This is a genomic window from Streptodolium elevatio (assembly GCF_053592165.1).
In genome coordinates this window covers 1-113,785 of the sequence record NZ_JBSFVE010000027.1, presented here as the reverse complement: position 1 = coordinate 113,785, position 113,785 = coordinate 1, and the positions used below count along the sequence as shown (strand labels likewise).

General features: G+C 72.1%; 82 protein-coding genes and 2 pseudogenes. 29 read left to right on the top strand and 55 right to left on the bottom strand.

The features are described from left to right. The first annotated feature begins 1,776 nt into the window (after nt 1-1,776). Nucleotides 1,777-2,004 (top strand): hypothetical protein, encoded by a 228-nt coding sequence (locus tag ACWD12_RS35175; protein WP_450102998.1) that lies wholly within the window; start codon nt 1,777-1,779, stop codon nt 2,002-2,004. 53 nt (nt 2,005-2,057) lie between these two features. Here ACWD12_RS35175 and ACWD12_RS35170 read toward each other — a convergent pair whose 3' ends face one another. The 4 genes from ACWD12_RS35170 to ACWD12_RS35155 form a co-directional block, all read right to left on the bottom strand. Further along, nucleotides 2,058-4,496, bottom strand: coding sequence for an HAD-IC family P-type ATPase (locus tag ACWD12_RS35170; RefSeq protein ID WP_450102997.1), 2,439 nt, complete (start codon nt 4,494-4,496; stop codon nt 2,058-2,060). 167 nt (nt 4,497-4,663) lie between these two features. Beyond that, on the bottom strand, nt 4,664-6,025 hold the full coding sequence (locus ACWD12_RS35165; protein ID WP_450102996.1) for a M16 family metallopeptidase: 1,362 nt from the start codon (nt 6,023-6,025) through the stop codon (nt 4,664-4,666). Then, a complete protein-coding gene (locus tag ACWD12_RS35160) occupies nt 6,025-7,365 on the bottom strand; it encodes a M16 family metallopeptidase (protein WP_450102995.1) in 1,341 nt (446 codons plus the stop codon). The genes ACWD12_RS35165 and ACWD12_RS35160 overlap by 1 nt, the downstream gene beginning before the upstream one ends. 167 nt (nt 7,366-7,532) lie before the next feature. After that, the gene (locus ACWD12_RS35155) at nt 7,533-7,778 is read right to left on the bottom strand and encodes a DUF2630 family protein (protein ID WP_358354162.1); all 246 of its coding nucleotides are present in this window, start codon (nt 7,776-7,778) and stop codon (nt 7,533-7,535) included. A 200-nt stretch (nt 7,779-7,978) separates the two neighbouring features. On the opposite strand from ACWD12_RS35155, the gene ACWD12_RS35150 reads away from it, so the two are divergent. Further along, nucleotides 7,979-10,444, top strand: a complete 2,466-nt coding sequence (locus ACWD12_RS35150; RefSeq protein WP_450102994.1) for a DNA gyrase/topoisomerase IV subunit A — start codon at nt 7,979-7,981, stop codon at nt 10,442-10,444. A gap of 108 nt (nt 10,445-10,552) precedes the next feature. Here the strand turns inward: ACWD12_RS35150 and ACWD12_RS35145 are convergent, their stop codons facing one another. Then, complete coding sequence (locus tag ACWD12_RS35145; RefSeq protein ID WP_450102993.1) at nt 10,553-11,032, bottom strand: HD domain-containing protein; 480 nt, start codon at nt 11,030-11,032, stop codon at nt 10,553-10,555. Between the two features lie 173 nt (nt 11,033-11,205). On the opposite strand from ACWD12_RS35145, the gene ACWD12_RS35140 reads away from it, so the two are divergent. Next, nucleotides 11,206-12,111, top strand: coding sequence for a sucrase ferredoxin (locus tag ACWD12_RS35140; RefSeq protein ID WP_450102992.1), 906 nt, complete (start codon nt 11,206-11,208; stop codon nt 12,109-12,111). A gap of 88 nt (nt 12,112-12,199) precedes the next feature. Here the strand turns inward: ACWD12_RS35140 and ACWD12_RS35135 are convergent, their stop codons facing one another. The 3 genes from ACWD12_RS35135 to ACWD12_RS35125 all read right to left on the bottom strand — a co-directional run bounded on the left by ACWD12_RS35135 (nt 12,200) and on the right by ACWD12_RS35125 (nt 16,648). Next, on the bottom strand, nt 12,200-13,774 hold the full coding sequence (locus ACWD12_RS35135; protein ID WP_450103001.1) for a solute symporter family protein: 1,575 nt from the start codon (nt 13,772-13,774) through the stop codon (nt 12,200-12,202). Between the two features lie 44 nt (nt 13,775-13,818). Then, nucleotides 13,819-14,232, bottom strand: a complete 414-nt coding sequence (locus ACWD12_RS35130) for a DUF485 domain-containing protein (RefSeq protein WP_358354154.1) — start codon at nt 14,230-14,232, stop codon at nt 13,819-13,821. 304 nt (nt 14,233-14,536) lie between these two features. Beyond that, entirely contained in the window at nt 14,537-16,648 is a 2,112-nt protein-coding gene (locus ACWD12_RS35125) for a DNA gyrase/topoisomerase IV subunit B (RefSeq protein WP_450102991.1), read from the bottom strand. Nucleotides 16,649-17,081: 433 nt separating this feature from the next. On the opposite strand from ACWD12_RS35125, the gene ACWD12_RS35120 reads away from it, so the two are divergent. Further along, nucleotides 17,082-17,312, top strand: coding sequence for a DUF7455 domain-containing protein (locus ACWD12_RS35120; protein ID WP_358354152.1), 231 nt, complete (start codon nt 17,082-17,084; stop codon nt 17,310-17,312). Nucleotides 17,313-17,593: 281 nt separating this feature from the next. Here ACWD12_RS35120 and ACWD12_RS35115 read toward each other — a convergent pair whose 3' ends face one another. The 7 genes from ACWD12_RS35115 to ACWD12_RS35085 form a co-directional block, all read right to left on the bottom strand. Continuing rightward, entirely contained in the window at nt 17,594-18,544 is a 951-nt protein-coding gene (locus tag ACWD12_RS35115; protein WP_450102990.1) for a S1 family peptidase, read from the bottom strand. A gap of 404 nt (nt 18,545-18,948) precedes the next feature. Further along, a complete protein-coding gene (locus ACWD12_RS35110; protein ID WP_358364170.1) occupies nt 18,949-20,514 on the bottom strand; it encodes an RNA polymerase sigma factor in 1,566 nt (521 codons plus the stop codon). Nucleotides 20,515-20,757: 243 nt separating this feature from the next. Next, on the bottom strand, nt 20,758-22,584 hold the full coding sequence (locus tag ACWD12_RS35105; RefSeq protein WP_450102989.1) for a SpoIIE family protein phosphatase: 1,827 nt from the start codon (nt 22,582-22,584) through the stop codon (nt 20,758-20,760). A gap of 305 nt (nt 22,585-22,889) precedes the next feature. Then, nucleotides 22,890-23,759 carry an FCD domain-containing protein gene (locus ACWD12_RS35100; protein WP_435839217.1) on the bottom strand — a complete coding sequence of 290 codons (870 nt, stop codon included), beginning with the start codon at nt 23,757-23,759 and terminating at the stop codon, nt 22,890-22,892. Nucleotides 23,760-24,101: 342 nt separating this feature from the next. Beyond that, the gene (locus ACWD12_RS35095; protein WP_358364166.1) at nt 24,102-24,869 is read right to left on the bottom strand and encodes a hypothetical protein; all 768 of its coding nucleotides are present in this window, start codon (nt 24,867-24,869) and stop codon (nt 24,102-24,104) included. Further along, complete coding sequence (locus ACWD12_RS35090) at nt 24,866-25,051, bottom strand: hypothetical protein (RefSeq protein WP_450102988.1); 186 nt, start codon at nt 25,049-25,051, stop codon at nt 24,866-24,868. Before ACWD12_RS35090 ends, ACWD12_RS35095 begins: the two co-directional genes overlap by 4 nt. Beyond that, nucleotides 25,048-26,457: an ATP-binding cassette domain-containing protein gene (locus tag ACWD12_RS35085; protein WP_450102987.1), complete on the bottom strand. Its 1,410-nt coding sequence runs from the start codon at nt 26,455-26,457 to the stop codon at nt 25,048-25,050. The genes ACWD12_RS35090 and ACWD12_RS35085 overlap by 4 nt, the downstream gene beginning before the upstream one ends. 235 nt (nt 26,458-26,692) lie before the next feature. Here ACWD12_RS35085 and ACWD12_RS35080 point away from each other — a divergent pair, with 235 nt between their 5' ends. Continuing rightward, on the top strand, nt 26,693-27,148 hold the full coding sequence (locus tag ACWD12_RS35080; RefSeq protein WP_450102986.1) for a hemerythrin domain-containing protein: 456 nt from the start codon (nt 26,693-26,695) through the stop codon (nt 27,146-27,148). Between the two features lie 174 nt (nt 27,149-27,322). Here ACWD12_RS35080 and ACWD12_RS35075 read toward each other — a convergent pair whose 3' ends face one another. Then, nucleotides 27,323-28,027: an NUDIX hydrolase gene (locus ACWD12_RS35075; RefSeq protein ID WP_450102985.1), complete on the bottom strand. Its 705-nt coding sequence runs from the start codon at nt 28,025-28,027 to the stop codon at nt 27,323-27,325. Between the two features lie 282 nt (nt 28,028-28,309). Further along, nucleotides 28,310-30,298 carry an amylo-alpha-1,6-glucosidase gene (locus ACWD12_RS35070; RefSeq protein ID WP_450102984.1) on the bottom strand — a complete coding sequence of 663 codons (1,989 nt, stop codon included), beginning with the start codon at nt 30,296-30,298 and terminating at the stop codon, nt 28,310-28,312. Nucleotides 30,299-30,641: 343 nt separating this feature from the next. Here ACWD12_RS35070 and ACWD12_RS35065 point away from each other — a divergent pair, with 343 nt between their 5' ends. Then, nucleotides 30,642-30,920, top strand: a complete 279-nt coding sequence (locus ACWD12_RS35065) for a hypothetical protein (RefSeq protein WP_450102983.1) — start codon at nt 30,642-30,644, stop codon at nt 30,918-30,920. 75 nt (nt 30,921-30,995) lie between these two features. On the opposite strand, the gene ACWD12_RS35060 is transcribed toward ACWD12_RS35065, so the two are convergent. Both ACWD12_RS35060 and ACWD12_RS35055 read right to left on the bottom strand, forming a co-directional pair. Next, nucleotides 30,996-32,114, bottom strand: coding sequence for a DUF4192 domain-containing protein (locus ACWD12_RS35060; RefSeq protein WP_450102982.1), 1,119 nt, complete (start codon nt 32,112-32,114; stop codon nt 30,996-30,998). A gap of 87 nt (nt 32,115-32,201) precedes the next feature. Next, on the bottom strand, nt 32,202-33,173 hold the full coding sequence (locus tag ACWD12_RS35055) for an aldo/keto reductase (protein ID WP_358363301.1): 972 nt from the start codon (nt 33,171-33,173) through the stop codon (nt 32,202-32,204). A gap of 229 nt (nt 33,174-33,402) precedes the next feature. Between ACWD12_RS35055 and ACWD12_RS35050 the strand changes: the two genes are divergently transcribed. Continuing rightward, entirely contained in the window at nt 33,403-35,568 is a 2,166-nt protein-coding gene (locus ACWD12_RS35050) for a RecQ family ATP-dependent DNA helicase (protein WP_450102981.1), read from the top strand. A gap of 585 nt (nt 35,569-36,153) precedes the next feature. Then, a pseudogene (locus tag ACWD12_RS35045) lies at nt 36,154-36,669 on the top strand (hypothetical protein); the annotation flags it as partial. A 1,151-nt stretch (nt 36,670-37,820) separates the two neighbouring features. Here the strand turns inward: ACWD12_RS35045 and ACWD12_RS35040 are convergent. From ACWD12_RS35040 to ACWD12_RS35010, 7 genes are all read right to left on the bottom strand, one after another. Then, on the bottom strand, nt 37,821-38,192 hold the full coding sequence (locus tag ACWD12_RS35040; RefSeq protein WP_358363295.1) for a hypothetical protein: 372 nt from the start codon (nt 38,190-38,192) through the stop codon (nt 37,821-37,823). Nucleotides 38,193-38,837: 645 nt separating this feature from the next. Beyond that, nucleotides 38,838-39,338 (bottom strand): hypothetical protein, encoded by a 501-nt coding sequence (locus ACWD12_RS35035; protein WP_358363293.1) that lies wholly within the window; start codon nt 39,336-39,338, stop codon nt 38,838-38,840. A 560-nt stretch (nt 39,339-39,898) separates the two neighbouring features. Beyond that, complete coding sequence (locus ACWD12_RS35030) at nt 39,899-42,724, bottom strand: TerD family protein (RefSeq protein WP_450102980.1); 2,826 nt, start codon at nt 42,722-42,724, stop codon at nt 39,899-39,901. A 214-nt stretch (nt 42,725-42,938) separates the two neighbouring features. Continuing rightward, a complete protein-coding gene (locus ACWD12_RS35025; protein WP_450102979.1) occupies nt 42,939-43,949 on the bottom strand; it encodes a DUF2510 domain-containing protein in 1,011 nt (336 codons plus the stop codon). A gap of 99 nt (nt 43,950-44,048) precedes the next feature. Next, a complete protein-coding gene (locus ACWD12_RS35020; protein ID WP_358363307.1) occupies nt 44,049-44,705 on the bottom strand; it encodes a ribonuclease HII in 657 nt (218 codons plus the stop codon). Nucleotides 44,706-45,188: 483 nt separating this feature from the next. Then, nucleotides 45,189-46,748 (bottom strand): hypothetical protein, encoded by a 1,560-nt coding sequence (locus ACWD12_RS35015; protein WP_450102978.1) that lies wholly within the window; start codon nt 46,746-46,748, stop codon nt 45,189-45,191. 169 nt (nt 46,749-46,917) lie between these two features. Then, a complete protein-coding gene (locus ACWD12_RS35010) occupies nt 46,918-47,466 on the bottom strand; it encodes a winged helix-turn-helix transcriptional regulator (RefSeq protein WP_450102977.1) in 549 nt (182 codons plus the stop codon). Nucleotides 47,467-47,848: 382 nt separating this feature from the next. On the opposite strand from ACWD12_RS35010, the gene ACWD12_RS35005 reads away from it, so the two are divergent. Then, nucleotides 47,849-49,192, top strand: a complete 1,344-nt coding sequence (locus ACWD12_RS35005; protein ID WP_450102976.1) for an MFS transporter — start codon at nt 47,849-47,851, stop codon at nt 49,190-49,192. A gap of 271 nt (nt 49,193-49,463) precedes the next feature. Then, nucleotides 49,464-51,062, top strand: coding sequence for a hypothetical protein (locus ACWD12_RS35000; protein WP_358358941.1), 1,599 nt, complete (start codon nt 49,464-49,466; stop codon nt 51,060-51,062). Between the two features lie 99 nt (nt 51,063-51,161). Here ACWD12_RS35000 and ACWD12_RS34995 read toward each other — a convergent pair whose 3' ends face one another. Further along, entirely contained in the window at nt 51,162-51,758 is a 597-nt protein-coding gene (locus ACWD12_RS34995; protein ID WP_450102975.1) for an LOG family protein, read from the bottom strand. A gap of 202 nt (nt 51,759-51,960) precedes the next feature. Between ACWD12_RS34995 and ACWD12_RS34990 the strand changes: the two genes are divergently transcribed. The 4 genes from ACWD12_RS34990 (at nt 51,961) to ACWD12_RS34975 (ending at nt 56,242) form a co-directional block, all read left to right on the top strand. Then, complete coding sequence (locus ACWD12_RS34990; protein ID WP_358358946.1) at nt 51,961-52,524, top strand: hypothetical protein; 564 nt, start codon at nt 51,961-51,963, stop codon at nt 52,522-52,524. Between the two features lie 155 nt (nt 52,525-52,679). Continuing rightward, on the top strand, nt 52,680-54,278 hold the full coding sequence (locus ACWD12_RS34985; protein WP_450102974.1) for a hypothetical protein: 1,599 nt from the start codon (nt 52,680-52,682) through the stop codon (nt 54,276-54,278). A gap of 244 nt (nt 54,279-54,522) precedes the next feature. Continuing rightward, a complete protein-coding gene (def, locus tag ACWD12_RS34980; RefSeq protein ID WP_450102973.1) occupies nt 54,523-55,185 on the top strand; it encodes a peptide deformylase in 663 nt (220 codons plus the stop codon). Between the two features lie 187 nt (nt 55,186-55,372). After that, nucleotides 55,373-56,242: an LLM class flavin-dependent oxidoreductase gene (locus tag ACWD12_RS34975; protein ID WP_358358954.1), complete on the top strand. Its 870-nt coding sequence runs from the start codon at nt 55,373-55,375 to the stop codon at nt 56,240-56,242. A gap of 77 nt (nt 56,243-56,319) precedes the next feature. Here ACWD12_RS34975 and ACWD12_RS34970 read toward each other — a convergent pair whose 3' ends face one another. The 3 genes from ACWD12_RS34970 to nrdR all read right to left on the bottom strand — a co-directional run bounded on the left by ACWD12_RS34970 (nt 56,320) and on the right by nrdR (nt 61,369). Next, nucleotides 56,320-57,600 (bottom strand): LAGLIDADG family homing endonuclease, encoded by a 1,281-nt coding sequence (locus ACWD12_RS34970; protein ID WP_450102972.1) that lies wholly within the window; start codon nt 57,598-57,600, stop codon nt 56,320-56,322. A gap of 193 nt (nt 57,601-57,793) precedes the next feature. Beyond that, nucleotides 57,794-60,637: a vitamin B12-dependent ribonucleotide reductase gene (locus tag ACWD12_RS34965; RefSeq protein ID WP_450102971.1), complete on the bottom strand. Its 2,844-nt coding sequence runs from the start codon at nt 60,635-60,637 to the stop codon at nt 57,794-57,796. A gap of 132 nt (nt 60,638-60,769) precedes the next feature. Beyond that, complete coding sequence (gene nrdR / locus ACWD12_RS34960; protein ID WP_435839125.1) at nt 60,770-61,369, bottom strand: transcriptional regulator NrdR; 600 nt, start codon at nt 61,367-61,369, stop codon at nt 60,770-60,772. 678 nt (nt 61,370-62,047) lie between these two features. Here nrdR and lexA point away from each other — a divergent pair. After that, a complete protein-coding gene (lexA, locus tag ACWD12_RS34955; RefSeq protein ID WP_450102970.1) occupies nt 62,048-62,845 on the top strand; it encodes a transcriptional repressor LexA in 798 nt (265 codons plus the stop codon). Nucleotides 62,846-62,955: 110 nt separating this feature from the next. On the opposite strand, the gene ACWD12_RS34950 is transcribed toward lexA, so the two are convergent. Together ACWD12_RS34950 and ACWD12_RS34945 are read right to left on the bottom strand one after the other, a co-directional pair. Next, the gene (locus ACWD12_RS34950) at nt 62,956-64,692 is read right to left on the bottom strand and encodes an outer membrane protein assembly factor BamB family protein (RefSeq protein ID WP_450102969.1); all 1,737 of its coding nucleotides are present in this window, start codon (nt 64,690-64,692) and stop codon (nt 62,956-62,958) included. 136 nt (nt 64,693-64,828) lie between these two features. Further along, nucleotides 64,829-65,473, bottom strand: a complete 645-nt coding sequence (locus tag ACWD12_RS34945; protein WP_450102968.1) for a TetR/AcrR family transcriptional regulator — start codon at nt 65,471-65,473, stop codon at nt 64,829-64,831. A gap of 158 nt (nt 65,474-65,631) precedes the next feature. Here ACWD12_RS34945 and ACWD12_RS34940 point away from each other — a divergent pair, with 158 nt between their 5' ends. The 3 genes from ACWD12_RS34940 to ACWD12_RS34930 all read left to right on the top strand — a co-directional run bounded on the left by ACWD12_RS34940 (nt 65,632) and on the right by ACWD12_RS34930 (nt 70,106). After that, entirely contained in the window at nt 65,632-67,113 is a 1,482-nt protein-coding gene (locus ACWD12_RS34940) for a purine-cytosine permease family protein (RefSeq protein WP_450102967.1), read from the top strand. A gap of 90 nt (nt 67,114-67,203) precedes the next feature. Next, nucleotides 67,204-68,952: an amidohydrolase gene (locus ACWD12_RS34935; protein WP_450102966.1), complete on the top strand. Its 1,749-nt coding sequence runs from the start codon at nt 67,204-67,206 to the stop codon at nt 68,950-68,952. Continuing rightward, a complete protein-coding gene (locus ACWD12_RS34930) occupies nt 68,949-70,106 on the top strand; it encodes a C45 family autoproteolytic acyltransferase/hydolase (RefSeq protein ID WP_450102965.1) in 1,158 nt (385 codons plus the stop codon). The genes ACWD12_RS34935 and ACWD12_RS34930 overlap by 4 nt, the downstream gene beginning before the upstream one ends. A gap of 16 nt (nt 70,107-70,122) precedes the next feature. Here ACWD12_RS34930 and ACWD12_RS34925 read toward each other — a convergent pair whose 3' ends face one another. The 17 genes and pseudogenes from ACWD12_RS34925 to miaA form a co-directional block, all read right to left on the bottom strand. Beyond that, on the bottom strand, nt 70,123-72,273 hold the full coding sequence (locus tag ACWD12_RS34925) for an ATP-dependent DNA helicase (protein ID WP_450102964.1): 2,151 nt from the start codon (nt 72,271-72,273) through the stop codon (nt 70,123-70,125). A gap of 169 nt (nt 72,274-72,442) precedes the next feature. Continuing rightward, on the bottom strand, nt 72,443-73,456 hold the full coding sequence (locus ACWD12_RS34920; protein WP_450102963.1) for an SGNH/GDSL hydrolase family protein: 1,014 nt from the start codon (nt 73,454-73,456) through the stop codon (nt 72,443-72,445). A gap of 139 nt (nt 73,457-73,595) precedes the next feature. Beyond that, nucleotides 73,596-74,429 (bottom strand): carbon-nitrogen hydrolase family protein, encoded by an 834-nt coding sequence (locus ACWD12_RS34915; protein ID WP_450102962.1) that lies wholly within the window; start codon nt 74,427-74,429, stop codon nt 73,596-73,598. A gap of 157 nt (nt 74,430-74,586) precedes the next feature. Further along, entirely contained in the window at nt 74,587-76,317 is a 1,731-nt protein-coding gene (locus ACWD12_RS34910) for an IucA/IucC family protein (protein WP_450103000.1), read from the bottom strand. A gap of 181 nt (nt 76,318-76,498) precedes the next feature. Then, nucleotides 76,499-77,935: a lysine N(6)-hydroxylase/L-ornithine N(5)-oxygenase family protein gene (locus tag ACWD12_RS34905; RefSeq protein ID WP_450102961.1), complete on the bottom strand. Its 1,437-nt coding sequence runs from the start codon at nt 77,933-77,935 to the stop codon at nt 76,499-76,501. Then, nucleotides 77,932-78,759 (bottom strand): GNAT family N-acetyltransferase, encoded by an 828-nt coding sequence (locus tag ACWD12_RS34900; RefSeq protein WP_450102960.1) that lies wholly within the window; start codon nt 78,757-78,759, stop codon nt 77,932-77,934. Before ACWD12_RS34900 ends, ACWD12_RS34905 begins: the two co-directional genes overlap by 4 nt. Continuing rightward, a complete protein-coding gene (locus ACWD12_RS34895) occupies nt 78,756-80,588 on the bottom strand; it encodes an IucA/IucC family protein (RefSeq protein ID WP_450102959.1) in 1,833 nt (610 codons plus the stop codon). Before ACWD12_RS34895 ends, ACWD12_RS34900 begins: the two co-directional genes overlap by 4 nt. 193 nt (nt 80,589-80,781) lie before the next feature. Next, nucleotides 80,782-82,323 carry a pyridoxal phosphate-dependent decarboxylase family protein gene (locus ACWD12_RS34890; RefSeq protein ID WP_450102958.1) on the bottom strand — a complete coding sequence of 514 codons (1,542 nt, stop codon included), beginning with the start codon at nt 82,321-82,323 and terminating at the stop codon, nt 80,782-80,784. Nucleotides 82,324-82,511: 188 nt separating this feature from the next. Beyond that, entirely contained in the window at nt 82,512-83,954 is a 1,443-nt protein-coding gene (locus ACWD12_RS34885) for a diaminobutyrate--2-oxoglutarate transaminase (protein ID WP_450102999.1), read from the bottom strand. Nucleotides 83,955-84,390: 436 nt separating this feature from the next. Then, entirely contained in the window at nt 84,391-85,917 is a 1,527-nt protein-coding gene (gene hflX / locus ACWD12_RS34880; protein WP_450102957.1) for a GTPase HflX, read from the bottom strand. Nucleotides 85,918-86,149: 232 nt separating this feature from the next. Further along, a complete protein-coding gene (locus tag ACWD12_RS34875; RefSeq protein WP_450102956.1) occupies nt 86,150-86,869 on the bottom strand; it encodes a DUF4097 family beta strand repeat-containing protein in 720 nt (239 codons plus the stop codon). A 229-nt stretch (nt 86,870-87,098) separates the two neighbouring features. Next, complete coding sequence (locus ACWD12_RS34870; RefSeq protein ID WP_450102955.1) at nt 87,099-87,851, bottom strand: SCO6745 family protein; 753 nt, start codon at nt 87,849-87,851, stop codon at nt 87,099-87,101. A 165-nt stretch (nt 87,852-88,016) separates the two neighbouring features. After that, nucleotides 88,017-88,874, bottom strand: coding sequence for a diaminopimelate epimerase (gene dapF / locus ACWD12_RS34865; protein ID WP_450102954.1), 858 nt, complete (start codon nt 88,872-88,874; stop codon nt 88,017-88,019). Next, nucleotides 88,871-89,161: a hypothetical protein gene (locus ACWD12_RS34860; RefSeq protein ID WP_450102953.1), complete on the bottom strand. Its 291-nt coding sequence runs from the start codon at nt 89,159-89,161 to the stop codon at nt 88,871-88,873. Before ACWD12_RS34860 ends, dapF begins: the two co-directional genes overlap by 4 nt. A gap of 275 nt (nt 89,162-89,436) precedes the next feature. Beyond that, nucleotides 89,437-89,652, bottom strand: a complete 216-nt coding sequence (locus tag ACWD12_RS34855; protein WP_450102952.1) for a hypothetical protein — start codon at nt 89,650-89,652, stop codon at nt 89,437-89,439. A gap of 371 nt (nt 89,653-90,023) precedes the next feature. Further along, nucleotides 90,024-91,889 carry a gamma-glutamyltransferase gene (gene ggt / locus ACWD12_RS34850; RefSeq protein WP_450102951.1) on the bottom strand — a complete coding sequence of 622 codons (1,866 nt, stop codon included), beginning with the start codon at nt 91,887-91,889 and terminating at the stop codon, nt 90,024-90,026. Nucleotides 91,890-92,393: 504 nt separating this feature from the next. Next, nucleotides 92,394-93,344, bottom strand: a pseudogene (gene miaA, locus ACWD12_RS34845) (tRNA (adenosine(37)-N6)-dimethylallyltransferase MiaA); the annotation flags it as partial. A gap of 149 nt (nt 93,345-93,493) precedes the next feature. On the opposite strand from miaA, the gene ACWD12_RS34840 reads away from it, so the two are divergent. Beyond that, the gene (locus ACWD12_RS34840) at nt 93,494-94,024 is read left to right on the top strand and encodes an antitoxin (RefSeq protein ID WP_450102950.1); all 531 of its coding nucleotides are present in this window, start codon (nt 93,494-93,496) and stop codon (nt 94,022-94,024) included. Nucleotides 94,025-94,204: 180 nt separating this feature from the next. On the opposite strand, the gene ACWD12_RS34835 is transcribed toward ACWD12_RS34840, so the two are convergent. Continuing rightward, complete coding sequence (locus ACWD12_RS34835; RefSeq protein WP_450102949.1) at nt 94,205-94,912, bottom strand: hypothetical protein; 708 nt, start codon at nt 94,910-94,912, stop codon at nt 94,205-94,207. Between the two features lie 34 nt (nt 94,913-94,946). On the opposite strand from ACWD12_RS34835, the gene ACWD12_RS34830 reads away from it, so the two are divergent. After that, a complete protein-coding gene (locus ACWD12_RS34830) occupies nt 94,947-95,537 on the top strand; it encodes a histidine phosphatase family protein (RefSeq protein WP_450102948.1) in 591 nt (196 codons plus the stop codon). Between the two features lie 36 nt (nt 95,538-95,573). Here ACWD12_RS34830 and miaB read toward each other — a convergent pair whose 3' ends face one another. Further along, nucleotides 95,574-97,055 (bottom strand): tRNA (N6-isopentenyl adenosine(37)-C2)-methylthiotransferase MiaB, encoded by a 1,482-nt coding sequence (miaB, locus tag ACWD12_RS34825; protein WP_450102947.1) that lies wholly within the window; start codon nt 97,053-97,055, stop codon nt 95,574-95,576. 197 nt (nt 97,056-97,252) lie between these two features. Here miaB and ACWD12_RS34820 point away from each other — a divergent pair, with 197 nt between their 5' ends. Together ACWD12_RS34820 and ACWD12_RS34815 are read left to right on the top strand one after the other, a co-directional pair. After that, complete coding sequence (locus ACWD12_RS34820; protein ID WP_450102946.1) at nt 97,253-98,278, top strand: TAXI family TRAP transporter solute-binding subunit; 1,026 nt, start codon at nt 97,253-97,255, stop codon at nt 98,276-98,278. 130 nt (nt 98,279-98,408) lie between these two features. After that, entirely contained in the window at nt 98,409-100,724 is a 2,316-nt protein-coding gene (locus ACWD12_RS34815) for a protein kinase domain-containing protein (protein ID WP_450102945.1), read from the top strand. A 45-nt stretch (nt 100,725-100,769) separates the two neighbouring features. Here the strand turns inward: ACWD12_RS34815 and ACWD12_RS34810 are convergent, their stop codons facing one another. Next, nucleotides 100,770-102,173 carry an ATP-binding protein gene (locus ACWD12_RS34810; protein WP_450102944.1) on the bottom strand — a complete coding sequence of 468 codons (1,404 nt, stop codon included), beginning with the start codon at nt 102,171-102,173 and terminating at the stop codon, nt 100,770-100,772. Nucleotides 102,174-102,200: 27 nt separating this feature from the next. Continuing rightward, nucleotides 102,201-102,911, bottom strand: a complete 711-nt coding sequence (locus ACWD12_RS34805; RefSeq protein ID WP_450102943.1) for a response regulator transcription factor — start codon at nt 102,909-102,911, stop codon at nt 102,201-102,203. A gap of 282 nt (nt 102,912-103,193) precedes the next feature. Between ACWD12_RS34805 and ACWD12_RS34800 the strand changes: the two genes are divergently transcribed. From ACWD12_RS34800 to ACWD12_RS34775, 6 genes are all read left to right on the top strand, one after another. After that, a complete protein-coding gene (locus ACWD12_RS34800) occupies nt 103,194-103,940 on the top strand; it encodes an amino acid ABC transporter ATP-binding protein (RefSeq protein WP_358362195.1) in 747 nt (248 codons plus the stop codon). Between the two features lie 83 nt (nt 103,941-104,023). Then, entirely contained in the window at nt 104,024-104,914 is an 891-nt protein-coding gene (locus tag ACWD12_RS34795) for a glutamate ABC transporter substrate-binding protein (protein WP_358362179.1), read from the top strand. 220 nt (nt 104,915-105,134) lie between these two features. Then, the gene (locus tag ACWD12_RS34790; protein WP_358362181.1) at nt 105,135-105,779 is read left to right on the top strand and encodes an amino acid ABC transporter permease; all 645 of its coding nucleotides are present in this window, start codon (nt 105,135-105,137) and stop codon (nt 105,777-105,779) included. Continuing rightward, nucleotides 105,776-106,696, top strand: a complete 921-nt coding sequence (locus tag ACWD12_RS34785; protein WP_450102942.1) for an amino acid ABC transporter permease — start codon at nt 105,776-105,778, stop codon at nt 106,694-106,696. Before ACWD12_RS34790 ends, ACWD12_RS34785 begins: the two co-directional genes overlap by 4 nt. A gap of 300 nt (nt 106,697-106,996) precedes the next feature. Then, nucleotides 106,997-107,914, top strand: a complete 918-nt coding sequence (locus tag ACWD12_RS34780) for a glutamate ABC transporter substrate-binding protein (protein WP_450102941.1) — start codon at nt 106,997-106,999, stop codon at nt 107,912-107,914. Nucleotides 107,915-108,144: 230 nt separating this feature from the next. Beyond that, nucleotides 108,145-109,854 (top strand): FAD-dependent monooxygenase, encoded by a 1,710-nt coding sequence (locus tag ACWD12_RS34775; protein WP_450102940.1) that lies wholly within the window; start codon nt 108,145-108,147, stop codon nt 109,852-109,854. A gap of 566 nt (nt 109,855-110,420) precedes the next feature. Here ACWD12_RS34775 and ACWD12_RS34770 read toward each other — a convergent pair. Then, nucleotides 110,421-111,530 carry an LLM class flavin-dependent oxidoreductase gene (locus ACWD12_RS34770; RefSeq protein WP_358362187.1) on the bottom strand — a complete coding sequence of 370 codons (1,110 nt, stop codon included), beginning with the start codon at nt 111,528-111,530 and terminating at the stop codon, nt 110,421-110,423. 53 nt (nt 111,531-111,583) lie between these two features. Beyond that, nucleotides 111,584-112,195, bottom strand: a complete 612-nt coding sequence (locus ACWD12_RS34765; RefSeq protein WP_358362189.1) for a TetR/AcrR family transcriptional regulator — start codon at nt 112,193-112,195, stop codon at nt 111,584-111,586. A gap of 316 nt (nt 112,196-112,511) precedes the next feature. Between ACWD12_RS34765 and ACWD12_RS34760 the strand changes: the two genes are divergently transcribed. Beyond that, complete coding sequence (locus ACWD12_RS34760; RefSeq protein ID WP_358362190.1) at nt 112,512-113,474, top strand: alpha/beta hydrolase; 963 nt, start codon at nt 112,512-112,514, stop codon at nt 113,472-113,474. Nucleotides 113,475-113,785 lie beyond the last annotated feature (311 nt).

Here is a 113,785-nt window from a genome sequence, read left to right as displayed (position 1 = left end):
GGGGGCCCGGGGCCACCCCCCGGCGGGGGCCCCCCCCCCCCGGGCCCGGCGCCCCCCCCCCCCGCCCCTCGCCCCCCAGGCGCCCCCCCCGGCCCCCCCCCCCGCGGCTGGCCACATCGCCTCCTCCGAGGTGGTGTGGCCTCACCGTTTTGACCAGGCCCGCATGATCCGGCCGGGCCGGAGCCCGGTGTCTGAGAGACCGGCGCGCGTTCAGCCGTCACCGCGCCACCCCCGCTATCGCCACCCAAGACCGACCATCGCGACAAAGGGCAGATTCATCGCCTGTCGATCGCGACATTTTGGCGATTCTCCGTCCAACGGTTCATGCCGTCACGGATAACGATCACATTGCCTTGGGAATTCCACCGGGACACGCCTAATTCGCGGCCCCTCGGGACCGATCATGCGATCACGCTTGATCAACAGGGAAAATCCCGGGCGAGGCGTTGCCTTCCAGCCCCAGATATCCGCTCGGTGGCTCCCACGCGAGTAATCTCTAGCCGTAGTCCCCCGGGATCAGGGCTACCAATCCATTCTCCCGGGGGCTACCCGACCAGCCGGTGTGTCCGAATTCCCACAAACAGAACCCGAGGTCCCAATTGACCAGTCCACCGACCGTTCCGATGTGCTCGGGCCTGCCCGAGCACACCAGGCACAACGCGCCGAGCGTAGATAGGTCACGCCCCACGGCGCCACAGGTCACTGCTATCGCAGGCCCGGACGCACCGGCCGGAAAACGCCGTCGGGCGCGGGCTCCCCGCGTGCCCGTAGCCGGCGTTGTCGACATCGCGTCAGCCCCGCGCTCCGAAGCACGTGGCCCACGCGCCGCCACGAATGGGACCGTGTCCTGCACAGTCGTGGCGGCAACGCGCGGGGCCCGTGGCCTGTCGACATATTCCTGTGCCGGGCGGGACGCGACGCGCGTGGCATTGTCACGAAATTCGAATACGACCATATCGCGACACGATATTCCGGGGAGCCGCCCTCCGCGAGGCGGTGACCGACGAAACACCGGCAGAAATTGCAACGTGTTGCCATTGCGGCACGGAAATCCGAGGTCGCGCCGTTTCGCGCGGGCGCCCGCGGCGGTATTGCGGCGGCGGGTGCCGGAGCGCGGCGTACCGGAAGTCGAGGTCAGCGGAAAGCGACCCGGGGCAGCCCCCCCCGCGGACGAGTTCACCAGGTGGTTCGGGCCGCAGACATTCCGCATGGTCGCGCACCTCCGGTTCCGGCTCCGCCACGCGACGGGCCCGGATCCGGCGCTGCTGCGCGAAGCGGCCGAGCTCACGGCGCATGCGGAGCGCCTGGTGGAGGCCTGCGTCGTCCGCGCCCGACGCGAGGGCCTGCCCTGGACCGTGGTCGCCAACTCGCTCTCGCTGACTCCCGCCGTGGCCCGCAAGCGCTATGCGGGCGCCGAACGACGGCTGGGGACCGTCCGCGACCTCCAGGAGACGGCCGCGGCCCAGGATGCGACCTGGCCCGGCCCGCCCGTCGTCCGTGCGTTCGCCCTCCTCTTGGCGGACATGGTCACGTCGTCCGGGACCGCGCCCCGGGAACTCGCCGCCCGATCCGAGATCTCGCACTCGTACCTCAAGCGGGTGCTCGCCGAGCGCGGCGTCCCCTCGTGGCCCGTCACGCGGCAACTTGCCCTGTCCTGCGGCGCCGATCCGTGGCTGCTGCACCAGACGTGGCTGCGCGCCCGCGCCGAATGGAACAAGCCGAAACGCGCGATCCGGCCTCCCGGGCGACGGGTCCCGCAGCCGCGGGTCCGGCCCGGTGGAGCGGTTCTTCGGCGCCATGGCCGAACTGCACGCCGCGGCCGGGGAACCCCCGGCGGCGATCGTCGCCCGGCGGGCCGCGGGCGGCATGAGCACCGAGACCGTGCTGCGCGTCCTGCGTGGACCACGGCTTCCCCGCCTCCCGCAGACCGAGCTGGTCGTGGCGACCCTCGGCGGGAACATCGACGAATTCACGAACCGGTGGGCGGCCGCGCGCTCAACCTGAGCGGTGCCGTCGTCCGCCTGTTCAGCGCCTAGGCGAGCGCCGCGAGGGACCGCTTATGCCGCGGGGAGACCGGCCGTCGCCTTGGGGGCGGCCGCGTCCTCCACGGCGGGCCAGCGCCTGCCGATCCAGCGCCAGACGATCTCGATGAGCAGGGCCGCGACCACGGCGATGCCGACGGCGGTCCAGGGCATCTCGGTGCCGACCAGCTTGAGGTCGAAGAACTTCTGGAAGGCCGGGACGCTGATCACCAGGGCGAAGCCCAGGGCCATGGTCAGGACGAGCGCGATGCGCCACAGGGTGTAGGGCCGGGCGATGATCGCGAGGACCCACAAGGCGACCAGGAACAGCGTGAGGGTCGCGATGGACGTCTCGGCGCTGCGGGTGGCCTCGGTACCGCCGTAGTAGTCGCGGGCGATGAGGTACGACGTGAAGCACGCCGTACCGGCGATGAACCCGGCCGGCCCCGCCGTGCGCAGCACCCGGTTCACGAAGCCCGGCCTCGCCCGCTCCTTGTTGGGGGCCAGGGCCAGGAAGAACGCGGGCGTGCCGATCGTGAACCAGGCCAGCAGCGTAAGGTGGCGCGGCAGGAACGGGTACGGCACGTTGACGATCACGACGAGGATCGCCAGCAGTACCGCGTACGACGTCTTGGTCAGGAACAGGTTCGAGACGCGCTCGATGTTGCCGATGACGCGGCGGCCCTCGCCCACCACCGACGGCAGCGCCGAGAAGCTGTTGTTGAGCAGCACGATCTGCGCGACACCGCGCGCTGCCTCGCTGCCGGAGCCCATCGCGACGCCGATGTCGGCGTCCTTGAGAGCCAGCACGTCGTTGACGCCGTCGCCGGTCATCGCCACGGTGTGGCCACGCGACTGGAGCGCGCCGACCATGTCGCGCTTCTGCTGCGGGGTCACGCGGCCGAAGACGGTGTTCTTCTCCAGGATGTCGGCCATCGCGTCGCGGTCCTCGGGCAGCGTGCGCGCGTCCACCGGGTGCTCGGCACCGGGGATGCCGAGCTTGGCCGCGACCGCGCCCACCGAGACGGCGTTGTCGCCGGAGATGACCTTGGTGGCCACCCCCTGGGCGGCGAAGTACGCGAGGGTGTCGGCCGCGTCGTGGCGCAGCCGCTGCTCCAGCACGACCAGCGCCGCGGGGTGCCCGTGCAGCGGGTTGTAGGGCGCGGTCAGGTCCTCGACCGGCTCGTCGGTGCGGACCAGCAGCAGGACGCGCAGTCCGTGCGAGCCCAGGTCCTCCGCCTCGGCGAGGATCGGGTCGCCGGGTCGGGCCAGCACCTCGGGCGCGCCCAGCAGCCACGACTGACGCGCGCCGTCGACCACGAACGTCGCACCGGAGTACTTGCGGGCCGAGGAGAACGGGATCGTGGCGTCCTCGGTCCACGTCGAGGGCGCGTCGCACTCCTCGATGATCGCCTGGAGGCTCGCGTTGGGGCGCGGGTCGGTGGTGCCCAGCGCGCCGAGCGCCTCGCGTACCGGCAGCGACGGGTCCAGCGCGCGGACCTCGGTGACGTTCATGCCGCCCTCGGTCAGTGTGCCGGTCTTGTCCAGGCACACGACGTCGACGCGGGCCAGGCCCTCGATCGCGGGCAGCTCCTGCACGAGGCACTGGCGGCGGCCGAGGCGGATGACGCCGACCGCGAAGGCGAGCGAGGTCAGCAGCACCAGACCCTCGGGGACCATCGGCACCACGCCCGCGACCATGCGGCGGATCGCCTCGGGAACGTCGTCGTCGTTGATCCGGTACTGGCTGATGACCAGCGCGATCGCGGCCGGGATCAGGACCCAGGTGACGTACTTGAGGATCGTGCTGATGCCGCCGCGCAGTTCGGACGCGACGAGCGTGAAGCGCGACGCCTCCTCCATGAGCTGGGCGGCGTACGCGTCCTTGCCGACCCGGGTGGCCCGGAACGCACCGGACCCGGCCACCACGAACGACCCGGACATGACCGGGTCGCCGGGCTGCTTGAGCACCGGGTCGGCCTCGCCGGTGAGCAGCGACTCGTCGATCTCCAGGCCCGCCGCCTCGGTGACGATGCCGTCGACCACCGCTTTGTCGCCGGACCCCAGTTCGATGACGTCGTCGAGGACGATCTCGTGCGAGGAGACGCCGACCGCCACGCCGTCGCGGCGCACCCTCGGCTTGGCCTCGCCGATCACCGCCAGCCGGTCCAGGGTCCGCTTGGCGCGCATCTCCTGGATGATGCCGATGCCGGTGTTGGCGATGATGACGAAGCCGAACAGGCCGTCCTGGATCGGTCCGACGACCAGGATGATGACGAAGAGCACGCCGATGATCGCGTTGAACCGGGTGAAGACGTTGGAGCGGACGATCTCGCCGGTCGACCGGCTGGAGCGTACGGGTACGTCGTTCACCGCACCGCGCGCGACGCGTTCGGCGACATCGGCGGCGGACAGTCCGCGCCTGTCGTCGAGCACGCGGCCGGCCACGTCGTCGGTTGTCGTCTCCTGCGTCATGGACCTCACCGTATGCGGCTGGAAAGGGCGGCGTACAAGCCGGGGTTGACGTTCATGCCCGGGTAGCAGAGCGCCTCCGCCGTACGGGCGACGGCGGAGGCGCACCCAAGTCATCCTTGGGGACTACTTTGCCAGGAGTTTGTCCGGAGTGGTCGAGCGGGCCGTGCCTACTCGATCACGGTGACCGGCCCGAGGCCGAGTGCCTCGACCGGCTCACGGATCTGCGACGCGTCGCCGACCAGCACGATCACCAGGCGCTCCGGGTCGAAGCCGGCCACCGCGGCGTCCGAGGCGTCCGCGGTCGCGACCGCACCGAGCCGCGCGTACAGCCCCGGCAGGTAGTCGTCCGGGAGCCGCTGCGCGACGACGTCGGCGAGCGAGTCGGCGACCGAGCGGGACGTCTGGTACTTGAGCGGGGCGACACCGACGAGGTTCTGCACCGCGGCGTCGCGCTCGTCGTCGGTCAGCCCCTCGGCGGCCAGCGTCTTGAGCACCGCCACCATGTCGGCCAGCGCGGGCCCGGTCACATCCGTCTCGACCGAGCCGGTGATCGCCAGCAGCGCGCCGGAGCGCAGCGACTGGTTGAGCGCGCGGATGCCGTACGTGTAGCCCTTCTCCTCGCGCAGCACCCGGTCCAGCCGCGACGTCAGCGTGCCGCCCAGGCAGTACGTCCCGATGCTGAGCGACGGCCACACCGCGTCGTGCCGGTCCGGGCCGAGACGCCCGGCGAGCACCTGGGTCTGCACGCTGCCGGCGCGGTGCACGATCACCACGCGCGCCGCGTCGTCGGCCCGTGCGGCCGCGACCTCGGTCGGCGGGGCGTCGCTGCCGGTCCACCGGCCGAGCGTGCGGTCGAGGATGCCGTCGAGGTCGACGCCGTCCAGGTCGCCGACCACGACGACGGTCGCCGTGGCGGGGCGCACGTGAGCGGCGAAGAAGTCCGCGACCGCCGCACGGTCGACCCGCGCGACGCTCTCGGCGGTGCCGGCTCGCGGCCGCGAGATACGCGCGCCCGCGTCGAACAACTCGCCGTACAGCGCGATCGCGGCCCGGCGGGCGGGGCTGGCCAGTTCGTGCACGATCTCGTCGAGGCGTTGGCGCACCAGCCGGTCGACCTCGTCGGCCGGGAACGCGGGCGCGCGCACCGCGTCGGCCATCAGGCCGAGCGCGCGCTCCAGGCGGGACGCCGGGACGTCCAGCGCGACCTGCACGCCCGCATGGTCCGCGCCGGCGTCCATCGTGGCGCCGCAGCGCTCCAATTCGGCGGCGAACGTCTCGGCGTCCATCGTGTCGGTGCCCTCGCTCAGCGCGCGGGCCATGATCGTGGCGACGCCGTCGATGCCCTCCGGCTCCGCGTCGAGCGGTGCGTCGAGCAGCAGCTCGACGGCGACGACACGCTGCCCGGGGCGGTGCACGCGCAGTACCGACAGCCCGTTGGCCAGGCGCGTGCGGTCGGGCGCGGGGAAGGTCCAGGGCTTCTCCGGACCGGCGCCGGGGCGGGGGTGGAACACCATCGTGGTCTGGGTCATCAGGCGGCCTGCCCCTCGGCGTCGTCGGTGTCGGTGGTGTCGCTGCCGTCGTCGGAGTCCTCGGCAGGCAGCTCGTAGACCAGCACCGCGCGGTTCTCCGGCAGGAGGCGCTCGGCGGCGACCGCGCGGACCTCCTCGCCGGTGATGTCCAGGACCCGGTCCAATGCGCTGAACGCGAGCGACGCGTCGCCGAACAGCGTGGCGTACCGGCACAGTTCGTCGGCGCGGCCGCCGACCGTCGCCATTCGGTCGAGCCAGCCGCGCTCGATCTGCGCCTGTGCCCGCTCCAGTTCGGCCGGCGTCGGGCCCTCGGCGGCGAAGCGCGCCAACTCCTCGTTGACCGCGGCGTCCACCGCCTCGACCTCCGCGTCACCGGACGCCTTCACGTCCAGCAGCGCGACCGACGGCGCGCCGACGAGCCGCATGATGCCGAACCCGGCGTACACCGCCAGTTCGTCGCGGCGCACCAGGCGCGTGTTGAGCCGCGAGCTCTCGCCCTCGCCCAGCACGGTCAGCGCCAGGTCGGCGGCGTCGGCCTCGCGGGCGCCGTCGACGGGCAGCCGGTACGCGGCCATCAGCGAACGCGACGGCACGTCCTCGTACACCGTCTCGCGAACCTCGCTGCCGATCACCGGCGGCAGCGTGCCGTCGGCCGGGACCGGCTTGCCGTCGTGCGCGGGGATCGTGCCGAAGTACTTCTCGACCCAGGCGAGCGTCTGTGCGGGGTCGATGTCGCCGACCACCGCGAGCACCGCGTTGTTGGGCGCGTAGTAGGTGCGGAAGAACTCCCGGCAGTCCTCGAGCGTCGTCGCGTCGAGGTCGGCCATCGAACCGATCGGCATGTGGTGGTACGGGTGCCCGGCCGGGAACGCCATCGCCACCAGGCGCTCCCACGCGGTGCCGTACGGCACGTTGTCGTAGCGCTGGCGGCGCTCGTTCTTCACCACGTCGCGCTGGTTGTCGAGGCTCTCCTGCGTCAGCGCCTCCAGCAGGCCGCCCATGCGGTCCGCCTCCAGCCACAGCGCGAGCTCGACCTGGTGGGCCGGCATGGTCTCGAAGTAGTTGGTGCGCTCGAAGCTCGTGGTGCCGTTGAGCGAGCCGCCCGCCGACTGCACGAACTCGAAGTGCTGGTTGCCGTGCACGTTGGCCGAACCCTGGAACATCAGGTGCTCGAACAGGTGCGCCAACCCGGTGCGGCCGGGCTGTTCGTGCCGCGAACCCACGTCGTACCACAGGCACACGGCGGCCACCGGGTCGATGTGGTCCTCGGACAACACGACCCGCAACCCGTTGGCGAGCCGGTGCTCGGTCGCCGTGAACGTCTCGGCCAGACCAGCCATGCCCCATCAGTCCTCTCCGCCGGCGCCTCGCGGCCCCACACCACGAGCGGCCGCATCGGCGGCCTGCACGCAACCTTACTGACGGAAAGCACCCGACCCGGGGCGGCGAAGCCGGCGTTCGCGGCGGGCGAAGCCGGGAACAAACCGCGCGACCGCCCCGCGACCGCCTACTGCTGGTAGCCCTCGACCTCGCGGGCGGGACGCACCGCGGCGGCCGCCGGGTCCTCGCGTGCGTCGCGGCGCGCCCGGCGCTGCCGCAGCAAATCCCAGCACTGGTCGAGCTCGACCTCGATGGCGTGCAGCAGTTGCTGCTCCTCCTCGGCCGTGATCTTCCCCTGTGCCAACTGGTCGCGCAGCGCGTGCTCGGTGTCGACCATCGAGCGGATGCGGTCCAGGATCTGCGGGTCGTCCATGGCAGCCCTCCGTGCCTCGCGTAAGTGCGGCGAACACCGGCCCATTCCCCGTTAGCGTGGCCCTCATACCTCACCCGGCGCGAAGAACGCCCGCAAACCCGGACGATCCCCCGCCCGGCGTCGGGTCGCTGCACTCGCATGTCCTACCGGGGGGACACAATGGGGCGCGTCCGCCCCAAGCCTAAGGAGCCCGCCGCAGTATGGCCCGCCGCAGCACGAAGACGCCTGGCCAGGACCAGCCCGACGACTTCGAGGAACGCATCCTCGACATCGATGTCGTCGACGAGATGCAGGGCTCGTTCCTGGAGTACGCGTACTCGGTCATCTACTCGCGCGCTCTGCCCGACGCACGCGACGGACTCAAGCCGGTCCACCGGCGCATCCTCTACCAGGCCAACGAGATGGGCCTGCGCCCCGACCGCGGCTTCGTGAAGTGCGCGCGCGTCGTGGGCGAAGTCATGGGACGCCTGCACCCGCACGGCGACAGCGCCATCTACGACGCGCTGGTCCGCATGGCCCAGCCGTTCTCGATGCGGCTCCCGATGGTCGACGGCCACGGGAACTTCGGCTCCCTCGGCAACGACGACCCGCCCGCCGCCATGCGGTACACCGAGTGCCGCCTGTCCCCCGCCGCCATGCTCATGGTGGAGTCGATCGACGAGGACACCGTCGACTTCGGCCCCAACTACGACGGCCAGGAGCGCGAACCGCAGGTCCTGCCCGCGTCGTTCCCGAACCTCCTGGTCAACGGCACCTCCGGCATCGCGGTCGGCATGGCGACCAACATGCCGCCGCACAACCTCACCGAGGTCATCGCCGCCGCACGCGAGCTGATCCGCCGGCCGCACGCCACCCTCGACGACCTCATGAAGCACATCCCGGGCCCGGACCTGCCCACCGGCGGCCGCATCGTCGGGCTCGGCGGCGTACGCGACGCATACGAGACGGGCCGCGGCACGTTCAAGATCCGCGCCACCGCGACGGTCGAGAACGTCACGCCGCGCCGCAAGGGCATCGTCGTCACCGAACTGCCGTACAACGTCGGCCCGGAGAAGGTGATCGCCAAGGTCAAGGAGCTCGTGCAGTCCAAGAAGCTGCAGGGCATCGCGGACCTCAAGGACCTCACCGACCGCGCGCACGGGCTGCGCCTGGTCATCGAGGTCAAGAACGGCTTCAACCCCGAGGCGATCCTCGAACAGCTCTACAAGCTGACGCCGATGGAAGAGACCTTCGGCATCAACAACGTCGCGCTCGTCGACGGGCAACCACTCACCCTCGGCCTGCGCGAACTCCTCGAGGTCTACCTCGACCACCGCTTCGAGGTGGTACGCCGGCGCAGCGAGTTCCGGCGCCGCAAGCGCCAGGAGCGCCTGCACCTGGTCGAGGGCCTGCTCGTCGCGCTCATCGACATCGACCGTGTCATCGAGCTGATCCGGGCCAGCGACAACGCCGCGCAGGCCAAGGAACGCCTGATGGAGACGTTCTCGCTCTCCGACATCCAGGCGACCTACATCCTCGACACGCCGCTGCGCCGCCTGACCCGCTTCGACCGCATCGAACTGGAGGCCGAACGCGACAGGCTCCAGGCGGAGATCGACGAGCTGACCGAGATCCTCAACTCGGACCAGCGGCTCCGCAAGATCGTCTCGGACGAACTGGCCGCGGTGGCCAAGAAGTACGGGACGCCGCGGCGCACCGTGCTCCTGGAGTCGGCGGGCTCGCCGACCGCGGCGGTGCCGCTCGAGGTGACGGACGACCCCTGCCACGTGCTGCTGTCGTCGACCGGACTGCTCGCGCGTACCCCCGGGGCCGACCCGCTGGCCACCGAGGGCGCGCGGCACAAGCACGACGTGGTGGTCTCCGGCATCGCCGCGACCGTGCGCGCCGAGATCGGCGTGGTCACGGACACCGGCCGCCTGCTGCGCGTCAACGTCGTCGACCTGCCCTCGCTGCCGCCGAGCAGCGTCGCCCCGAACCTCTCGGGCGGCGCGCCGATCAGCGAGTTCGTCACCCTCGAGGGCGACGAGAAGGTGGTCTGCCTGACCTCCCTCGCGACCGACTCCCCGGGCCTGGCCCTGGGCACGGCCCAGGGCGTCGTCAAGCGCGTCACCCCCGACTACCCCTCGAACAAGGACGAGTTGGAGGTCATCGCGCTCAAGGACGGCGACCGTATCGTGGGCGCCGTCGAGCTGCGCACCGGCGACGAGGACCTCGTCTTCATCACCGACGACGCCCAGCTGCTGCGCTTCCCCGCCTCGCTGGTACGCCCCCAGGGCCGCCCGGCGGGCGGCATGGCCGGCATCAAGCTGGCCGAAGGCCACTCGGTCATCTCGTTCACCGCGGTCGACCCGGGAGCGGACGCCCTCGTGGTCACGGTCGCGGCGTACAGCGGCGACGCGTTGTTCGGCGCCGAGCACGGCACCGCCAAGGTCACCCCGTTCAACGAGTACCCGCGCAAGGGACGCGCCACCGGCGGGGTGCGCTGCCAGCGCTTCCTCAAGGGCGAGACCGCGCTGGCCCTGGCCTGGGCAGGCCCTACCCCCCTCCGCGCGGCGAACGCCAACGGCACCCCCGTCGACCTCCCGGAAGTGGACCGCCGCCGGGACGGCTCCGGGTCCCCGCTGGCCAAGCCGGTGGCAGTGGTGGCGGGACCGCCGGCGCCCTGACGGACGTACGCGCGACAAGTCGGGGGTGGCTGACGAGACGTCAGCCACCCCCGAACCGTTGTGGCCGGCTGCTGCGGGTGCGTGGTGCTCTTGGGGTTGTCGACGCGCTCAGTGCGGGGCGTACTGCTCGGCGTACTGCTCCAGGAGGGCCACCGAGAGGGCGTACTTGGCACGCAGGCGGGTCTGGGTGACTTCGTCGAGCTGGCCGAGGCGTGCTTCGGAGCAGTTGTCGGCGATGTCGGCACGTTTGACGACGAGGGCGATCGGATCGGCCGCGGCCCGGGCCATGCCGGCCTCAAGCGGTTCGCCCGGCAGTTTGGACAACGCGATCACGGCCGCCACGACAGGGTTCGGACAGCCGGCCCCGTGCAGGTCAGCGGCGGTGACGTCGGTGTCCTCGATGACGTCGTGCAGGACGGCGGCCATCTGGTGCCACTCGCCCTCGGCCTCGACGGCGCGCATGACGCGCAGCGGGTGGGTGATGTACGGCTTGCCGCCCTTGTCGAGTTGGCCCTCGTGCGCCCGGCGGGCAATCGCCACCGCGTCGTCGAGGGCGAAGGCCGGTGTCCCGGACGTCTGGTCTGCCATGCCGGTGCGCTCCCCCGGTCTCGGTTACTGCTCCCAACCGTAGCCCGCCGCGATCATTCCGGCCCGGGCGGAGCGGTTGATCCGCAAAGATCCGGAAATGCCACCGGCAACCGACCGGATACCCGCCCAGCGGCCGCTCCGTCCGAAAAGTTGACCATGTACGGTACACATCCGTGGAGACCTGCTCTGTTCTGTCCAGCACGTACGCCGAGCCGATGGCCGGGACGGCGCCGACCGCGCGCGGCTGGCTCCTGATCGAGCACCCCGGTCCCTGGGCGGCCAAGGCCCTGACCGGCAGTCGGGGCATCGACCCGGAGATCGGCGGCATCGTCGAGCGCCGGGCCGCCGCGGCGGGGCTCCGGGCCACGCTGATCCGGACACCGGGCCGTACCGCGGACGTGCCGGGCGCGTCCCGCACCGTGTTCCTGGCCTGGACCGAGCCCGGCAACACCTGGATGCGCAGGCTCTCCGTCGACTCCGTCGAGGACCTTCTCGCGCTGGACTTCGCGGCGCTTGCGGGTGCCGCGGAACCGGAGATCGGCGTCCCGTTCGACGAGCCCCTGGTCCTGGTGTGCACCAACGGCAAGCGCGACCGCTGCTGCGCGACGGCCGGGCGCCCGCTCGCCGACGCGTTGGCCGGGCGTGTGCCGGGCTCGGTCTGGGAGGCCACCCACCTGGGCGGCCACCGCTTCGCCCCGACCGCCGTCGTGCTGCCGGACGGGTACGTGTACGGCCGCCTCGACGCCGACGGGGCCGTCGCGGCCCTCGACGCCGCGCGTACCGGCCTGATGCTCGTGGCCGGCTGCCGGGGCCGCTCGACGTGGTCGCGTCCCGCCCAGGCGGCGGAGCTCGCGGTGCGCGAGGAGGCGGTCGAGCACACCGCCGACGTCCTGGCCGTCGCCGAGCCGGAGGAGCACGCCGACGGCGTGTGGACCGTACGCGTGGACCACGTGGACGGCCGGACGTGGACCGTCGAGGTGACGGCCCACGCCGAGGAGCCTGAGCGGCCGGAGAGCTGCGGCAAGGGGCTGCTCAACCCGCTGAGCATGCGCCCGCGCCTGGTGATGCCGGCGCACTAGCGCCGCGCGTACCGATGCCGCGCACTGCCATGCCCCTGCTGCCTTGCCGCATGCCGCTTTGCCGCGCGCCGCGTGACCTTGCGCCCCGTCAGTACGCGCCGGCGCCGGTCAGGGAACGGACCTCCATCTCCGCGAACTTCGAGTCGTCGGGCTCCTCCTTGGACCGCAACGTGCCGATCCAGCCCGCCAGGAAGCCGATCGGGATCGAGACGATGCCCGGGTTGGCCAGCGGGAACCAGTGGAAGTCGACGCCCGTCACGAGCGGGTTGGGGCCGCCGGACACGACCGGCGAGAAGATCACCAGGACCACCGACGAGACGAGTCCGCCGTAGATCGCCCACACCGTGCCGCGGGTGTTGAAGCGGCGCCAGAACAGCGTGAACAGGATCGTCGGCAGGTTCGCCGAGGCCGCGACGGCGAACGCCAGGGCGACCAGGAACGCGACGTTGAGCTTCTGCGCGGTCAGGCTCAGCGCGATGGCGACCGCGCCGATCACGATCGCGGACAGCCGTGCCGCCGCCAGTTCCTCCTTCTCGCTCGCCCGGCCCTTGTGGATGACCGCGGCGTAGAGGTCGTGCGCGGCGGACGACGAGGACGCCAGCGTCAGCCCCGCGACGACCGCGAGGATCGTCGCGAACGCCACCGCCGCGATCACCGCCAGCAGCACGACGCCGCCGATCGAGTCGCCGCCCCCGCCCAGTTCCTCGGCCAGCAGCGGCAGCGCGGTGTTGCCCGCGGCGTTGGACGACCTGATGGCGTCGGAGCCGAGGATCGCGGCGGCGCCGAAGCCCAGCACGATCGTCATGAGGTAGAACGCGCCGATCAGGCCGATCGCCCACATGACCGACCGGCGCGCGGCCCGCGCGGTGGGCACGGTGTAGAACCGCACCAGGATGTGCGGCAGCCCCGCGGTCCCCAGCACGAGTGCGAGCGCGAGGCTGATGAAGTCGATGCGGCTGGTCAGCGAGCTGCCGTACTGGAGCCCCGGCTGCAGGAACGCCTCGCCGTGCCCGCTGGTCTGGGCCGCGGTGTGCAGCATCGCATTGACGTTTCCGTCGAAGCGCAGCAGCACGAGCACCGTCAGGGTCACCGCGCCCGCCATGAGCAGCGCGGCCTTGACTATCTGGATCCAGGTCGTGCCCTTCATGCCGCCGAACGTCACGTACACGATCATCAGGCCGCCGACGGCGATGATGGTGAGCGTCCGCGCCGAGCCGTTCGCGTCGCCGAGGAGCAGCGCGACCAGCGAGCCCGCGCCGACCATCTGGGCGAGCAGGTAGAAGATCGAGACGACGATCGAGGACGCGCCCGCGGCGGTGCGCACCGGGCGCTGGCTCATACGGAAGGCGAGGACGTCGGCCATCGTGTAGCGGCCGCAGTTGCGGACGAGTTCGGCCACCAGCATCAGGACGACCAGCCAGGCGACCAGGAAGCCGATCGAGTACAGGAACCCGTCGTAGCCCACCAGCGAGATGAGGCCGGCGATGCCCAGGAACGACGCCGCCGACATGTAGTCGCCCGCGATGGCGAGGCCGTTCTGCGCACCGGAGAACTCGCGCCCGCCCGCGTAGAAGTCGTTGGCCGTACGGCTGTGCCGGCTCGCCCAGATCGTGATGCCGAGCGTGATGGCGACGAACCCGAGGAACAGGCCGACGGTGAGCATGCGGTGGTCGTCCCCGGCCGCCGAGGCCAGGTCGCTCGCGGCGATCACCGGAAGCGCTCCTGGGTGTCCCAGCGCAGGTTCAGCGCGGCGCGGTCGCGCTTGCGCACCGCGTTGCGTGCGTACAGCCACGTGATCAGGAACGTGGACGCGAACTGGGCGAGCCCGAACGCGAGAGCGACGTTGAACTCGCCGACCAGGCGGCGCGCCATCAGGTCGCGGGCCATGGTGGAGGCGAGGACGTACGCCAGGTACCAGGCCAGGAACAGCGCCGACATGGGGAAGACGAAGTCGCGGTAGCGGCGGCGGATCTCCTGGAACTCGGGGCTCGCCTGCACCTGAAGGTAGACGTCCTCCCGCGTGTCGGGGGTTCGTGCGTGGCGCCCCGTGCGCGCGACCGGGACGGGGCCCCGGTCCTGTGCCCGCCCGTACTCGGAGTCGCGGTACGAACTGGTGGTCACGAAAACTCTCCTCGTCCGGTGGCCTCCCCCGCCGGGTCGTGCGCGTCGCACACTCGGGAGTCGTCGGGGAGGGCCGGACTTCAGCATGGACAGTCGGCGCCCGGCCGGAGCGCGCCCTGCATCCGATTCACACGATCGGATGAAATGCGTGGCGAGATTTGCCGGTTCCCGGCCAGAGCGTGCCAAAGGGCCCGGAACCATGTGGTTCCGGGCCCTGTTTCGGACGTCCGATTCCGATCGTTTCGCCGACCGTTGCCGGTGCGTTGCGCGCCCCCGCCGCCCTTCGGCGACCGGTCCGGGACGCTCAGGTGTCGATGCGCGAACGGTCGAGCAGCGCCGCCGAGTTGGTGATGAACTCCTTGCGGGGCGCCACCTCGTTGCCCATCAGCAGGTCGAAGACGCGCTCGGCGGCCTCGAGGTCGGCGAGGTTGATGCGCCGCAGAGTGCGGCGCCGCGGGTCCATCGTGGTCTCCGCAAGCTGGTCGGCGTCCATCTCGCCGAGGCCCTTGTACCGCTGCACGGGCTCCTTGAAGCGGACCCCCTTGCGCTGGAACTCCAGCAGGGTCTGCTTCATCTCGTTGTCGGAGTACGTGTAGTGGTACTTCTCCTGGCCCTTCTTGGGATTGGAGAGCTCGATGCGGTGCAGCGGCGGGACCGCGGCGAACACGCGGCCCGCCTCGATCATCGGACGCATGTACCGCTGGAACAGCGTGAGCAGCAGCGTGCGGATGTGCGAGCCGTCGACGTCGGCGTCCGCCATGAAGATGATCTTGCCGTAGCGGGCCTGGTCGATGTCGAACGTCCGGCCCGAACCCGCCCCTATGACCTGGATGATCGCCGCGCACTCGGTGTTCTTGAGCATGTCCGAGACGGATGCCTTCTGGACGTTCAGGATCTTGCCGCGGATCGGCAGGAGCGCCTGGTACTCCGAGTCGCGCGCGAGCTTCGCGGTGCCCAGCGCCGAGTCGCCCTCGACGATGAACAGCTCGCTGCGGTCCACGTCGTCGCTGCGGCAGTCGGCCAGCTTGGCCGGCAGGGCCGACGTCTCCAGCGCGGTTTTGCGGCGCTGCGCGTCCTTGTGCTGACGTGCCGCGATCCGGGTGCGCGCGGCGGAGACGGCCTTCTCCAGCACCGCGCGGGCCTGCGCCTTGTGGGCCCGGTTGCTCGTGGTCAGGAACGCCTTGAGCTCGCGCGAGACCACGTTGGTCACGATACGCGTGGCCGCCGAGGTGCCCAGCACCTCCTTGGTCTGGCCCTCGAACTGCGGCTCCGCGAGCCGCACCGTGACGACCGCCGTGAGCCCCTCCAGGGCGTCGTCCTTGGTGATGTCGTCCTCGGACACCCGCAGCAGCTTGGCGCCGCGCAGCGCGTCGTTGACGGTCTTGCGCAGGGCCTGCTCGAACCCGGCGACATGGGTGCCGCCCTTGGGCGTAGCGATGATGTTGACGAACGACCGCACCGTGGTGTCGTAGCCGGTGCCCCAGCGCAGTGCCACGTCGACGCCCAGTTCGCGCTGGACCTCGGTGGGCACCATGTGGCCCTGGTCGTCCAGGACGGGCACGGTCTCCTTGAAGGTGCCCTCGCCGCTGATGCGGATAACGTCGCAAATCGGCCGGTCCGGCGCGAGAAATTCGCAGAACTCGCTGATGCCGCCCGAGTAGTGGAACGTCTGCTCGTCGACCGCATCGGAATTTCGCTCATCGCGAACAACGAGGGTCAGTCCGGGGACCAGAAATGCGGTCTGCCGCGCGCGATTGTGCAGCAGTTCGAGGTCCAGCCGGGCTTCCTTGAGGAAGATCTGCCGGTCGGCCCAGTAACGGACCCGGGTGCCGCTGCGGGTGCGCGGGACCTTTCCGACCTTGCGCAGACCGGCGCCCACGGTGAACTTGGCGTCGGGCCCTTCGCCGGTGAACTGGCCCGGCGTACCCCGCCGGAAGCTCACGCTGTGTGTTGCCCCGCTGCGGTCCACCTCGACGTCGAGGCGGGCGGACAGGGCGTTCACGACCGAGGCGCCGACGCCGTGGAGGCCGCCGGAGGCAGCGTACGAACCGCCGCCGAACTTGCCGCCGGCGTGCAGTTTGGTCATCACGACCTCGACGCCGGACATGCCCGTCTTGGGCTCGACGTCGACCGGGATACCCCGCCCGCCGTCGCGTACCTCGACCGATCCGTCCTGGTGAAGTACCACGTCAATGCGGGTGCCGTAGCCGGCGAGCGCCTCGTCGACCGAGTTGTCGATGATCTCCCACAGGCAATGCATGAGGCCGCGGCTGTCGGTGGAGCCGATGTACATGCCGGGCCGTTTGCGTACCGCGTCCAGTCCCTCGAGGACCAGGAGGTGGCGTGCCGTGTAGTTCGAGTGGTCGGGCTCGCCCGCCAGCAGCGCGGTCGACTGCGCAGTCGTCTGGGCGGTCACGCGGTGCAACTCCCCTGAGTCGTTGGGTGCGTCGGGTGTTCCGGTGCAGTTGTCGGCGGCACCGGGGTGCGACCGGGGTTCAACTGCGGCCGTCGGGCCTTGTCCCCCGGTGATCACCTGCGCGGCGCCGGAGCACAGGCTACCGGGGCGCGGTGACCGCTCGGCGGCGGCTCGCCGCTAGAGCCTACCCGATGCTCGAACATTCATTCGATCGCGCGATCGAGTGATGGCATGAACCACCGCACGCCGGGGCACGTCCTTATGCACAGAGACAGACGACACAGACATCCGGGAAGGACGCTCGTACGAACTAAGGGAAAATGGGGTGTGCCCAACCGGGGTCGAACATGACACGATCACCCCCGGGAACGTTCGAGGCTGGTTTGATGTTGTGAACATCGATGCAGTCCTCGTCGAGTAGAGAAGAGGCGACGTGAATTCGGTTCTGACTCCCGCCAGTCCGTTGACGGCCGCCGACCGTTGTGACCGGTGCGGCGCACAGGCATACCTCCGGGTGGTTCTGGCCAGCGGCGGAGAGCTGCTGTTCTGTGCTCACCACGCACGCAAGTTCGAGCCCGAGCTGCGCAAGGTCGCCGTCGAAATACAGGATGAGACCGACCGCTTGACGGCGCCTCGGGCCACCGTGGCCGAAGACGAGCGCTGACCCTGAGACAACACCCCTTCGACAACCCGACGAGACCCGATACGTGCGTCCCCTGAGGATCGCAGCGGTGGCGGCCACCCAAGGTGGCCGCCACCGTGGTCTCTGAAGTCACACACGCAACACGTCCGGCGGTCCGTGCCGCGTGAGTTCGCTCACACGACACCTGGCCGCCACCGGATCGGCACCACGGTGCCGCCCAGTCGATACCGCTAAGTCGATGCCGGGCGGCCGCCCGGCGGGCCAGGGCCCGCGCGAGCGCCGCTCCTGCCGCCTGACCCGGGTCAGGGGCTCATACCGGCCGCTTCAAGGATGTCGTCCGTGAACGCGGCGACCCGCGTGTAGACCCCGGGCTTACGGGGCTGGGCGCAGCCGTCGCCCCACGAGACGATCCCGGCCAGCCGCCCGCCGATCAGCAACGGCCCGCCGCTGTCCGCGCTGCACGCGTCCTTGCCGCCCTGCCGCAGCCCCGCACACACCATCGTGGCGGCGTTGTACGTCCCCCAGACCCCGCCCGGATAGGCGGTCCGGCACGTCGCGTCCGTGGTCACCGGGACCGTCACCTGCCGCAGCACCGGCGAGTAGTCGCCGTTGCCGGTGGTGTCACCCCAGCCGAGCACCGTCGCCGGCGTGTCCGCGGCGTAGACGTTCTCCTGCGCGCCGACCAGCGTCAGCACCGGGCCCGGCAGCGGCTCGGCGAGCTTCAGCACCGCCCAGTCCTTGTCGATGCGGGCCAGGTCGAAGCCCGGGTTCGCGTACCACGACGCCACGCGCGCCTCCCGGCCGGCGGTGGTCCGCAGGTCGGTCCGCGCCTGGATCACCGAGAAGTCGGGCCGCTGCGCCGGCTGCCCGTCAGGCTCGAAAAGGCAGTGCGCGGCCGTCAGCACGCGGTCGGGGGCGATCAGCGCACCCCCGCAGAACTGGCCGGAGCGCGCCGTGCCGTACATCGTCCGGCTCGACAGAGCCACCATCCACGGATGCGCCGCCGCGTCGGCGGGCGAACCGCCCACGACGACCCTCGGCGGGCCTTGCGGCACACTCTCGGCCGCGACCACCGGGCCGCCTTGCACCACCAGCGCCCCGAAGGCCGCGAGCAGCGCGGCGGTGCCGGCCGCGAGGGCCTTGGCCGCCGTACGCCTCAATCCGCCGTGCGGCGGCCCGGCCGCACGGCGGCACCCGCCCGTGTCTCCGAACCCGCCCGTACCCGTCGAACCTGCCGTCCCCGTACTCGTCACCGCAGCCTCCGTCCTCACCTGGCCGAACACGCTGTGTCCTCGATCCATTACTTTCAGGGAACGTCGATCATGGCGGCGCTGCAACCGGTGCCTGCCACCGTCGCCCGAACGGGTGAACATCGAGGGCACACGGCGCCCTTCGCGGCCCCGACGGCCCTTCCTGGGGCCGACCCGCGTCGGTTCGCGCAAGGTGCCCGCGCGGCCCTCGCGCGCAGCGCGGTCGGGGCAGGTCCGCGGGTGGGGAACGCGTAGGGGCCCGGAGGCGGTTGTGCCTCCGGGCCCCTACGCGTTGCGTACTTTGCGTACGTTGCGGACAGCCTCCGCAACCAGTTGTCAGTCCGGCTCTCGGCCGGGCTTGCCATCAGACCGACCGCCCGGCGTCGTGCCGGGCCGCCGACCGGCCGTCAGTCCAGGTAGTCGCGCAGAACCTGGGACCGCGACGGGTGCCGCAGCTTCGACATCGTCTTGGACTCGATCTGGCGGATGCGCTCACGGGTGACCCCGTACACCTTGCCGATCTCGTCCAGTGTCTTCGGCTGGCCGTCGGTGAGGCCGAACCGCATAGACACGACGCCCGCCTCACGCTCGGAGAGCGTGTCGAGGACCGAGTGCAGCTGCTCCTGGAGGAGCGTGAAGCTGACCGCGTCGGCCGGGACGACCGCCTCGGAGTCCTCGATGAGGTCGCCGAACTCGCTATCGCCGTCCTCGCCGAGCGGGGTGTGCAGCGAGATCGGCTCGCGGCCGTACTTCTGGACCTCGATGACCTTCTCCGGGGTCATGTCGAGTTCCTTGGCCAGCTCCTCCGGGGTGGGCTCGCGGCCCAGGTCCTGGAGCATCTGGCGCTGCACGCGGGCCAGCTTGTTGATGACCTCGACCATGTGGACCGGGATGCGGATGGTCCGCGCCTGGTCGGCCATGGCGCGCGTGATGGCCTGGCGGATCCACCACGTGGCGTACGTCGAGAACTTGTAGCCCTTGGTGTAGTCGAACTTCTCGACCGCGCGGATCAGACCGAGGTTGCCCTCCTGGATCAGGTCCAGGAACAGCATGCCGCGGCCGGTGTAGCGCTTGGCGAGCGACACCACCAGGCGGAGGTTCGCCTCGAGCAGGTGGTTCTTGGCGCGGCGGCCGTCCTCGGCGATGATCTCCAGCTCGATCTTGAGCTTCGGAGCCAGCTTCTCGCCGGAGTTGAGCTTGTCCTCGGCGAACAGGCCGGCCTCGATGCGCTTGGCGAGCTCGACCTCCTGCTCCGCGTTGAGGAGCGGCACCTTGCCGATCTGCTTGAGGTAGTCCTTGACCGGGTCCGCGGTCGCACCCGCCACGGCGACCTGTTGTGCGGGGGCGTCGTCCTCGTCGTCGTCGGACAGGACGAAGCCCTGGGTGTTCTCGTCCTCGGGCGTGTCCGCCGCGGGGTCGCCGGGCGGGCCCTCGAGCTCGTCCGTCAGCTCCTCGGCGTCGAGCTCGGGCTCGCCGTCCTTGGACGCGGTCTTCTTGGCGGCCGTCTTCTTGGCCGCCGTCTTCTTCGCGGGTGCCTCGGCGGTCTTCTTCGCCGCGGCCTTCTTTGCGGGTGCCTTGGCGGCGGCCTTCGCCGGCTCGGCGACCTCGTCCTCCGCAGCCGCGGGGGCGGCGGCCGGTGCGGCGGGGCGTGCCGCTGCACCGGAGACGACGGTCTTGGTGGACGTGCGCTTGGCGGTGCTCTTCGCCGCCACGCTCTTACGGGTGCGCTTGGGAGCCGCAGAATCGGCGGCATTAACCACGATGTCCACACCCTCCTGGTCAAGGACCTGGTTGAGGCTGCGTAGGACGTTCTTCCACTGGGTGGCCGGGATCTGGTCGGCCTCGAACGCCTGGCGAATCTCGTCGCTGGCGATGGACCCCTGAGCCTCACCCCGCTCGATCAACGCCTTCACGTTGACGAAATCGGCGATCTCGGGGGGGAGCGAACGGGATGTGCTGGCCGACACAAACAACCTCTCGACGGATCTGGACGGCGTTCGACATAGGAGCCAGTCGGTCGCCGCCTGGCGAACGACACTCAGGCGGGGGCAGTGGTGCAGGACGCCCGGCCGTGTCGGCGACTGTGCTTTCCAACACAGCATTCTGACACTTGCCGGTATTCCTGAACGGCTGCCACCTTCGTACTCATCGGGCTGGACGGCGAAGTGTTACGCGTCCCCTCGGTGGCGGGCGTCACATCGGCCCTCGAGAGGGCGTCACATCAGCCCTCGAGGACCCGGCGGCCCGACGATGCGGACCCCGAGGATCGTCACGTCGTCGTCCCGGTCCTGACCGTCCAGCAGACGTTCCAGGATGCTCGACAGCAGTGGTTCCAAACCTCCCACGCCTCCCATCGCGACTCTCGTCGCGTCGGACCTGGCGACGTCGAGGATCAGGTCCAGCCCCTGGCCGATGCCGCGCGCCCGGTTCTCGATCAGCCCGTCCGAGAAACCGACCAGGACATCCCCGGGGCCGAGCCGCATGCGGTTCTTGGTACGCGGCTCCGCGACCCCCAGCGGGGTCGACGCCTTCCCTTCGTCCACCAGCCTCGCCTTGCCGTCCGCCGTGATGATCAGTACCGGTAGGTGCCCGGCGTCGGCCAATTCGAGAGTGCCCGTTTCCGGGTCGATGACACCGTAGATGAGCGTGGTGAGCGATTCGTCGTCCTCGGTGGCGGTGAAGAGCCGGTCCAGGCCGGTCAGCACGGCCACCGGGTCGGGGTCGGTGAACGCGAGGGCGCGCAGGGCGGCGCGTACCCGGCCCATGCCGGCCGCGGCGGTCAGGCCCTTGCCGATCACGTCGCCGACGACGATCGCGACGCGGCCTCCGGGGATCCGGAACACGTCGTACCAGTCGCCGCCCACCTCGAAGTCCGGGGCGCCGGGCAGGTAGCGGTAGTCGAACTCGACGCCGTCGACGTCCGGGAGGCGGTCGGGCAACAGGCTGCGCTGGAGTTCCACGGCGGTACGGTGCTCGCGCTCGTAGAGCCGCGACCGCTCGACGGCCAGCGCGCACTGGCCGGCGAACGCCTCCAGGAACACCCGGTCGCCGGGGTCGAAGACGCGGGCGTCGCGGAAGGTGAAGCGGATGGCTCCCAGCGGTGTTCCGGAGCCGAGCAGCGGCAGGACCACCCACGCGCGTTCGCCGGGCGGCACGTCGGGGCGGGCGCGCATGCCGGGCACGGTTGCCGAGTCCTGCTCCTGCGCCGTGCTGCCGGAGGCGGCGGCGGTGGCGGCGGAGGCGGTGGAGGCTGAGGTGGAGGCAGGGACGGCGTCGGGCACGGGATCCGAATCGGGCGCGGAGCGGGGCGCGGAGCCGGCGCCGGTGTCCGGGGCGGGCCCGGCGTACACCGGGACGCCCTCGCGTACCGCGCGCATGAGCGCGTCGGGCCACTCCGCGGGGATGACGCGCATGCGGCGCGACGACCGGGCGGGCGGCACGTTGGGCCACGGGAACACCGGTGCCACGTCGTCGACGAGGTACAGGTCGGAGTCCATCGCGTCGATGCTGCGGGCGAGTTCGGCGACGGCCGTGTCGACCTCGGAGACGGTGAGCGCACCGGCCAGGCGCGCGGTCATCAACTGGAGGCGCGAGGTACGCCACTGGCTCGACCACAGCAGTTCCTCGCGGTGCCGGTTCTCGGTGACGTCGGAGACAACCGCCAGGACCGCGCGCACCGAGCCGCCGGGGTCGCGTACGGGCACCCAACGGGACTCCAGGTGGCGCGTTTCCGGCCACTCGGGCGGCGCGAGGACGACGTCGGACTCGGCGTACCCCTCCGCGTGGCCGAAGACCATCGCGATGGTCTTCTCGACCTTCGAGGCAAGCCCCGCAGGGAGTAACTCGCTTGGCCGGCGCCCGATATGGTCGGCGACCGGAAGGCGGTTGATGCGGGCGAGCGCCTCGCTCACCCGCAGGTACCGCAGGTCGCGGCCGTAGAGGGCGAACGCCACCGAGGAGTCGCCGCAAAGCGCGTCGAGCATCGCGCCGGCGAGCGCCTCGGCCGCCGCGGACGGGCCGTCGCGCACCATGTCGTCGGTCACTGCGTCATTCCCCACCTGTCGTCTCGGTCCGCCCGGACGCCGTGCTGGACCGGTCCGAAAACGCGTCGGACATCGAGGGTAATCACGTCCCCCGCCTTACCGGGAGTGATTTGGCGTGACTCTCTGCGTGGCTCGCCGCGTGCCTCGGACGGGCCGGTGCCGAACGCTGCCGGAAACGGGGCGGCGTCGGCGGCCCGACGTACGGGTACCGATCCGGTACCCGCGGAACGGGCCGCCAACGCCTTGATGTTGACGATCTGTCAGGCTTTGGGAAGCCTTCTTCGGCCGCCCTGGGTGTGAACGGGTCAGCCCTCGCGCGGGGCGGGGAACAGCCGGTCGACCTCGGGGTGCACCGCGAGCAGCGACCGCATCGCGGCCTCGGCGCCCTCGCCGTCACCCGCCGCGACGGCGTCCACCAGGCGCGAGTGCAGCGCGACCGAGGCGTCGGACAGATGTTCGCAGCCGGCCGTGTGGCCTCCGGAGACCTGGAGCGCCGACGCGACGATGCCGGCCAGGTGCTCGAGCATCCGGTTGCCGGCGACCTGCAGCAGCAAGCCGTGGAACTCGGCGTCGGCGCGCGAGTAGGTCATCGGGTCGGGCTGCGCGACCGAGCGCTGCATGATGACGACGACCTCGGTGAGCCGGCGCACGACGTCGGGGTGGTTGCGGCAGGCGGCCATGTGCGCCGCCAACGGCTCGATGCCCCAGCGCAGTTCGAACAGTTCGCGACGCTGGGCGTCGCGCTGCGGACCGCACGCGCGCCACTCGATGATGTCGGGGTCGAGGAGGTTCCAGTCGGCGACGGGACGCACGCGCGTGCCGACGTTGGGACGGGCGCTGACGAGGCCCTTCGCCTCGAGGACGCGGAGCGACTCGCGGACGACCGTACGCGACACCTCGAAGCGCTGGCCGATCTCCTCCGGAACCAGCGGGCGTTCGGCGCCGACCTCGCCGGCGACGATCATCTGGCCGAGCTGCTGCACCAGTTGGCCGTGCAGGCCGCGGCCCCGGCCGCCACCGGGTTTGCGGGGCGCGCGCAGGGGCTCGAGGTCGGAGCCGTCCCACGCATAGTGCTGCGGGGGCAGGCTCTCGGTGCCGGTCATCGACAGGTCCGCAACGGCCACCCGGTAGGGGTCGGCCGGCGACGCGACGGTGGTCGCGCCCGCGGTGGGCATGGGTTGGTGGGGAGCGATACTCACGCTCCTTCATCTCGGCGCGGCGCGGGCCGGGCTTGAGCCGTTCCGACGATCCCGGCTGAAAAAAACACGAAAGGGTGATCGGCCTTGCGTCGCCGTCGCTCGTCCGTGCGACAGGGCTGCGCCGGACGTGGTTCTTCGGGGTGTTTCTTACGAAAATATGCCTCTGCGTGGTTTGTTGGGTTTCGCCGGATGGGGTTCAGCGGGCTGCGTGAGCGGCCTGACAGCGACTCGAACGGGCGCGTAGTTCCGCGCATTACCCGTGCAGTTGGCGACTCGAACGGGCGGGAAGATCAGCGCGATACGCGTGCAGTTGGTGCGTCAGCGGGCGTCGCGCCGGGCGAAGACGATCGCGGCGAACAGCAGCGCGCCGGCGGCCCACCCGCCGAACACGAGTGCGCCCTCGCGTGCGGCCAGCCCCGTACCGCCGGTGGACAGCATGCGGTTGGCCGCGTTGAACGGCAGGTACTCCACCCAGTCCTGGAAACGTTCCGGCAGGGCGAGCCCGACGGCCCGACCGATCATCGGCTCGATCACCAGCGGCACCGCGGCGAGCAGTCCGGCCGCGATCGCCGCTCCCCGGGCCAGCACCCCAACGGCGACACCCAGCGCGGCCGCCAGCGCGAGGTAGACGACGTAGCCGAGCAGTACGCGCGGCGCGGGCGCCTGGTCCCACACCAGCGCCCGGAACTCCGGTCCGAACACCGAGGCCGCGACGACACCGTTCACCGCGAGCCCCAACACGGCCACCACCGCGCCGAGGATCGCCGAAACGGTGACCTTCGCCGCCAGGGCCCGGCTGCGTCGCGGCAGGGTCAGGAGCAACGTCGGCAATGCCGTGGGCCGTTGCTCGCGTGCGCACGACAGGACGGCCGCGAACAGCACCACCAGCGCCGCCAGCGGGGTCGCGGGTCCGGCCGCTCCCGCGGTCAGGACCTGTGCCGCGTCGCCCGCCTGCACGGGAACCTCGCCCAGGTCGCGGGCCTCGACCCAGGTGGCCGCCCCACCGACGACGAGGACGCCGAACGCCGCGCCCCAGGTGGCCCGTACCGTGCGCAGCCGGGCCAGTTCGTAGCGGATCGCGGTCACGCGTTCACCTCGTCTGCGGTCGCGGGGGTGGCTGGGGTGGAGTTGCCGATGGTCGAGCCGTCAGAGGCGGCCGGAACGGCGATGGCGGAACCGGCCGTGGCGGAACCGGCCGTGGCGGAACCGGCGTTGACGGGACCGGCGGTGGCGGGGAGATGCGGCGGTGGCGTCCGCGGGCGGGTCACGCGTTCACCTCGTCGGACATCTGGTCTCCGGTGGCGGCGTCCTGGCCGCGCGCGAGCCAGCGGCGGCGCTTGGGGCGACGGTGGTCGGCGCGGTTGGGATGGTCTGCGTAATCGGCGTGATCCGCGTAGTCCCCGTGGTCTGCGTCGTCGGCGTGGTCCGCTCGGCCGTCGGCGCGGCCGACGTCCCGATCCGCGGGCGCGCCGCCGGAGGAACGGGCGGAGAGAGGGTGTCCCGTATGCCCGGAACCGCCGTGCGCCGGACCGGCGCCTGGCGGGCCGTGGTCCGCCGGGGCACCGGACTCGGCGGCGGGAGCGGGAATCGACGCATCCGCCCGCACGGCGTACGAGCCGGCAGAGGAGGCCCCGGAGGAGCGCCCGCCGCTTTCGGCGCCGACCCGCATCGCCACGGTCTCCGGCCCGGCGGCCTCGGCGCGCCTGCGCAGCGCCTTGCGGCCCGCACGTCCGGAGGGGCGGCGGGAGGCGTCCGCGAGCAGGGCCAGCGCGGCGTGTTCCGCGGCGGCCGCCCGCGAGCGCGCGGTCACGGCGCAGAAGGCGTCGGCGACCGAGACCTCGCGCTGCGCCAGTTCGTGGATCAGGACGCTGCCGCGGAAGGCGATCTCGCCCACCCGGGCGCGGTCCGCGCCGGCCACGGTGAGCACCGCGCCGCCGTGCGCGTGCACGCGGAGGCCTTCGTGGCGCAGCAGTTCGGAGAGGCGGTCGACCTGAGGCGTGCGTACGTACACCTCATGGCCGTCGGCGCGGCCGCGGTACTCGGCCGCCGACTCGTCGGCCACCAGTCTCCCGCGTGCGAGCGCCAGGACACGGTCGGCGCAGTCCGTGAGCTCGCTGAGGCCGTGTCCGGCGACCAGGACGGTGCGTCCCTGGGTGGCGTACGCGCGCAGGAACTCCCGGAGCCAGCGCACGCCTTCGGGGTCCTGCCCGGCCGACGGCTCGTCCAGGATGAGGGTCTGCGGATCGCCGAGGAGCGCCCCGGCGAGGCCGAGGCGGCCCAGCGCACCCGACGACAGCGAGCCGACGCGTACCCCCGCGACGGGTGTAAGGCCGACCAGGTCCAGGACCTCGTCGACGCGCCTGCGCCGGATGCCGTGCGCGGCCGCGAGGACGCGCAGTTCGGTGCGCGCGCGGCGGCGTGCGTACGCGGGCTCGGCGCCGAGCCAGGCGCCCACCTCGCGGGCGGGGTGTCTGAGTTCGCGGTAGCGGCGGCCGCCGAACAGGGTCCGCCCACGGCCGCGCTCGAGCTGCAGCATCAGGCGCAGCGCGGTGGACTTGCCGGCCCCGTTCGGCCCGATGAACGCCGTGACCTGGCCGGGCCGCACCGAGAACGACAGCCCGTCGACGGCGAGCGCACCGCCGTGCTTCCGCGTCAGCCCCTGGACCTCGATCATCGCGTTGTCCCTCGTCGTCCTCGTCGTCGCTGGAATCGCCCGTTGCCGGATCGTCCGTCGCCGGAAGCATCCTCATGAACATTTCGGACAGTACAGGGACGAATGCGGATTTAGTTGTATCCATGCCGCATAAGCGAAGAAGAATCTGAATAGCAAAGGAGAAGCTCAACTCTGGACACGGATCTCGGCCGGGAGGGACCATCGGAAGACCGACCATGAACGCTCGGAGGCCGGCATGTCCCCCATGTATCCAGCCCCCAGGTATTCCGGCGTCACCCGTGTCCCGCCCGCCCCGCCCGCCGCCGACGCGCTGTCCCTGCTGCGCGTCGGCCTGGCCGCCAAGAATGCCGACTGGGCCGAGCAGCTCCGCTCCGGCCTCCGTCAGCTACGGGCCGACCTGCACGAGCACATCGCGGCGACGGAGGGGCCCGACGGGCTCTACGACGAGGTCCGACGCAGCGATCCGCGGCTCGCGGGCGCGGTCACCCGCCTGCGGCGCGAGCACGGACGGCTGAGCGCGATGCTGGACGACCTCAACGCCCGGGCGTCGCGCGAGCCGGACGATCCCGCGGACCCCGGTGGCATGCGCCCGCGCGTACGCGAACTGCTCAAACAGTGGGGCAGCCACCGCAGGCGCGACAACCAGCTCGTCTACGAGGCGATGTCCCTGGATATCGGCGGACAGGACTGAGCCGGGGAGGTGTCCCCGCTCCTCGTTCCGCGCACGCCCGCGTTCCGACCCCGGGTCGGGATGCGGCGTCCGTGTCTTGGGGCCGGTGTGCGCGCCGCGCTGTGTCATCCGCGGCCTCCGCACTCTCGCGCCGTCTGCCGCGGGGCCTATGCCTCGGCGCGTACGCCACGGGGCCTATGCCTCGGGCCGCAGCATCGGCGGATTGAGCTTCTCCGCCGAGCCTCGCCGGAACAACTGCGCCGGACGCCCGCCCTGACGCGTCGTCGTGCCGCCCGTCGGCACCAGGAAGTCCGGGGTCCCCGTCACCTTGCGGTGGAAATTGCGCGGGTCCAGCGCGACGCCCCACACCGCCTCGTACACCCGGCGCAGCTCGCCGACCGTGAACTCCTCGGGGCAGAAGGCCGCCGCAAGCGACGAATACTCGATCTTCGCGCGCGCCCGCTCCACCCCCTCCGCCAGGATCCGCGTGTGGTCGAACGCCAGCCGCGAACCGTCGCCGAGCTCGGCGGCCGTGGTCCACCGCGCACCGGCCGCGTCACCACCCGGCCGCGGCGCGGGCAGGTCGGGCGCGAGCACGAGGTAGGCCACGCTCACCACCCGCATGCGCGGATCACGGCCCGGGTCTCCGAAGGTCGCCAACTGCTCCAGGTGGACAGGGAGTTGGTCCAGACCGGTCTCCTCGGCAAGCTCCCGGGCGGCGGCCGCCTCCAAGCCCTCGTCCGGCCTGACGAAACCGCCGGGCAGCGCCCACTGGCCCTGAAAGGGCGGCTCACCGCGGCGAATGGTGAGCGCGTTGAGCGTGTGGTCCCGGACGGTGAGCACCACGAGATCGACGGTGACTCCGAAAGGCGGGAACTCTGAGGCGTCGGAGGGCGACATGAGTCGATCTTAGTCGTCTGCCTGACGATAAACAGCCGTCCTCGCGAATCGGCTCGTCCGTCGGCGCGTTCACCGACCCATCGGTCGGCTGATTCGGTGAACCGGGCGGAGGGTCGCGCGGTGAGGTGCCCGACGACGCATCCGGTGGGGCATCCAGTGCGGCACTCGGCGAGTCCTTGACCGACTCCTTGGGCCGGTCCGTGGACCGGTCCGTGGGCCGGTGCGTGGACCGGTTCATCGGCCGGTCCTTGAGTGTGTCCTTGAGCGGGGCATTCCAAGGTGTCACTCCGCGAGTTGGAAGCCCTCGGGCGCCTCCTCCACGACCGCCTGCCCCTGCCGGTTGACGCGAACTGTGAACGCCTCGCCCGCGATGCGGAGATCGGCGAGTTCCAGCTCGCCGAACGCCGGTGCCACGGGCGGGCGTACGATCACGCGTGCCTCGGGCGCCTCGGGCCGCACCCCGGCCAACGCCACCAGCGCGGGCAGGACCGCGGCCGCGGAGCGGGCCAGCGGACGGCAGGCAAGGGGATGGGCGACCGGGGCGTGGCCCGGCACGCGCTGCTCGCCCGCGTGCATCTCGGGCATGCGGTACCCGAAGTACGGTGCTGCTTCCAGGAGTCCGGAGAGCAGCTCGTACGCCGCCTCCGCCTGGCCCGAGACCGCGAGCCCCGCCACCGCGACACACGTCTCATGGGCCCGCACCACCCCGCCGCGCACCGCCAGCGGGTGGTACCCGTGGGTGCGCGACCCCACGCCGCGCAGCCCCCACCCGCAGTTCAGGTCCGGACTCAGCAGTCGGCGGGCCACGTCCGCGCAGCCGTCCTCGTCGAGGATCCCCGTGCCGGGCAGCTGGCCCATCGCGGAGTTCGGCACCGACACCGGGCGGCCCGCGGCATTGAGCGCCGCGGCGTAGAACACGCCCGCACCGTCCTCGGTACGGAACCGCTCCCGGAACGCGCTCGCCAACTTGTGCGCACGCGCCTCCCACGCCTCGGCGGACTCGGGGTCCCGCTCGCGCAGCAGGACCGCGGCGTGCCACGCCGCCTCGTACATCTGCCCCTGCAACTCGCAGGGTGCCGGACCGCCGGGGCCCAGTCGGACGATGCCGTCCGGGTCGGCGTCCATCGTGGCGGCGACATGGCCCAGCGCCCGGTCGAGGTGCGGGAGCAGCGGCTCGGTCTCGGAGTCGGACAGGCCCCAGCGCCGGGCCTCGCCGAGGAGCGTCACGTACAGCGCGGTGGTGCCCACGCAGTCGTAGCGGGGTGTGCGGCCTCCGGGCCCCAGGGAGTGCGGGATCCGGCCGGGCGCCTCGCCGGTCGCCGGATCGGCACGGGAGCCTTGGCGGTCCCCGAGCATGCGGAGGGTGCCGGCCGCCAGGCGGGTGCCGAGCGGGAGCAGCATGCGTGCCGTCCACAGGCTGTCGCGTCCGGTCGGTGTCAGCTGCCAGGGGGCGCCTGCCGCGGGCATGGGCACCGTTCGGTGCTCCGGATCGGCGATCAGGAGCCCGCGCAGGTCCATCAGACTCTGCCGGACCAAGGCGGCCACCCGGAAGTCGTCGCACCGCACCCGCGCCTCCGACCACGGCGGCGGCCCCAACGGCGCACGCGGGGCCGGAATCCCCGGCAGCCCGGCGCTCACTCCGGCACTCGGGGCGGCGCGTACTCCCCCAGGCTCGCCGGTGACCCGCAGCTCGACCGTCCACGACGTGGCCGGCTCCAGGGTGATGTCCCAGCGCAACAGGCCCGATGCCGCGAGCGCCGTTTCCGGTGCGGGCGCCGCGACCGCGCGTACGCCCCAGCCGTCGGACGAGGTCCAGCTGAGCCCGCCCGGGCACACGCGCGCGGGCAGGTCCGGCCCGCGCCGGCCGTTGCGCAGCTCGGACAGCGGTGCCAGGTCGGTGCCGAGTGTCAGTTCCACCGGCACTCGGACCGGGCGGGTCGCCGTGTTGCGCACGACGACCCGCTCGCGTCCGTCCGCCTGCCTCGTGCGGTCCACCACCAGGACGGGGTCCGGGGTGGGGTCCGCGACGAACCGGTGCATGGCCAGGAACCGCGCGGCCCCCGAGCCCACCACGTGGGACGACAACGGCTCGGGTTCGCTGCCCCCGATGGTCACCAGCGAACGTGCGAGCAGTCGACGGCCGTCGTGGAACAGCCCTTGGACACCCCGGCCGCGCAGTTGGCCGTCCAGCGGACAGATCGCCATCCCCGGGGCGTCGACGCAGATCAGCGCGTCGTGCGCGAGGGGGTGCGGCGTTCTGGTCCCGGTCACGTGAATGCTCCTCGTCGGCCTGCTGCGCTCGTGGATCCGCCCACGGAGGCCAGAGGACCGCCCCCGTGCCGGTCACGCGGCACGCAGCGCTTCGCGTGCCCGTTCCCATGGGCAACGCGCCGACGGGCCTGGGGTCACGCGGATCCGCGAGATGAAGCCGATTCGCCACGCCCGCAAGGCACACGCCACCCCGGCACGCCATACGCCCTCGCGCATCCCCGGTGGATCATGGAGGCTTGCGCCAGACCGACGCACGGAACCCGGGAGAACGGCACGTGATCAAGACCGGCGACTCCGATGCACCGTCGGCCGACGACGCCGAACCACACCTGAGGACACTCCGTTGCCACCCATCCCGCTGACGTTCAGCGTCCGGGAGGCCGACGGGTCGTGGATCGTCAGCGGGACGGTGGCCCAGGCGAGCGAGGTCATGGACCTGCTCACGCACTCGGCGAACGGCACGGTCGTGGTCATGGACCAGGCGACGACCAGTTTCTGGAGCCCGGCGCGCGAGTTGTGGATCCGTCGCTCGTTGCCGCCGAACTGGGAGTCGAATGTGTCGTGCACCGGGTCGGCGCGTGGGCCGCGGCCACCCCGGGCCTGTCGGACGAGCTTCTGGTGATGCGGCGTAGCGATCTCCCCCACTTTCTGGACGGCAGTTGGTCGCCGTAGTTCGTCGCCGGCCGATAGCCGCCGCTCACGGCGGGTCCCGCGGCGGCTCGGGGTCGGTCGTGGCCGACTTGTCGGGAACGACGGGCGGGGTTTCCGGTGGGGTGGCGCGCAACGGGCGGCGGGCGGGGAACAGCAGGTGGCGGGCTTCGGCCGGGTCGAGGCGGCTGTTGATGGCGGTGTGGAGCAACTGCGCGAGCCGGTAGGTGGGATCGGCGTCGAGGGCGCGGTTGACGGCCACCCGGGCGAAGGCGGGCTCGTCCCCGGTCCAGGCCGCCCACGCGACCAGGCACAGCGGCGCGGCGGAGTCCGGTGGCAGGGACCGGCGCGCGAGCGCGGTCCACAGAGCCGGCAGCGCACCGTCCTGCCACGACATCGCGTGGTCGCGGGCTTTGCGGTCGTCGAGGCCGAGGACCAGTCGAGCCGCCTCGTCGTAGGTCATCGAGCGGTCGCCGCCGGCGAATCGGGTCCGGGCGGCCTGGAGGAGGGCGATGGTCTCGTACCGGACGCCGTCCTCACCGTCGCCGCTGCGGCGTGCCAGTTCGGCGCGCCGGTGTGCGAACGCCTGCCGGACCGCCTCACGGGCGATGAACTCCGGTGGGCGTACCCGGGCCGCCAGTTCGGACAGCGGGATCGGCGGCGGGATGCCGGCCGTCACGGCGGCCGCGGCGACCGCCGTGTGCCGCTCGGCCGGGAGCGGCGTGCCGCCCGGCGGGCAGCAGGCGTGGATCCGGCAGATGTACGACCACACCCTGCCTTTCTGCACGCAGGCGGATTCCTGAAGGACGAGGCCGCGACGACGGCAGGCGCCGGCCACCGCCTCGGCCAACGGCCGGTAGAAGTCCACACCGCGGGTGCCGTCGCGTGGTGGCGTGTCGACGTACACGATCGACGACAGGAAGCGGACGCCGTGCTGGACGAGTTGCGCCGTGTGGTGATGGGCTGCGGACGCGAATCGTTCGGGCGGCGGCAGGTCGAGGCGCAGGACGGGGCCTACCCGGCCGTCCTCCGGCCGGACGCCGAGCAGCACGAGGCTGTCCGTGGGCTGGGCACCGAGCAAGTAGGGGATCGCCTCGGCCAGTTCACTCGGCGTGGCGACCTTGATGACGGTCGTGGCGGACATCGGGGTGAGGGCTGTTTCGCTCATGCATCGAGCCTGCGGCACCCCGGCGGCCGTCCAGCCCGGACCGGCCCGACTGTGGATAACTTGCGGTTGTGGAAAGCGAGTTCACTCCTACGAGTGACTGTGGCGGCCGGACGGAAATGATATTGGCCCGTGTCGCCGCAGGTCCGGCTCGAACGCCCGCGCTTGTGTGGTCAGCGCCGCGTACTCGTCCTCGGCGAGTTCCAGTTCCGCCGCCTCGACGTTCTGTTCCAACTGCTCGACGCTGGACGCTCCCGGAATCGCCACGACCGGACCACGGTGCAGCGTCCAGGCCAATGCGATCTGGGCCGGCGTGGCGTCGTGCGCCGCGGCGACCTCCTGGAGGAGTTCGAGCAGCGGCTGCGCGCGGCGCAGGTTCTCCGGGTGGAAGAGCCTGCGGCGGGCCCGGAACGCGGGCGGCGGGTTGTAGGCGTCGTAGCGACAGCCCAGCAGCCCCTGGGCGAGCGGGCTGTACGCGATGACCAGACGCCCGTTCGTCTCCGCCCACGGCACGAGGTCGTCCAGCGCGCCGGGCTTCGCGAGGCTGAACTCCACCTGATTGGACAGGACGCGGCTGCCGAGCGCGTGCTCCGCGCGACGCCAGCGGGCCAGGTCGTAGTTGCTCACCCCGATCTCGTCGACGACCTTTTCGTCCTGGAGTTCGGCGAGCCCCTGCATGGTGGTGTCCATGCCGAAGAGCCGGTTCGGGAAGTGCACCTGGTAGATGCCGATGCGGTCGAGGCCGAGGCGGTCGAGGCTGGCGTACCCGCGTGCCTTGACGACGCGCGCGACGGGAAGCACCGGGAGGAACTTCGTCGCCACGACGACACGGGCGGCGTCGGATCCGAGTGCTTCGCCGAGGATGCGCTCGCTGCGGCCCCAGCCGTACATCTCGGCGGTGTCGAACAGCGTGACGCCCAGTTCCAAGGCGCGCCCGACGAGCGCCCGGGCGGTCACCGAGGAGTACGCGTCGCCGTACCCCCATTCGCGTGACCCGAACTGCCACGTTCCGAGCCCGATGCGGCCGAGCCTGGGGAATCCTTCGACATCGAGGTGGCGCATCGTGTCCTCCCGGGGGAATCCGTGTCCACGAGTCCTGTCCCACCCTTCACCTCCGGGGCGCGTGAGCCAAGGGCAGAGGGCGGTTCTTCGCAACTTTCGGACGGCGATGCTGCTCCCTCGGGCGGCGTCGGGAGGCCGAGCGGCGGGCACGATGGCTGGATGAATCGTTTCTCCACAGATTCGGCGACGCGTTGCCACGATGTCCGGCGGAACGGATAGAAAGGTGCGTATGGACTCCTCCGACGCCACCCCGGCCGCCTCCGCACCCCGCGACCCCGCCGCCCCGACCGCACTCCGCGACGAGGCGGACGCCGTGCTGCGCGGCCTCGCGGGCGAGACCGCGCGGCTGCGCGAGGACCAGTGGCGAGCCGTCGAGGCCCTGGTCGCGGAGCACCGCCGGGTGCTGGTCGTCCAGCGCACCGGCTGGGGGAAGTCGGCGGTGTACTTCGTTGCCACGGCGCTGCTGCGTGCCCGCGGCGCGGGTCCGACCGTGATCGTCTCGCCGCTCCTGGCACTCATGCGCAACCAGATCGACTCGGCGGCCCGCGCCGGCATCCGCGCCCGCACGATCAACTCGGCCAACATCGACGACTGGGACTCGATCCAGGCCGAGGTCGCCGACGGCCTCGTCGACGTACTCCTGGTCAGCCCGGAGCGCCTCAACAACCCGGACTTCCGCGACACCGTGCTGCCGAAGCTGGCGGCGACCTGCGGGCTCCTGGTCGTCGACGAGGCACACTGCGTGTCCGACTGGGGCCACGACTTCCGCCCCGACTACCGCAGGCTGCGCACGCTGCTCGGCGATCTGCCGGGCGGGGTGCCGGTATTGGCCACGACCGCGACGGCCAACGCACGGGTGACCGCGGACGTCGCCGAGCAACTGGGCACCGGCGCGGAGAACACCGACGCGCTCGTGCTGCGCGGTTCGCTGGACCGCGAGAGCCTCACCCTGGGCGTCCTGCAACTGCCCGACGCCGCCCACCGGTTGGCGTGGCTGGACGCGCACCTCGACGAGTTGCCGGGGTCCGGCATCATCTACACCCTCACGGTGGCCGCGGCCGAGGAGGTGACCGCGTACCTGCGCTCGCGCGGCCACACCGTGGCGTCCTACTCGGGGCGGACCGACGACGCCGAGCGGCAGGCGGCCGAGGCCGACCTCCTGGCCAACCGCGTCAAGGCCCTGGTCGCGACCTCCGCGCTCGGCATGGGCTTCGACAAGGGCGACCTCGGATTCGTCGTACACCTGGGGGCACCGCAATCCCCCATCGCCTACTACCAGCAGATCGGACGCGCGGGCCGCGCCGTCGAGCGCGCCGACGTCCTGCTGCTGCCGGGTCGCGAAGACGAGGCGATCTGGCGCTACTTCGCGTCGTTGGGCTTCCCGCCCGAGGACCAGGTGCGCCGCACCCTCGACGTCCTCGCGTCCGCCGACCGCCCGCTCTCGACCGCGGCCCTGGAGCCGCGGGTCGACCTGCGGCGCAACCGGCTGGAGCTGATGCTCAAGGTGCTCGACGTCGACGGTGCGGCGCGGCGGGTCCGCGGCGGCTGGACCGCCACCGGCCAACCGTGGCGATACGACACCGAGCGCTACGCGCGCGTGGCGCAGGCCCGCGCCCACGAGCAACAGGCCATGCGCGACTACGTGGCAACCACCGGCTGCCGGCTGGAGTTCCTGCGCAGGCAGCTCGACGACGAGCAGGCCGTGCCCTGCGGACGCTGCGACGGGTGCGCGGGGCCCCGCTACGACGCCGCCGTCGATCCCGGCGCACTCGACGCGGCGCGCGCGGCCCTCGGCCGCCCTGGGGTCGAGGTGGAACCACGCCGCATGTGGCCGACGGGGATGACGGAGGCGGGCGTACAACTCAAGGGGCGCATCCCGGCCGACGAGCAGGCCTCGACGGGACGGGCGCTCGGGCGGCTGTCCGACATCGGCTGGGGAAACCGGCTGCGCCCCGTGCTCGCGGCCGATGCCGGGGACGCCCCGGTCACCGACGACGTCTTCAATGCGGTCGTCCAGGTCCTGGCGTCGTGGGGCTGGGAGCGGCGGCCCGCCGGTGTGGTCACGATGGCCTCCCGCACGCACGGGCTGTTGATCGACAGCCTCGGAGCCCGGTTGTCCGAGATCGGGCGCCTGCCGTTCCTCGGCCGGATCGAGTACGCCCCAGGCGCCGAGCCGGCCCCGGCCCGCAGCAACAGCGCGCAGCGACTGCGCGCACTGGCAGGGGCGTTCACCGTACCGCCGGACCTCGCCGCAGCGGCCGCAGCCGTCGACGGACCGATCCTGCTGGTCGACGACCGGGTCGACAGCGGCTGGACGGTCACGGTCGCGGCCCGGCTGTTGCGGCGGGCGGGTGCCGCCGAGGTGCTGCCCCTGGTGCTGGCGGTCGAGGCGTAACGACGGCCCGATGCGGATCGACACCACCCTGACAGCAGAGATATATCGATAATTCAGGCGACCCAATCGAGTTGCCGCCATCAAGCCAAGCCCATCCCGCCACAGGCGGCGACGATGCCTGAAATCGTGCGGCGCCGCCGAGCGACCGGGGGCCCGGCGACGCGCGTACGACCCTGGGACGCGTCGCGATCCAACGGACAACATGGGTTGCCAGAACGGACAAAAGCCTGCGGAATCGCGTGAAACAGTGACAGCCAACTGCCAACAACGACCGTGCGAGACGGATGTGTCGGTCGTGTGAAACGTGGGATTCCTGTGCAGCTGATCACGTTTCCCTGTTGCCGCCACTCCCATGCGCGCGGAAGAATCGACATAGCGTCCTGGTGATCTTTGCGGGCCGCATCACTTTGTGATGCGGCAGAATCCGCACGGTCTCGCCGGCGCGACGACAACCGGCTGACGACGGTCCGCTCCCCCGGACCGCTCCCGGACCAAAGGAGGGCCGTGTCTGCCACCGCCGCCGCCTCAGCCTCCCTGTGGTCCAGACTCAGCCACCGCCGCGTTCCCGCCCAGGAACCCGTGCGCATGGTCGATCCCGAGCAGTGGCAGGCGTACGACGTGCCGCTCCTGCGCGACCCGCGCGGACTGCTCAAGCGCCTCCACGACCTCCACCGGCCCGAGCCCGGAACCGCCGTCGTCGCCGTCCTCGACGCGGACGGACGTCCCGTCGCCAGTGCGTCGTTCGCGCTCGACAACGGATCGGGACCGACCGACGGGTGGGAGTGCCGCAACACGATCCTGGCGCACCTGCGCATGATCGTCCCGGACGACCTGCGCCGCGCCACCCCCACGCGCACGACCGTCCTGCTCCTGTGCCGCGACGGGCAGCGCGACTGGGAGCCCGACGACGGCCGCTGGATGTGGGGCCTGCGCGACGCCTGCGGCCTCCACGGCCTGCGCTGCGGCGCGGCGGTGATCATGGCCGAGGACGGCTGGCAGGTCGTCGGCGACGGGCGGAACGGCCGTACGCCGGCCCCGGTGGGGCAGCCGAATCCGGCACGCCGGCCCATGGTGTCGGCGTCTCCGCGCCCGGCCGTCCCCACGCCCGCCACTGCGCTCCCGGCAGCCGCGGCCCTTCCCGCCGCGTCACCGCCCGCGGCCTCCGACACCCCGCACCACCCCGTGGCGCGTCCGCATCCGCCGCACCGTTCCGACCACGCGGGCGTCGCCGTGGCGGCATTCGCCGACTACCCCGAGGGCCCCGCGCCGCCCCCGAGACCACCGGTGGTCCGCCTGGTCCCGGACGTGGCCACGGCATAGGACCTGCGGCCGGGCAACACGCAGTTCGGCGCAGGACGCGGTGGTACGAAGCCCCTTTGAGCGCGCTGGACGAAGCCCGCCCCGAAGACGGCGCATCGCCCTGCGCTCGCGAGCGCGTCGCGCACGACGGCTCCTGTGTGGCCGCGGTCGACGGGGTGTCTGGTCGTCGGGAATCCGCAATCCGGGCGTGGCCCTTGCCCTACCAACAGGGCCAATGGACGTCCCGCTCGGCGCGCTGCCGAGGCGACGGAGGGGCGGTCCCGGACGAGACACGGGTGGCCGACAGCCGTCTGTCCGGACGGCCGCACTCCAGGACAGGAGCCCGAAGCCCCTTACCGGGGCAGACCACCGCCGGCGAAGGGGCACCGGGGCCGGGCAGCGCAGGCAGGTGTGAAGCGGGTGCGGACTGACGGCCGCCGAGTTCCGCCGGACCGGGCGTGGCAGGCGCGGGCGGCCGACCCGCGCCGATTCGGGCGAACTGCGGGCGGGGTACGCGGGCTGACGATGTGTCAGGAAGAAGCACCGGACGCCACACCACCGCGGACGTCGCCAGCGGCCGCGTGCCGCCGTACGAGAGCAGGCCCCAGGTCCGCATGCGGGAACCGGTCGGTTCGGGACCACAGGCGCCGCTCAGGGGGCTTGCGGGGCATCCGCCGCACGGGCCGCACGCGCGCTCGGCCGCAGCAGAGCCGCGAGTAGCCGCGATCCGCCCGCCGAAGGGTGCCGCCGCGCAGACCGGAGCCTCACCCGAAAGCGATCTGACCGCGCCCGGCCCGTACAACTCCGCGGGCCTGCCGCGTTGCAGCCCACGAGCCGTTCCGCGTACTCCCGGAAGAGGCGCGCACCGCACCGCGGCCGCTCGGCGAACCGCAAGGCCCGAGGGGCAAGTTGACGGGGCGTCAAGTGGGGTGTGGCGCCCCGCCAGGGGGCGGCTAGGCGCCGCGGTGGCCCTGGGACGAGAGCCAGTCCGCGAGTTCGGTGGTGACGGTCAGGGCGTGCTCCTGCACCATCTCCGGAGCGTGCAGGCGGTTCGTGAGGTGTTCGCCGTGGAACGGCTTGATGCCTGCGACGAGCTTGCGGACCCCGAACAGGTTGCAGAACGCCTCGGCGTCTCCGGCCTCGTAGGCGTCGTCCCATTCCTTGCGGTCCGCGACGTTCAGAGTGGCGAAGGCGTACCGGTTGAGGTACGCGGCCAGCATGTCCACCACAGTGCTGCACGCGCGGTACTGCTGGAGTGTCAACCGGTCTTCCTGATCACTCAGGAAACGGTCGAGGAGCTGGGCTATAGAGGGGGATTCGGACATGGAAGGGAACCGTAGCCCACTGGCTTCGGCCGAGAACGGGCCCGGTTGCCGGGCTACCGAAGGCGATTCCGACATGGGAACGAACCGTAGCCGACTTCGGCCCCGCGCGTGCGGCTCGGGGCAGGAGTACGTCCCCACGAGTGGTCCTGTGGTACGGCAGCACTGACCGCCCGGCCGCGTGAGCGAACCGGGCAGCAGCCCCGGACGGCGGTGGAGCGCACCGAAGGCACCCGCAGAACCGGCCGAGGGCCCGCACCCAACTGCGCGTTCCGGACAGTCGAGTCCGAGCACGCCGAGCTGGGACACGCCGGACCTTGGACACGCCACGTACCCCGGGCATCGGCACCATCCAGGACACCGCACGGCACGGCCCGGCACCGAGGAACGCGCGCACGCGAACACACGCGCGCGCACCCGAACACCGGGGACCGCGCCGGGGGTCGGACCCGTGAGCAGCCAGTCGTCCGCCGCCGCGAACCGGACAGGTCGGGGCCGCGCCGCACGCCGGGCGGCCGAACCCGCGAACGGTACGCGCGGGTGGCCCGCGCCCTACGTACACGCCGCACGTACACGCCCGACGCGCGTGCCGTAAGTGCGTGTCGTAGGTGCGCGTGTCGTAGGTGCGTGTCGTGCGTGAGCGCCGGCTCAGAGGCCGGTCAGCGCCCGCACCTCGTCCAGGTCCCCGCACACGATGACCGCGCCGGTGCCGGCACCGATCGCGGAAACGAGCGCGTCCGTCGAGCGGGCCGGGTCGGCGAAGCCGTTGACGACCAGCACGACGGTCTCGCGGCGCAGTTGGCGGTCGTTGAGCGCCGGGGCGTAGAACACGTCGCGGCCCTCGGTGTACTGACGCCAGTACTGCTCGGCGCCGAACGACTCCTCGTGCTGCTGCCACGGGTGCGGGTCGCCGGTCGTGAGCACCAGGATCGAGTCCGGTGCCGCGCCCTGGTCCAGGAGCCGGTCGACGGTGTCGTCGGCGACGTCGAGGGCGGTGTCCGGGGTCGCGGACACGAGGCGGATGTCGGGTCCGGCGGGACGTTCGCCCTGACGCGCCGCGGGGACCGTCGGGGTGACGGGCGCGGACGCGGCGGCGGGCGGAGCGGCAGGCGCCGCCGGGGCGGTCGGAGCGGTGGGTGCGGCCGACACAGGCGGTGCCGTCGGCGCGGGCGGTGCGGCCGGCGCGGGAACCGGTGCGGTGGCGGCCGGAGCGGCGGGACGCGGCGGTCCCGGCTTCGGCGCGGACGGCCGCGGCGGGCCCGGCTTGGGCGCGCCGGACGCGTGGGCGGGGTTACGGGGTACAGACGGCTTGGGTGCCGCGGACTTTGCTGTCGTCACCAGATTCGCAGTCGTGAGTCGGGAAACACTGGATTCTTCGTCGGTGGCTCCGGAATGACCGGAGGCGGGGATCTGCGGGGACGCCCCGGACAGATCGGCGTCCGGTTCCCCGGAAAACACACGCGGCATGGTCGCCAGTCTTATCAAAGCCTCCCCGGGCATGCACAGACCGGGTCGGTGTCGGCTGATGTAACGGTTGGAATTCGGCCGGGTCCGCGGGTGCCTCAGGGGCACGTACGGTGGGTCCGGCCGCCATCGGAACCGGGCGTCCGAACAGGGTCGGAACGGCTTCGGATCCGTGGTGCGGAGCGGCGGCACTCGCGCGGCGCTCGAGCGGGGACGGGCGCGTTGGGTCAACGGGCGCTACCGCGTCATTCGTCCACCACCACTCCGTACTCGGTCACCAGGGCGGCGAGCCCTTCGGCGTAGCCCTGCCCCACCGCGCGCAACCGCCACGCGTCATCGCGACGGTACACCTCGGTGAGGATCATCACCGTCTCCTCCCCGCCGGTGAGCCGGAAGTCGGCGAGCCTGCGTCGTGTGACGGGGTCGACGATACCGACGGCGACGGGGACTTGGGCGAACGCGGCACCGGCCGCGGCGTCGAGCGCCAGCGCCACCAGGACGCGCACCCGGCCGTCCGGGAGCTTGGTGACGTCGATGTCCACCGAGTCCGAACCGCGCTTGCCGTCCTGCAACTTGCCGGCCAGCCGCACCGCGCCGCTCGGGTGCACGGGCTGGTTGTAGAAGACCAGGTCCTCGTCGGCGCCGACGCGCCGGTCGTCGTCGAGGACGAGCACGACCACGTCCGCGTCGACCGCCTCGGGCCCCCACCACGCCGCCTCGACGCGCAGGGCGCCGGTGAACGTGCCGAGCTGGTCGATGGTGACGGCCTGGCCACGCTTGAGTGCGCGCGGCTCCTCGACGGGCGGGGCGGGCAGCGAAGTCCGCGGGTGGGACAGCGGGTCCGGCGCGGTGGTCCGGCCGGTCACCGGGCGCGTGGTCGGCACGGGCGGGATCGACGGAGTCGACGGAACCGGCGGCACGGAAGGCGTCGCCGGTACGGACGGACGCGGCAGGATCGTCGGCGCGGCAGTCGGCATCGGGGGCCGCGACGGAGGCGGCGGAGTGCCCGGCGGCGGGACGCTCGGCCGAGGCGGTACGACCGACTCCCCGACCGTCTCCGGCACAACTCCGCGCGCCTCATCCGACGCCCCGTCAGGTGCCGCATCGAGCGACGTGTCAGGCGCCGCGTCCACCCGCGCGCCTAGGCCCGCCTCGGCCAGTGCCTCGGGCGCGACGTCGGCGGCGGTGTCGGGCACGGCCTCGGAGCCGGTGTCCACCGCGGACCCGCCCGCCGGACCGGTCCGCGGATCCGCCGTCTCCGGAGACAGCGCGGGCATCGGTGACGACGGCGTCAGTCCGCGCCGCCTGGGCGCGCGGCCCCCGGCCCGTTCCACACCCGTCCGCGACTTGCCCGCGCCTCCCGTGCCCAGGCCCGCGTCCGGCCCCGCATCCGGTCCCGCGTCCTTATGCACGACGTCCTGCGCCGCATCGCGCGCCGTACCGGGACCCGAGCTGCTGAGGGCCGCCGTGACAGCCGGCGAGGGGGGCGGCGGAATCGGCGGGATCGGTACGGTCCCCGGCTCGGTCGCCTCGACCGGCGTGTCCCCCGTCCGCGGACCGTCGCCGGCCACCAGCGGACCGGCCGTGTGCGGCGGCGTGTGGCCCGAACTCCCCGGTCGGGGCAGCAGGAACCCGCTGGTGGTGCGCGGCGGCCCTGTGACGGCGCCCTGGGCCCCGGAAGCCCCGGCGTACGCGAGCGCCCCGGCCGCCGCGACGCGCGACGCCGCGTCGGCCGCCGAGCCGCGCTCCCTCTCCAGGTCCGCGAGCAGCGCCAGGAACACCGGCTCGATGAGCACCCGGATGCCGCGCTGACGCGCCCAGTACGTCCGGTCGGAGGACTCGTCGGGGTCCGCCACGACGAGGACGTCCACGCGGTCGTGGATGCCCGACGCGAGTTCGAGCCGGGCCCGCGCCAGACGCTGCTCCAACTCGGAGCGCGTCACCGCGAGGTACCCGTGGAACAGCACGTGCTGCCCGGGCAGCAGCGGCCGGCCGCGCGCCAGCATCCGCGGCGTGCCGTGCGCCGAGGCGGACTGGCCGGAGGCCGTGTCTCGGGCCATGCCGATGATGTCGTCGAGGGCGATCCGCGGAATGCCCAACTGGGCCGCGACGCGCGTCAGATCCGCGCGCTCCTCGCGGTCGATGACCGGACCGGCGGCGACCATCGACGCCGCCAGCGTGGTGACGTACAGCCGGTCGAGGTCCTTGCGCTGCGCCTCGGAGATGCCCAGCGACACGGCCAGTTCGGCCAGGTCCGCGGCCTCCTCGGGCGTGATGACGCGGTCCTCCAGGGCGGCGTCGAGCACCGCCAGGTAGCTGTCGGGACCCTCGCCGACCCCGGTCGGCGGGCCGAACGCGCGGGCCTTCTCCAGGTACGACACAGCAACCCGGCGGCGCGCCTGCTCCGCCTCCTCCCGCGCACGCCGCGCCGCGTGCGCGTCGTCGCGCGTGTAGGGGCGCGGCTCACCGGCCTTGCGGCGCGGCCAGTTGAGGGACGCCGCGACCGTGCGCGCCTGTTGCCAGTGCCGCGCCTCGCCCGCGCCCTGGTCCAGGTAGTACGACAGGAGGCGCGCCGCGCCCATGGCCTTCGCAGCGGCGCCGTACCCCGAGTCGACCGGCACGCTCGCCGCCTCGCAGCACGCGATCAGCGAGAAGCGCGGTGCCTCGGGCACGTACTCGGGCGCCTCGCGCATCGTGCACAGCATGGTCAGCGGGGGCACCGAGGGGTGCCTGCGGCGCTGGAACTCGCGTTCCAGGAAGCCGAGCTCGAAGCGCGCGTTGTGGGCGACGACGACGCGCTGCCGCAGCAGGCCGACCAGCCACGGGGCGATGTCGCCGAAGCCGGGCGCGTCCACGATGTCGTCGTCGAACAGCCCATGGGTCTGGAAGTCCCCGACCGGACCGTCCGGATTGAGCAGCGTGGTGAAGAAGTCGGTCACCTGGCCGTCCGGGTCGCACAGCGCGACCGCGATCTCCACGATGCGGTGGCGGTGCGGCGACAGCCCGGTGGTCTCCACTCCCACCACGGCATAGCCCGGACATTGCAGGCGGTCCCCAAGACGCACGGTCACCCCCCATTGATGGTCTGCCGACCGGCGGGCGGTGCGGGGCACCCCCCGGTGGCGTATGGGATTCCCACGGACCCCTCGGCCCGGGAAAATACCCGTTCGCGGCGGCCCGCACGCGGAGACGGAGCGGCGCGCGGGTGAAACCGAACCATACGCCGGTTCACCCACACGCCGCCGAAATGCGCGTCCGAGGACTGCCGTTTGCGCGGGCGGGAGGTCAGGAAGCGCTGTCGGAGGGAACAGGCATGCCGACCTTCGCGCCGTTCCTGATGGTGTCGAAGACCGCGCGGCCCGGCGCGTTGGGCACGTCGTAGATCACGGTGGTGAGCACCGGGTACGAGCCGTCGACCTCGGCGTTGATGATGACGAACTGCGCGTAGATGATGCGGTTGGCCGGGTCGCGCACCTTGTACTCGAGGATGTGCGCCTCTTTGCCGTCGACCGTGGTGCCGGTGTTCTTCTCGGTGTTCACGAGCTGGTAGCCCTCGCCGTCGAGGCTTTCGTACCTCTCCTGCGTCTCGGTGACGGCCTTCGCGAACGAGCTTGCCGAGGTCGTGTCGACGTACGACTCGCCGAGGTAGCAGTCGCCCGGCGAACCGGAAGGCCCGTCGGACGGCCCGTCCGAGGGACTGCCCGACGCCGGCTCGCACGCGATGCGGTCCTTGCGCTGGTGGGTCGGCTCGCCGTTCGGCTTCGGGACGTCCCAGTCCTTGATCCGCGGAACCGACACGCCCGTGCCGGGATCGAGGAGCGTGCCAGCCGTCGCCGTCTTGTCGTCGTCACCGCCGCCCAGCAGCACGATCAACGCCGCGACCAGACCGCCCACGACGAGCACCGACACAATCGCGATGATCGTGTTCCGGTTGCGCCGACTGGGCCCGCCCTGGCCCTGCCCCGGGTACGCACCGTACGGCGGGTACGGCGTCTGCCCCGGCGCGGACAGCTGACCCGGGCCGTACATCTGCCCGGGGCCGGAACCCGGCATCTGTCCGGGGCCCGACCCCGGCATCTGCCCCGGGCCCGAACTGTGCACGGGGCCGGGTTGGAACTGGTCCGAGGGGTATCCGCCGGGCTGCTGGTCCGACGGCTGGCCGGGCGCGGGCGGCACACCGGGCGAGCTGTCGGTCCGCGGACGTGAGGATTCGGTCCATTGGGTGCCGTCCCACCAGCGCTCCATGCCGGATGCTGAAGGGTCGTCGTACCAGCCGGGAGGTATCGAGGCAGTCACGCGGGCAACCTACCGTCCGCTCCCGCGCGACGTGCGGCGTGCGCCGAACCGTGATGGGACATCAACCGAACTGTCGTGAATGTCCCACGGGATCCCGGGTCAGAAATCCAGCGCGGTCTGTCCCGCGTCCTCCAGCACCGAACGCACCCGCTTGAGGTGCCGCCAGCGCGGCAGATTGTCGAGGTACGCCCACGACATGCGGTGATACGGGGTCGGCCCCCGCTCCTCCAGCGCCGCCTGGTGCACCGGCGACGGATACCCGGCGTTGTCGCCGAACGCGAATTCCGGGTAGTCGAGGCCCAGTTCCGCCATCAGCCGGTCGCGGTGCACCTTCGCCAGCACCGACGCCGCCGCGACACCGACGCACACGCGGTCGCCCTTGACCACGGTACGCACCCGCCACGGGTCGCCGAGGAAGTCGTGGCTGCCGTCGAGCACGACCGCGTCGGGCCGTACCGGCAAAGCCTCCAACGCACGTACTGCGGCGAGCCGCAGCGCGGCGGTCATACCGAGTGCGTCGATCTCCTCGTGCGACGCCGCGCCGAACGCGTGGGCGACGGTCCACTCCGCGACCAGCGGCGCCAACTCCTCGCGGCGCTGCGCGGTCAGCAGCTTCGAGTCGGTGAGCCCCGTCGGCGGTACGCCGAGCGCCGACACCGCGGCACCGACGACCACCGGTCCCGCCCACGCACCGCGGCCCACCTCGTCGACCCCGGCCACCACCAGCGCCCCGGCCTCGCGCAATTCGCGCTCCACGGCGTCGGTCGGCCCGTCGAGGGCCTTCTTGGCACCGGCCTTCTTCGCAGTGGTCTTCTTCGCAGTGGTCTTCTTGGCGCCCGCCTTCTTCGCGGCGGGCTTCCTGGCCGCGGCCTTCTTGGCGGCAGTGGTCGCGGGGGAGGCCGACTTCGCCGGCCTCAGGCCCGGCGCCCGCCCGTTCGCCGCCGTCCGCGCCCCGGGCACGGCAGCCGCCGTGTCCGCGCCAACCGCGTCCTCGACAACCGCGTCTTCCGCAACCGGGTCGTCGGCGACGACGTGCTCGTCGACCGCGTCCTCCGCAGCACTGTCGGCGGGTGCGTCGACCGTCACGCGGGGCTGTTGCGGGATGCTCACGAGATCAGGCTATCCCTCTCGCCCGCCCGCGATGACCACGACCGGCGCCCGGCGACGGCGCGCACTGCCGGCGCACTGCCCGTGCACCTGCGCGCGTCGCGCGTCACCTGTGTCCGTCACCCGTGCGCGTCACCGGTGCCCGACCGCGGTCTCGCGCTCAGACGCGGCGTGGAACGACGCCGGCATGCGTACCTCGTGGTACAGCGACACCCCCGCATCCGCGAGTGCGGTACGCAGCTCCCGCGCCCCCGCCGCCCCCGCGATCGCCCGCGCGGCCAACCCGGCCAGGTCCAGCGGCACCCCGTCGTACCCGGTAACCCGGTCATGTCCGGACCACGTCAAGTCCCAGCGCGCGCGGCCCGCGTCGACCCACGCACACCCCAGCAGCGCCGTCAGCGCGGACACGACGGGGCTGTCCGGTCCGGTCTCGGCGGCACCGCCGTCCGCGTGTTCGCGAGCCAGCTTCGCCCCCTGCCCCTCGACGAGCAAGGCCACCACGCCCCCGAGGGTGACCGGCAGTTCGGCACCCGCGCGGCGCGCCGCCGGCGCCAGCCGGGACGCCCGGTACGCCGCCCGGTAGCCGCTCACCTGCCGCAGGAACGCCTCGCGGTCGAGCGACGTCATGCCGTCGAGCATCTCGAAGGCGCCGCTCGCCGCGATGCCCTCGTCGTCGGTGGCCAGCAGGTACGCGTGCAGGTGCGACACGACGCGGCGCGGGTCGTCGAGGCCGAGCGCCAGCCCCTGCTGCCCGCCGCGCAGCGCCACGGTCCCCGGCAGCGGACGGGCCCGCAGCCGGGCCGCACGCTCGACCAGGACGCGCGGCGGCTCGTCGTCGGCAAGGCCGTCGAGGGCGGCGACGCGGACCGGGTCGGCAACCAGGGCCTTGAAGTCGCCGAGCGGATCGAGCGGCAGAACACCCGTGGCCAGCCCGGCGTTCAGGTAGCCGCGCCGGTACCACCCCCATGCGACCTGTACGCGGCGCAGCGCGTCGAGGCCGTCGGCGATCGCGTCCGTGCCGTAGACGCCGGCGGCGTACCGGTCGGCGGTGCGCTCCTGGAGTTGCAGGACCGGCGCGCAGATCTCCTCGTAGCGGGTCGCGAAGCGCTGCGCCGCGTCGGCGAGTCCGCCGGCGCCGCGCGCACGTGCCGATTCGGCGAGGCCGGCGACCATGTCGAGTCCGTGCAGCGCCAGTTGGTCGGGCAGCGGCGGACGGCGGCGGCGCAGGCCGCCGAGCGCGGAGGCGACGACGGCGCGCAGTTGCGGCTCGGTCAGGCAGGTCGGGACTGCGGAGCCGAGGACGAGGTGCTTGTGCAGCGTGATGCCGGGGCGGCGTACCGCGCGCAGGCCGACGACCGTGCCGCCGGTGAGCACGATGCCGTCCGGTTCCGGGACTTGGAGCTCGCGGGCGGTCGCGCGGACGAGAGCCCACAGGCGGGGCTGGTCACGCGGGGTGACGGCGATCCCGGCGGGCAGGCGGCGCGGTCCGGCGAGTTCGAGGACCAGGGCGACGAGGGCGATCACCAACTCGGCGACGATGACCGCCTCGCCGGAGGCGAACAGGTCGAAGCCGCGCACCATCAGCCCGATGGCCAGGGCCACGAACACGAACGGCAGGGCGACCGCCACATACAGCGCGATCAGCACTCCGACCGCGGTGAACGCCCGCAGTCCCGCAGCCCTCACACCCACGTCCCCTCCGTACCCTCTCCACCCGTACGCGCGGTCGCGCGGGCAGCCGGTGCACACCCTATTGGCTCCGGGACGCGCCGGTGCGCTGACGATGAGTCAGCGTGCGGAAGGCGGGGGCACGCGGGACGCGCGAGGACTGCGGCCGAGAACTACGGCTCAGGTCCGCGGCTCAGGCGGGCTTGGCGACGCCGGACAGGTCGAGCGGCTCCAGCAGTCGGTGCGGCGAACGGAGCGCGAGGCTGACGGGGTCGGTCCTGGTGTGCGTGAGGATGCCCGGGCCGGGCCGCATCTCCAGTTCGTCGGGGGGCGCGACGGTGCGGCACCCGGGGCACAGGCCGCTCCGGTCGACGATGACCCCGCAGGGGATGTGCACGAACTCGCGCAGCGCGCCCGCGGCGGACGGCACGAACTCGATCGCCCACTGGGCGAGTGCGAAGACCGCGGGCCACAGCGCGCGCCCGGTGTCGGTCAGGACGTACTCGTCGCGCGGCGGGGACTCCTGGTAGCGGCGGCGCTCCAGGACGTCGGCATCGACCAGGGCCGTAAGGCGCGAGGTGAGTACGGCGCGCGGGATGTCCAGGTGCGCCTGGAAGTCGCTGAAGCGGCGGACGCCGTAGAAGACGTCGCGGACCACGAGCAGGGTCCACCGCTCGCCGACCAGTTCGAGAGCGCGGGCGAGAGCGCACTGCTGGCCCGCGTAGTCCTTGCCGAGTGCCATGCCCACCAGCGTACCTCTCTTGGTTCATTCATTGAACTCAAACTGCTACAGTCGAGCCGGTCGGTTCAGTGAATGAACTGACGAACGAACTGGCAAGCCCGCGGCGGCGCGCGTCCGCGCCCGCACCGCAGTACCGACCGCACCATCGCTCCGAGGGGACCCCATGCCGCCGACCGCCGCGTCCGCAGCAGAGCCGACAGCCACACCGACCACCACGCCGGCCACGCCAGCCATCACGGCGACCACCACGGCGCCCCGGACGCAGGGACCGTCCGCATCGGCGCCGACAGCCACCGCACCATCGTCGCCCGCCCGCACCGGGGACGAAAACCGGACCCGGCACGCCCGGACCGCCTCCCCGGCCGTCACACTCGCCGCCGTCGTGGCCGCGACCCTGCTGGTCCTGATGACCTACACGGCCCCCATCTCCGTGCTCCCCGACACCGTCCGCCACCTGCACTCCGGGCCGACCGGCCCGGCGTGGATCCTCAGCGGCATCAGCCTCGGCCTCTCCGCGTTCCAACTGACCGCCGGAAGCCTCGCCGACATCCTCGGCAGGCGCCGCGTCTTCGTCGCCGGCGCGCTCGGCCTCGCCGCCGCGTCCGCGCTCACCGCGCTCGCCGGGTCGCTGGCCCTGTTCGTGATCGGCCGCGTCCTCCAAGGCGTCGCCGGCGCGGCCCTGCTCGCCGCCGGACTCGGCCTCGTCGGACACGCCTTCCCCACCGGCCACGCCCGCGTACGCGCCACCGCGTCCGTCGGCGCCGCCCTCGGCGCCGGCATCGCCGTCGGCCCCCTCGCGGCCGCCGGCCTCACCCGCGCGGGCGGCTACGCCACCCCCTACTGGACCCAGACCGCGGCAGCCGTCGCCCTGGCCGGCGTCGCCGCACTACTGCTCACCGAGTCGCGGTCGCACGTACGCCGACGCCTCGACCCCCTCGGCGCCCTCACCCTCGGCGGCGGCATCGGGGCCCTCACCGCCGCCCTCGTCGAGGGGCGCCAGGGCTGGGGTCGACCCGTCGTCCTCGTCCTGCTCGCGGCGGCCGCGGTGCTGCTTGCCGCGTACGTCGCCACCGCGCTGCGCGGCCGCGAGCCCATGATCGACGTACGCCTGCTGCGCCGCCCGGTCTTCGCGCTCTCCCTGCTCGGGTCCTTCATCACCGGACTCGCGGTCATCGCGGTCGGCTCCTACCTGCCCACGCTCTTCCAGGGCGTCCTCGGCCTCAGCCCGCTGGCGTCGGCGGGCGTGCTCGCCTTCTGGTCCGCGAGTTCGGTGGTCGCGTCCGTCGCCACCGGCCGCCTCACCGCACACATGCCCGCCCGCCGCCTCGTCGCCGTCGGCCTGACGGTCATCGCCGCCGGGTTCCTGACGCTCGCCGGAATGGACACCGGCACGCACTGGCCCCGCCTCGTCCCGGGCCTCGTCGTGGCCGGCCTCGGACTCGGCGTCCTCAACGCGGCCTCGGCGCGGCTCTCCGTGGAGAGCGTCCCGGTGGACCGCGCCGCCATGGGCGCGGGCGCGGCCAATACCGCCCGCTACACCGGAGCGTCCATCGGCGGCGCGCTGGTCGTCGCGGTCGTGCAGTCCGCGGACGGCGCCACCCCGGCCGACGCCCTCGCGGCCGGCGGCGACCGGGCGATCCTGCTCGGCGTCGTGCTGGCCGTGCTCGGCGCCGGGGCGGCCCTCCTCGTCCGCGACCGCACCGCGGCCGGCGCCCCGAGGACGTGACGCTGGTCGCATCCACGGGACCGGTCCGCGGCGAACCACCCCGCAATCCCGCCCACAATCCCGGCCGTAAGCCCGCCCGCAAGCCCCCTTCGCGCCGCCGTACCCGGGTACGGCGGCGCGAAGGGGTTCTGGCCGACCCGCCGCTCAGCGGATACTGAACAAACGAAATCTCCCCCTGAAACGGTGAGAAAAGCTCAGAAAACGACAAAAGCCATGGCCCGACGCGCCCGCCACACGTGGCGGACGCCGCCGTCTGGAAGACTTCACCCACGTGACCACCGAAGCACCCGCGACGCCTGCCGCAGGCTTGCCCGGCCCGGCGCCCCGCGGCCGACTGCGCGCCGCCGCGATCGCGATAGCCGACCGGCCCTACGCGATCACCGCGGCGCTCATCGGCCTCATCATGGTGCTCGACCTGTCCGGTCCCGACTGGCCCGCCGCGATCTTCCGCGCCAAGCTCGTCGAGGAGCACAACGCGCTCCTGTGGAACAACCAGTGGTACGGCGGCCACCTGCTCCCCGGCTACAGCGTCGTCACGCCGCTCCTGTCCCAGGGCATCGGCACCCACACCCTCACCGCGCTGTCCTGCATCATCTCCGCGTGGGCGTGGTCCCGCCTCGACGTCGGCCGCGACGAACTCGCCCGCCGCGTCGGCAGCTGCTGGTTCGCCGTCATGGCGTCCGTCGACTACCTCATCGGCCGCACGCCCTTCGCCCTCGGCGTCGCCGCCGGCCTGCTCGCCATCCTCGCGGCCCGCAACCAGCGCCTCTACTGGGCAGGCGCCGCATCCCTGCTGTGCGGCCTCGCCAGCCCGCTGTCCGGGGCCTTCCTGCTGCTGATCGGCCTCGCCTGGGTCCCGCGCCAGAACGTGTGGCCGACCCGCTTCAGCTTCGGCCCGGCCGGCGTCGGACTGCTCGTCTCGCTCGCGTTCCCCAGCGAGGGCATGTTCCCGTTCCCGTGGTGGCGGTTCTGGCCGATCATCGCGCTCGCCGCCGTCGGCCTGTGGCTCATCCCCGCGTCGCAGCGCAGCGCCCGGCGCTTCCTGGTCCTGTACGCGGCGTCCGCAATCGTCTTCTTCTTCGTCCCGACCGCCCTCGGCGGCAACCTCGCCCGGCTCGGCGAGATGGTCGCCGGGCCGATGATGGCCGTCGTGCTGCTCTCGCTCGGCCGACGGCGTTTGGTCATGCTGCTCGCCGTACCCCTGCTCGTCTGGGGCTTCCAGTCCGCGGCCATCGCCATCACCAACGACCGCGGGGACAGCCGCGGCGAGAAGGCCGAGTACTACGACGGCCTGCTCACCTACCTGGAGACCGCCAACCAGCCGCTCGGCCGCATCGAGATCCCCTTCACCCGCGGCCACTGGGAAAGCGTGTACGTCGCCGACAAGATGCCCCTCGCCCGCGGCTGGGAACGCCAACTGGACCGCGGCCGCAACGCGGTGCTCTACCAGGAGATCCTGACCGCCCCCGAGTACCGCGACTGGATCGAGGAGACCGGCGTGCGCTTCGTCGCGCTGCCCGACGTCCCCATCGACAAGTCCGCCAAGCCCGAGGTCGAGCTCATCAAGTCCGGCGTGCCCTGGCTCAAGCCCGTCTGGTCCGACAAGCACTGGCAGGTGTGGGAGGTCGAGAACCCCAAACCCCTGCTGGAAGGCCCCGGCGTGCTCACCAGCCTCACCCCGTCGGAGTTCAGCTTCCGGGCCGACGCCCCGGGCACGTTCACGGTGCGCATCCACCCGACGAACCTGTTCGTCGCCGACCGCAAGGGCGTCACGATCAAACCGGACGCCGACGACGAGTGGACGACGATCCACGTCGCCACACCCGGCCCCGTCACGATCAAGGCCGACGAGTCCAAGCTACTGCCCTGATGCCGGGGCGGTCGGAGCCCCGTGTACGCCACCTCGCGCGGGGTCCGGGCCGCGGGGCCGGGGCCAAGGTGCGACCGGCGGTCAGCGCCCGGCCCGCGGTCAGGGCTTGACCGGCACCGCCTGCGGATCGATGCCGCCCTCCCACTTCGGCGCGGGCGGCACCCACGCCTCACACGCCGCCAGCAACCCCGCCGCATCCCGCGCCACCAGCAGCGTGTCGCGGTAGCGCGGCTTGATGAAGCCGTTCCCCACCATCGCGTCCAGCGCGGCCGTCAACGGCGTCCAGAACCCGTCCACGTCCAGCAGCGCCACCGGCTTCGCGTGGATCGCCAAGTGCTGCCACGTCCAGACCTCGAACAACTCCTCCAGCGTGCCCGCCCCGCCCGGCAGCGCCACGAAAGCATCCGAAAGCTCCGCCATCGCCGCCTTGCGCTCGTGCATCGTCTCGGTGACCTCAAGCCGCGTCAGCCCCAGATGCGCGACCTCGCGCTCCACCAGCGAACGCGGCATCACCCCGATCACCTCGCCGCCCTCGGCCAGCGCGGCATCCGCCACGGCACCCATCAGCCCGACGTGGCCGCCGCCGAACACGACGCCGACGCCCGCCCGGGCCAACGACCTTCCGAGTTCCGCCGCCGCCTCCCGGAACCGCGTACCCTCGCCCGACGCCGAACCCGCGAACACGGCTACCCGCACCTGAGCCTCCTCAGCTCCCCGCCCCCGCGACAAGATCAATCCTCATTGTCGCAACCGGTGCCCGCCACCCGCCGACCAGGGCGTTGCCCCAGGCCACACCCGTACCCACGGCACGACACCCCCGCCCGGAACACCACAAAGCACCGGCCGGTCACCCATCCGACATTGACGCGACGACCCCAACCCACGGCAGAATGCCCGCGTGCCCCCCACCGAACGCCCTGCCTCGGACATCCCGTTCGAGCGGCTGTTCCCGCAGCTCGACGACTCCGGCCGCGAACGCCTCACCGCCGCCGCGAGAGCCCTCGACCTGCGCCGGTCACTCGACGACCCGGCACGCTGGTTCTGGAACGAACCCGACCCCGCCGACCCGCAGCCCGAACCCGAGGCACAACCCCACGTCCTCGGCACCGCCCTGCTGCTGTACGAATCGGACGGCGACTGGCTCGAACTGGGACTCGACGTCTGGCACCAGGAAGGCCCGCGCGTCAGCGTCACCGCCACCGTCGAAGTCGCCTGCTGGTGCGAACTCGACCACAACATGCACGCCGTCCAACGCGCCGAATGGACCGCCGACGGCGGACAAGCCCTCGTCGAGGCCTTCAACGCCGCCGCGCTGTCCGTGATCCGCCGCATCGAAGGCCCCCGCGACCCGCGCGACCTGCGCACCCGCGCCGGACTGCCGAACCCGCCCGAGCCCGTACCCGACCCCGACGACGGATCACCGGTCGACGGCGGCATGGCACCAAGCCGCCACACGCCCTGACCGCTCGTCAGCACCGGCAACACCTGCCTGGGCCCGAATCGCCGCGACAAACCGCGACCAACTGCCTTGGTGGCAATGCCGCCAGGCCGACGCGCCGCGCCCTCGCACGCCCCACCACGCGTGGCAGCACCCCGTTTCTGGAAGACTCGCCTCGCATGAGCAGCACCTCGGCGGCCCCACCGGCACCCGGAGCCCCTTCGCGCACCGTCGGCCACGCACGCCTGCGAGCCACCGCCATATTCCTCGGCGACCGCCCGTACCTCATCACCCTCGCCCTCGTCGGACTGCTCACCCTCACCGGACTCTCCGGCCCCGACTGGCCCGCCCAGATGTTCCGCGCATGGCTCGCCCGCGAACACGGCGCCGTCCTGTGGAACAACCAGTGGTACGGCGGCCACCTCCTCCCCGGCTACAGCGTCATCACCCCCGCCCTCGCCGGAGCCGTAGGCACCCGCACACTCACCGCGTTCTCCTGCGTCCTCGCCGCCTGGGCCTGGAGCCTGCTCCGCGTCGGCAAACCCGGCCTGCCACGACGCATCGCCTCCATCTGGTTCGCCGCCATCATCAGCGTCGAATACCTCATCGGACGCACCCCGTTCGCACTCGGCGTCGCCGCCGCCCTCCTGGCCTTCCTCGCCGCACGCAACCACCGCCCCCTGCTCACCGCCTCCGCCGCACTCCTCAGCGGCCTCGCGAGCCCGCTCGCCGGCGCCTTCCTCCTCATGGCCGCACTCGCCTGGGTCCCCGCCGAACGCGTCTGGGCCACCCGGCTCTCCTTCGCCCCCGCCGCCGCCGGACTCGTCCCCGCCGTCATCTTCCCCAGCACCGGCGACTTCGGATTCCCGCTCTGGCGACTCGGCGCCATACTCGGCTTCGCCGCCGTCGGCCTCGTCCTGCTCCCGGCCGGCCACCGCACGGCACGCCGCTTCCTGTGGCTCTACGCCGTCTCCGGAACCGTCCTCTACCTCGTCCCCAGCGCCGTCGGCGGCAACGTCGCACGCCTCGGCGAGGTCATGGCCGGCCCCCTCGCCGCGGTCGTCCTGCTGTCCCTGGGCCGACGGCGCCTCGTCGCACTGCTCGCCGTACCCCTCCTCGCGTGGCAACTCTCCTCCGCGAGCATCGCCGTCGCGCACGACTTCAAGGACAGCGCAGCCGACCACCACGCCTACTACACCGGCATGCTCGACTACCTCGCCGCCAACAACCAGCCCGTCGGACGCGTCGAGATCCCCTTCACCCGCGGCCACTGGGAAAGCGTCTACGTCGCCGAACACCAGCCCCTCGCACGCGGCTGGGAACGCCAACTCGACCGCGGCCGCAACGAGACGCTCTACGACCCCGACATGACCCCCGAGCAGTACCGCGCGTGGCTGCTCGAGACCGGCGTACGGTACGTCGCCCTCCCCGACGTACCCCTCGACCCCTCCGCCTACCGCGAAGCCGAGATCCTGCGCGCCGGCACCGGCTGGCTGCGCCCCGTCTGGTCCGACAAGCACTGGCGCATCTGGGAAGTCACCGACGCCGCCCCACTCCTGGAGGGCCCCGGCCGCCTCACCGAACTCACCCCGGCCAGCTTCACGTTCACCGCGGACCGGCCCGGCACGTACACCGTCCGCATCCACTACACCGCGTGGTTCACCGCCGACCGGCCCGGCACCCGGGTCGCCGAAGGCACCGACGGCTGGACCGAAGTGACGGTCCCCCACCCCGGCCCCGTCACCGTCACCGCGAAGGCCAGCGCGCTGCTCCCGTGACCCCTCGCGGAGCCCCTGACGGACCGTCGGCGACGACGCGACCCCCGCCCGCCGAACCGGGCGGCACGCATCGTGCGCGCGAGGCCCACACACCGTGACCCGCGCCCCCGACACGGGATGTTAGTTTTTCCAGGCGCACCGATCCGTCGGTACACCGGTCCGTCCCGTACACCGTCCGTCCCTCCCGCGTACACCGGTCCGACCGCGCCCCGACCCGCACCCGCCACGGAAAGGCACCACCACGATGTCCGAGCCGCACAGCCACGCCAGCGACACCGAGGCCCGGATCTTCGTACAAGGCCAGCCCGTCGACAGCTACCCCGACTTCGCCCCCGAGGCCGCGCGCGGCGAGACCCTGCGCATCACCGTCGTCGGCGAAGAGGTGCTGCACCGCCCGTGCGCGGAGATCACCGAGTTCGGCACCCCCGAACTCACCAAGCTCATCGACGACATGTTCCACACCATGTACGTCGCCGACGGCGTCGGACTCGCCGCCAACCAGGTCGACGTCGGCATCCGCCTCTTCGTCTTCGACTGCACCGACGAGGACGGCAACCGCCACGTCGGCCACATCCTCAACCCCGTCCTCGACGAACTCCCGGCCGCCGACCGGCACCTCGACGAAGCCGGCGAAGGCTGCCTCTCGGTCCCCGGACCGCACAAGGACCTCGCCCGCCCCGACCACGCCGTCGCCCGCGGCGTCGACAAGGACGGCAACCCCGTCGTCATCTCCGGCTCCGGCTACTTCGCCCGCTGCCTGCAGCACGAGACCGACCACCTCAACGGCTACCTCTACATCGACCGCCTCTCCAAGCGCGACCGCAAGGACGCGCTCAAGAAAATGGAGTCGATGAAGGACGAGGTCTTCGCCCGCCGCGCCGAAAAGGCCGCCAAGCTCGCCGGCTGACCGCGCCCGCGGCGCGCCCTTCCCACGGGCCCCTTCCCGCGGGCCCCTTCCCACGCGACCCGTCCGCGGGATCCCCCTCACCCGGCCATCGGCGGTCCGATTCCACGGTCACGCCCGCACCCGTGATCACGAACGCCATTGTCCTCGCAAGGCCGATGGGGCAGCATCCGGCGCTGTGGACATCGCCATGACACTCCCGACCATGCTCCCCCACGGCCGCGACGAGGTACTGCAATGGTGCCGCGCCGTCGACGAAGGCCCCTGGTCCAGCCTCGCCGTCCCCGAACGCGTCGCCTACACCAGCCACTCCATGACCGTGCAACTCGCCGCCGCGGCCGCCCTCACCGAACGCGTACGCCTCTGGACCACCATCGTGGTCCTCCCCTCGCACAACGCGGTACGCATGGCCAAGGACCTCGCGTCCGTCGACCAACTCTCCGACGGACGCCTAACCGTCGGCGTCGGGGTCGGCGGCCGCGAACAGGACTACCGAGCCGTCTCCGCCCCCTTCACCCGCCGCTGGCAACGCCTCGACGACCAGGTCGCCACCATGCGCGCCACCTGGGCCGGCACCCCGCCCGAGCCCGACCTCGACCCGATCGGCCCGCCCCCGGTCCAGGCCGGCGGACCACCCCTCGTCGCCGGCGCCATCGGCCCCAAAGCCACCGCCCGCGCCGCCCGCTGGGCCGCCGGCATCGACGACGGCACGGCAATCGCCAACCCCGACGCGGAAGCCCTCGCCGAGGTCGCCACCCGGGTACGAGCCGCCTGGCGCGAAGCCGGCCGCACCGACGAACCCCACCTCTCCACCAGCATCTGGTACGCCCTCGGCGACAACGCCGAAACCCGGCTCCGCACCTACGCGTTCGACTACCTCAAAATCTTCGGCCCGGAAATCGCCGAAGCCATCGCCGACACCGCAACCGTGCACTCCCCCAAAGCCCTGCGCACCGCCGTCGAAACCGTCAAAGCCGCGGGCTTCCACGAACTCTTCCTGGTCCCCACCACCACCGACCCCCAAGAACTCCCCCGAACCCGCGAAGCCCTCGGCATCTGACCCGGTTGCTTCCACGTCACATCCGAACGCCCGAAACGGCCCCGGGCCGAACTCCCGGGGCCGCACGTGCGGAACCGTCAGCCGCCGGACCGACGCGTGATTCCCTGCCCCGGGATGATGAAGCCACCCACGATGCAGTCTTCGCCCGACTCGGTCGTCAACGCGAATACAGGCTGAGGTCCGAGGTCTTCCGAACGAACCATTCGCACCGCCGGATCCTTCCGATAGAAGCGCCCCCCGCTGAGAACCCCATCAAGACGCTCTTGCTTCGTCGGAAGCATGAACCCCACGGCGTCGCAAAATTTCCGGATGCCGTTCCCGGTGATCCGCAAGTCATATGCGGGCCCCAACGCCCTATAGGTCACAGCCCGACCGTCACGCTTACGTGTGTACTCAAAGGTGCGGTTGGCACTGTCACTGACATAGATGCGGCCTGTGATGCCGAAGCAGCTGCTCAGCAACTGCTGTACGTCGAGCAGCAGCTCAGGTGAGGCGCTCCCCAATCCGACGTACCGCGTCTGGTTCGTCTCCTGATTCACCACGCAGCCGTCCGCGTCGAAGAGCCCTCGAAGGAATGCCCCCACCGCTGCCGACGGCGCCTCACAGACAGCCGACGGGACCACCTTCAAAGCCGCGCGGGCACGGGAGAAACCGAGCTCGCCGAGGAACCCGACGAATGCGCCACGCATGAGTCGAAGCTGCCGGGTTCCGTTCCCCTGCAGGACAGGCTTGACGGGCCCCATCCCAATACGATTCAGCAGTTCACGGTGCACCGGCATGACGAAGCGCTGATCGTCCGCGGAGCCGTAGACCGTGACGGCACCGTGCCGTGTCAAGCACCCGTCTCCGACGAGCCACCCCAGGTAATGGCACAACCTCGCACCCCACCGACGAGGAAGGCGGAGCGGTCGCCTGGACACGCACTCCTCGGCCACCACGTGGGCACGGACGGGAATCCGGCTGACGCTCGCTCCCCGGAACACGATCCGGTGGGAGCGTTCGACGATGTCCTCACCCGTCAGTTCGGCGAGGCGGAGCCAGCCTCGGTTGCGTGTGAACACCCGCTGGGCGGAGGCCCCCGCAACGATCGACCCGTCCGAGAAACGAACTGCCAGGGATTCGCGGACTCCGAGGGGCCGAACGGTGAGCCGGCTCAAGTCACCGTCCTTTGCGCCGGAGCCTCCGTGCTCGTTCGTCTCACTTGTGGCCACACGGATCCGCTGCCCCCTCTTGAGACGAAGAAAGGCGGCTTCGGCGGCGATGAGCCCGTGATCCGTCGGAATCTTGTGTGTCCCCAGGATCCCGCCGTGGACCTCGCACGGGTTTCCGGACTCGCGTACATCTTGTGTGATTTCCATGGGGACAGCGCATGCGACTGCACCGACACGATCATGTGATCATGCGAACTAAGTCCCTTATGCAATACAAAGGTTCACCCGTTCGGCCCAGGCAGACGGAGAGGGAGTCGGCCTCGGCCGACTCCCTCTCACAGGCACGTTCTCCGCGATCTCAACCGAAGTCAGTCACGATCTTCGGCTCACTCGATCTGACTCAGCTGCAGCCGCTGGTGGAGCCGCAGCCTTCGCAGAGGTAGCAGCTGCCCGCCGGGCGCATCTTGATGCCGCAGGAGAAGCAGAGCGGGGCGTCCGCGCTGCGGCCCTGCTGGGCCTCCAGCAGCTCCGTCGACGAATGCACCGCCGCCGGAAGGACCTTCAGCTCCGGCGGGGAGCTCTTGTGCTCCCGCGGGGCCGACTGCGCCAGCGTCTCGGTGGTGACGTCGTCGTCATCGCCTTCCGTCTCGGCCGCCTCGTACGAGCCGGTGTCGAGATGGCGCTGACGCTCCTCGGCCGAGTGGATGCCGAGCGCCGAACGCGTCTCGAAGGGCAGGTGGTCGAGCGCCAAGCGGCGGAAGATGTAGTCGACGATCGACTGCGCCATCCGCACATCCGGGTCGTCCGTCAGGCCGGCCGGCTCGAACCGCATGTTGGTGAACTTGGAGACGTACGTCTCCAGCGGCACGCCGTACTGCAGGCCGACCGACACCGCGATCGAGAAGGCGTCCATCATGCCCGCGAGGGTCGAACCCTGCTTGGACATCTTGAGGAACACCTCGCCCAGACCGTCGTCCGGGTACGAGTTGGCCGTCATGTAGCCCTCGGCGCCGCCGACCGAGAACGAGGTGCTGATGCCCGGGCGGCTCTTCGGAAGGCGCTTGCGGACCGGGCGGTACTCGACGACCTTTTCGACGGTGACGGGCTTCTCCTCGGCGACCTCGTCCTTCTTCTTCGCGGAGAGGGGCTGGCCGACCTTGCAGTTGTCCCGATAAACCGCGAGTGCCTTTGTGCCGAGCTTCCATCCTTCGAGGTAAATTCGCTCGATATCTTCGATCGACGCGTTTTCCGGCAGATTTACCGTCTTGCTGATGGCCCCACTCAAAAATGGCTGCGCGGCAGCCATCATGCGCACGTGGCCCATCGGTGCGATGGCCCGTTCACCCATCGCGCAGTCGAAGACCTCGTAGTGCTCGGCCTTGAGGCTCGGCGCGTCGACGACGTGGCCGTTCTCGCCGATGAATTCGACAATCGCCTCGACCTGCTCGGCCTGGTATCCGAGCCGCTTGAGCGCGCGCGTGACGGTGCCGTTGACGATCTGCATCGAACCGCCGCCGACGAGCTTCTTGAACTTGACCAGAGCCAAGTCCGGCTCGACGCCGGTGGTGTCGCAATCCATCATCAGGCCGATGGTCCCCGTGGGAGCCAACACACTCGCCTGCGCGTTGCGGAAGCCGTTCTTCTCGCCGAGCTTGAGGACTTCCTTCCACGCCTTGGTCGCCGCGTCCCATACCGGGGTGTCGAGGTCGTCCGTGCGCGTGGCGGCGTCGTTGGCGTCCGCATGCTGCTTCATGACGCGCTTGTGCGGCGCCTCGTTGCGTGCGTAGCCGTCGTACGGGCCCACCACTGCGGCCAGTTCGGCGGAGCGCTTGTACGCGGTGCCGGTCATCAGCGAGGTGATCGCACCGGCCAGCGCGCGACCGCCGTCGCTGTCGTACGCGTGCCCGGTCGCCATCAGCAGCGCGCCCAGGTTGGCGTACCCGATGCCGAGCTGACGGAACGCGCGGGTGTTCTCGCCGATCTTCTTCGTCGGGAAGTCCGCGAAGCAGATCGAGATGTCCATCGCCAGGATGACCAGCTCGACGACCTTGGCGAACTTCACGACGTCGAACGTGTCGTCGTCGCGCAGGAACTTCATGAGATTCAGCGAGGCCAAATTGCACGAAGTGTCATCAAGGTGGACGTATTCACTGCAGGGATTAGAAGCGGTGATACGACCCGATTCCGGGCACGTGTGCCAGTGGTTGATCGTGTCGTCGTACTGGATCCCCGGGTCCGCGCACGCCCAGGCCGCTTCCGCCATCTTGCGGAAGAGCTTGCGGGCGTCGACGGTCTCGAGCACGTCGCCGGTCATGCGGGCGCGCAGGCCGAACTCCGAGCCCGCCTCGACGGCCTTCATGAACTCGTCGGAGACGCGGACCGAGTTGTTCGCGTTCTGGTACTGGACCGACGTGATGTCGTCGCCGCCCAGGTCCATGTCGAAGCCCGCGTCGCGCAGCGCGCGGATCTTCTCCTCTTCCTTCACCTTGGTGTCGATGAAGTCCTCGATGTCGGGGTGGTCCACGTCGAGGACGACCATCTTGGCCGCGCGGCGGGTCGCGCCGCCCGACTTGATGGTGCCGGCGGAGGCGTCCGCACCGCGCATGAAGGAGACCGGGCCGGAGGCGTTGCCGCCCGAGGACAGGAGTTCCTTGCTGGACCGGATGCGCGAGAGGTTCAGGCCGGCGCCCGAGCCGCCCTTGAAGATCAGGCCCTCTTCCTTGTACCAGTCGAGGATCGACTCCATCGTGTCGTCCACCGACAGGATGAAGCAGGCGCTGACCTGCTGCGGCTGCATCGTGCCGACGTTGAACCACACCGGGGAGTTGAAGCTGAAGATCTGGTGGAGGAGGGCGTACGTCAGCTCGTGCTCGAAGATCTCGGCGTCGGCGGGCGAGCCGAAGTAGCCGTTGTCCTCGCCGGCCTTGCGGTAGGTCTTCACCACCCGGTCGATGAGCTGCTTGAGGCTCCACTCGCGCGCGTCGGTGCCGACCGCGCCGCGGAAGTACTTGCTCGTCACGATGTTGACCGCGTTCACCGACCAGAAGTCGGGGAACTCGACGCCACGCTGCTCGAAGTTGATCGAGCCGTCGCGCCAGTTGGTCATGACGACGTCACGGCGCTCCCAGACCACCTCGTCGTACGGGTGGGTTCCGGGGGTCGTGTACACGCGCTCGATGCGGAGGCCCTTGCCGGGCTTCGCCCGGCCGGCGCCGCGTGCTGAGCCGCTCGTCGTCTCTGTCATACGTATCTCCTCCTGAACAACGCCGCGGGCGGGCCGGCGATTCCGGCATGCCCGATCGGGTGGTCCGTCGTTCGTTCCACCTGGTGTGTCGTGCGGTTTTGTGGGGTGTGGCGACGCCGTGGGTTCTTGGCGTCAGCGGGTGGGTCCGGCACCGGGCACGGGCTCACGCGGATGGTGTGGTTCTCCATCCGTGGCCGAAACCAATCCCCCGGAAAGGGGGACATCGTCTTCGGCGGGGGCTCCGGAAGCGGTTCCGGGGGTGTCGTCGGCGGGTCCGAGGGTGCCTGCGGCCTCGGTGCGCAGCAGGGAGATCTCGGATTCGAAGTCCTCGAGCGAGTCGAAGGCGCGGTACACGGAGGCGAAGCGCATGTACGCGACTTCGTCGAGTTCGCGCAGGGGGCCGAGGATGGCGAGGCCGACGTCGTGGGTGCTGAGTTCAGCGCAGCCGGTGGCGCGCACGGCCTCCTCGACGCGTTGGCCGAGTTGGGCGAGGGCGTCCTCGGTGACGGGCCGGCCCTGGCATGCCTTGCGCACGCCGGTGACGACCTTGTCGCGGCTGAAGGGTTCGGTGACGCCGCTGCGCTTGACCACGGTCAGGGAGGCCGACTCGATGGTCGTGAAGCGGCGGCCGCAGTCCGGGCAGGAGCGGCGGCGGCGGATCGCGGCGCCGTCGTCGGTGGTGCGGCTGTCGACGACGCGGCTGTCGGGCCGCCTGCAAAAGGGGCAGTGCATGACTGGTGTTGTCCTCCCCTGAGTGCCTGCCTGGGCTGCCGGGGCGGATCCGGGCGTACGCGCGGGTACGCGAGGTGTCCTTCCGGCGGTGTCGCCCCCGCGCCCCAGGGCCTCGTCGGGCGGTTCGCGGCGAGGAGTGGCTTGGTGCGCTTCGGGATGTGATATATACGGCGACCACAACTTATGGGTTAGATCTGGATCCGAACCACAAGATGTAGTGGCTACCGTATTGCGCGGCCCGAGGCGCTGCAAGCCGACACACTGACCCTCGGAGAGGGTCTTGCGACCTCTCGTCATCAGCGCAGGTCATCGCGGTGGCCCGGGAGGCCGGTGGGGCAAAAATTCAGCCGGGTGGACGCGTGTTACGGGAGATATCGGATAGATCCGATTTTGTCTCACCCGGGGTCCCGCTTGGCCCGAAGGCCACCGCAGCCCCGCCCGCCGACGGCTCGACGGCAGCCCGTCGGCATCCTGAAGACCGCCCGACGGCTGACCCGAGAACCCGCCCCGACCGCACTCCAGTACATACATTCGATCGAATACCTGTACGATTAATACTACGCTGGGGAGATCCCTGAGGCGGATTGGGCCAAATTCACTCGAACGTGTGTTTGGCGCAACCTTTCGATCCCGGCTACCGTTCTCCGTGTGCGAGTAATCCGTCGAGAGGGGAAACCCGTGTCCGGAGAAGCAGTCGGAGGCCCTCAGCCTCCGGCCTTTGCCAGTGCAGCCCGGAACACCGCGACAGCAACGGACGCACCCGGGGGGGACCGGTCGGAGTCGGCTCAGGTGCGGTCTCTTCCGCGCCGCGGAGCCGGTGGTCTGACGCCGCGTCAGAGCCGTGTGCTGGAGGTGATCCGTGCCTCCGTCGAATCGCGCGGATATCCGCCGAGCATGCGCGAGATCGGCGAGGCGGTCGGCCTGTCGAGCACGTCCTCGGTCGCACACCAGTTGATGGCCCTTGAACGCAAGGGCTATTTGCGCCGTGATCCGCACCGCCCGCGCGCGTACGAAGTACGCTCCCCCGACGGCGGACGCCCCCTCGCCCCCGTCGTGCCCAACGGCACGGGCAACGGGAACGGCAACGGCGCCGAGCGACCGGCCGCGTCGTATGTGCCCGTCGTCGGCCGCATCGCCGCCGGTGGCCCGATCCTGGCCGAGCAGTCCATCGAGGACATCTTCCCGCTGCCGCGCCAGCTGGTCGGTGACGGCGAGGTGTTCCTGCTGAAGGTCAGCGGTGACTCGATGATCGAGGCCGCGATCATGGACGGCGACTACGTGGCGGTACGCCGCCAGCCGGTCGCGGAGAACGGCGACATCGTCGCCGCCATGCTCGACGGCGAGGCCACCGTGAAGCGCCTGCGCAACCGCGACGGGCACCGCTGGCTGATGCCGCACAACCCGGCGTACGACCCGATCCCGGGTGACGACGCCACGATCCTGGGCAAGGTCGTCGCGGTCATGCGCCGCGTCTGACGCCTCCGGAGCGGCGCGGCGGGGCCGTGGGGAGCAATCCCCACGGCCCCGCGGCACGTCCGCACGCCTGTGCGTAGGCGCCCCTGTGCTCAGGCGCCCCTGCGCGCCCTTCAGGCCAGCGTCACCAGCGCCGGAATGCCCGGCTGCACGAACCACGCGAACCCGACGAGGCGGCCTTCGGTCAGCAGCCAGTCGTCCGTGTCCCCCGCGCCGAGCAGGTCCTTGCCGCCCACCGCCCGCGCGCCCAGCGACGAGCCGTCCTCGTGCTTGAAGGCCATCAGCCTGCCCGGCGCGCCCGGCAGGCCCGTCGCGAGGACCAGGACCCCGGTCGGGTCGAAGCCCACGATGTCCCCGTCGCCCATGTTCTTGCCCAGCGGCTTGCTCCACCGGGCCTTGCCGGTGTTGAGGTCGAACGCCACCAGCCGCACGGCCTCGCCCGGCCCCAGGTCGCGCCGGGTGCTCATCAGGTAGAGGGTGTCGTTGGCGACCGCGAGCGCGTAACGCGTGGGTGCCCCGAAGTCCAGGTCGTAGGGGCTGTTTCCGTACTCGAGTTGGAGAACGCCCTCGGGCCCGCGCCGCGGTATCTCGGACCGCAGATTGCCGTTGGTGTCATATGTCTGCAGGAAGTCCTCGCCATTGCGCTGGATTTCGACCAGCGCCGGGTCGGCGTGGATCAGGGTCACCGAGGCGTAGTCGTCGCCGGTCGCGGGGATGTTCTTGGTCCATTTGCGGGTGCCGTCGCCGGAGTCGAATGCGGTGAGTACCGCGGGCTCGCCCTCCTCGTAGGTGGTCTGTGTCGTGAGCACGGTTTTCCCGTCCACGCGCAGGCCGTCGATCTCGTCGGGATCCGATTCGGACGAGTCCCACTTCCAGCGCTGGTCGCCGGTTTTCAGGTCGTAGGCGGCAATGCCCCGCAGCGTCGTCACGACGACCTGTTCGGCGTCGACATCGGTTTGCACGATTCGATATCGGTCGTCGGTGGCGGACACGTCCTTGGTCTTCTTGTCCCACAGCGAGCGCATGGTGGCGAGTTCGATCGCGACGGTCGTGTCGCAGTCGTCGTCCCTGCCGTACATCGCGATGCCGATGCCTTGTGAGGTCTTTGGGACCATGCCGCACAGTTGGCCCGAGGGCGGCGTGAACTTGCCGGTCTCTCGGCCGTCGGCGATGTCGTACGCGACGATCGCCTTCTCGTCGCCGGCGAAGGCCCGTGTGCCGGACGTCCACGCGCCGAGCATCTCGACGCCCGTGCCGGGGTCGGGGGTCGCCCATGCGCGCGCCATGGTCTTCCCGTCGGTGGCCGTGGACGACCCTCCGCCTCCGTCGTCGTCCTTGACGACGAACAGCCAGACGAGCGTCCCGGTGGCGATGAGCGCGAGCACGACGACCGTGGACAGGATGGCGATCAGGCGGCGGCGGGCGGGGTCGGCCGGCGCGGCGGGCGGGCTTCCGGGGCCGGAGCCGTAGGGGTTGTAGGGCGGCGTGGAGCCCTGCGCGTGGCCGCTCGGCGGGGGCGGGCCGGGGTACGCGTTGCCGGGTGGCGGTCCCGCAGGCGGCCCTGCCGGAGTGCCCGCAGGTGGCCCGGCAGGGGGTCCCACGGGCGGAGCCGGGGGAGGTCCGGACGGGGCCCCGGGGGTGGACGGCGGCGGCGGTACGCCGGGAAGGCTGGGGCTGGGCGGCGACGGCTGCCAGGGGCCGGCGCCGGTGCCGCCCGAGGTGCCCGCGCCGGGGCCGGAATCCGGGCCGGGCCCGGATCCGCCGGGTGGCGGCGGGCCGCCGTAGGCGGGCGGGCCTCCCGGTCCGACCGGCATGCCAGGAGGCCCGTACGGGCCTGGAGGCTGCGTCATGGTTCCCCCTCGCGGTCCCGACTGAGCCGCGGTTCGGCCCGGCCGCGTGACGAGGATATGTATCTTCGCGTCGGCGGCTCTGCGTGAGAGTCCGTCAGTTCCTGGCTCCGCCAGGCGTGTTGCCCGCCGTGGCTGCTCAGTCGGTGGCGGTGGCGGTGCCGCGCAGTGCGCCCGGGTGAAGTCCGAGGACGCGTTCGGCGGTTGCCGTCGCCATGCCGTCGACGGCGGGGTGGCCGACGTCGGTGTAGCCGTTGGCGTATGCGCCGATCCCGTCGACGACGACGAGGATGTGCAGCGCCGCGCCGAGTGCGTCGTCGGTGGTGAACTCCCCCGATTTGACGCCGTCTTCGACGAGTGCGGTGAGTGCGCCGCGGGTGACCGTCTCCTGCCCGTCGACGACTTCGCGGAGGCCTTCCCTGAAGCGGCTGAGGTGCCGGGCGTTGAGCCACAGTCGGCTGAGGTCGCGGGAGGACGGGTCGTCGAGGCGGGCGAGGAAGCGGGCGAGGCGTTCGGTGGGCGGCCGGTCTTCCTCGTCGGCGGGCAGGAGGGCGTCGCGTTCCCTGGTCGCGGCGTCCGCGAAGGCCTCGCTGACCAGGTTGTCCGCGGCCGGGAAGTAGTGGCCGATCAGCCCGGGGCGTACGCCCAGCTCGTCGGCGACGCGTCGCAGGGTGATGCGTTCGAGGCCCTCCTCGAGGGCGATGCGCGCCGCGGTCCGCAGGATCTCCGCGCGGCGTTCGTCCGGGAGCTTGCGAATTCGCTGCGGTCCGGGCCTTGACGTCATGGCGGACAGCTTATTGGATGTGTGCCCATTAACCAATTGGCCATGCGACCAATACCGCGGATGCGTCCGACCGACACCCGGGTGCCACCCGGGTGGCACCCGCGACCCCCACCCAGCGTCCCGGCCGACCCCCGAGAGGCCCGACCCGAGAGGCCCCGATGACCACCCTGAACCCCGACTCCCCCGGCTCCCCGGGGCCCGCCTCTCCCGGCCCCGGGGCCGCGAGCCCCCGGGACGCGCACACCTTCGACCTCGTCGGCCACCCGGAGACCCGCGGCATCGACCAGGTGCCGACGGACGAGCGCACCGGGCACCCGCGCAGGCTGTTCGCGGTCTGGGCGGCCCCGAATGTGAGCTACCTCAGCTTCGTGGTGGGTGGCGGCCTGATCCTGATGGGCCTCACGCTCCCGCAGGCGATCGGGGTCATCCTCGCGGGCAACCTGCTGTGGATCTGCACCGGCGTCGTCGCCGCGTCCGGCCCGGTCGCGGGCACCAGCGGTTCGGTGATCTCCCGTGCGATGTACGGCGTGATCGGCAACAAGGTCGTCCTGGTCCTGACCGGATGGCTCATCGCCGCCGCCTACCTGGCACTCAACTGGTCGGCGGCCTCGGTGGCCGGCCTCGGCCTCGCCGACCGGTACGGCCTGCCCGGCAGCGCCCCCGTCGAGGCGGCCGTCATCTGCGCGATCGCCGCCGGGACGCTGCTCATCGCGATCTACGGCTACGCCCTGATCGTCCGCCTGTACACCGCACTCAGCATCATGCTGACCGCGGTGTTCGTCGTCGTGACCGGCTACGTCCTTGCCGAGGCCGACTGGTCGTACGCCCCCGCCGAACCGCTGCACGGCGCCGCCCTGGCCGCCACGCTCGGCGCGGGCTTCACCATCATCGCCTCCACGCCCCTCTCCTACAGCAACAGCCCCGACCTGGCGCGCTATCTGCCGCGCGGCAGCAGCCCGTTCGCCATCGCCGGGTGGACCGCGCTCGGCGCGTACCTGCCCAGCGTCGTCTTCACCTCCGTCGGCGCCCTCGCCGCCACCGGCCTCGACATGAGCGACCCGCAGGCGGCCCTGGAAAGCGTGATGCCGGGATGGTTCATCCCCGTCTTCGTCATCGCGGTCGTCACCAACACGATGGCGAACAACGGCATGACCGCCTACAGCGCGAGCCTGTCGATCCAGTCGGTCGGCGTCCGCCTCGCGCGCATCCCCGCGGTGCTGGTCATCGGCGTGCTCGGCACCGCCATGACGCTGTACGCGATCCTCGTCTTCGACTTCCTCACCAGCGTCAACACGATGCTCCAGCTCGTCGTCGCGGTGACCGGCCCGGCGATGGCGGTCGCGGTGACCGACCTCCTGCTGCGCCGCAACCGCTACAACGGCGCCGACCTGCTGGAGCAGGAGCGCGGCGGGCCGTTCTGGTATCACCGCGGCGTGCACTGGGCCGGCGTCGCGGCGCTGGTGGTCGGCGGCCTGGTCGCCGCGATGTGGGTGAACACCAGCTTCTGGACCGGGCCGATCGCCGCGGCGACCGGCGACGTCGACCTGGCGATCCCGTCCGGCATGGCCGCGGCGGCGCTCACGTACTGGGTGGTCACCAGGGTCCTCGGCACGATCCCCCGGGCGCACCCGGCCTCTTGACGCACGATCTCCGCCCGGAATCCGTCCCCGAAATCCGGCCCCGAAATCCGCCCCCGAAGCACACGAACCCGAAGCACGAAGAGGAAGACCGTGTACGCCGACGTCATCCTGCTCGCCCGCCACATCGAGCACCTGACCGATACCCCCGCCTCGCCCGCGGACGCGGTCGCCATCGCCGACGGCCGCGTCGCCGCCGTCGGGTCCGCGTCCGAGATCGCCGCGCTGCGCGGACCGGACACGGTCGTCCACGAGTTCCCGGGCGCGGCGGTCCTGCCCGGTCTCGTGGACGTCCACGCCCACCCCGTGTGGGGCTCCATCTCGACGGGCAGCGGCGTCGACATGCTCGGCGCCGCCACGCTCGACCAGGTCTTCGACCGTGTCGCCGCGGCCGCCGCGGGTCGGCCCGCCGACGCGTGGATCACCGGATACGACCTCGACATCAACGTGTTCGACGGCGACCCGACCGGCCTCGTGTTCGCGGAGCGCTTCCCCGGCACGGCCATTTCGCTGATGACCCGGGACGCGCACGCCCTGGTCGTGAGCCCCCGTGTCGTGGAACTCGTCGGGCTGACCGGGCGAGAGACGTTCACCGACGCCTCGTCCGTCGAGACCGGTCCGGACGGCCGTCCCACCGGCTACATCGTCGAACTCCAGGCAATGGACCTGGTGTTCCCGCACTACCCGGAGATCCCGGTGGAGACGGCGGCGGCGTACGTGCGGGACCGGCTCGAACAGCTCGCGGCATGCGGCCTGACCGGGCTGCACGCACTCGACTTCGGCGACCCCTCCGAGGACGTCTACCGGTACATCGAGGCGCACGGCGAACTGCCGCTGCGCGTACGCTGCTCCCCGCTCGTCCCCGCCGACTCCGGCCCCGAGGCGTGGGCGCACGTCGCCGGGCTCCAGGGCCGCGGCGGGCGCCGCTGGCACGTCGAGGGCGCCAAGTTCATGCTCGACGGGACGGCGGACAACGGCACCGCGTGGTTCGAGCGGCCCGACATCCATGGTGAGAACCGCGAGCCACTGTGGCGGGACGTCAACGGTTACCGTGCGGCCATGCGGTTCTTCGCGGAGCGCGGCATCCCGACGGCGACCCACGCGATCGGCGACCAGGCGGTGCGCTTCGCCCTCGACGTCATCGAGGAGGTGGGGCCGGTGCAGCGGGCGCCGCACCGCATCGAGCACATCGAGTCCATCCCCGACGACTTGCTGGGCCGGTTCGCCGAACTCGGCGTCGTGGCAAGCCTCCAGCCCGTGCACGGCACCCGGCACACGCGTGCCGACGGCACCGACAACTGGTCGCGCCGCATCGGTCCCGACCGGGTCGTGCACGGCTGGCGTACGCGCGACCTGCTCGACCACGGCGCGGTGGTGGTGCTCGGCTCCGACTGGCCGATCGGGCCGGGTGATCCGCGGGTGGGGCTCGCCGACTGCCAGTTGCGCCGTCCGGTCGAGGAGCCGGGGACGCCGCCGGTGCAGCCGGGGCAGGCGGTGGCGGCGCGCGAGGCGTACGCGGGGATGACGGTGGCCGCCGCGTGCGCCGGGGGCGTCTCCCACGAGTTGGGGCGCGTCGCGCCGGGCTACCTGGCGGACCTGACCGTGTTCGCCGCCAATCCGCTCGACCTCGCGCCCGAGGCCCAGCCCGGCAATGCGGTGCTTGCCACCGTCGTGGGCGGCCTGGTCCGTACGTACACCGCCGCCGCCAACTCCGCATCCGAGTACGACGGAAGCCCGCACCCCGGCGGGGCACTCACCGGAGGAGCGCGCCCCGAAGGCCCCGGCAACGAAGGTGCGCGCGACGAAAGTTCGCACAACGGCACCCGGAAAGGACGCCTGTGAACGCCGAACCCACGCCCACAACCACGCCCACCGCCTCCCCCGGTGCCGCCCCCATCCCCCGCCCCGCGCACCGTCGCCACGTGCGGGTCGCGGCCGACGATCCCTACACGCGCGGAACGGAACGCGGGGGGCAGCTGCGCGACGGGATCCCGGCCGCGATCGAGGCGTACGACCGCCTCTTCGCTCTCGGCGGCGTGTCCCCCGCCCAGGTACGCGAGGACGCCGAACGGGCCCTCGACGCCATTGACCGGTTCCGCCCCGGTGCGCGCGCCGAGATCGAGGGCATTGCCCATGGTGCGGGCGTCGACGTGTGGCGTGTCGCGGCGCTCAACGCGCGCACGGAGATCCTGGCGCGCAGCACGGCCGTTCCGCCCGGTGAGTGCACCACGGTGGTCCGGATCCGCGACGTCGATGCGGGTGACAATCCGTCGGCGGCAGGGGTGTTCGGAGTGCAGACGTGGGACTGGCACGTCGAACTGACCGACGGGTGGCACACCTTGGAGTCACGCGGCGGGGCGCGCGGCTTCGTGGGTCTGACCGAGAACGGCATCCTCGCCAAGATCGGCGTCAACAGTGCCGGGCTGGCCCTGCACTTCAACATCCTGGGGCACGTGCGCGACGGCATCGGCGGTGTCCCGGTGCACGTGCTCGCGGCCGTCGTACTCGGGGAAGCGGGCGGTGTCGATGAGGCGGTCGACATCGTGCGCTCCGCGCCGTTGGGGTCGTCGGGTTCGTTCGCGTTGTTCGGCGAGGCCGGTGGCGCGCTGCTCGACCTCAGTCCGGTGGGGGTGTTCGAGGCGCCGGCGGAGCACGGCTATCTGCTGCGCACGAACCACTTCCTGACCGCGGTGCCCGCCGCGGACGAGAAGTCGTGGCTCTACCAGCCCGATTCGGGCGAGCGCCGGGAGTTCGTACGCGCCCGTCTGGCGGACGCGAAGCCGCCGGAGACGGCCGCGGACATGGTGGGGCTGCTGGTGACGGGTCCCGGTGAGCCGCCGGTGACGTGCGTGCCGGACCCGGGTCTGCCGCTCGGCCGGCGGTGGGCGAGTCTGGCGACCGTCACGCTGGACCCGGCGACGCGTACCGCGAACGTCCTCGACGGCACTCCGGCGGACGCGGCCAGGGGGCCGTGGCGCACCCTGACCGCGCGCTGAGCGCGGCCTGACCGCGTCAGACGTTGATCGCGGTCAGCGAGCGCCGCACCTGGTTGCGGTCGGTGGTATACCAGAAGTCGGGCATGGAGGCGCGGAAGAAGCCGCCGTACTGCTTGGTGGCCAGCCTCGAGTCGAGGACCGCGACCACGCCGCGGTCGTCGGAGGCGCGGATGAGGCGGCCGGCTCCCTGCGCCATCAGCAGTGCGGCGTGGGTGGCGGAGACGGCCATGAACCCGTTGCCGCCCGCCTCGTGCACGGCCTGCTGACGGGCGCTCATGAGCGGGTCGTCGGGGCGGGGGAAGGGGATGCGGTCCATGACGACGAGTTGGCACGCCGGTCCGGGCACGTCGACGCCCTGCCACAGGGAGAGGGTGCCGAAGAGGCAGGAGGCGGGGTCGCCGGAGAACGCCTTGAGGAGTTCGGGCAGCGAGTCGTCGCCCTGGCAGAGGATGGGGACGTCGAGGCGTTCGCGCAGGGCCTCGGTCGCGGCCTCGGCGGCGCGGCGGGAGGAGAAGAGTCCGAGCGTACGCCCGCCCGCGCACTCGACGAGTTCGGCGAATTCGTCGAGGGTGGACGGGTGCATGCCGTCGCGGCCCGGCGGCGGCAGGTGCTTGGCGACGTAGAGGATGCCCTGCTTGGGGTAGGCGTACGGGGATCCGACGTCCATGCAGCGCCAGGGGGCGAGTTCGGCGTCGGTGTCGGGGTCGCCGTCCTCGTCCTCGTCCGTGTCCCCCGTTTCCGGCTCTTCCGCGTCGGCCGCGGCGCGAACCGCCTTGGCGCGTGCGGGCGGTGCGACGGGGACGGTGGTGCCGGGCTCGGGTAGGAGCCCTTCGGGGCTGAGGCCGAGGGTGCGGGCGACGCCGGTGAAGTCGCCGCCGAGCTTGAGCGTCGCCGAGGTGAGGATGACGGTGCGGTCGCCGAAGAGGGCCTCGCGCAGGAGGCCGGCGACGGCGAGCGGGGCGATGCGCAGCGAGGGGCCGACTCGGTCGCTGCGTTCGATCCAGAGCACGTCGTACGGGGATCCGCCGAGGATGCGCTCGCAGGTGTCGTGCACGGCCTGGGCGGAGGCCATCGCCTGGCGCCGTGCGGCGTCCTCGTCGGAGAGGGACTTGTCGCGGACCTCGCCGAGCGAGGTGATGACGGCGCGGGCGCCGTCGCGCAGGGCGGCGAGCGCCCAGCCGAGGTCCGGGTCGGGTTCGGCGAGGCGGGCGGGCTCGCGCATGCTCATGGCCTTGGCGTACGCCTCGGCGGCGGACTGCAGCGCGTCGACGGCCTTCTCGTTGGCGAGCTTCGCGGCGCGGCGGGCGGCGCGCTCCACGGTGCCGATGGTGAGGTCGTCGGTGGCCACGGAGGTGACGCGCGTGGCGAGTTCGTGGGCCTCGTCGACCACGAGGACTTCGTGCTCCGGCAGGACGGGGGCGCCTTCGAGGGCGTCGATGGCCAGCAGCGCGTGGTTGGTGACGATGATGTCGGACTGCTTGGCGATCTCGCGGGCGCGTTCGGCGAAGCACTCCTGGCCGTAGGTGCACTTGGAGGCGCCGAGGCATTCACTGGAGGAGACGGAGACCTGGGCCCAGGCGCGGTCGTTGACGCCGGGGCTGAGGTCGTCGCGGTCGCCGGTCTCGGTGTCGTCGGCCCAGTCGCGTACCCGCAGGATGTCGCGTCCGATCGGGGAGGTCGGCGAGGGGTCGAACAGGACTTCGCCTTCGTCGGGCGGGCCGTCGTGGAGGCGGTGGAGGCACACGTAGTTGCTGCGGCCTTTGAGGGTGGCGAAGCTGGGGCGGCGGCGCAGCAGGGGGTGCAGGGCTTCGACGGTGCGCGGCAGGTCGCGTTCGACGAGCTGGCGCTGCAGCGCGAGCGTGGCGGTGGCGACGACGACGCGGCGGTAGCCCGAGAGCGCGGGGACGAGGTACGCCAGCGACTTGCCGGTTCCGGTGCCCGCCTGGACCAGGAGGTGCTCGCGGCGGGCCACGGCTCCCGCGACGGCTTCGGCCATGCGGATCTGGCCGGGGCGTTCGGTGCCGCCGACGGCGTGGACGGCGGCGGCGAGGAGCTCGCCGAGGTCGGCGCGTCCGCCGGAGGCGGCGCCGGGCTGGTCCGCGGGCACCGTGGTGTCGGTGTCGCCGCTGCTGGTTTCGGGGGCCTCGGGTGCCGCGGTGTCGCTCATCGGGTCCAGCCTAAGGGGTGCGCCGGACCTTTCCGCCGAGGCGTCGGGATATGCGAATCCCCCGCCGACGGGCGGTTTTCCGGGCCCGGCCGGTGCCCGGCCCGGGTTCCCCGTCCTGGGTTCCCCGGACCGGGCCCGCGGCCGGGCCTCCGGCGGCCGGGCTTCCCGATCAGACCTGCCGGGCCTTGGCGATCACCGCGACGGCCATGCCCTCGTGTCCGAGCGCGTTGGGGTGGGCCTGGGCGCCCGGTGACTCCGGGGCGATGCCCTCGACCCACTTCACCCCGACGGGCTGGCAGACGTCGTGGCCGACGCCGGGGGTGTAGGTGTCGACGTACGTGGCGTTCCCGGCGGCCGCGCGGGCGGAGATCATGCCGTTGAGATCGCGGACGACGCCGCGCAGGTAGTCGAGGTCCCCGACGGCGACCGGCAGCTGCGCGGGGCAGCCGGTGCCGCTCTCCGGGAGGATCGCCGGGTAGCCCACGACGAGGACGCGTGCCTGCGGTGCCTTGTCGTGGATGGTCTTGAGCGCGGCGTCGATCTTGGGGCCGGTGGCGTCGATGCGCTGCTTGAGGACGTCCTGCCCGTCCTTGGTGAAGGCGTTCTTGCACGGCGTCGGGGAGGTCTTGTCGCCGCTGCGCATGACGCAGGTCGTCATGATCTCGCCGAAGCCGATGTCGTTGCCGCCGATGCCGAGCGTGACGAGCTTGGTCTCGGGGCCGAGCACGTCGAACTGCGGGGGTGCCGGGGTCTGGCCGCCCATCAGGGTGGTCTGCGGTGCCGCGAGGTCGGCGGTGGTGGCTCCGCCGCAGGTGGCGTCGGCGAAGGTGGGGACCGCGAGCTGCTTGGCCATCAGGTGGGCGTAGTTGCTGCCGCTGCGGCTGCAGCCGGGCGGGCTGCCGGGGACGGTCTCGGGGATCTTGACGCCGGCGGCGTAGGAGTCGCCGAGCGCGACGTAGTACGAGCCCGTGCCGGGTGCGGCGGCGGGCGGTACGGCTCCGGGAGCGGGCGCGGCGGCGGTCTGCTGCGGTGCGGCGGCTCCGCCGGGGGCGCCGGGGGCGGTGGCCGCGGGGCCGCCGGTGCCCTCGCCGCCGCTGTCGTCGTCGGAGGAGCAGGCGGCGAGGGCCAGGGCCAGGGCCGCGGCGAGGGCCGCGGCGGCGGTGCGGTGACGGGTGTGGCCCACGTACATCTCCCCTGGTCTGGCCTTGATCGGGCCCGCCGCAGCGGTTACCGGCGGGTAGGCGTGCGGGCGAGCTTAGGCGTACGCGCGTCGGGATGCCAGAGCGCCGTGCGCCCGCTCCGTCTTCCTCGGTCGAGTTTCGTCAGTCGAGCTTGAGGCGTTCGCGGCGGCTGGCCGGGCAGGGGGTCTCGCTGAGCATGGTGAGGCTTTCGCGGGCCGCCTCGACCTCGAAGTCCTGGAGGGTGGCCACGACCACGTCGACGCGTTCGCCGTCCGCCTCGGCCACGACGCGGCCGTCCGGACCGAAGACGGCGCTGCGTCCGCAGGCCGGGCCGTCGCCGGTGGCGCCGACGTGGTTGGCGACGATGGTGTAGCAGGTGTTCTCCAGGGCGCGGGTGGCCAGGTAGAGGCCGCGGCGGTACTCCTCGTCGCCGCGGGTGAACAGGCCGCAGCACAGGTAGGCGTCGCAGCCGTCGAGGGTCGCGGCGCGCACGTGTTCCGGGAAGCCGATGTCGTGCCGGGTGCCGATGCCGAGCCGCCAGCCGCCGACCTCGACGGAGCAGCCGTGGTCGCCGGGGGCGAACAGGTCGCGGGCGCCGGGCGGCAGGTGCTGGGCGTCGTACGCGACGTGGGCCTCGCCGTCGCGTCCGACGACGAGGACCGAGGAGGACCGGGTGCCGCCGGGTCTGCGCACGCAGGCGCCGACGACGGCGACGGTGCGGCTGGCGTAGCAGGCCGCCACCAGGTCGTCGAGGCGGGGGTCGCCGGGCACGATCTCGCAGCTCGCCGGTTCGTCGCGCAGCAGGTCGAGGTCGTAGCCCGACAGGAACAGCTCGGGCAGTACGACGAGATCGGCGCCCGCGGACGCGGCGAACCGGACGAGCTGGGCGGCGGTGGCCACGTTCTCGGCCACGTTCCCGGCCAGGGCGTGTGCCTGGGCAGCGGCCACGCGCAAAGGCGCTCGATCCAACGTCACGGGCGCATTGTGGCATCGTGACGGGAATCACACCATGGTCATCTTCGGGCGACCGGGCCCCGGGTACGCGCCACCGGCCCGTCCGCCGGGGCCGCTTCGTCGGGCTTCGCGTTGTTCGCCGCCCTTCAAGGGGCTTGGTCGGCTTGGTGGGCTTGGGTCAGCTTGGTCCGACGTACAGCGGGTTGGGGACGGTGCCGTGCGCGGCGACGTGCGGGCGGCCCGGCCGGTCGCGGTATCCGTCGAGCAGGAGGCGGTTCCGGTTCAGGCACAGCCGGTCGATGCGCGGCGTGAGCAGGTCGAACATCTGGTGCCGGTCCGCGAGTTCGGGGAAGCGGGCCTGGTGGTCGCGGATCTCGTCGCGGACCATGGCCCAGAAGTCGGCCTGCGGCACGCCGAGGTGCATCTCGGCGATGTCGGCGAGGTAGCGGTAGTGCCCGACGAGGAGCGCCGCGTGGATGAACTGGCAGAGGTACGCGGGCTCTTCACGCAGCAGTACGGCGGCCACCTCGTCGGGCAGGCCGTCGAGTTCGGGCAGCGGGTGGTCGCTGATGTTGACGTCGTCGACGAAGTCCTTGACGGCGAGGCGTACCGGGACGTCGTCCTCGTCGAACACGACGATGGCGTTCTCGCCGTGGGGTGAGAAGACCAGGCCGTACCGGTAGAGGCAGTGCAGCAGCGGCGGGAGCATGGTGTGGAACAGCGCGCGCAGCCATGCGCGCGGGGCGATTCCGGAGCGGTCGACGAGTTCGGCGACGAAGGGGCGGCCGTACGGGTCGATGTGCAGCAGCGACGCGAGGGTGCGGGCGCGTTCGCCGTGGTCGAGGTACGGGGTGAGGGGTTCGCGCCAGATGGTGCCGAGGAGTTCGCGGTACTGGTAGGGCACGCCGGGGAGGTCTTCGAGGACGGGGTGCCGCACGGTGACGGACGCGGTCTCGCCGAGCAGGATGACGCGGCATTCGTCGCGCAGGAATTCGTCGTCGTCGCGGAGTGCGTGGACCCAGGCGGTGACCGCGGGGGCGGCGAGGGTGCGTTCGGTGGGCAGGCCGCGCCACACGAGTGTGTTGAGCACGGACAGCGGGAGTTTGACGGTGCGTCGGGCCGGCTGGTCGACGTCGAGGAAGGTGCGGACGGACTGCTGGGCCAGGTAGCGGTCCGGGGCCTCGCCGAGGCGGATGATGCGTCCGGCGGCGATGTCGGGGGCGAAGAGCGTGGCGATGGTCTCGTCCCACTGCCAGGGGTGGACCGGCATCCACAGGTAGGCGCCGAGGTCGGCGTCCTCGCCGAGCCGGGAGACCATGCGCTCGGCGAAGCGCTGCGCGGTGGCGGGGTCCAATTCCTCGGAGTAGAGGCGGTGTTCGTCGAGGCCGGGGACGGCACGGTAGTGCGCGAGGCTGCGGTGGACGGCGATCCACGGCAGGCGCAGGGTGCGGCGTGACTCGGGTGCGTAGCCGGCGGCGTCGGTGGCGGAGAAGCCGAGGCGTCCCTTGTTGGCGACGATCCAGGGGTGTCCCGTCTGGTGGCCTTCGAGGTCGGCGTAGTCGAGTTCGGCGAGCACGGACGCGGACTGGGCGGTGGCGCCGATGGCGACGTCGGCGGCGAGGGTGGCGGTGAGTTCGCGGACCAGGTGGCCGGCGGTGTCGCCGGTGAGGCCGAGGGTGGAGTGCGCGTCGAGGAGGAACCGCAGTGTGTCGTCGCCGGGTTCGTCGCCGAGGGGGCCGGTGCGGCGCAGCGAGGCGGGGTCGACGTGCCAGCAGTCGTACGCGCCGCGTCGGGCGCGGAAGCCGTAGCGGACCTCGCCGGGCAGGTCGATGCGGTAGGTGTCGCCGTGTTCGTGGACGGGGGCGAGGAGTTCCTCGTACGCGAACTCGGCGACGGCTTTGGCGAGCATCGCGCGTCCGGCGCGGGCCCATGCGTCGTCCTGGCGGGGCGGGTCGGCGCTGCGGGCCGCGGGTACGGACGCCGCGTGGGCGGACGAAGGTGCCGGTAGGGACGCGTCCGTGGCGGCTTCGGGGCCGGGGCCGTCGCCCGGTAAGGGTGCCGAGCCGGTTCGGGCCGGGGTGAGGGCGGGCTCAGTAGGCAGGGACACGGGGCGTCTCCAGTTCGTCGGGCGGTGCCGGGAGTGGCGCTGGGGCCGCGGTGTCTCCGGCGGCGAGTCCGAACGTGGTGTACGCGGTGCGGGCGGGCAGCCGGTAGACGGCGCGTCCGCAGACGGCGTTGAGGATGACGGCGGCGCGGTGGGCGCCCAGGCCGAGGTCCGGGGTGCCGACGCCGTGGGTGTGGAGTTCGGCGTTTTGTACGTAGAGGCCGCCGGTCACCGACTCGTCGAGGGCGATGCGGTGGTCGAGGCCGATGCGGGGGCGTCCGCGGGCGTCGCGCAGCAGGTGCGCGTCGAGCGGGTCGAGGAGGTCGGGGCGCCGAGGGGCGTAGCCGGTGGCGAGGACGACCTTGTCGGTGAGGGTGGTGAACGCCCGGTCCTGCTGCGTGTGGTGGCAGCCGAGTTCGAGGCCGACCGGGGTGCGGACCACGGTGGTGACGCTGACGCCGGGCATGAGGGTGGCGCGGACGCGGCCGCCGGCGACGCCGCGTTCGTAGAGCTCGTCGTGGATCGCGGCGAGGGTTTCGGCGCTGACGGCCTTGTAGAGCTGGGCCTGCGCGGGCAGGACGCGGTCGCGTACCGGTTCGGCGAGGCCGTGGAAGTAGCGGGTGTAGTCGGGGGTGAAGTGCTCCAGGCCGAGTTTGGAGTACTCCATGGGTGCGAACGCCGGCGACCGGGTGAGCCAGGCGATGCGGTGGCGCGGCGAGGTGCGGCGGCGCAGCAGGTCGAGGAAGACCTCGGCGCCGGACTGGCCGGAGCCGACGACGGTGACGTCGGGGGCGGCGGTGAGGCTGTCGCGGTGGTCGAGGTAGTCGGCGCTGTGCAGGACGTCGCGGGGCCCGTGGGTGTCGAGGAGTTCGGCGAAGGGGGCGGGGACGACGGGTTCGGTGCCGATGCCGAGGACGAGGTTGCGGGCCGCGGCGTGGTGCGTTTCGCCGGTCTTGGTATCGCGGAACTCGACGCGGTACAGGCCGCTTTGGGCGTCCCAGGCGGCGCGGGTGACGTCGGCGCCGAAGCGGCAGGAGGGCAGGGCCGCGGCGGTCCAGCGGCAGTAGTGGTCGTATTCGCGGCGCGGTACGTGGAAGCGCTCGGCGAAGTAGAACGGGAACAGCCGGTCGTGTGCCCGCAGGTAGGCGAGGAACGACCAGGGGCTCGTCGGGTCGACGAGGGTGACGAGGTCGGCGAGGAACGGCACTTGGAGTGTGGTGCCGTCGACGAGGAGGCCGGGGTGCCAGCGGAACTCGGTGGACCGGTCGAGAAAGAGGGTGCGCACGCCGCCGACCCGGTCGGCGAGTGCGGCGAGGGCCAGGTTGAACGGGCCGATGCCGATGCCGACCAGGTCGTGGACGGGGGTCCCGGGGTCGGAGCGGGTGCTTCCGCTGCGCGGGTGGGGCAGTTCGCGTGCGGTCACTCGGTCGCCGCCGGGTTTCCGTTCGCGGGGGCGCCCTTGGCGCCGGACCGTGCCGGCGCGGCGCGCTGGGTCTCCGGCGTGTCCGGGGTGGGGCCGCCGTCGCGGTGGCGTTCGCGGATCATGAGCGCGGCGGTCTTGCCGGGCAGCGACAGGTCCACGGAGCGGCGGAAGCCGGCGCGGCGGAACGCGGCGATGGAGGCGGCGTTGCGTACGTCGGGTTCGGCGATGACGCGCTGCGTGTCCGGGGCGGCGCGCAGGATGAGTTCGCTGACCACGAGCAGGAGCAGCGAGCCGAGGCCCTGGCCGCGGTGCGCGGCGGGTCCGATGAGGACGTGCACGCCGACATCGTGGGGCAGGGCCGCGTAGTGCCGGGCCAGCGGGTCGAGGTCGGCCCGGTAGAGCTCCCAGTAGCTGACGGGCTGGTCGTCGAGGCAGCCGACGTACGCGGTGGCGTGCGTGAGGCGGCTGTGTGCGGCGAGGTGCTTGCCGGTCACCTCGATGCCGCCGGCGAGTTCCCACCAGCGGGCCACCTCGGGGTCGTTCATCCATTCGTGGATGATCGGGAGGTCGCGCTTGAGGTGTAGTTCGTGGAACGAGAACCGGCCGGGGGGCAGCGAGACGGTGCCCCAGCGGTTGGCCTCGGTGAGCGGTCCGGAGAGCCCTTCGCGCAGGCGGCGGTGGGTGAGGCGGAGGGTGTCGTCGTCGGGGACGCCGACGGGGTCGGCGTCGGCGGTGGTTCGGGCGTGCTGGGCGGCGGCGGCCTGGACGGCGGCCTCCACGGTGGCGTCGGCGGGGCTGTTGGGGGACAACGGGGACACGGTCATGCGGGGACGGCACCTCCGGACATGCGATGTGCGTGGAGCGGGTTGGGGATGTCGACGTACACGGACTGGGTGGCCACGGGGCCCACCAGTTCGTCGAGTCCGTGCAGCCGGGTCATGAGGTTGCCCTTGCAGCGCAGGGTCGGTTCGCCGGTGAGCAGGCGCGCGGCGCGTACCCGGGGGGCGTGCGCGGCGAGGGTGGCGTGCAGGCGGCGCAGGAGGGTGTCCTCGTCGGCGAGGCGCTGGGCGCCGAACGCGCCGACGAGGCCGAGGAGGTTGTTGACGCCGAGGTAGTAGGCGAGGCGCTCGTCGGCGACGTCGTCGGGGACGAGGGTGTCGCTGCCGCCGCCCGCGCCGAGGAGGCGCTGCTGCAGGTCGGCGGTGCGGGAGTTGCGGAAGTAGTAGCCCTGGTTGTCGCGGAAGCGGCCGCCGGCGGGCCAGCCGTCCGGGTCGAGGACGACGAGGGTGTTCTGCTGGTGGGCCTCCAGGGCGATCCCGGCGTGTGCGTCGAGCCACAGGATGGGGTCGGCGACGACGGCGAGGTAGCGCGTGAACCACTCCTCGGCGACGGACGCGGTGGCGCGGCCGGTGCGTTCGGCGAGGCTGTGGACGAGGGCGGCGAGGCGGGACGGGCCCATGCCGGGGCGTTCGGCGACCAGGCCCGCGACGCAGGCGACGTCGTCGTCGCCGAACGGGTTGTCGCGGAAGACGAGTTCGAGGCCGCTCTCGGCGCGTTCGGGGCCGCTGGTGCGCGGGGCGTCGACGGCGAGCCAGGCGACGTCGCGGACGATGTCGAAGTCCGGGTGGGCGTCGCGGAGTTCGGCGGCCAGGCCGGCGCGCAGGAGGCGGTCGACCTCGACGCCGCGCAGGAGTTCCTTGCGGAGGTTCTCGCGGCGCGAGTTGGTGATCCGCAGGCCGAGGGAGAGCTTGAGCATGACGGGCGCGCCGGGCCGGTAGACGGTGCGTACCGAGGAAGTGGGGTGCCACGGCGGCCCGAACGGTCCGAGGTCGCGGATGAGGGCGACGTCGAGGAGGGCGCGGATGCCGGGGCGGTGTGCCAGGTCGCGGGCCTGCCAGGGGTGCACGGGCACGAGGACGTGGTCCTCGGGTCCGACGAGTCCGTCGGAGAGTTCCGCGGCGATGGCGGCGGCGGTTTTGCCCGTGGTGCTGTCGTGGGTGACCAGGTCCTGGTGGACGGCGAACCAGTGGAGGGGGAAGGAGCCGCGCAGTTCGGGTGCGTAGGCGGCGGCTTCCGCGGTGGTGAGGCCGTCGCGGCTCTTGGGCGTGGGGTGGGTCGGGTGGCCCAGGAGCAGTGCCTGTTCGGCGGCGAGGAACGGCGTGGTGCCGGGCGGGTCGTCGGGGTGCGCGCGGCGGTGGCGCACGTGGTCGGCGGCGCGGCGGGCGGAGTCGGCGACGCGCGCGGCGGTGTCGGTACGGGCGGCCGCGTTGGCGCCGTCGGCTTCGCGGCCGAGGAGCGCGGCGACGGTGACGGCGTCGAGCTCGGGCCCGGCGGCGTCCGCGAGGCGGGGCGGGCCGAAGCGGTGCCATCCGGCCTGCGACCAGTAGCGGACGGGCACTTCGAGGGTGACGCCGGTCGCGGGCATGGGCAGGCGGAGCGGCCGGTCGGCGGGCGGCCCCGGTACGCCGCGTTCGCGCACCCAGCAGCGCAGCAGGGCCTCGGTCGCGGCGGCGTCGCCGACGCGGTCGGGGTCGGGGTGGTCGAGCGGGTCGCCTGTCCAGGTGCGCGTCTCGTCGCCCGCGTGGGCGGCGGGGTGTGCGGGGGCGGGCACGGGGACTCCGACAGGCACGGCGGGACCTGCGGTCGTCATCATGGCTCCGGGGGTTCGATCGGCCCGGTTGGACCGACATCCATCGATGATCTGGTGATTTCCGGCGATGTCGACCATCTGGCCGGTGTTTCGCGGAAATTTGGGGAGATTCGGGACGAATTGGGCAAACAGCAGAATTCGCCGGGCCGTCAGCGGGCTATGCCGAGGCGGTGCCCCGGCGAAGGTCCCCGGTGGGTCACAGGTCGCGCTCCACGGCACGCCCCGCCTCCACGACCGCGCGCAACACCGCGTCCACGTCGCGCTCGCCGGCGTACGGGTTGAGGAGGGTGAGTTTCAGGCGCACCGAGCCGGGGCCGGAGCCGATCTCGGTGCGGCCGACCACGGCCCGGCCCGAGGTGAGCAGGCGGCGGCGCAGTTCGGCGTTGACCAGGTCGGCGTGCCGGCCGACGGGCTCGCCCGGGTGCGGGTGCGGGACGTACCGGAACACCACGCTGGTCAGCACCGGTTCGGCGGTCAGTTCGAGGGCGCCGGGGCCGGGGTCGCGGTCGATGCGCTCCGCCGCGTAGCGCGCGAGGGCGTGGCAGCGGTCGACGAGCGCGCCGAGCCCGTCGCGGCCGAGCGCCCGCAGCGTCACCGCGATCTTGAAGACGTCGGCGCGGCGCGTGGTGCGCGGCGAGAACCCGAGCAGGCTGGGCAGGCCCGCCTGTTCGTCGTCGGCCGGGTTGAGGTACTTCGCGCGCTGGGCGAGCGGGGCGAACAGCGCGCGGTCGCGGACCAGGAAGACGCCCGCGGCGACCGGCTGCCAGCCGAGCTTGTGCAGGTCGAGGCCGATCGAGTCGGCGCGGCCGATGCCGTGCAGGAGGGGCGCGAGGCGGTCGGAGAACAGCGCGCCGCCGCCGTACGCCGCGTCGACGTGCAGCCAGACGCCGTGTTCGCGGGCGACGTCCGCGCAGGCCGCGAGGGGGTCGACGGCGCCGAGGTCGGTGGTGCCCGCGGTCGCGACGATCGCGGTGGGGCGGTCGTTCGCGGCGAGCACGCGGCGGCACACGGCGTCCAGCGCGCCGGGGTCGACGCGGTGGTCGGCGCCGGTCGCGACGGGCACCACGGCGTCGTCGCCCATGCCGAGGAGGGCCGCGGACCGACGGACGGAGAAGTGCGCGGCGTCCGAGCACAGGATGCGGTGGCGGCCCGCGCTGGGCCCGCCGCGGTCGCGGGCGAGGAGCAGGCCGAGCAGGTTGGACTCGGTTCCGCCGGTGGTGACGGTGCCCGCGGCGAGGCCGGGCACGAAGCCGGCCGCGGAGGCGAGCGCGGCGACGACCTCGGTCTCCAGCGCGGTGGCCGCGGGGGCCTGGTCCCAGGAGTCGAGGGACGGGTTGAGCGCGGAGGCGGCGAGATCGGCGGCGACCGCGACGGCGAGCGGCGGGCAATGCAGGTGTCCGGCGCAGGCGGGGTCGGCGGGGTCGGTGGTGCCGTACGCCAGGACGCGGGTCAGGTCCGCGAGCGCCTCGTGCGCGCCGACACCGCGGGCGGGCAGCGGGTCGGCGGCGAGGGCGCGGCGTACGGCGGCGTCGACGGCCGGGGGGCCGCCGGGCGGCAGCGGCCCACCGCGGTCCCGCGCCCCGGCGGCGAGCGACGCGAGGACGGTGCCGAGGAGTTCGCCGAGGGCGTCGGGCCCGGAGACGCCTCCGGCGAGCGGCGCCGGCAAGGCCGCCGACTCACGCGCCTGCGCCGCTGACGCCGACGTCGCGGGCGCGGGCGCGAGCGCGGGCGGAGCCACCGTCTGAGTCGCCGCGGATGCCGCGGATGCCGCCTGAACTGCCGCGGGAGCCACGGGAACCGCCTGGGTCGCCGCGGGTGCCGCCTGGGCCGAAGCGGGTGCCGCCTGAACCGATGAGCCGGCCTCCGGCGCCGGCGCCGGTCCGGGCGGGGGCACCGGCGCGGGCTCCGGCGTCGGATCGGACACGATCATGCGCTCCTCCGTTGCGCCACGGCGGCGGGCACCGCCTCGCAGAGCCGGTCCAGGACGGCGTCGGCCTGCGCCTCGGTCATCGTCAGCGGCGGCAGCAGGCGCACCACCGTGCCGTGCCTGCCGCCCAGTTCGATGACGAGGCCGCGCTCCAGGGCTTCGGCGCGCACCGCGGCGGCGAGTTCGGGGGCGGGCGGGCGGGATCCGTCGGGGCCGGGCGGGGCGTCCGGGTCGACGATCTCGACGCCGATCATGAGGCCGCGGCCGCGGACGTCGCCGACCGCGGGCTCGGCGGCCATGAGTTGCCGCAGCCCCGCGGTGAGCCGTGCGCCGAGGCGCGCGGCCTCCTCGTCGAGGCGGTTCTCGCGGATGAAGCCGATGGTCGCGGTGCCGGCCGCCATGGCGAGCTGGTTGCCGCGGAAGGTGCCGGCGTGCGCACCCGGCCACCAGCGGTCCAGGTCGCCGCGGTAGATGACGACGGCGAGCGGCAGCGACCCGCCGACGGCCTTGGAGATGACCATGACGTCGGGCACGATCCCGCTGTGCTCGATCGCCCAGAAGGCGCCGGTGCGTCCGAGGCCGGTCTGCACCTCGTCGACGATCATCGGGATGCCGCGTTCGTCGGTGATCCGGCGCATCTCGCGCAGCCACGTGTCGGGGGCGGGGATGACGCCGCCCTCGCCCTGCACGACCTCGAGGATCATCGCGGCGGGTGCGGCCACGCCGCCGGACGGGTCGTCGAGCAGGGTCTCGGCATAGCGGGCGGCGAGCCGTGCGCTCTCGCCGCCGCCGGTGCCGAACGGACAGCGGTACGCGTGCGGGTACGGCAGCCGCGTCACCTCGTCCGCCCCCGGCCCGATCGCCTCGCGGATCGCGGTGTCGCCGCTGACCGCGAGCGCCCCGGCCGTCATGCCGTGGTACGCCCCGGCGAACGCCAGCATGCCGCGCCGACCGGTCGCGGTGCGCACCAGCTTGAGTGCCGCCTCCACGCCGTCGGTGCCCGCGGGTCCGCAGAACTGGATGCGGGCGTCGCGCGCGAACTCCGGTGGCAGCGTTTCGAACAGCGCCTCGACGAAGCGGTCCTTGACCGGCGTCGCGAGGTCGAGGACGTGCAGCGGTGCGCCGGAGTCCAGGACGCCGCGGATCGCCTCCAGGACGACGGGGTGGTTGTGGCCGAGCGCGAGCGTGCCGGCGCCGGACAGGCAGTCGAGGTAGCGGCGGCCGTCGGCGCCTTCGACCGTCATGCCTTTGGCGCGGACCGGGACGATCGGCAGCGACCGCGCGTACGTCCGGGCGGACGACTCGCGGCGGGCCTGGCGCAGGAGGATGCCCTCGGGCCCGGTTGCGGCACCGGCGCCCGCCGCCCCCGCGCCTGCTCCGGTGCCTGCTCCCGAGCCGACTGCGGTGGCGTCGGTCGTCGTGGGTGCGGCGCTCACGGGCATGCCTCCCGGGTTGAGGCCGAGCGCGCTCGGCGGGTGGGTCCGGGCGTACCGCCCGGCGATCAAATTAGGTAAGGGTTACCTTAGATATGTCACGCTTCGCAACCAACACCACCGTTTCGAGTGACCGTACGGGCTTTCCGTGCTTCCGGGGCGGTTTCCGCTCGACGTCCGCACCTCCTGTCCAACGATCAGGACCGACCGCGAACACGGGTAGGGAGCCGCCCTTTTCGAGGTACCCGCACAACGCGCACGCGCGCCGTACGCCCCGGCCCGCGAAAGCCCGGCTCGCCAACCTCCCGGTCCGAACACACCGGCCCGAACGCCCAGCTCGAACACACAGCCCGAAACACACAGCCGAACACGACGAAGCGGCGGGACCCCTTTTTCGGGGTCCCGCCGCTTCGTCGTGCGTCCGTGGCGTGTTCGCCTGTCGTTCCTACCGGTTGGCCACCGCGAAGCCCTGCAGTTCGGCGGCCAGCACGGCACCGACCCGGGCGCGCAGCCACGTGCCCTCGGCACGGTGCTCGCTCTCCAGGATCTCGCCGCTTTCGTGCACCTTCGCGACGAGGTCGCCGCGGTGGTACGGCACCAGCGCCTCCACCTCGACCTCGGGGCGCGGCAGTTCCTCGTCGATCAGGGCGAGGAGCTCCTCGACGCCCTGCCCGGTCTTCGCCGAGACGACGACGGCGTGCGGCTCGCGGCGCAGCAGCCGGGCCAGGACCAGCGGGTCCGCGGCGTCGGCCTTGTTGACCACCACGATCTCCGGCACGTTCTGCGCCTCGACCTCGACGAACACCTCGCGTACCGCGGCAAGTTGCGCCTCGGGTTCGGCGTGCGAGCCGTCCACGATGTGCAGGATCAGGTCGGCCTCGGCGACCTCTTCCAGCGTGGAGCGGAACGCCTCGACGAGCTGGTGCGGCAGGTGCCGTACGAAGCCCACCGTGTCGGCCAGCGTGTAGACGCGGCCGGACGGCGTCTCGGACCGGCGTACGGTCGGGTCCAGGGTGGCGAACAGCGCGTTCTCCACCAGCACGCCCGCCCCGGTCAGCCGGTTGAGCAGCGAGGACTTGCCCGCGTTGGTGTATCCGGCGATCGCCACCGACGGCACCTTGTTGCGGCGCCGCTCGGCGCGCTTGGTGTCGCGCGCCTTCTTCATGTCGGCGATCTCGCGGCGCATCTTGGCCATCTTCTCGCGGATGCGCCGCCGGTCGGTCTCGATCTTGGTCTCACCGGGACCGCGGGTGGCCATGCCGCCACCGCTGCTGCCGCTGCCGCCACCGCCCATCTGGCGGGACAGCGACTGGCCCCAGCCGCGCAGGCGCGGAAGCATGTACTGCATCTGCGCGAGCGAGACCTGCGCCTTGCCCTCACGGGACTTGGCGTGCTGGGCGAAGATGTCGAGGATGAGCGCGGTCCGGTCGACGACCTTGACCTTGACCACGTCTTCCAGATGGATGAGCTGACCGGGCGTCAGTTCACCGTCGCAGACGACGGTGTCGGCGCCGGTCGCGACGACGACGTCACGCAGTTCCCGGGCCTTGCCGGAACCGATGTACGTGGCCGGGTCCGGCTTGTCGCGGCGCTGGATGACGCCTTCGAGGACCTCGGATCCGGCGGTCTCGGCGAGGGCCGCGAGCTCCTGCAGGGAGTTCTCGGCCTCCTCCACGGTGCCGTCGGTCCAGACGCCCACGAGCACCACGCGCTCCAGGCGGAGCTGGCGGTACTCGACTTCGGTGACGTCGGCGAGCTCGGTGGACAGTCCCGCCACGCGGCGCAGCGCCTGGCGGTCGGCGAGGTCGAACTGGTCGCCGTCGTAGCCCGCGCCATGTGCAGCAGGACCCGACCCGGCGGTGTCGCCCGAACCGTCGCCGTCAGCGTCGTCGAATCCGTCGAGGTCGAGGTCGTCGAAAAGTTCGACTGCGGAATCGTCGTCGTGCGGGGAGCGGTCGTATGCGGAGGTCATATTGTCCTGTTCAACACGGCGCGGGGCGGAGATGTTCCGTCCCGTCGCCTGGGGAATCCGTCCCCTCGATCGTGCCACGCAGGCCCGCAGAATGGCACGCGGGTTTCCCCCGTTGTGTCGGGAGTCCGCCGCGGCGCGTCGGGCTGCCTGAGGCGTACGTCGGGGTGGCCAGGCGCGTGTGTCAGGCGTGCGTCAGGTGCGTCGGCTGTGCGGCAGAGGCGCGAGGTCGTGCTCAGGACGTCAGCACGCGTGCCTGGCCCGCCGTCGTGCGCACCTTGATCTTGCTGGCGGCGTTGGCGTCCTTGGCGACGTCCACGTCGGTGTCGCCGACGGTCGCCTCGACGTCCACGTTGTAGGACTGGCCGGACGGCACGCGGACGGTGGCGCGGCCCGCGGTCGTCTTGGCGTCCACATTCGCGGGGGCGGCGCTGAAGGTCAGGTCGAGCGACCCCGCGGTGGTCCGGGCGGTGGCCTGCTTGGCGGTGAGCGCGTCACCGTCGATCTTGCCGGCGCCGGTGCTGACGTCGAGGTCGCCGGACAGCCCGGTGAGGCGTACCTCGCCCGCGTCGGTCTCGACGTGCGCGCCGGTGCCGCGCGGCACCTCGACCTCGTACGACACCCAGCAGTCCTTGTTGCCGCACTTGTACGTCAGGTCCACGGTGCCGTTGTCGACCTTGTGGCTGGTGGTCGGCTCGGTGCCGCCCTCCCAGTTCCACTTCTCGGTGACCTTGACGTGGGGTATGTCCTTCTCGGTGACGGTGACCTTGCCAGCCGTGGTGACGACCGAGATCTTGCCGACCTTCTCACTGACCTCGTACGTGTTCGTCTTCTTGTGCTCGGCGTCGACGTCGACGTCCATCTCGCACGCGGCCAGGACCAGGGGGACGACCGCCACCGCCGGTATCAGCACGGCGAGTCGGCGGCGGCGGTTTCGGGCATGGGGCGCGGACATCGGGGCCTCCTGGCAGGGAACGCTGGCGTACGTTCCACGCTAGGTCGAGCCCGTCGGCGACACCTCGCCCGCGCGACCGGGAAGGGCGCTCATCCCCACGGCGGAGAACACCCCGGCTCTCCCCTACTTTCTCCGGGGTTCCCCCCTCGGGGATACATCGTTCGTAGGGTTGACGGCGCCTCGTCCCGGCTGCATCGCGACCGCGTCCCGGAGGTTCTCCCCGGAAGCCTCAGGCCAGGTGGGCGAGCGCGGCCTGCGTCAGGGCCGCGAACTCCGCGGACTCCGCCTCGTCCAGCACCGAGTACGCGCCCGCGACCATCTCGTCGGTGAGCACCTCCGCGTCCGCGCGGCGCTCGGCCAGCGCGTCGTCGAGCTCCGGGAACGGCTCGGTCCAGCCGAAGAACTTGATCATGCCCTCGTTCTTGCGCTCCCCGATCTGCGCATCCAGGGCGCCTATGCGGTGGACGCGCAGGGCCAGCGCGTGCAGGTCGCTGCGCAGCTCGCGGAGCGTCTGGAAGTGGTGCATCGCGCGGGCGGGAGCGTCCTCGGCGCCGGGCATGGCACGCCATCCGCTGGACAGGCGTCCGGCCGTCCCGAGGTCGTTCGCGTCGGTGATCCGGCCCGCGAGGTCGGCGAGGCGCTCGACGCCGGGCAGGTCCGCGAGCTTGGCGCGGCCCCATGCGTGGCAGCACTCGGCGTACGCCGCGGCGGCCTCGGCGGGCGGGCCGATCTTCGCGGCGGCGGCCCACATCCCGGTGATGGCCGCGGGCTCGAAGTAGTGGAACGCGTCGGCCACCACCTCGTCGGACGCGTCCCCGATCACGCCGCCGCGACCCGCGATGTAGAACTGGAGGCCGTCGTAGCCCAGTTCGGCGCCGCGCGCGGTGGTCGCGGGGTCGAAGAAGAACTTCGACCCGATCTGCTGGATCGCGGGCTTGACCGCCTGGGTGGTGGCGCGCGCGACGTCCATGCGTGAACTCATTGAAGGCCCTCCGACTGCTTTTCGCTTGGCTGCGTCAAGCGTTTCTAGCAGAGCGGCCGCGAAGGGCCCATACGGGTGGGCACGGATACGGGCGACCCGGCCGGATCGGGCCAGGGGGTCGGTCGGGCCAGGGGCCAGATCAGGCGGTCGGTCAGGCGGGTCGGGTCAGCCGCGCACCGTGAGGCGGGCGAGGTCGACCTCGCCCTCGGCGACGATCACCGCGGGACCGGTCATCTCGACCCGGCCGTCCGCGAACTCCGTGATCACCAGGCGGCCGCCCGGCACGTCGACGGTGTACGTCGCGGGAAGCTCGGCGCCGTCCCGCCGCGCGGTGGCGACCATGACCGCGCACGCGCCCGTCCCGCACGAGCGGGTCTCGCCCGATCCGCGCTCGTGCACGCGCATCGCCACGTGCCCCGGCGCGCGGTCGACCACGAACTCGATGTTCATGCCCTCGGGATACGCCGACGCGGGCGTCACCGGCGGCGCGGTGTACAGGGTGCCGGCGTCGTCGAGGTGGTCGACGAACACGACGGCATGCGGGTTGCCCATGTTGACGTTGACGGCGGGGCGCACCGTGCCGTCGGGCAGCGTGACCTCGATGCCGTCGGGGCCTGGGAAACGCGCGGAGCCCATCTCGGCGGTGACGTCGCCGCCGTCGGCCGGCACGCGCACCGTCTTGACGCCGCCCCGGGTGGCGACGCGCAGGTCGCCGGGCGCGGCCTCGCCGGACTCGACGAGGTAGCGGGCGAACACGCGTACGCCATTGCCGCACATCTCGGCGATGCTGCCGTCGGAGTTGCGGTAGTCCATGAACCACTCGGCCTCGTCGGCCATGTGGGCGGCCGCGGGGTCCTTGGCCGAACGCACGACGCGCAGCAGCCCGTCCGCGCCGATGCCCGCGCGCCGGTCGCACAGCGCGGCCACATGGCGCGCGTCGAGGTCGAGGGCACCGTCGGCATCGGGGACGATGACGAAGTCGTTCTCGGTGCCGTGCCCCTTGAGGAATCGCAGAGTGCTCACCCTCCCGATCCTACGGTCCGGACCGCGAATCGCCGCCCGGCGCCCGAGGGGCCCGGCAGGGTGACGTCGACCAGCTCCCAGTCGGCGATCAGCGGCGGCAGGCTGTCGGTGAACTGCGCGCGCGACGATCGCCGGGCCCTCGCGGATACGGCGGCCAGGCCCTCGTCCAGGTACAGCACGCCCGGGTGCAGCGGAAACCCGGTGCACCCGGTACGCGTCCCCGAACAGCGCCCTGAGCCAGTCGAGCCGGCTTCGTCGGTGGTGAACCGGCCGCTGCCGACGCCCACCAGAATGTCCCGGCCGAAGAGCGATCAGGGCCGCATCCCGAAGCGCTCCTTGAAGAGGTGCGGCAGACGCAGCGACGCCTCGACGGCGGTGTCCCCGGCGACGATGACCGGGTCGCGCGCGAAGATCTGCAGGGGGAAGGGCGAGAACTCGGCGAGACCGCCTGCTCGTCGTGGGTCAGCGGCTCGGGCCGGTGCACGACGACGCCGCGGGCCGCCAGGAAGTCTTCGAGGGCGCCGAGTTGATCGCGGCAGCGGGCGTACCCCTCGGGATCGGCCTAGGACCAGCGGCCGCCCCGGGCGTCAGACCAGCCGTCGCCGAAGCCGGCGGGCGGGAACGCGAGCGACCGCCGCAGGCCCGCCGCGTCGTCGGGGATATGGAAGTCGAGCGGACGCCCCACCACTACCTCGTCGAGACGGTCCCATTCGCGGAAGGCGCCGATCGCGCCCCGGCGGTCATCGGCCGCTGGGCGCTGCCCTTCCGCGGTCGTCATCGTCGGCTTGTCCCATGGGCGCGAGGGAGCGAAACCGCCGAGGCACCACCGATCCGGCAATCGGGTGACGCCCCGCGATCCGGGCACGGCGCGATCCCCCGGACCGCGTGATTCAGCGGACCGCGCGACTCCGACACCGCGCGATTCCCCGGACCGCGCGATTTCGAGCACCGCGCGATTCCGAAAGCGGTCGGATCGACGAGCGCGAACCGTCCGCCGGTGCCCTCAGCCCCGCGACGACGCCGCCGGGCCGACTGCGCGCCACGGTCAGCGGCGCGCAGCCCAACGGAACGCCCTCGTTCCTTCGGCCGCCGCGGTCGGTCGTGTCCGCACCCTGCCGCCGGACCTACCGGCGGCAGATCGACGTCGGCCTAGCCCGGCCGCACCACCGCCGCCGAGCCGCCACCGCGGCGGGTGGGTTCGGCGACGGCTTGGATGCGACCTCGTGGCAGGAACTCCAGCGCGGTCGCCGCACCGATCTCCGGGTTCTCCCGCAGGACGTGGCCGCGTGCCTCCAGTGCGGCGCGCAGCGCGGCCGGGACGGACGGCTCCACCTCGGTCGCCGCGCCGTTGCGCTGGGACAGTCGTGGTGCGGCGAGCGCCTCGGGCAGGGTCATGCCCAGGTCGAGCCGGCCGACCAGGGTCTGGAGCACCGTGGTGATGATCGTGGCCCCGCCCGGCGAACCGACCGCCAGCAGCGGCTTCCCGTCCTCCAGCACGATGGTCGGCGCCATGCTGCTGCGCGGGCGCTTGCCCGGGGCCGGCAGGTTCGGGTCAGGCACGGACGGGTTGGCCGGCGCGAAGCTGAAGTCGGTGAGCTCGTTGTTGAGCAGGAAGCCGCGCCCCGGAACGGTGATGGCGCTGCCGCCGGTCTGCTCGATCGTCAGGTTGTACGCGACGACGTTGCCCCAGCGGTCGGCCGCCACCAGGTGGGTCGTCGACTGGCCCTCGTACGGCTCCGCGTCGCCGGCGCCGGTGGCCGCCGGGCAGCCCTGGTACGGCGGGCTCGGGTCACCGGGCGGCACCGGGCTCACGGACGCCTTCGCGGGATCGATCAGGCAGGCCCGCTCCTTGGCGAACCCCTGGTTCAGCAGCGGGCGTTGCGGTACGCCCACGAAGGCCGGATCGCCGATGTAGCGGTTCCGGTCGGCGAACGCCAGGCGCGAGGCTTCGAGGTAGTAGTGCGTGGCGGTGACCGCGTCCATGCCCCCGACGTCGACTGTCTCCAGGATGTTCAGTGCCTCGCCGACGGTGATGCCTCCGGAGGACGACGGTGCCATGCCGTAGACGGTGACGCCGCGGTAGTCGGCCCGGGTGGGGTTGCGGTCGACCACGGAGTACTTGGCGAGATCGCGGGTCTCCATCAGGCCGGGCCGGAAGGCGCGGTCCGCGTCGGGCGCGACCGGCGGGGCCTTGACGGTCTGGACGACCTCGCGGCCCAGCGCGCCCCGGTAGAGCCAGTCGACGCCGTACCTGCCCATGTCGCGGTACGTGCGAGCCAGATCCGGGTTGCGGAACGTGCTTCCCACGGCGGGCGGTTGGCCGCCTGGCAGGAACAGGTCGCGGGTGGGCACGATGTCGTCGAACCGCGACTGGTTGGCCGCGGTCTGCGCCTGGAAGGTCGCGTCGACCACGAACCCGCGCGCGGCCAGCGCGGCGGCGGGGTCGAGTGCCTGCCGCAGCGACAGCGTGCCCCAGCGGCGCAGCGCGGCCTCCCAGGTCGCCGGAGTGCCCGGAACACCCACCGACAGCCCGGAGTTGACGCCCTGGTCGAACGGCAGGGGCAGCCCGGTCGCGGGGTCGATGAACGACGTCGCGGTCATCCGGAAGGGCGCGGTCTCGCGGCCGTCGATCGTGCGGACCGTACGCGATTTGGCGTCGTAGTAGACGAAGTAGCCGCCACCGCCGATCCCCGCCGAGTACGGCTCCGTCACGCCGAGGGCGGCGGCAGTGGCGACCGCGGCGTCGACCGCGTTGCCGCCGCGACGCAGCACCTCCAGGCCGACGCGGGTGGCGTCCGGATCGACGCTGGACACCGCGCCGCCGTACCCGGTCATCACCGGGACCTTGGGGAAATCCCCGCCCGGGTCCGGATGTGCGGAGGCAATCGGGGCGGCGCCGACCAGCAGTGCGGCGGCGGCGATGCCCGCGGCCCAGCCGCGGCGCACCCGCAGCACGGCCCTGCGGGCGCGCCCGGACGGCGCGAACTGCCCTGGCTGTGGCGGTGATACGGCCATGAAGACCTCCCCCGGACGCGACAACGACGCATCCACCGTGCCACTCCCGCCCCACCCCGCACAGCCAAAATCGGGCCACAGGACGGAAGTTCACTCAGACCGACGAAGGCTCCGGAAGGTCGAACACCCGCTCGAACAGCCACTCGAACTGCCACCGAGGCGGCGGACCGGACGGGCGGCGGCAAGACCACCCGGCCCGCCGCAAGCACAAGCGGCCAAAGACACGGACCGGCCCGCGCCCCCCGCCTGCACCCCGCCCGCCTACATCCCGCCGCCGACCCCGCCGTTGACTCCCCCGTTGACGCCGCCGTCGACTCCCCCGATCACGCCGCCGTTCACGCCACCGCCGAGACTGCCCCCGCGGCCCGTCCCCAGGCCGTCAGCCGGCGCATCCCCCGCACCCCCGTCGCGGCGGCCCCCGCCGAAGCCCGCGCCACCGCCGAAGCCCGCGCCGCCGTCGACCTCCGAGCGGCCGCCTTCCCCGTTTTCCCCGCCCTCCTCACCCTCGGCAGTGCCGAACGCGATTTGCCGCAGCGACTCCGCCACGAGGTCCGGCCGGTCGTACGCCAGCCACCGCACGCGCCGGTCCCGCCGGAACCACGTGTCCTGCCGCCGCGCGAACCGCCGCGTGGCCCGCGCCGTGTCCTCTTTCGCCTCGGCCTCGCTCATGTCGCCGGTGAGCTGCCGCAGCACCTGGGCGTAGCCGAGCGCCCGCGACGCCGTCAACCCGTCCCGCAGCCCCAGCTGCTCCAGCGCCCGCACCTCGTCCACCAAACCGTCGCGCCACATGCGCTGGACCCGCGCGTCGATGCGCTCGTCCAGCACCGGCCGCGGCACGTCGACGCCGATCTGCACGCAGTCGTACACCGGGACCGGACCGGGCAGCGTCGCGGTGAACGGCCGCCCGGTGATCTCGATGACCTCCAGCGCGCGCACGATGCGCCGGCCGTTGCTGGGCAGGATCGCGGCGGCGGCGGCCGGGTCGAGGCCGGCGAGGCGGGCGTGCAGCGGGCCGGTGCCGTCTGCCTCCAGCTCGCGTTCCAGCCGGGCGCGCACCTCGGGATCGGTGCCGGGGAACTCCAGGTCGTCGACGACCGCGCGGACATACAGTCCCGAGCCGCCCACCAGCACCGGGGTGCGCCCGGCCGCGAGCAGTTGGTCCACGACCGCCCGAGCGTCCTGCTGGTACTCGGCGACGCTGGCGGTCCGCGTCACGTCCCATACGTCCAGCAGGTGGTGCGGCACGCCGCGCCGCTCGGCGAGCGTCAACTTGGCGGTGCCGATGTCCATGCCCCGGTACAGCTGCATCGAGTCGGTGTTGACGACGTCGCCGCCCAGCGCCTGTGCCAGGGCGACGCCGAGGTCGGACTTGCCTGCGGCGGTCGGGCCGACGACGGCCACGACGCGCGGGCGGCCCTGGGCAGGGGCCGCATCGGGGAGAGATCGCGAACTCACGGGACAAGTCTGCCGGAACAGTGGCTACGTACCGTCACCCGATGCGGTACGCCCGGGCGCGGTCACATAACCGCGCGCACCCCGGACTCGTTGTCCTGCGGCACGACATGCACATCCGCCACGTCCGTCGTAGGGTCAAGGAGCAAGAAATGGGCGTTTTCGACTGGTTCAGGCGCAATTCCACGGAAGAGACCGCACAGGAGCCCGGTTCACTGGAGCCGGAGCAGGCGGGGAGCGTCGGAACCCTCGTCGAGGAGCGGCCCGCAACCGAGTGTTGCGTCCCCGCCCAGGATTCCGGACCGTGCTGCGGCGGCAAGAACGCCGAGGACGCCGTCCCGGAGGCCGCGGGTGGTGCTTCCACCGCAACTTTGACCACGGTCCCGAAGCCTGTCGGCTCGGGCCGGGAGTCCGAAGGAGAGCAGGACATGGGTCTCTTGGACACCATCAAGGAAAAGCTGGCCCCACACGGCGACAAGGTCGGCCAGGGCGTCGACAAGGCGGCCGACATGGTCGACAAGAAGACCGGCGGCAAGCACGGCGACAAGATCGACAGCGCCGCCGAGCAGGCGAAGGGCGCGCTGGGCGTACCGGGCGAGGCGCAACCCCCGGCCGCGCCGGAGGCGACCCCCGAAGCCCCTCCGGCGGGCGAGGCGCCGCCGGAGCAGAACCCGCCCGCCTGACGTCCGCCTGACGGCCCGTGCGGGCCGGTGGGGCGGGACGACACTCAGACCGGACAGATCACAAGCACAGGTTCGCAGCGCCGACGGCCACGGGATCGCTCCCGTGGCCGTCGGCGTTCGGCGTTCCGGGGGCGTTCGGGCGGGTCTTCCGGCCGATGGGCAACCGCGTACGCGGATGTGTCAGGCGCCCCACACGGCCACGAAGTAGCCGACTCCGTAAGGCGCGTCGTCGTACGTCAGGCGCCCGGCGAGCTCGGCGCCGTCCGCCGCTCCGGCGAGCACCTGCCACGCGGCGCGGCCCGCCACCCACAGTTCGTCGGACAGGTCGGGGTCGAGCGCCGCGAGCGCCAGGACGTCGGCGTCCGCCAGCGCCAGCGCGACGGCCGCGTCGTAGGGCTCGGCCCGTTCGTCCAGGTAGCCCGGCGCCTTCTCGGTACGGCAGGCACTGCCGTCGCCCATCACGAGCAGGGCGATCCGTTCGTCGCCCGCGACCAAGGCGGCTCCCGAGGCCAGGCAGTCGGCGGCGTCGGCGTCCGCCGCGACCGCGAGTCCGGACACGGGTACGTCCACACGTGTGCGGCCCAGCAGCCACGCGGCCATCGCCAGGGACAGCGGCATCCGCTCCTCGACGTCGCCGGAACCCCCGGCGCCCAGGCTCACCGAGAGGTTGACGCCCAGCGGCGCGAACGTCCCGGCGCCGCCCCGGGGGAAGTCCGCCGACTCGGGGCCGGTGCCGACCACGACGATGCGCTCGGGACGCGCGGCGGCCAGCGCCGCGACGGCGGCGTCACACGCCTCGCGCAACGCCTCCAACTCGCCCGCGGCACCTGCGGCCAGGTCGGGCACGAGCAAAGGCGGATGAGGACACACGGCAGCGGCAACAAGCACGGCACGAGAGTACCGGGCGTGTTCTCATGGGCTCATGGCGCAGCTCACCATCATCAGGCACGGCGAGACGGAGTGGAGCCGGGACCACCGGCACACCGGCCGCACCGACATCCCGCTCACCCCGACCGGTGAGGAGCAGGCGCGTGCGGCGGGAAAGCTCGTCGCCGACCGGGACTTCGCGCTCGTCCTCGTCAGCCCGCTGCGGCGGGCCAGGGCGACGGCCGTCCTCGCGGGCCTGCCGGACACCGGGCTCGACCCGGACCTCATGGAGTGGGACTACGGCGGCTACGAGGGCCTGACCACGCCGCAAATCCGCGAGACGGTTCCGGGCTGGTACCTGTGGCGCGACGGCGTCGTCTCGGGCGACGCGGACCATCCGGGCGAGCAGGTGTCCGACGTCGGCGCGCGCGTCGACCGGGTGCTGGAGCGCGTACGCCCGGTCCTGGACGCCGGTGACGACGTGGCCCTGGTGGCGCACGGACACGTGCTCCGCGTCCTCACGGCCCGCTGGCTCGGCCTGCCGCCTGCGGACGGCAGGCTGTTCGCGCTCGCCACCGCGGGCGTGTCCGACCTCGGCTTCGAGCACGGCGAACCGGTGATGACCGCCTGGAACCGGCGCGGCTGACGCGCGTGCGCGGCCCGCATGGGGCCGCGCCCGCTGTCAGTCGACTCGGCAGGCCGCGGTTTCGGCCGCCGGGGCTGCCGGGGGCGGGCCGACCGTCGGCAGGCCCAGCAGGACGCCCGGGGCGGCCGCGGGCGCGCCGGCGCGCTTGGCCCACGCGTCCCCGGCGCGTGTGCGGCGGACCGCTCGCGTGGGGCCTTCGGCGAGCAGGTGGTGCGGGGCCGCGTACGTGATCTCGACGGTGACGACGTCGCCGGGGCGCACGTCCTCGTCGGGCCGCTGAAAGTGCACAAGGCGGTTGTCGGGCGCGCGGCCGGACAGCCGGGCCGTGGACTCGTCCTTGCGGCCCTCCCCCTCCGCGACGAGGACGTCGAGGGTGCGGCCGACCTGCTTCTTGTTCTCGTCCCAGGAGATGTCGTCCTGGAGGGCGACCAGGCGCTCGTAGCGCTCCTGCACGACGGCCTTGGGGATCTGGCCGTCCATCGTGGCGGCCGGGGTCCCGGGGCGCTTGGAGTACTGGAACGTGAAGGCGTTGGCGAAGCGCGCCTCGCGGACGGCGTGCAGGGTCTGCTCGAAGTCGGCCTCGGTCTCGCCGGGGAAGCCGACGATGATGTCCGTCGAGATCGCCGCGTCGGGCATCGCGGCGCGCACGCGGTCGATGATTCCGAGGTAGCGGTCCTGGCGGTACGAGCGCCGCATCGCGCGCAGCACGTCGTCCGAGCCGGACTGGAGCGGCATGTGCAGCTGGTGCATGACGTTGGGCGTCTCGGCCATCGCGGCGATGACGTCGTCGGTGAAGTCGCGCGGGTGCGGCGAGGTGAAGCGCACGCGCTCCAGGCCGTCGATCTCGCCGCAGGCGCGCAGGAGCTTCGAGAAGGCCTCGCGGTCGCCCATGTCCGAGCCGTACGCGTTGACGTTCTGCCCGAGCAGCGTGACTTCGATCACACCCTCGGCGACGAGGGCCTCGATCTCGGCGAGCACGTCGCCGGGTCGGCGGTCCTTCTCCTTGCCGCGCAGCGCGGGCACGATGCAGAACGTGCAGGTGTTGTTGCAGCCCACCGAGATGGAGACCCAGGCCGCGTACGCCGATTCGCGCCGCGTGGGCAGCGTGGACGGGAAGACGTCCAGCGACTCCAGGATCTCGACCTGGGCCTCCTCCTGGACGCGGGCGCGTTCCAGCAGGACGGGCAGGGAGCCGATGTTGTGCGTGCCGAACACGACGTCCACCCATGGGGCCTTGGCCACAATGGTGTCGCGGTCCTTCTGGGCGAGGCAGCCGCCGACGGCGATCTGCATCCCGGGACGCTTGGCCTTCTTCGGCGCCAGGTGGCCGAGATTGCCGTAGAGCCTGTTGTCGGCGTTCTCCCGCACCGCGCAGGTGTTGAAGACGACGACGTCGGCCTCCTCGCCCGCGACCGCGCGGACGTAGCCCGCGTCCTCCAGCAGGCCGGACAGCCGCTCGGAGTCGTGGACGTTCATCTGGCACCCGTAGGTGCGCACCTCGTAGGATCGCGCGCTCATATCGAGAATCAAGATTACGCGGTCACCGGGCCGCCCCGGACCCCGGTGACGGACCCCGGTGACGGAGACCGGTGACGGAGACCGGTACACACGACGGCCACGACGGCCACGACGACCCGCGCACGCCCGCGCACGACCAAGCACCCTGACCCGGACGGGAACCGACCATGACGCAAGGACGCCTGACTCGCGCTCGCATGAGCGGAGCCCCGGCGCGCCGCACGCGCACGCTGGTGGCGGTCGTGCTCGGGGTCGCGCTGACGCTGTTCGCGGGTGGCCTGTGGATCAGTTCCGACGACAGCGTGCCCTACCGCGGGGGCCCGGTGACGATCACGACGGGTGTGCCGGAGGGGGTCTACGCCAAGTACGGCGAGCTCCTGCGTCCGCGTCTCGCCGACGACCTCGGCACGGACGTTTCGCTGATCAACAGCGCGGGTTCGCCGGACAACCTCGACAAAGTGCTGAGGGGCGAGGCGACGCTCGGCATCGCGACCGCGGACGCGGTCGCCTCGCTTCCCCCGGAGCAGCGCGACCAACTTCGCGCGGTCGCCCGCCTGTACGACGATTTCGTGCAACTCGTGGTCCCCGCCGACAGCGGGATCAAGGACCTGACGGACCTGCGTCCGGCGGGTCCCGGCGCACCGCGCCTGCGTGTGGGAATCGGTCCGGCGCGGTCCGGGGTACAGCTTCTGGCCCGGCGCATTCTCGACACCGTGGGCATGACGCCGGAGGCCGATCTCGATGCCAAGGTCGACGGAATCGGCGATGCCGCCGCGAAGCTGAGGAGCGGGGCGTTGGACGCCTTCTTCTGGTCCGGCGGCCTGCCGACACAGGCGGTGTCCGACATGCTGCAGGAGAGGCCGGACGGGACGAAGTTCGCGATCCGCTTCGTGCCGCTGGGCGGCGTCGCGAAGGCGTTGCAGAGCGAACTGAACAAGGCCGGGGAGCCGCAGGTCTACCGCGAGGCGGTCATCCCGGGCGACGCGTACCAGGGCGTGGACGGCGTCGCGACGGTCGCCGTTCCGAATCTGATGGTGACCCGGTCGGATGCGGACACCGAATTGATCAGGCGCGCCACCGGTACGGTCCTGGGAAGTCGCGAAGCGATCGGGGCCGTCGTGCACGCGGCCCAGCTCGTGGACCCGGGTACGGCGATTTTCACATTTCCGCCGCTGAGGCTGCACGAAGGCGCCCGACTCTGGTACAGATCGGCAAAACCGTGATGCCCGTGACGTCGCGCGTAGACCGCTGAATGCAACATGCTGGGGCCTGTCCCCACATATTGGGTGGACCTCCTAAAGTCTGACGCCCTGTCAGAACGACCTGGAGCACCTGGGAGGAGGGCGTACCGCAGTGTCCGAGGGCGATGTCGGCCGTGTGCTGAGCCAGCGGTACCGCCTGAGCAGGAGCCTGGGGCGCGGGGGCATGGGCGAGGTCTGGTTGGCCGTCGACACCGCTCTGGGGCGCGAGGTCGCCGTCAAGGAGCTGCTGCTGCCCGCCTCGCTCGACGAGACCGCGCAGCGGTCGTGGCTGGAGCGCAGCAAGCGCGAGGCCACCGCGGCGGCACGCATCCGGCACGAGAACGTGGTGACCGTCCACGACGTGTTCGAGGAGGACGGCCGCCCGTGGATCGTCATGGAACTGGTCATCTCGCGGTCGCTCGCCGAGGTCGTACGCAGTGAGGGCCGGCTCGACTACGCCGAGGCCGCGCGCATCGGCCTGGACGTCCTGCGCGCCCTGCGCGCCGCGCACGCCAAGGGCGTCCTGCACCGCGACGTGAAGCCCGCGAACGTGCTGCTCGGCCTCGACGGACGTGTCGTGCTGACCGACTTCGGCATCGCCACGTTCGTGGACGCTCCGCAGGTCACCCAGATCGGCGAACTGCTCGGCACCCCCGGATACCTCGCCCCCGAGCGCGCCGAACGCTTCGCGGCCGGCGGCGCGATACCGGCCGAGGGCCGCCACGACGCCGCCGGCGACGGCACCGCGGGCCATGCCACCGTCCGGGGCTCGGAGGACGCGCTCGGCATGAGCGGCGGCATCCTGCTCGACCCCGCCTCCGACCTGTGGTCCCTCGGCGCGACGCTGTACGAGATGGTCGAGGGCCGCCCGCCGTTCAGCCGCTCCTCCGCGGTCGAGGTCGTCGACGCGGTGGTCAACCACGATCCCCTCCCGATGCGACACTCCGGCGCGCTGGAGCCGGTGATCACGGGTCTGCTGCGCAAGGACCCGGTCATGCGGATGGACGGCAAGGAAGCCGAGGAACAGCTGATCGGCGTCATCCAGGAGGCGCTGGCGCCGACCTGGGGCGGCGAGGCACCCGCCGGGCAGCGGAATCCCGGCCGAGCCGCGGAGGCGCCGGGCACGGGCGCGTACCGGGCGGGCGTCGGGACCGGCCACACCGCGACGCACCGCGCGACCCCGCGCGGCGTCCCCGACGGGCGGCCCGGAGCGCTCGGCGCCGGTACGCCCGGCATCGGGACGTCCGGCACCGGGGCGTCCGGCACCGGGGCGTCCGGCACCGGGGCGTCCGGGCAGGGCGCCCCGGCCGGCGGTACGCCCGGCACCGCGGACGCGGCTCCCGCGCGCGGAGGACTCGCCCCGCACGGTCCCGGCGACGCCGTCGACGCGACGTGGGCGGGTGACGGCCCCGGATCGGTGCAGGCCCCCGAGCCGGGCGCGTCCGGCGGCAGACCCGGCGAAGGGTCGGGCGGCGGCGGCCCGGGCAGCCCCGGTGGCCCCGACAGCCGACGGTCGTTCTGGCGGAGCAGGACCGCGCGGATCGGGCTGCCCGTCGCGGTGGCCCTGGTGCTGATAGCCGTGTCGGTGACCGTGGCCGCGGTGGTCGGCGGTGGCGAGGACAAGCGCAAGCAGATGCTGGCCGACCTGCGCGAGCAGTCGCCGACGTACCAGGCCATGCTGAAGCGCGGCTACATGCTCGTCGGGGTCAAGCCGGACCAGCCGGGGCTGAGCCAGAAGGGCCCGGACGGCGAGTACGCCGGGTTCGACGACGAGATAGCCCGCATGATCGCCGCCGACCTCGGCTTCCCCGGCAAGCTCCGGTTCGTCGACGTCGAGACGCAGGGCCGCGAGTACCGGATATCGAGCGGTCAGGTCGACCTGATCGTCGCCAGTTACACGATCAACCCCGAGCGTCTGGAGCGGGTGTCGTTCGCGGGCCCGTACTACGTGGCGGGGCAGGACTTCCTGGTCCGCAAGGACGACCCGGGCGCGGCGCGGCCCGAGGATCTTGCGGACGACCGCATCTGCGTGGTTCGCGGGTCGACGTCGGCGGAGCGGATCGGCCAGAAGTTCCCGGCCATGCAGGTCGAGGAGCGCGGCAAGTACTCCGAGTGCGTCGACGAGCTGCTGAACAAGAAGGTGCGCGGGGTCAGCACCGACGACACGATCCTGGCGGGCTTCGTCGCCAAGCACCCCGCGGAGCTGCGGGTGCTGGGCAGCCCCTTCTCGGCGGAACCGTACGGCGTGGGCCTCAGCCGCGGCGACACGGTGCTCGCGAAGGCCGTGTGCGAGGCGCTGAACCGGCACATAGCCAACGGCGACTGGCAGCGGGCGTACGACGCCACACTCGGCCCCCTGGGCCTGCTGGCCCCGCGCCCCCCGAAGTGCACCCCGCACATGACGAGCGCCGACCTCAACGGCGGCTGACGCCCCTTCAGACCGTGCGTTGCCGCGTGCGGCCACGCCCGAAGGTCACAGCGCCCGGTCGACGGTCACCGTCACGACCAGTCCGCCTCCGTCGCGCGCCGCGAACTCGATGGCGCCGCCCGTTGCCCGCAGCAAGGTACGCGCGATCGACAGGCCGAGGCCGGAGCCGTCCACGTTCTGGTGGTGGGAGCTGCGCCAGAACCTGTCGCCCACACGCCGCAGCTCGCTGGGGTCCACCCCGGGCCCCCGGTCCGCGATCCGGAGTTCCAGGCGGCCCCCGACCGCCGCGAGGGCGACCGTGACCTCGGCGTCGTCGGGGCTGAACTTGAGCGCGTTGTCGAGGATCGCGTCGAGGGCGCTGCCCAGCGCGATGGGGTCGACGTTCCCGGTCAGCGCGCGTGGCCCCTGCTGTTCGAAGCGCTGGCCGCGGGCACGGGCCAGCGGCTCCCACGCGTCGATGCGCTCACGCACCAGCGCCGCGACGTCGAGCGGCACACGGTGGGTCCCGGTGTTGGCCGCGTTCTCGGCCAGCGCGAGCGCGAGCAGCTCGTCCAGCACGTGGGTGAGGCGACGCCCTTCGTCGCGGACCCCGTCGAGCGTCTCGATGTGCTCGGGCGGAAGCGACAGACCCAGTTCCTCGATGCGCAGCAGCAGCGCCGAGAGCGGGTTGCGCAGTTGGTGCGAGGCGTCGGCGGCGAACGCCCGCTGCTGCTCGACGACGGTCTCGACGTTGTCCGCCATCTCGTTGAACGCCTTCGCGAGGCGCCGCAGCTCGGGCGGTCCCTGCGCGGCGGCGACGCGCGCGCCCAGTTTGCCGGTGGCGATCTCGTGGGTGGCCTTGTCGAGCACCTGGACGGGCCGCAGGATCGTGCCGGTCAGGCGGGCGGCGGCCAGGAGCGCCGCGACCACGGCGATGGACTCGGCCGCGCCGAGGAAGAGCCAGTTGTCCCAGATCCGACCGCGCATCTTGCCGGTGACGGACTCCGTGACGGCAACCGCCACGACATCGCCGCCGAACACGACGGGGGCCGCGACGGTGATGGTGCGGTCCTGCCACGGCCACACCTGCGGGGCGTCGCTGCGCCGCCCGGCGCGCGCCTCCGCGAAGGCCTCGTGTGCCTGACCGGTTTTGGGAAGGGTGTACCCGGGGTCGGATCTGATGAGGATGTCGCCGTTCCGGTCGACGACTGCCGCGTGTATGCCGTACACGAGGAAGAACTGCTCGAGATCCTGCCTCAGTGGCAGCTGCTCCTCCTCGGAGAGCTTGACGTCCTGCCCCACGCGGATCGCGGTCTGGTACTGGGCGGCGAAGCGCGCCGTGTCGTCGGCGCGGTCGCGGGTCATCTCTTGCTGGTGGGCGTCGGCGCGCGACACGGCCAGGGGTATGCCGAGCGCGAGCAGTACTGCGCTCATGAGCGTCAGCAGCAGGGCGAGGAGTCGGGTGCGCACAGGAGTCTGTCTTCGGGCGTGCCGGGCTCAGGCGTCCGGGACCACGCGGTAGCCGACACCACGGATGGTCTCGACCATGCGGGGGTTGCCGAGCTTCGCGCGCAGGGATGCGACGTGGACTTCGAGCGTGCGGCCGCTGCCGGCCCAGCTGGTACGCCACACCTCGCTCATGATCTGCTCGCGGCGGAACACCACGCCGGGGCGCTGGGCGAGCAGGGCGAGCAGGTCGAACTCCTTGCGGGTGAGGACGACCTCAGTGCCGCGCACGGTGACGCGGCGGGCGGCGGCGTCGACGACCAGTGCGGAGGCCGTGGGGGCCGCGGGCGCGGCGTCGGACGCGGGGGCGGCCGGGGCGGCGGGGGCGGCCTCCGGGCGGGGCTCGGGGCGGGCGCGGCGGCTGACCGCGTGTATGCGGGCCAGCAGCTCGCCGATGTCGTACGGCTTGGTGACGTAGTCGTCGGCGCCGATGTTGAGGCCGTGCACGCGTGAGCGTACGTCGGCGCGCGCGGTCACCATGATCACCGGGACGTCGCTGATCCGGCGTATTCGGGCGCAGACCTCGAAGCCGTCGTGGTCCGGCAGGTTGAGGTCGAGCAGCACCACGTCGACGTCGACGCCGAGCGCGTCCAGGGCCTCCTCACCCGTGCAGGCGTGCCGTACGTCTATGCCGTGCCGCCCCAGGACGGCACGCAGCGGCGTCGCGATGCGCAGGTCGTCCTCGACCATCAGCAACCGCATGCCGTGACCTCCTCGCAGCGTGTCTGTCTCCGATTACGAACCCAGGTCCCACAGGGTTCACCCTCGCGTTCACCCCGCGTCGCGACCGGGTCATCCAATCAGACTCCCCGGTTTCTGCCGAGGGTCCAGGGCACACGACGCTCCGTTATCCGCTCTTGACCTCAGGTGAAGCTCAAATCCGGCTTGCCGCTTGGGTCTTGCCCGCTTTCATGAGCCCACCACACGATCCGGAGGAGCGAAGCCACCGTGACCGAAGCCCTGGACAAGACGCCGTCACCGGCGATGAAGACGGCCGCACCGCTCGTGGTCCTGTCGAACGTCAACAAGCACTTCGGCGCGCTGCACGTCCTCCAGGACATCGACCTGACGATCCACGAGGGCGAGGTCGTCGTCGTGATCGGCCCGTCGGGGTCCGGCAAGTCGACATTGTGCCGGACCATCAACCGCCTGGAGCCCATCGACTCGGGCTCCATCACCATCGACGGCCAGGCGCTGCCGCAAGAGGGCAAGCCCCTCGCGCGCCTGCGGTCCGAGGTGGGGATGGTGTTCCAGTCGTTCAACCTCTTCGCGCACAAGACCGTGCTGCAGAACGTGACGATCGGCCCCACGAAGGTACGCCGCGAGTCGCGGGACGCCGCGGACAAGAGGGCCCGTGCCCTGCTGGACCGCGTCGGCGTCGGCAACCAGGCCGACAAGTACCCGGCCCAGTTGTCCGGCGGCCAGCAGCAGCGCGTGGCGATCGCCCGCGCGCTGGCGATGCAGCCCAAGGTGATGCTGTTCGACGAACCTACCTCGGCACTCGACCCGGAGATGGTCAACGAGGTGCTGGAGACCATGAAGAGCCTCGCGGCGGACGGCATGACCATGGTCGTCGTCACGCACGAGATGGGCTTCGCGCGCTCCGCCGCGAACCGGGTGATCTTCATGGCCGACGGCCGGATCGTCGAGGAGAACACCCCCGACGAGTTCTTCGGCAACCCGCGCAGCGACCGTGCGCGCGACTTCCTGTCCAAGATCCTGCACCACTGATCGGCGCCGCGCAGTATCCGCCGGCGCGTACACGCACGCCGGCGTATGTCCACACCCGTGACCACCATCAAGGAGCAAGGGTCATGAATCTTCGCAAGACCGTAGCCGTAGCCGGCTTCTCCGCTCTGGCCCTCCTCGCGACGGCCTGCGGCAAGGACGACCCGAAGTCGGAGACGCCCGCGGCGCCGCAGCAGTCCGTGAACTCGCAGTCCGTGGAGATCAACTCCAAGACCTTCCAGGCCGCCAAGGGCCGCGGGCACATGATCATCGGTGTCAAGGAGGACCAGCCCGGCCTGGGCTTCCTCGACCCGACGACCGGCGAGCGCTCCGGCTTCGACATCGAGATCGCGCGCATGGTCTCCGCCGAACTCGGCCTGGACCCGAAGAAGATCAAGTTCGTGCCGATCGCCTCCGCGAACCGCGAGACCGCCCTGCAGAAGGGCGACGTGGACATGTACGTCGGCACGTACAGCATCACCGACAAGCGCAAGGAGCTCGTCGACTTCGCCGGCCCGTACTACGTCTCGGGCCAGAGCCTGCTGGTGAAGAAGAACAACACCGACATCCTCGGCAAGGACACGATCAAGGGCAAGAAGGTCTGTTCGGCCAAGGGCTCGACGCCGATCCAGAAGATCAAGACCGAGTTCCCCGAGACCACGCCCATCGAGTTCGACACCTACTCGATCTGCGTGGACAACCTGCTCAACGGCCAGGTCGACGCGGTGACCACCGACGAGGCGATCCTCAAGGGCTACGCCGCCAAGGACCCGAACAACCTCAAGGTCGTCGGCGAGAACTTCTCCACCGAGAAGTACGGCATCGGCCTGCCGAAGGGCGACGTCGAGTTCCGCAACAAGGTCAACGACATCCTCGCGGCCAAGATGCAGGACGGCACCTGGAAGAGCATCTACGACGCGACGCTGGGCAAGTCGGGCTCGCCGGCCCCGCCGGCCCCGATGATCGAGCGCTACTGAGCCGCGCGGCGGACCACCCGCCGCACCCGCCGACGAATCCGACCGCACGCTCCTGACGCGCGGCCGACGCCCGCGCCGGCCCGGTGGCGACACCCGGGCCGGCGCGGCCCCCGGCACCTCGAAACCACGTCCGATCCAGACTTGCGGGGATCACCGTGAACATATGCCCTGACGCCGCCCGTTCGGCGCGCCCGGAAGAGGGCCGGAAGGCGGGCGCGCGATGAACGTCCTCACGGACAACTGGGACCTGATCAGCGACGGCTTTGTCACGACGCTCAAACTCACCGTCTACTGCGGCCTCGTCGCGATCGTGCTGGGCACCGCGCTGGCCGCCTGCCGCGTCTCGCCCGTCCCGCCGCTGCGCTGGTTCGCCACCGCGTACGTCAACATCATCCGCAACACGCCGCTGACGCTGCTGATGTTCGTGGTCGCGCTCGGCTTCCCCAAGCTGAACATCAACCTCGACTTCATCACCTTCGCGGTGATCGCGGTCGGCGGCTACACCGCGGCGTTCATCTGCGAGGCCGTCCGCTCGGGTGTCAACACCGTGCCGCTCGGCCAGGCGGAGGCCGCCCGCAGCCTGGGCATGTCCTTCAACCAGACGCTGACCCTGGTCGTGCTGCCGCAGGCGCTGCGCGCCGTCGTGCCGCCCATCGGCTCGCTGCTGATCGCCATGGTCCGCAACTCGGCCATCGCGAGCGCGTTCAACGTCGCCGACCTGTTCGGCACGTACAACCAGATGCTCGAGAACGGCGACAACGTGATCCTGATCTTCTTCTGGATCGCCGTCGGATACCTGATCATCACGCTGAGCATGAGCGCGGCGTTCGCCGCTCTCGAGAAGAAGTTGGCGGTGGCCCGATGAGCTCGCAGGCCACAGTCCTCTTCGACGCTCCCGGCCCGAAGGCCCGGCGGCGCAACCTCATCGTCGGCGTGGTGGGCGTCGGGCTGCTGATCGGCGCCCTGGCCTGGATCCTGTACCGGTTCGACCAGACCGGCCAGTTCAGCCGCCGCAAGTGGGAGGTCTTCGAGTACACCCGCGTGCAGAACATGATCGTCGACGGCCTGTTGGCGACCCTCAAGGCGTTCGCCCTCGCGGTGGTCGGCTCGCTGATCCTCGGCGCCCTGCTGGCCGCCGGCCGGCTGTCCGAGCACCGCGCGGTGCGGTGGGCGTCGACGGCGTTCGTGACGTTCTTCCGCGCGATGCCGCTGCTGATCCTGATCTTCTTCCTGTACCTGGCGCCGGCCAACCTGGACCACTGGCCCGGGTTCCTGGAGTTCATCAACGACGACCCGCTCTGGCCGCTGGTCATCGGCCTGACGATCTACAACGGCACCGTGCAGGCGGAGACCATGCGCGCGGGCATCCTGGCACTGCCGAAGGGGCAGAGCGAGGCGGCGTACGCGATCGGCATGCGCAAGACGCAGGTGATGGCGTCGATCCTGGTGCCGCAGGGCATCCGGGCGATGCTCCCGTCGATCATCAGCCAGATGGTCGTGACGCTGAAGGACACGTCCCTCGGCTTCATGATCACGTACCCCGAACTCCTGTACGTCGCCAAGCTGCTCGGCTCCAACCAGGACTTCGAGTTCCCGTTCATCCCGGTCGCGATCGTCATCGGCAGCGTCTACATCGTCATCTGCATGCTGCTGTCCTTCCTCGCGGTCTGGGTCGAGCGCAAGCTGAGCCAGGGCCGCAAGGGCCGTCCGCCGCAGATCGACGCGCCGGTGGGCGGGACGATCACCCCGAAGCCCGACGCGCACCTGGAAGTCTCCGTGTAGTCCGGTCCGATGCCTCGGCCGACACCCCCGGCCGATCCCCAGGCCGACACTCCTCGGCCGATCCCCCGGCCGGCGCACGCCGGTCGGTCCCCGGCCGACACCCCGGCCGACCGCGGGCCGCCAACCCGATCCGCACACTCGACGCCCCGCGACGCCACCCCGTCGCGGGGCGTCGCTCCGCGCCGGAGCCGGCACGTGGCCCATGATGGCCCCGGGAAAGCTCGGTCCCCGGGGGAGACCGGCGGTACGTCCCGTGCCGCGGCACGTCCCCGAGGACGCATCCAAGGGGGAGTTCCGGACATGACACTGCGTCAGGTGATGGCCGCCGCGGGCATCGCCGCCCTGGCCCTGCTGGGCGCCGGGTGCGACGGCGGCGGCGCCGAACCGAAGGCCCAGCCGCCCGCGCCCGCGCCGAGGTCCGCCCCGCCGCCACCGGTCTACCCGGTGCGCGACGGCGTGGACCTGACGGCCTCGCCGACCTGGAAGGCCGCCCGGGACCGCGGCCACCTGGTGGTCGGCGCCAAGGACGACCAGCCGGGACTGGGCTACCTCGACCCCGCCACGCTGCGCCGGTCGGGCTTCGACATCGAGATCGCCCGCATGGTCTCCGCACAACTGGGTCTGGATCCGGCGCGGATCGAGTTCAGGACGATCGCGTCCGCCGACCGCGAGACGGCGATCGTGAACGGCGAGGTGGACATGTACGTCGGCACGTACAGCATCACCGACGACCGCAAGCGGTCGGTCGCCTTCGCCGGGCCGTACTACGTGTCGGGGCAAAGCCTCCTGGTGCGCCGCGACGAACCGGCCATCACCGGCAAGGACACCATCGCGGGCAAGAAGGTCTGCTCCGCGAAGGGCTCGACCGCGTTCAACCGCCTGCAACGCGAATTCCCCGAGACGCTGGCCGTGTTCTACGACGACTACAGCCAGTGCGTCGAGAACCTGCTGACCGGACTGGTCGACGCGGTCTCGACGGACGAGGCGATCCTCAAGGGGTACGCGGCGCGCAGCCCCGACCGGCTCAAGGTCGTCGGACAGCCGTTCACCACCGAGAACTACGGCATCGGCGTGCCCCGCGACGACGCGGTCTTCCGCACGGCCGTCAACGAGGCGCTGCGCGCGAGTACCGCGAACGGTGCCTGGAAGGCGGCGTACGACGCGACACTGGGCATGTCCGGCGTACCCGCCCCGCCCGTTCCGCCGCTCGAACCGTGAGCGCGCCGCGCCCGGCGAGAAACAGACCTGGCCCGGCCCGCGCCGACCGCGGATCCGGGGCCGGCCGGGGCGCACGGCCCACGCGCGCCGGGGACACGGCGCCCGCGCGACCGGTGCGCCGGAGTGCGCCACCCGGCGACGCCACTCGCGGACCGGGCGCGTTGTCACACGACCCGCCTCCGGTGCCGGATGATTGCCTCTTGGACATCTGATCGTTCGGGAGGCTTCGCATGCCAGGCACGGCCGACTCCCATGCCCACCGGGACTCGGTGATCGTCGTCGGCGCCGGACCGGCGGGTCTGGCCTGCGCGCTGGCGCTCGCCCGACAGGGCGTGCGCTCGCTGCTCGTCGACGCGGGCGACGGCACGGTGCGCGAGGGATCGCGCTCGTGCGGCCTGGACGCGGCGACGTTCGCGTTCGCCGCGGGCCTGGTCGGCGGCCGCCTGGACGGCGCCGCACAGCCGTGGGGTCCGCTGCGCATCCGGCGCCGCTCGACCACCGTGCCCGCTCCGCGCGACGCCGAAGGCGGCCCGCCCCCCGCCCCCGAGCGCTACGGGCTTCCGCAACAGCGCCTGGAGCAGGCGCTGTTGGACACGGTGTCCGCCGCGCCGCTGGTGACGACCGCGTGGCGGCACCGCGTCGAGGCGGTCGAGCAGGACACCGACGCGGTCACCGTCACCGCCCGCGGCCCGGCCGGCCCGGTGCGCTGGCGTGCCCCCTGGCTGGTCGCCGCCGACGGCCACCACTCCTTCGTACGCCGCGCGCTGGGCGTGCGGTTCCCCGGGCGCCCGCGCGTGGACCGCCTGCTGTGCGCCGACGTGAAGGTCGGCCTGCCGCGTCCGCCCTGGGAGGAATCACCGCTGGAGCCCTGGCTGTTCGTCGACCCGCCGTTCCAGCGCGACGGCACGGTCCTGGCGCAGCCGCTGCCGCACGACATGTGGCGGCTGACCTGGCAGCTGCCGCTCGCACACGGCGTCGCCAAGGCCGCCGACGCGACCGCGCTGATCCCGGTGCACGGCGACCCCGCCGACCCCAAGCGCACGACACAGCGGGTGCGCGCCGTCCTGCGCACACTCGACGCGATGAGCCCGGACGCCGACGCCACCGCGGACCCCGTCTACGACATGGTGTGGACGGGCGAGTTCGAGGTGCACCAGCGGCTCGCACGGCGGTTCCGGGCGGGACGCGTACTGCTGGCGGGCGACGCGGCGCACCTGGTGCACCCCACGGTCGCGGACGGGGCCGACCTCGCCTTGCAGGACGCCCGCAATCTGGCGTGGAAGCTCGCGCTGGTGATGGGGAGGCGGGCGCCGGACCGGCTGATCGAGACGTACCACGGCGAACGGCGCAGCGCGGCGCGGCGGCGACTGGCGTACGGCGAGGACGCCCTGCACTTCCTGAGCCCGCGCGGCCCGGCGCAGAAAATGGGGCGGCGGCTGACGCTGATGGGCGCGCGCAGCAAGGGGACGACGCTGCGGCGTCTGGACCCGCGCGCGCTGGTCGCGGACTCCCTTCCGGAGTACACCGGTTCGCCGCTGCTCACGCCCGGCGGGCCGGGGGTCGGCGGGCCGGTCCAGGACGTGCCGGTGGTCCGCGCCGACGGCCGCCGGGCTCCGCTGTCGGCGTGTCTGGACCAGGGCCTCGTGGCGGTGCTGGTCGCACCCGGCATAGAGGTGTGGGACGGTCCGCGCTGGCGGGACGCGGGGCTGATGCCGCTGCTGCGTGCGCGGCTGGCCGAACTGCCGGTGGCAGCCGAGCTGGTGGTGACGCACGAGTACCCGGGGGCGGCGGCGCACACCTTGCTGCTGGTGCGCCCGGACGGCTACCTGGCGGCGTGGCTGCCGCCCGGCGGCGAGGACGACCTCAATACCGCGGCACTGCGGGCGGTGGGGCGGCGCGCGGCCGAGGAGGTGTCGGCGGCGGTGTCCGGAGGCCCCTGAGCTCCGGACACCGCCGCGGCGCGGGTCGGCCGACGGGGTGCTGCGGTGCCGACCGTGGTGCGGTGCTGCGGGCCGTGTTGCTGTGCTGCTGGGCGTGGTGTTGTGCTGCTGGGAGTGGTGCAGCACTGCGGGCGGGCGGTGCGGCAAGGCCTGTGGCGGCCCGCGGCGGCATAGGGCTCGTGGTGCTCGGTGCCGCTGTCGGCTGTCGGCTGTCGGCTGTCGGCTGTCGGCTGTCGGCTGTCGGCTGTCGGCTGTCGGCTGTCGGCTGTCGGCTGTCGGCTGTCGGCTGTCGGGCGCATGTTCGCACGTGCGTCGCGATGTCACCCCCGCGCGGGTGACGCCGTAACTCCCGGGATCCGCCGATCGTTGCGGAACAAAAGGAGCCACGTCGCGCCCCCGATCACCGTAAGTGCGAACACGTTCGCACGGTCCGGCACGCACAGTCCGGCACACGCGATCAAGGTTGTGCGGTCAGGTGTATGCGGTCGCCGTCTACTCGGTCACCGCCAACTCGGGCAGGTACGCGCAGCGGTCGACCCGCCTGCGGGCCGATCGGCGGCCGGCGTTCAGTCCTTGAACGCGGGCAGCACGTGCTTGCCCATCAGTTCGATCGAGCGCATGACCGCCTCGTGCTCGATCTTGTACGGGTTGACCAGGCACAGCAGCAGGTCGCAGCCGGCGGCCTCATAGCGCTTGGCCACCTCGACACAGTGCTCGGGGTCGCCGACGATGGCCGACCCGGAGTTCTGCAGGTAGTCGAACGTGAGGTGGCTCAGGGCACCGCTGCGACGGTGCTCCAGCGGCCCGGCGGTGTAGCCGTACGTGCCGAGCTCCTGCTCCTTCTCCTCCATCCACTCGGCGACCGAGGCGATGAGGGCGCCGCCGTGGCCGACGTACCAGACGCACGACTCGGCGGCCTGGTCGACGGCCTCCTCCGTGGTCGGCGCGCAGTGGACCATGGTGAAGGTGGCGGCGCGGTCGTTGATGAACTTGCCCGCGGGATTGACGCATTCGGCCAGGCCCTCGCGGTACATGGCGATGCGGTCGGACAGCTCCTCGGGCGGCACGCCGACGGTGAAGGAGCACAGCCCGAGACCGCGGCGGCCGATCTCCTTGTGGCCGTCGGGGCTCGACGTGGCGCCCCACATCGGCGGGTGCGGCTTCTGCAGCGTGCGCGGCAGCACGCGGCGCGGCGCGCCCATCTGCCAGTACTCGCCCTGCGCCTGGTACTCGTCCTCGGTCCAGGCGCCGACGATGTGGTCGAGGGCCTCGTTCCACATCGCCCGCGTCTCGGACGGGTCGATGCCGAAACCCTCCAGCTCGGCGCGCGTGGAGCTGCGGCCGGTGCCGAACTCGACGCGGCCGTCCGAGATGAGGTCCAACACGGCAGCGGACTCCGCGCTGCGGATGGGGTGGTTGTACGGCTTCGGCAGCAGCCGTACGCCGTACCCGAGGCGGATGTTCTCGGTCTTGGCGGCAATCGCGCCGTACAGCGTCTCGGGGTTGGAGCAGTGCGAGTACTCCTCCAGGAAGTGGTGCTCCACGGTCCAGAAGGAGTGGAAGCCCATCTTGTCGCCGAGGACGGCCTGTTCGATGGTGTTCTTGTAGGCGCGGTGCTCGCTTTCGTCGTCCCACGGACGGGCGACCGGTATCTCGTAGAACAGGGCGAACTTCATCGTGCTCCTCCTGCACTTGACGGTGTGGGCCTGGCGCGCCGTGCGGCGGGGAGTCAGGGTGCGAATCCCCGGGTGATGAACTCGGCGACAAACCTGCGGACTTCGTCCGGGTCGTCGGCGTCGAACGAGCGGGCGGGGACGGTCACCAGCGAGATGAGCATGCGCATGATCCAGTCGGTGGCGCGCTCGACGGCGACGTCCTCGCGCACCTCGCCGCGCGCGCGTGCCTCCTCGACGAACGGCACCCAGAACCCGTGCCAGGCCGACAGGACCCGCTCGCTGTGCGCGAGGAGCATGGTGGCGTCCTCCGACTCCCCCGGCCGCAGGCCGAGCCCGAGCTGGAGTTCGCCGGGTCCCATGGCATGTACGTGGACGGCCGCCTCGGCGATCTGGTCGGCGAGCGTGGTGCGGGCGCGTACCAGCGGTTCGACGGCCGCGACCATGCGCTCGGACACGCCGATGAGCACCGCCAGCACCAGCGCCTCGCGGTCGGCGAAGTGCAGGTAGACGGTGCGGCGCGAGACGCCCGCCTGCTGCGCGACGTCGTTCATGGAGACCCTGCGCATCCCCCAGCGGCGGATGCAGTCGGTCGCGGCGTCCACGATGCGGTCGCGCGTCTCGGCCGCCCGGGCTGCGCCCGGAGCGGGCCCGGATGTGCTCTCCACAGGGCTCCCTCGTTCCGACCGACTACTCAACTGCACAACTCTTGTATAACTGTGCACCGACAAAGTCCAGAGGGACCGGGCCGTTGCCTCGAACGACGGCCGACAGGGGCTTTCTTCTTCACCTGAAAGTGCTACCGTGCGTCGGATCGTCGCAGGTCAGAGGCCGTACGCCGGAAGGCTTGGCCCGATCTCGACGCACCTGGGCAGATCACCGGCAGAACCGAGCAGAACCCGAACAGAGCCCCGAGCAGAACCCGAAGAACGACCCGCGCAACGCACTTCCGGCGCCACCCGTCCGCACCACCGGAGGACCCGCATGCCCGTCGTACCTCAGATCCAGTCGATACTCGACGCCCTGGCCGGCTCCCCGCCGCAGCCCGAGGGGTTGTCCCTTGAAGAACGCCGCGCCGCCGCGCACAAGGGACTGGAATCCGCGATCCTCGCGTTCGGCGAGCCCGCGCCCGAGGACGTGGCGCGCCGCGACGTGAACATCACCGTCAAGGTCCCGGACCACGGCACCATCCCGGCGCGCGTCTACACACCGCCGACGCCCGCACCCCGCGGCGGACGCCCGGCACACGTGTACTTCCACGGTGGCGCGTGGTGGCTCGGCACGCTCGACCAGTTTGACGCGGAGTGCGCGAACCTGGCCAAGCTGACCGACTGCGTCGTGATCTCGGTCGACTACCGGCTCGCCCCGGAGTTCGCGTACCCGGTGCCGTTCGAGGACGGCGTCGCGGCGTGGGTGTGGGTGCAGGAGCGGGCGTTCAGCCTCGGGGTCAATCCGGACAAGGTGTCGATCGGCGGCGACAGCGCGGGCGGCAACATCGCCGCGGGCGTCACGATCGCGCTGCGCGACCGCCGCATCCCGCTGCCGGTATGCCAGGTCCTGGAGGTCCCCGCGACCGACCTGACGATGTCGCACCCGTCGGTCAAGGAGAACGGCACCGGCTACCTCCTCACCGAGAAGGCGATGCGCGAGGGCGTCGAGTACTACATCGGCAAGCTCGGCGACGCGAAGGACCCGTACGCTTCGCCGCTGCACGCCGAGACGCTGGTCGGGCTGCCCCCGGCGCTGGTCATGACGTGCGAGTACGACCCGCTGCGCGACGAGGGCGAGGCGTACGGCAAGCGCCTCCAGGAGTCCGGCGTGCCGACCGAGATCCGCCGCTGGGACGGCCTGACGCACGGCGCAGGGATGTACACCGCGCTGCTTGCCGAGGCCCGCGAATACCGGCAGGTGCTCGTCGACTACCTGCGCGCGGCGCACAAGATCTGACGGCTCCGACACTGCCGGTTCCGGCGGCTCTGCCTGCTCAAGGGTTCTCCACAGGCCGCCTGTTCACCGGCTCACGGCCTCACCGGCTCACGGGCTCACGGGCTCACGGGCTCACGGGCTCACGGGCTCACGGGCTCACGGGCTCACGAGTTCGCCGGTACACAGTTCGCCGGTACACAGCTCGTGGGTTCGCCAGTTCGCGGTTCACGACTTCTTAGAGGGCGGTATGTGAGTTGATGTCCGTGATGGTGTCGCCTGAACGTGTGGCTCTGGGGGTATAGGGCTGATCGCGGGGCGGGGTCGTGCTGGAC

Excerpts from the sequence above, each read along its gene's own strand:
- ACWD12_RS35170 (WP_450102997.1), bottom strand. The coding sequence starts at position 4,496 with ATGACGCAGGAGACGACAACCGACGACGTGGCCGGCCGCGTGCTCGAC.
- ACWD12_RS35165 (WP_450102996.1), bottom strand. The coding sequence starts at position 6,025 with ATGACCCAGACCACGATGGTGTTCCACCCCCGCCCCGGCGCCGGTCCG.
- ACWD12_RS35160 (WP_450102995.1), bottom strand. The coding sequence starts at position 7,365 with ATGGCTGGTCTGGCCGAGACGTTCACGGCGACCGAGCACCGGCTCGCC.
- ACWD12_RS35155 (WP_358354162.1), bottom strand. The coding sequence starts at position 7,778 with ATGGACGACCCGCAGATCCTGGACCGCATCCGCTCGATGGTCGACACC.
- ACWD12_RS35150 (WP_450102994.1), top strand. The coding sequence starts at position 7,979 with ATGGCCCGCCGCAGCACGAAGACGCCTGGCCAGGACCAGCCCGACGAC.
- ACWD12_RS35145 (WP_450102993.1), bottom strand. The coding sequence starts at position 11,032 with ATGGCAGACCAGACGTCCGGGACACCGGCCTTCGCCCTCGACGACGCG.
- ACWD12_RS35135 (WP_450103001.1), bottom strand. The coding sequence starts at position 13,774 with ATGCTCACCGTCGGCCTGTTCCTCGGGTTCGTCGCCATCACGCTCGGC.
- ACWD12_RS35100 (WP_435839217.1), bottom strand. The coding sequence starts at position 23,759 with ATGCCCACCGCGGGCGCGACCACCGTCGCGTCGCCGGCCGACCCCTAC.
- ACWD12_RS35085 (WP_450102987.1), bottom strand. The coding sequence starts at position 26,457 with ATGATCGAGGTCCAGGGGCTGACGCGGAAGCACGGCGGTGCGCTCGCC.
- ACWD12_RS35080 (WP_450102986.1), top strand. The coding sequence starts at position 26,693 with ATGTCCCCCATGTATCCAGCCCCCAGGTATTCCGGCGTCACCCGTGTC.
- ACWD12_RS35075 (WP_450102985.1), bottom strand. The coding sequence starts at position 28,027 with ATGTCGCCCTCCGACGCCTCAGAGTTCCCGCCTTTCGGAGTCACCGTC.
- ACWD12_RS35060 (WP_450102982.1), bottom strand. The coding sequence starts at position 32,114 with ATGAGCGAAACAGCCCTCACCCCGATGTCCGCCACGACCGTCATCAAG.
- ACWD12_RS35055 (WP_358363301.1), bottom strand. The coding sequence starts at position 33,173 with ATGCGCCACCTCGATGTCGAAGGATTCCCCAGGCTCGGCCGCATCGGG.
- ACWD12_RS35050 (WP_450102981.1), top strand. The coding sequence starts at position 33,403 with ATGGACTCCTCCGACGCCACCCCGGCCGCCTCCGCACCCCGCGACCCC.
- ACWD12_RS35040 (WP_358363295.1), bottom strand. The coding sequence starts at position 38,192 with ATGTCCGAATCCCCCTCTATAGCCCAGCTCCTCGACCGTTTCCTGAGT.
- ACWD12_RS35010 (WP_450102977.1), bottom strand. The coding sequence starts at position 47,466 with ATGGCACTCGGCAAGGACTACGCGGGCCAGCAGTGCGCTCTCGCCCGC.
- ACWD12_RS34985 (WP_450102974.1), top strand. The coding sequence starts at position 52,680 with ATGAGCAGCACCTCGGCGGCCCCACCGGCACCCGGAGCCCCTTCGCGC.
- def (WP_450102973.1), top strand. The coding sequence starts at position 54,523 with ATGTCCGAGCCGCACAGCCACGCCAGCGACACCGAGGCCCGGATCTTC.
- ACWD12_RS34975 (WP_358358954.1), top strand. The coding sequence starts at position 55,373 with ATGACACTCCCGACCATGCTCCCCCACGGCCGCGACGAGGTACTGCAA.
- ACWD12_RS34970 (WP_450102972.1), bottom strand. The coding sequence starts at position 57,600 with ATGGAAATCACACAAGATGTACGCGAGTCCGGAAACCCGTGCGAGGTC.
- ACWD12_RS34965 (WP_450102971.1), bottom strand. The coding sequence starts at position 60,637 with ATGACAGAGACGACGAGCGGCTCAGCACGCGGCGCCGGCCGGGCGAAG.
- nrdR (WP_435839125.1), bottom strand. The coding sequence starts at position 61,369 with ATGCACTGCCCCTTTTGCAGGCGGCCCGACAGCCGCGTCGTCGACAGC.
- ACWD12_RS34950 (WP_450102969.1), bottom strand. The coding sequence starts at position 64,692 with ATGACGCAGCCTCCAGGCCCGTACGGGCCTCCTGGCATGCCGGTCGGA.
- ACWD12_RS34945 (WP_450102968.1), bottom strand. The coding sequence starts at position 65,473 with ATGACGTCAAGGCCCGGACCGCAGCGAATTCGCAAGCTCCCGGACGAA.
- ACWD12_RS34940 (WP_450102967.1), top strand. The coding sequence starts at position 65,632 with ATGACCACCCTGAACCCCGACTCCCCCGGCTCCCCGGGGCCCGCCTCT.
- ACWD12_RS34925 (WP_450102964.1), bottom strand. The coding sequence starts at position 72,273 with ATGAGCGACACCGCGGCACCCGAGGCCCCCGAAACCAGCAGCGGCGAC.
- ACWD12_RS34910 (WP_450103000.1), bottom strand. The coding sequence starts at position 76,317 with ATGCTCGCCAAAGCCGTCGCCGAGTTCGCGTACGAGGAACTCCTCGCC.
- ACWD12_RS34900 (WP_450102960.1), bottom strand. The coding sequence starts at position 78,759 with ATGACCGTGTCCCCGTTGTCCCCCAACAGCCCCGCCGACGCCACCGTG.
- ACWD12_RS34895 (WP_450102959.1), bottom strand. The coding sequence starts at position 80,588 with ATGATGACGACCGCAGGTCCCGCCGTGCCTGTCGGAGTCCCCGTGCCC.
- ACWD12_RS34885 (WP_450102999.1), bottom strand. The coding sequence starts at position 83,954 with ATGCCCGTGAGCGCCGCACCCACGACGACCGACGCCACCGCAGTCGGC.
- hflX (WP_450102957.1), bottom strand. The coding sequence starts at position 85,917 with ATGACCTCCGCATACGACCGCTCCCCGCACGACGACGATTCCGCAGTC.
- ACWD12_RS34875 (WP_450102956.1), bottom strand. The coding sequence starts at position 86,869 with ATGTCCGCGCCCCATGCCCGAAACCGCCGCCGCCGACTCGCCGTGCTG.
- ACWD12_RS34870 (WP_450102955.1), bottom strand. The coding sequence starts at position 87,851 with ATGAGTTCACGCATGGACGTCGCGCGCGCCACCACCCAGGCGGTCAAG.
- ACWD12_RS34855 (WP_450102952.1), bottom strand. The coding sequence starts at position 89,652 with ATGACGACCGCGGAAGGGCAGCGCCCAGCGGCCGATGACCGCCGGGGC.
- ggt (WP_450102951.1), bottom strand. The coding sequence starts at position 91,889 with ATGGCCGTATCACCGCCACAGCCAGGGCAGTTCGCGCCGTCCGGGCGC.
- ACWD12_RS34840 (WP_450102950.1), top strand. The coding sequence starts at position 93,494 with ATGGGCGTTTTCGACTGGTTCAGGCGCAATTCCACGGAAGAGACCGCA.
- ACWD12_RS34830 (WP_450102948.1), top strand. The coding sequence starts at position 94,947 with ATGGCGCAGCTCACCATCATCAGGCACGGCGAGACGGAGTGGAGCCGG.
- miaB (WP_450102947.1), bottom strand. The coding sequence starts at position 97,055 with ATGAGCGCGCGATCCTACGAGGTGCGCACCTACGGGTGCCAGATGAAC.
- ACWD12_RS34820 (WP_450102946.1), top strand. The coding sequence starts at position 97,253 with ATGAGCGGAGCCCCGGCGCGCCGCACGCGCACGCTGGTGGCGGTCGTG.
- ACWD12_RS34805 (WP_450102943.1), bottom strand. The coding sequence starts at position 102,911 with ATGCGGTTGCTGATGGTCGAGGACGACCTGCGCATCGCGACGCCGCTG.
- ACWD12_RS34800 (WP_358362195.1), top strand. The coding sequence starts at position 103,194 with ATGAAGACGGCCGCACCGCTCGTGGTCCTGTCGAACGTCAACAAGCAC.
- ACWD12_RS34795 (WP_358362179.1), top strand. The coding sequence starts at position 104,024 with ATGAATCTTCGCAAGACCGTAGCCGTAGCCGGCTTCTCCGCTCTGGCC.
- ACWD12_RS34790 (WP_358362181.1), top strand. The coding sequence starts at position 105,135 with ATGAACGTCCTCACGGACAACTGGGACCTGATCAGCGACGGCTTTGTC.
- ACWD12_RS34785 (WP_450102942.1), top strand. The coding sequence starts at position 105,776 with ATGAGCTCGCAGGCCACAGTCCTCTTCGACGCTCCCGGCCCGAAGGCC.
- ACWD12_RS34780 (WP_450102941.1), top strand. The coding sequence starts at position 106,997 with ATGACACTGCGTCAGGTGATGGCCGCCGCGGGCATCGCCGCCCTGGCC.
- ACWD12_RS34775 (WP_450102940.1), top strand. The coding sequence starts at position 108,145 with ATGCCAGGCACGGCCGACTCCCATGCCCACCGGGACTCGGTGATCGTC.
- ACWD12_RS34770 (WP_358362187.1), bottom strand. The coding sequence starts at position 111,530 with ATGAAGTTCGCCCTGTTCTACGAGATACCGGTCGCCCGTCCGTGGGAC.
- ACWD12_RS34760 (WP_358362190.1), top strand. The coding sequence starts at position 112,512 with ATGCCCGTCGTACCTCAGATCCAGTCGATACTCGACGCCCTGGCCGGC.